Here is a 113,219-nt window from a genome sequence, read left to right on the forward strand (position 1 = left end):
GCTGGTGCGCGCCAGCATTCGACGCCTGGCTTCCAGTCGTCAACAACACGCGGCGCTGGCAGGCGCCTGTGCACAACCGGGTGCGGATGATCGTGCCTGTTCTGTTCAAGGACTGCGCAGGAGGTGGACGCTCAACGCCCGGCGCTGCCGCAACTTCCTGCAGTTCGACGGTGACCTCTCTCGCAGCAACCTGGCTGGCAGGTGGAGTCATGGCACCGGCGCGCGCTCTCGCCTGCGTCCTGGCTTCGATCTGCCCTGAAGGTAAGAGGGACCTGACCAAACGGCGGCTACGTGAGGCTGGTGGTGCCGAAGCTCGCGGCTCATCGAGCGAAGGCGTCCTGACCGTGGGTGGCGCCAGCGGCGCATCCCGGCCGCTATCCAGCCGGTGGTCAGGCTACGCACGCTGGGCGGCGGTCGCCTCGACCGCTGCGCGCCGTCGCGCCGGCTGATCAACCACCTGCGGCGGGCGCGGCGACGCCGTGCACCGAGATCAGCAGCTGCCTCACCGACCCGCTGACCCTCCCGGCGGGCGCCTACGACCTGGCCCTGTTCCCGGCCGACGCCCCCGACGGCTCCGGCGAGCCGCTGCTCAAGGCCGACGACGTCGCCGTCCCGGCCGGTGCGAACGCCACCGTGGTCGCCCACCTCAAGGAGGACGGCAGCCCGACGCTGACGCCGTTCGTCAACGACACCTCCGCCGTCCCGGCCGGCCAGGCCCGCGTGACCGTGCGGCACACCGCCGCCGCGCCCGCCGTCGACGTGCGCGCCGGTGGCACCGCCCCCCTGCCCGCGCCGGCCAGCACGATCACCGCCGATGTCGTGCTCGCGGGCACCGACACCGTCGCCATCGGCCCGGCCGACCTGACCCTGGCCGAGGGCACCTCGACCATCGTGTACGCCTGGGGCAACGGTGAGGCCGGCTACGACCTCGCCGTCCAGACCATCGACGGCATGCACTCGATGCCCGCCGGTGTCCCCGGTGGCTCGGCCGGCCTGGCCGACCAGGACAGCTCGCTGCCGGCGGTCGCCGCGCTCTCGGTGGCCGGCCTCGCCGTCGCCGGCGCCGGTGCCCTCCGCGTCGCCCGCAACCGCGGCTGACCGGGTAGATCCGATGCGACCCGCCGCCGCCTCCGCCGTCCTGGGCCTCGCCCTGGCCGTCGGCGCCCCCACCGCCTGGGCGCTGACCCGGCCGGAGGCGGCGGCGGGCATCCCCGTGGAGCAGGCCCTCCCCGCGCCGGCCGCCCCCGCCGGCGCGGGGGCCTGCCCGCCCTCCCGACGGTCACCGCCCGGGACGCCGCCCCCGCCGCGGCCCGCACCGCCCCCGCACCGGTCCGCGTCAGCGCGCCGGCGTGGGGCGTGGACGCCCCCGTCGACGCCGTCGGCATCGCCGCCGACGGCCAGATGGAGCTCCCCGAGGACGTCGCGCGGGTCGGCTGGTACCGGTTCGGACCGGAGCCCGGTGCCGAGGGCTCCGCGGTGATCGCCGGCCACGTCGACGACCGGGAGCAGGGCGCGGGAGCGCTGTACCCGCTCCAGGACGCCGCGGTCGGCGACGAGGTCGCCGTCACCGACGCCGCCGGCGCGGTGACCCGCTGGCGGGTCGTCTCCCGCGAGGTCATCACCAAGCAGGCGCTGCCGCTGGACCGGCTGTTCGCCCGCGAGGGCGCGCCGCGGCTCACCCTGATCACCTGCGGCGGGCCGTTCCTGCCGGAGTTCCGCAGCTACCGCGACAACGTCGTCGTGGTGGCGGAGCCGATCCCGTGAGCGGGGCGCTGGCCCTGCGGGAGCCGATCATGGGTAGCGTTCAGGCCGTGGGACACGTACCGGGGACGCGCAGCGTCGTCGACCCGGACGACGCGGAGATCGGCCGCCGCTTCGCCGCGGGTGAGGAGCAGGCGCTGGCCTGGGCCTACGAGCAGTGGGCCGGGCAGGTGCACGGCATGGCCGTGCGCGCCTTCGGCCCCGGCCCGGACGCCGAGGACGTGACCCAGCAGGTGTTCAGTCGCCGCCTGGACCGGCCGCGCCCGCTACCGCCCGGACGACTCGCCCCTGCCGGCCTGGCTCGTGGGCATCTGCCGGCACAAGATCGCCGACGCCTGGGCCAAGCGGGACAAGCAGCGCCGCGAGGCCGAGGCCGCCATGACCGAGGCGCAGGCCCGGCCCGGCGGCCCGGTGACCGCCGGCGTCGACGCCGCCGCCACCGACCGCGTGCTGCTGCTCGACGAGCTGGACCACCTCGGCCAGCCGCAGCGCGGCATCATCGAGCTCGCGTTCTTCGAGGACCTCACCCACGCGCAGATCGCCGAACGGACCGGCCTGCCGCTGGGCACGATCAAGAGCCACATCCGGCGCACACTGGAGCGCCTGCGGACCCGGTTGGAGGTGGACGGTGCAGCACTGCACGCCTGAGCAGCTGGCCCTCGCTGCCCTCCGGGAGACCCTGCCGGCCAACGAGGACGCCCATCTCGCCTCCTGCGGCTCCTGCCGCGCCGAGGTGACCGCGCTGCGTCGCGCCCCCGAGCTGCTCGCCGTCCCGCACCTCGCCGCTCCGGTCGACGACGTCCCGCCACCCCCGCAGGTCTGGCAGGCCATCGCCGCCGCGACCGGCGTGACCGCCACCCCCGCGGACCACTCGCCCGTCCGGGCCGCGCCGGCGACCCCGGCCGCGGACCCGGGGGGCACCGTGGTGCCGTTCCGCTCCCGCCGGCGACCGGTCCTGCTGACGGCGGCCGCCGTCGTCGCGGGTGCCGTGGTCGGTGCCGGTGCCGTCACCGCTGTGCAGTCGACGGGGGAGGACGGCGACTCCGTCACCAGCGTGGCGCTGGACCTGCTGCCCGAGGCCTCCGGCACCGCGGACGTCGTCGTCCGGGGCGACGGGTCGCGCGTGCTCCAGGTGGACCTGGACGCCCCGGCCCTCGAGGACGCGTACTACGAGGTGTGGGTGATCGACCGGTCCGTGCAGGGCATGCTCCCGCTCGGCGTCGTCACCCCGGGCACGCAGACGGTGGAGCTGCCCGACGGCCTCGACCTGTCCGAGTACCCGCTGGTCGACGTCTCGGTGGAGCCGCTGGACGGCGACCCCACCCACTCGGGCGTCTCGGTGGCTCGAGGGGATCTCGACGCCTGACCGGGCGGCTCGCCTAGCGTTGCCCCCGTGATGTCCTCGCCCGCCGGCTCCCTCCCGCACGACGACCTCGCCGCCGGCTGGCGGAAGGCGCGCCCGCGCCCCGCCGGACGGCACCTGGACAGCGCCGCCAGCGGCCGGCAGGGCTCCCGGGCGCTGGAGGCCGCGGCGCACCACGCGCGGCACGAGGCCGAGCTGGGCGGGTACGTCGCCCAGGCGGCCGCGGAGAACCTGCTGCAGCAGGGCCGCTCGGTGCTGGGCGGGCTGGTCGGCATGGCCGCCGCCGACGTCGCCTTCGTGGAGTCCGCGCGCGGGGCGCTCGCCGCCCTCCTCACCGGCTGGCGGCTGCCCGCCGGCACCAGGGTCGCCTGCCTGCCCGGGGAGTACGCGCCGAACATCGGGCTGCTGGGCGCTTACGCGCTGCGGCCCGAGCCGCTGCCGGTCGACGACCTCGGCCGCGCCGACCTCGAGGCCCTGGAGCGGCAGCTGGGCGCCGACCCGCCCCGCTTCGTGCACCTGGACCACGTCCCCAGCCACCGCGGGGTCCGGCAGCCGGCCGCGGAGATCGCCGCGCTGTGCCGCGCCGCGGGGGTGCCGCTGGTGCTCGACGCCGCGCAGGCGCTCGGCCACGTGGACACCGACGTGGGCGCCGACGTCGTCTACGGGACGTCGCGGAAGTGGCTGGCCGGCCCCCGCGGCGTCGGCGTGCTCGCCGCCCGGCCCGCGATCGCCGCGCAGCTGACGCCGGTGATGCCCGGCGCCGACGACCTGCCGCCGATGCGCGCCTTCGAGAGCGGCGAGGGGCACATCGCCGGGCGGATCGGGCTGATCGTCGCCGTCGGCGAGCACCTGGCCGCCGGCCCGGACCGGGTCCGCGAACGGCTGGCCGGGATCGGCCGGCACACCCGCGAGCTGCTCGACGGCCGGGGTGGCTGGACGGTGGTCGAGCCGGTGGACGAGCCGACGGCCACCACCACGCTGCGCCCGCCGGACGGGGTCGACGTCGTCGCCACCCGGGCACGCCTGCTGGCCGACCACGGGATCGTGGTCAGCGCCCTGGGCCGCGAGCGCGCACCGGGGGAGATGACCGGCCCCGTGCTCCGCGTCTCCCCGCACCTGGACGTCACGGTCGAGGACCTCGAGGCCCTGGCCGCCGCTCTCCCCGGCTAGGCCTCCCCGGGCCGGGCGGCCCCGGCTGGTCCTGGGCTAGTCGTCCTGGGGCTCGTCGTCCACCGTGACGCCGAGCTTCGTGTCGCCGTCGGTCGAGGTGACGGTGACCGTGACGCCGTACGTGGTGGGGTCGTCGCCGGCGGTCAGGGTGCACCGCGTCGACGCGCCCTCCTCCTTGTCGAGGGCGTCCGGGCACTCGATGTCCGGGCGGGTCCCGACCTCCCCCTCGAGCGCATCCTCGGCCGTCTCGGCGACCTGGTCCGAGGAGAGCGTCCCGACCCCGCAGGCGGACAGCACTGCCAGCGTCCCGCCCGCCACGAGGGTGAACAGCAGGCGACGGGCCACGGGGTCCTCCAGGGGTGTGCACGGGTGTTGCGGCGACCCTAGTGCGCGCCCGCCCCGACCCCTCCGGAGCCACCTACCTTGCGGAACCGCTCCCATCGCTTCTATGGTTTTACATGAGTAATGAACCCAGGGACCAGGCGTCCCGCGGGGTCGGCTCGTGAACGAGGAGGCCGGACCCATCTTCCGGCAGGTCGCGGCCGAGATCGAGAACGCGATCGTCGACGGCTCCCTCGCCGAGGAGAGCCAGGCCCCCTCGTCCAACGAGCTGGCCGCCTTCCACCGGATCAACCCCGCGACGGCGGCCAAGGGCCTGAACCAGCTGGTCGCCGACGGGGTCCTCTCCAAGAGACGAGGAGTCGGGATGTTCGTCGCCCCGGGCGCACGCGAGCAGCTGCTCAAGCGCCGGCGGACCGAGTTCGCCGACCAGTACGTCCGCCCGCTGCTGACCGAGGCGCAGAAGCTCGGCATCAGCACCGCGGAGCTCACCGCCATGCTGACCACCCCGGAGGACCCGCGATGACCGCGCCCCGCACCACGGCGGTGGCCACCGTCGACGACGTCACCATGCGCTTCCGCGGGCACACCGCCCTGGACGCCGTCACGACCGCCGTCGAGCAGGACTCGATCACCGGCCTGCTCGGCCGCAACGGCGCCGGCAAGACCACGATGATGCAGCTGCTCACCGGCCACCGCGTGCCGACGTCGGGCCGCATCGAGGTCTTCGGCGCGCAGCCGTACGAGAACGACGACGTCCTGCGCCGCACCTGCTTCATCAAGGAGGGGCAGCGCTACCCCGACCACTTCCGGGTCCAGGACGCCCTCGGCGCCGCGGCGATGGTCTTCCCCGAGTGGGACGACGACCTCGCAGCCTCGCTGCTGCGCGACTTCGACCTGCCCGTCAAGCGGCCGGTGAAGAAGCTCTCCCGGGGGATGACCTCGGCGGTCGGCATCATCATCGGGCTGGCCTCGCGCGCCCCGTTCACCCTCTTCGACGAGCCCTACCTGGGGCTGGACGCCGTCGCCCGGCAGCTGTTCTACGACCGACTGCTCGCCGACTACGCGGAGCACCCGCGCACGATCATGCTCTCGACGCACCTCATCGAGGAGATCGCGCCGCTGCTCGAGCGGGTGCTGCTCATCGACCGCGGCAGGGTCCTGCTCGACGCCGACACCGAGTCGCTCCGGGGCAGCGCCGTCACGGTCACCGGCCCGGTGGGCGCGGTGCAGGCCTTCGCCCGGCAGCACGACCCGCTGCACACGGAGACCCTGGCCGGCTCCAGCCGGGCGGTCGTCCGGATCGGCGGAGCCGCCGACCGCCGCGCGGCCGCCGAGCAGGGACTCACCGTCGAGCCCACCAGCCTGCAGCAGCTCGTGGTCGCGATGAGCCTGCAGACGCCCGCCACGCGCGCACCCATCCACCCCGTCGACCTCGAGGAGGTCTCCTCGTGAACCGCGTCCTCCGCGCCGGCCGCATGCACCTCGTCCACCCCCTGGTGATCCTCGGGATCCCCTGGCTGGTCGTGGGGATCAGCTTCGCGATCAACGTGGCGGTCTGGCACCTGACGCCAGCCGGCGAGGACGACGGCGGCTTCTCCGGCGGCATCCTGGCGCTCTACATCACCGTGCTGGTGGTCTACGTCCAGGCGGTGACCCAGCTGCTCCCCTTCTCGATGGGCATCAGCCTGAGCCGGCGCACGTTCTACCTCGGGACGGCGCTCGTGGCCGCGGCCCAGGCCCTGCTCTACGGCCTGTCGATCGCCGTCCTCGTGGCGATCGAGAACGCGACCGACGGCTGGGGCGCAGGACTGAGCTTCTGGGCACCGGGGGTCTTCGAGGTGGACGACGTGTTCCTGCAGATCCTCGCGTCGGGGGCTCCGATGCTGGCGTTCATGTCCGTGGGCATCGGGATCGGCATCGTGCACCAGCGGTGGGGTCAGACCGGCACCTGGGGCTTGATGATCGGCACGCTCGTCTTCTTCGGCGGCCTGGCGATCCTGATCAGCCTCCTAGAGGCGTGGCGGACGGTCGGCGACTGGTTCGCCGACCAGTCGACGCTCGCGCTCACCGCCGGCCTGCCGCTCGCCATCGCCGCCGTCGTGGCGCTGATCTCCTACCCCGGCATCCGCCGCGTCGTGCCGTAGCCGGACGTCACCGCACTCTCGAGCCCTCGTTCCGTCACCGTGACGGAACGAGGGCTCGCCACTGCGCCACGCGCGCAGCACGCGAGCAACGCCCGGCACCGGGGGAGCGCTCACCACTCTCTCGGAGCGGTGCTCCCCGCTCCCGACCCGCCCGTACTTTCGGTACCGAAAGTCCCCTCCCAGCCGGGACTTTATGTACCGAAAGTCCCCTCCCGGCCGGGACTTTCTGTACCGAAAGCCCCCTCCCAGCCGGGACTTCATGTACCGAAAGCCCCCTGGCGGCCGGGACTTTCTGTACCGAAAGTCCGCTGGCGGCCGGGACTTTCTGTACCGAAAGTCCCCTTCCGGCCCGAACGTGGTGCAGGGGTTTCCGGGGGACGACGAAGGGGCCCCAGCACGGATGCTGGGGCCCCTTCGGGAATGGTTGTCCGGCGGCGTCCTACTCTCCCACCCCGTCTCCAGGGCAGTACCATCGGCGCTGAGAGGCTTAGCTTCCGGGTTCGGAATGTTGCCGGGCGTTTCCCTCTCGCCATGGCCGCCGTAACTCTGTGAACTTGAACCATGCCTGGTTCGTGCGTTCAGAACCGCACAGTGGACGCGAAGCAATCTTGTTATCCGGCTCTTACTCACACAGGCCCGAGTGGGTGTGTGTGGTCAAGCCCTCGGCCTATTAGTACCGGTCAGCTCCACACCTTGCGGTGCTTCCACTTCCGGCCTATCAACCCGCTGGTCTGGGCGGGGGCCTTACCCGGTTGACCCGGTGAGAGACCTCATCTTGAAGCGAGCTTCCCGCTTAGATGCTTTCAGCGGTTATCCCTGCCGAACGTAGCTAACCAGCAGTGCACCTGGCGGTACAACTGGCACACCAGAGGTTCGTCCGTCCCGGTCCTCTCGTACTAGGGACAGCTCTTCTCAAGTCTCTTACGCGCACGGCGGATAGGGACCGAACTGTCTCACGACGTTCTAAACCCAGCTCGCGTACCGCTTTAATGGGCGAACAGCCCAACCCTTGGGACCTACTCCAGCCCCAGGATGCGACGAGCCGACATCGAGGTGCCAAACCATCCCGTCGATATGGACTCTTGGGGAAGATCAGCCTGTTATCCCCGGGGTACCTTTTATCCGTTGAGCGACACCGCTTCCACATGCCGGTGCCGGGTCACTAGTCCCAGCTTTCGCTCCTGCTCGACCCGTCGGTCTCACAGTCAAGCTCCCTTGTGCACTTGCACTCGACACCTGATTGCCAACCAGGCTGAGGGAACCTTTGGGCGCCTCCGTTACATTTTGGGAGGCAACCGCCCCAGTTAAACTACCCACCTGACACTGTCCCTGATCCGGATCACGGACCGAAGTTAGACATCCAATTCGACCAGAGTGGTATTTCAACGATGACTCCACGAACACTGGCGTGCCCGCTTCACAGTCTCCCACCTATCCTACACAAGCCGAACCGAACACCAATATCAAGCTATAGTAAAGGTCCCGGGGTCTTTCCGTCCTGCCGCGCGTAACGAGCATCTTTACTCGTAGTGCAATTTCGCCGAGCCTGTGGTTGAGACAGCTGAGAAGTCGTTACGCCATTCGTGCAGGTCGGAACTTACCCGACAAGGAATTTCGCTACCTTAGGATGGTTATAGTTACCACCGCCGTTTACTGGCGCTTGAGTTCTGAGCTTCGCCTTACGGCTAACCCGTCCCCTTAACGTTCCAGCACCGGGCAGGCGTCAGTCCGTATACATCGTCTTACGACTTCGCACGGACCTGTGTTTTTAGTAAACAGTCGCTTCTCACTGGTCTCTGCGGCCACCCACCGCTGCCCCGCGCAAGGCGGTTGACAGTAGATGGCCCCCCTTCTCCCGAAGTTACGGGGGCATTTTGCCGAGTTCCTTAACCACAGTTCGCTCGATCGCCTTGGTATTCTCTACCTGACCACCTGAGTTGGTTTGGGGTACGGGCCGCTCGGAACTCGCTAGAGGCTTTTCTCGGCAGCATAGGATCATCCAATTCGCCTCATTCGGCTATGCGTCAGGTCTCACCCTGTATGCGGGACGGATTTGCCTACCCCGCGGGCCACACCCTTGCACCGGTACTACCACTCACCGGTAGGACTACCTTCCTGCGTCACCCCATCGCTTGCCTACTACCAGTCCGGGTCCCAGCCTCCCCACACTCGCCTCACAAGTGAGGACCGGTGGATCGGGTGGTTAGCATCGCTGGGTTCAGCATGGGCGTTCCTTCGCGGGTACGGGAATATCAACCCGTTGTCCATCGACTACGCCTGTCGGCCTCGCCTTAGGTCCCGACTCACCCTGGGCGGATTAGCCTGGCCCAGGAACCCTTGGTCTTCCGGCGGGGGAGTTTCTCACTCCCCTCTCGCTACTCATGCCTGCATTCTCACTCGCGTGGCGTCCACGGCTGGATCACTCCGCCGCTTCGACCGCCACACGACGCTCCCCTACCCATCCACACACCTGGCCGGCCCACACAAGGACCGACAGGAAAAGCATGAATGCCACGGCTTCGGCGGTGTGCTTGAGCCCCGCTACATTGTCGGCGCGGAATCACTTGACCAGTGAGCTATTACGCACTCTTTCAAGGGTGGCTGCTTCTAAGCCAACCTCCTGGTTGTCTCTGCGACTCCACATCCTTTTCCACTTAGCACACGCTTAGGGGCCTTAGCCGATGATCTGGGCTGTTTCCCTCTCGACTACGAACCTTATCGCCCGCAGTCTCACTGCCACGCTCTCACTTACCGGCATTCGGAGTTTGGTTGACGTCAGTAACCTTGTGGGGCCCATTAGCCATCCAGTGCTCTACCTCCGGCAAGAAACACGTGACGCTGCACCTAAATGCATTTCGGGGAGAACCAGCTATCACCGAGTTTGATTGGCCTTTCACCCCTACCCACAGCTCATCCCCTCAGTTTTCAACCTAAGTGGGTTCGGTCCTCCACGCGGTCTTACCCGCGCTTCAACCTGGCCATGGGTAGATCACTCGGCTTCGGGTCTAGGGCACGCGACTGAATCGCCCTGTTCGGACTCGCTTTCGCTACGGCTACCCCCCACGGGTTAACCTCGCCACGTACCACTAACTCGCAGGCTCATTCTTCAAAAGGCACGCAATCACCCCGGACCGAAATCCTAAGGCTCTCACGGCTTGTAGGCACACGGTTTCAGGTACTATTTCACTCCCCTCCCGGGGTACTTTTCACCTTTCCCTCACGGTACTTGTCCGCTATCGGTCACCAGGGAGTATTCAGGCTTAGCGGGTGGTCCCGCCAGATTCACACCGAATTTCACGGGCTCGGTGCTACTTGGGATGACGCTCGGGAGAGCACATGTTTTCGTGTACGGGGCTCTCACCCTCTACGGCGACCCCTTCCAGAGGCCTTCCACTAACACGTGCTTTTCTCACTCCCTGAGTGCTCGGCAGAACACTCGGAACGGTCCCACGACCCCGACCACACAACGCCTGCCGGCTATCACATGCGATCGGTTTAGCCTCATCCGCTTTCGCTCGCCACTACTCACGGAATCACGGTTGTTTTCTCTTCCTGTGGGTACTGAGATGTTTCACTTCCCCACGTTCCCTCCACACGCCCTATGTGTTCAGGCGCGGGTCACACCACATGACTGGTGCGGGGTTCCCCCATTCGGAAATCCTCGGATCAACGCTCGGTTGACAGCTCCCCGAGGCTTATCGCAGCCTCCTACGTCCTTCATCGGCTCCCTGGTGCCCAGGCATCCACCGTGTGCCCTTAACAACTTGGCCACACAAAAATCCCACACAACAGCGCCCGGAAGGACACCCGTCGTGCGGGCCTACAAGAACTCTCATGCAAATAAGAGTCAAAAAGATGCTCGCGTCCACTGTGCAGTTCTCAACGTACGACCAGACACCCTCCACACGACCCCGCCAGACCCGGCACCCCCACGAGGGGCCGGCGGTACGAGAAATAGGAAGGCCCTGACACGAAGAACCCGATCACCCCCGCGCACGGGGATGGTCCGCTCCCTCAGGACCCAACAGCGTGCCTACGACCAACCCACCACCACCACCCCGTTCCCCACACCCCTACCCGTCCCGAAGAACACGAAGAGATGCCGTACTAGGAGCAGCACCAGCTGCCGGCCGAACTGGTCAGCGTTCCACCCTCGAGCACCACCCAGGCACCCCGCGCACCCCCCGAAACTGGAGGGCACATCCTGGCCTGGCATGGCTCTGCACCGACAAGCTGATGCTTGCCGGCGAGTTGCTCCTTAGAAAGGAGGTGATCCAGCCGCACCTTCCGGTACGGCTACCTTGTTACGACTTCGTCCCAATCGCCGATCCCGCCTTCGACGGCTCCCTCCACAAGGGTTGGGCCACCGGCTTCGGGCGTTACCGACTTTCGTGACGTGACGGGCGGTGTGTACAAGGCCCGGGAACGTATTCACCGCAGCATTGCTGATCTGCGATTACTAGCGACTCCAACTTCATGGGGTCGAGTTGCAGACCCCAATCCGAACTGAGACCGGCTTTTTGGGATTCGCTCCACCTCGCGGTATCGCAGCCCTTTGTACCGGCCATTGTAGCATGTTTGCAGCCCTAGACATAAGGGGCATGATGATTTGACGTCATCCCCACCTTCCTCCGAGTTGACCCCGGCAGTCTCCTATGAGTCCCCACCATGACGTGCTGGCAACATAGAACGAGGGTTGCGCTCGTTGCGGGACTTAACCCAACATCTCACGACACGAGCTGACGACAACCATGCACCACCTGTGCACGGCCCTTACGGACCCACCATCTCTGGAGGATTTCCGTGCATGTCAAGCCTAGGTAAGGTTCTTCGCGTTGCATCGAATTAAGCAACATGCTCCGCCGCTTGTGCGGGCCCCCGTCAATTCCTTTGAGTTTTAGCCTTGCGGCCGTACTCCCCAGGCGGGGCGCTTAATGCGTTAGCTGCGGCACGGAACTCGTGGAATGAGCCCCACACCTAGCGCCCAACGTTTACGGCGTGGACTACCAGGGTATCTAATCCTGTTCGCTCCCCACGCTTTCGCTCCTCAGCGTCAGTTGTTGCCCAGAGACCCGCCTTCGCCACCGGTGTTCCTCCTGATATCTGCGCATTTCACCGCTACACCAGGAATTCCAGTCTCCCCTGCAACACTCTAGTCTGCTCGTATCGACTGCAGGCCTGAGGTTGAGCCTCAGGTTTTCACAGCCGACGCAACAAACCGCCTACGAGCTCTTTACGCCCAATAATTCCGGACAACGCTTGCACCCTACGTATTACCGCGGCTGCTGGCACGTAGTTGGCCGGTGCTTCTTCTGCAGGTACCGTCACTTTCGCTTCGTCCCTGCTGAAAGAGGTTTACAACCCGAAGGCCGTCATCCCCCACGCGGCGTCGCTGCGTCAGGCTTTCGCCCATTGCGCAATATTCCCCACTGCTGCCTCCCGTAGGAGTCTGGGCCGTGTCTCAGTCCCAGTGTGGCCGGTCACCCTCTCAGGCCGGCTACCCGTCGTCGCCTTGGTAGGCCACTACCCCACCAACAAGCTGATAGGCCGCGGGCCCATCCTCAGCCGATAAATCTTTCCACCACCAGACCATGCGGTCAGCAGTCACATCCGGTATTAGCCCCAATTTCTTGGAGTTATCCCAGAGCTGAGGGCAGGTTGCCCACGTGTTACTCACCCGTTCGCCACTGATCCCCCACCGAAGCGGGTTCACCGTTCGACTTGCATGTGTTAAGCACGCCGCCAGCGTTCGTCCTGAGCCAGGATCAAACTCTCCGTAGATGAATTTGAACCGGCTGAGAACCGAGAGCTAGCACTCTCGATATCAATCAACCAAAGGAATCCCAGCCGGAAACACAAAGCCCCCGGCACGGGGTATTACTTGGCACTGACTTTCGGCACGCTGTTGAGTTCTCAAAGAGCGGACGCGCACAAACTCGACCCTTCCGGGCTCCGTCTGCGGCTGGATGTCCAACACTACGCCGGTTTCCGTTGCCCCCGCCAGCGGCGGGTCCCGGTCCGGCGGAGCCTCAGCTCCGCGCGGCGCATGGAGAACACTACACGCCCTCCAGGGGGCCCTGCAGGGGGGGTCCCCCGGGGGTCCGTGGCGAGCCTCCGGGGACACCGGATCCCCGGGATTCCGGGCTTTCTGCCGTGCACGGACGTCGCGGAACGTGCTGGCGGAGGCGTCAGGCGACCCCTCGCGGGCGGAACTGGACGCTGACCCGCGGGCCCACCGGCTTGGCCGTCTTGGGGATGCAGTGCTCCCACGTGCGCTGGCAGGTACCGCCCATGACCACGAGATCGCCATGACCGAGGGGGAACCGGAGGCTCGGGCCGCCGGCGACCGGGCGCAGGAGCAACGGGCGCGGGGAACCGAAGGACACGATCGCGACCATCGTGCTGCCCGAGCGGCCGCGGCCCAGGCGGTCGCCGTGCCAGGCGACGCTGTCCCGGCCGTCCCGGTACAGGCACATGCCGGCACTGACGAACGGCTCGCCGAGCTCGGGTCCGTAGTGGACGTCCAGCGCCGTGCGGGCCGTGGTGAGCAGCGGGTGGGGCAGTACCTCGCCGGCGCCGTACCAGCGGAGCAGCCGCGGCACCGCCACCTCGCGCTCGTACATCTGGCGCCGGTCCTCGCGCCAGCCGATGTCCCCCAGCAGCACCTCGAGGACCTCGTCCGAGCCGGACACCCAGCCGGGCAGGTGGTCCACCCAGGCGCCGGCGCTCAGCTCGTGCCGCTGCACGCGGCCGGCCAGGGGTGTCAGCGTGGCCTCCTCGGCCACGTCCCACATCGACGGCTGATGGGCGAGCGTCATGCCCGGGACGCTACTCCGACTTTTCGCACATGTGTGCGAAAAGCTGTGGACGGACGTCCGGTCAGGCGGTGAGCGCGAGGGCGAAGGGCAGGACGGCCGACGCCCCGGCCCGGCGCAGCTCCCGGCCGGCCACGGTCATCGTCCAGCGGGAGTCGGCGAGGTCGTCCACGAGCAGCACCGGTCCGGAGAGCTCGGCCAGCCGGTCGCGGAGCTCGGGGCCGACGACGATCCGGTCCCACACGGCGGCCAGCCGGAAGGCGCTGTTCCCGCCGGGCTGGCCGGTCGGACCGCCGTGCGCCAGGGACAGCTCACCCAGGTAGTCCAGCCGGCCCATGCGGGCCAGCCCCTGCGCGACGCCGGTGACCAGCCGGGGCCGGCGGCGCGAGGGCACCGCGACGACGGCGACGGGGCGCTGCGCCCAGTCCCAGGCGGCGAGCACACGGGCGCAGGCGCGGAGCAGCTCCTCGTCCGGAGGGACGTCGGCGAGGTTGTGCTGCAGAGGCACGTCGAAGGCGGCGTCCGGGTCCTCCTCGATGCCCGGGGCCTCCAGGTCCACCACGCCGCCCACGCCGTCGTCACCGAGGAGGGTGCGCAGCCGCTGCCCCCAGCCCAGGTCGGTCAGCCGGGCCACGGCCCGGCCGGGCTCGAGCTGCTCGCCGGCGGCGATCTTGCCCTTGACGTCCACGCCCAGGCGGTCCGCGCCGGTGGGCCACTGGGCCCGCGGCGCGAGCTCCACGCCGGGCCGGTCGAGCGCCGCGGAGGCGGCCTCCGCGGCGGCCTCGGGCACGTCGGTCGAGTACCAGGGGCCGGCGCAGACGTCGCAGCGCCCGCAGGGGGCGGCCGTCGGGTCGTCCAGGGCGGACTGGAGGAAGGCCATCCGGCACTCGGCCTCGTCGACGGGCTTGGCGTAGGCGAGCATCGCCCGCTGCTCGGCCTCGCGCGTGCGCGTGACGCGGGAGTAGCGGTCGGCGTCGTACACCCACGGCCGCCCGGTGGAACGCCACCCGCCCTGCACCCGCTCGACCGCCCCGTCGACGGCCAGCACCTTGAGCAGCAGCTCCAGCCGGGAGCGGCGCACGTCCGCGACGGTCTCCAGCCGGGCCACCGACCAGGCCTTGCCGTCGGCCATCGCGCCGAGCACGGCGGCGGCGTGGTCCTCCCGCGGCATGGAGGACGTGGCGAACCACTGCCAGATCGCGATGTCCTCGGGCCCGGGGAGGAGCAGCACGTCGGCGTGTTCGACGGCGCGGCCGGCACGGCCCACCTGCTGGTAGTAGCTGACCGGCGAGGACGGCGCCCCCAGGTGGACGACGAAACCGAGGTCCGGCTTGTCGAAGCCCATGCCCAGCGCGGAGGTGGCGACCAGCGCCTTGACCCGGTTCTCGCGCAGCGCCTCCTCGGCGTCCTTGCGGTCGGCGTCGTCCAGCCGGCCGGTGTAGGCGCGCACCTCGTGGCCCGCGTCCCGCAGCAGGGCGGCGGTCTCCTCTGCCGCGGCCACGGTGAGCGTGTAGACGATCCCGCTGCCCGGGAGGTCGCCGATCCGGGCGGCCAGCCAGGCGAGGCGGGCGCGGTCCGAGGGCAGCCGCAGCACGCCCAGCCGCAGCGAGTCGCGGGAGAGCGGCCCGCGCACCGTCGTCACCTCGACCCCGCCGGCGCCCAGCTGCTCGGCGACGTCGTCCACCACGCGCTCGTTGGCGGTGGCGGTGGTCGCGAGCACCGGCGTCCCGGACGGCAGGGTGCCGAGCAGGTCGCGGATGCGGCGGTAGTCGGGCCGGAAGTCGTGGCCCCAGTCGGAGACGCAGTGCGCCTCGTCGACCACGACCAGACCGCAGCGGGCGACCAGCCCGGGCAGCTGCTCCTCGCGGAACCGCGGGTTCGTGAGCCGCTCGGGGGAGACGAGCAGGACGTCGACGTCGTCGGCGGCGAGGCGGGCGGCGATGTCGTCCCACTCGGTCATGTTGGCGCTGGAGATCTCCACCGCGCGGATGCCTGCACGCGCAGCGGCGGCCACCTGGTCGCGCATGAGCGCCAGCAGCGGGCTGACCAGCAGCGTCGGCCCCTTGCCGCGGCGGCGCAGCAGCGCGGTGGAGACGAAGTAGACGGCGGACTTGCCCCAGCCCGTGCGCTGCACGACCAGCGCCCGCTGCGAGCGCTCGACCAGCGCCGACACCGCGGCGTCCTGGCCCTCGCGGAAGACGGCGTCGGGGCGGCCGGTGAGCTCGCGGAGGACGGCCAGCGCCTCGTCGGCGATCTCGGACGTGGGCGCTGCGGTCGTCATGCCCCGACAGTAGGCACCGGGGACAACAGGACGGGCCCGCGAGCGGAACCGGTGGACAGCGGTGGAGAATCCACAGGCGATGGCACACCAGGGGCAGCGACCGCCGGACAACCACGTCCACACGCACTGGTCCTGGGACACCGCCGACTCCTCCACGATGCGCAAGGCCTGCGAGCGGGCCGTGCAGCTGGGCCTGCCGGCGATCGCGTTCACCGAGCACCTCGACTTCACCGTGTGGGACCCCGACGACCGGGCCACCGACGAGGGCCTGGTCGAGCGGCACGCCTCCCGGCACGCGGAGATCGACGTCGAGGGGTACTTCGCCGAGCTCGAGGACGTCCGCGGTCGGTTCCCCGAGCTGCGCATCCTGTCCGGCGTCGAGACCGGCGAGCCGCACCTGTTCGGCAGCAGCGTCGCCTCCTACCTGCGGCAGGCGCCGGTCGACCGCATCCTCGGCTCGCTGCACTCCCTCTCCCAGGGCGGCCGGCTGTACGGCGTCGGGCACCTGCTCTGGCAGGACGACGACGGCACGATGCGCCGCTACCTGGCCGAGCTGGTGGACATGGTGGAGAGCAGCGCCGTCTTCCAGGTGCTCGCGCACGTCGACTTCCCGCGCCGCTACTGGCCCGGCGGCACGCACCGGTACGTGGAGAAGGAGTTCGAGGAGGAGTACCGGGCCGTCTTCCGCGCGCTGGCCCGCTCCGGCCGGGCGCTGGAGATCAACACCAGCAGCCCGCTGGCCTCGGCCGACCAGATGCGCTGGTTCCACGAGGAGGGCGGCGAGGCGGTCAGCTTCGGCAGCGACGCGCACAGCCCGGCCGCCGTGGGGCAGAAGTTCGACCTGGCGGTCGACGTCGTGGAGGCGGCGGGCTTCCGTCCCGGTCGCGACCGGTTCGACTTCTGGCGGCGCTGAGCCTCAGGCGACGCGGGGCAGCGGCACCGTCATGGGCGCTGCCGCCCGGACCGGAGGGGGCGGCGGGGGCGGCGTCCGGGTGATCGCGGTGTCGGGAAAGACGAAGCGGTAGGTCGTCTCGTTGTCCTGGACGGCGAACACCTGGCCGTCGGGGCCCGCGTGGTGCAGCACGAGCCCGTCGACCCGCTCGGCGACGCGGCGCAGGGCGCGGGCGTCGGCGACGTCCACGACGCTGCGGCCGGCGCTGAGCCCGGTCACCGGCAGGATCCGCCCGGCGTTGCGGACGGCGAACTCGTCGGCGGCGTCGCCGGCGCGGGGCCGGCCGATCCAGCCGGCGACGGCGGTGACGACCACCGCGAGGACCAGGACGATGACGGCGATGAGTCGGGCGGCGCCGATGGGCAGGTCGACGCCGAGCAGGCCGAACGAGCGGGCGACCTCCGTGTCGACGGACACCGCGACGGTGCCGGTCGGGGCGAAGGAGCCCTCGGACGGCGGCCGCAGCGCCACGGTGTCCATGGCGAAGGTGAGCGGCGCCAGCTCGCCCGCGGTGAACTGCTCACCCTGCACCGTGCCGGTCACGTCGAGGACCGGGGTGACGAGGATGCTCGCGGAGCCGGCGGTGGCCCCGATCTCCGCGTTGTGCCGGCCGACGAGGGCGGCGGCGAGCGTGGGGTCCAGCTCGGCCGACGCGGTGGCCGTGCCGTCCACGACCGGGGCCGGGCGGCCGCTGGCGAGGGGGGCGCTCCAGCCGTCGGAGGTCGCGACGGAGAGGTCCAGCCGCACGCTGCCGTCGACGGTGTCGAGGCCGGGGGCGTCGACGGTGTGCGCGAAGGACACCGTCAGCGCGTCGACCAGCTTGGTGTAGACCGGATCGCCCGTGGTGACGGCGCCGGTCGGGTAGGTGGTCCCGACCTCGGCCGGCCCGGCGTAGGTGAAGGTGCCCTGCTGGGTGACCGGCTGGCTGCGGGCCTCCGTCTCCGTGGACGGGAGGCCGAGCAGCAGCACGCCGGAGCCCGCGGCGAGCAGGGCGACGGCGCCCGCGCCCACGGCGACCTGGCGGGCCTGGGCGCGCGTCGGCATGGAGAAGGACGCCGGCAGGGCCGGCGACGCGGGGCGCGGGAGGGACGGTCGCGCGAGGGACGGCAGGGAGGGGAAGGACGGGAGGGCGACAGCAGGCAGGGCCCGGGCGGCGCGGTGCCGTGGGGCCTTGCGGCCCGGGCGCTTGCGTCGGTGGTTGCCGAACACCCCGAAGATGCCGGCGAGGACGAGGGCGAGGGACCACGGCGAGGCGATCGCGGCCAGGACCTTCCCGCCCTGGGGCACCTGGCGGAACAGCGTGCCGAGGAGCTCGTCGGCGGTCGGCCGGTCCTGGTCGAGCCAGTCGTTGTTGTCGCCCTGGAAGACGAACCGGTCCCCCTCGACGGCGACGATCCGGTGCATGACGACGGTGTCGAGGGTCTCCGAGTAGTAGGCCGCGACGTCGCCGACCTCGTAGGAGTCGGCCGGCCGGAGCACGGCGAGGTCACCGGTGGAGAAGCCCGGTTCCATGCTGACGCCGTGGGTGGTGACGTACGTGGTGGAGCCGCCGAGCTGTGCGGGCCAGAACAACCAGGCAGCCGCCAGCACCAGCGCGGCGATCGCGCTGGTGCTGGCGGCTCTGGTTGCGGCGTTCATGCTCGCTTCCGGCTCAGGGGACGTGCGGACGGCGTCGAGCCGCCCGGCCGGGCCGATCAGGGGTTACTTCGCGACCACGGTCAGGGCGACCTTCGTGATCTCCTCGACGACGACGTCGCCGGCCTCGCAGGTGACCAGGTAAGGCGCGGCGCCGCCGGCGGACGGGGTGCAGTCGAACGGCGTGGTGGCGATGCCGTCGCCGGTGATCGTCAGGTACGAGTTCGTGTCCTCGACGTCGGTGGTCACGGTGAAGACGACCTCGTGGAGCTTGGTCGCGTCCGTGGACAGCACGTTGTAGGCGACGTTGCTGACGGTCACACCGCTGACCGCGAGCTCGCCGTAACCGACCTGGTCGTCAGCCGTCGCGTCCGGGTTGAACGTGTTGCTGTTCGTGAAGGCGGAGGTGGCGATGCCGGCGGTGGCGACCGCGACGCCGGCGAGCAGAACGCGCGACATGCGCATGGGGAGTGTCCGTTCTCTCAATGGCGCAGATCCCCGCGCGGGTTCTCACCCGGTGTGGCGGTGCCTGTGCCCGTCATCCTTGACAGGGCACCTTTCGGCACGGGGTCGGTCCGTGTTAACTCCTGTCCCACAAGAAATCCGGAGTTCCCACGTCGACCCGACGGGGCGCTGACCAGCGCACGACGACAGGGGCCCGGGACCGATCGGTCCGGGGCCCCTGTCGTGCGGGAGAGCGGTGCCGCGTGGCGGTCAGGCGACGGTCGTCTCCAGGGTCACCGGGACGTTGCCGCGCGTGGCGTTGGAGTACGGGCACACCTGGTGGGCGGCCGCCACGAGCTGCTCCGCGGCGTCCTGGTCCAGGCCGCCGAGCTCGACGGAGAGCGTGATCTCGAGGCCGAACCCGCCGGCCTCGTTCGCGCCGATGCCGACGTCGGCCGTGACCGCCGAGTCGGTGAAGGCCACCCTCTTCTCGCGGGCGACCGCCTTCAGCGCGGAGTGGAAGCAGGCCGCGTAGCCGGCGGCGAACAGCTGCTCGGGGTTGGTCGCCCCGCCCGGGCCGCCCATCTCCTTCGGGATCGCCAGGTCGAGGTCGATCAGCCCGTCCGAGGAGCGGGTGTGGCCGTTGCGGCCCTCGCCGGTGGCGGTCGCGGTGGCGGTGTAGATGGCGGGCACGGGTCCTCCAGGACGTCGACGGGGCAGAACGGTCGTTCTGCCTCGGCTCCACCTGATCACGATGACGTCCAACCCGCAAGACAGAACGTTCGTTCTGCTAGCCTGGCCCCGTGACAGCCCCGGTCCGCAGCTCCGCCGCGCGCGACCGCCTGCTCGCGACCGCGTCCCGCACCTTCTACGGCGAGGGCATCCGCGGGGTCGGCGTCGACCGCATCGTCACCGAGGCCGGCGTCACGCGGGCCACCTTCTACCGGCACTTCCCCGGCAAGGACGACCTCGTCGTGGCCTACCTCGAAGCCGTCGACGTCGCCGTCCGCGGGCGGGTGGGCGAGGTCCCGGACACCACCGAGGGCGCCGCGGACCTGGTCCGGGCCCTCGCCGGCGGGATCGGGGACGAGCTCTGCGCGCGCGGCTTCCGCGGTTGCCCCTTCATCAACGCGGCGGCCGAGTTCCCCGATCCGGAGAGCCCCGTGCACCGCGCCGTCGTCGTCCACCGGGAGTGGCTGGCGGGGACGGTCACCCGCGCCTTCGCGACCGCCGGTCACCCCGACCCGGCCGAGGCGACGCGGCGCTTCGTCATGCTCCGGGACGGCGCGATGGTCGCGGGCTACCTGGCGGACCCGGAGGCGGCGCGGGCGACGCTGCTCGCCGCCGTCGAGGACCTGCTGCCCGCCTGAGCCGCCACGAGATCTGCACACTCGGGGCTTTCCCCTCGGCCGGGACCCCGAGTGTGCAGATCTCGCGGAAGGGTCAGCGGGAGTAGTACTCCACGACCAGCTGCTCCTCGCAGATCACCGGGACCTCGTCGCGGCTCGGCGTCCGCTCGTAGCGGGCGACGAGGTCGGCGAGCGTGACGGTGAGGTACGCCGGCGGCTCGGCGTGCGCGCCGGAGGCGGCGACGACGAAGGGCTCCTTCGCCCGCGAGCGCTCGGCGATCTGCACGAAGTCGCCCGGCCGGAGGCGGTAGGAGGGCCGGTCCACCCTCGTCCCGTTGACCAGCACGTGCTGGTGGGTGACGAACTGGCGCGCCTGGTAGATCGTGCGGGCGAAGCCGGCGCGCAGGACGGTGGCGTCCAGCCGCGACTCGAGGTCCTGGATCAGCGCCTCGCCCGTCTTGCCACCCGACCGCTTGGCCCGGTCGAACGCCGCGCGGAGCTGGCTCTCGCTGATGTCGTACTGCGCGCGCAGCCGCTGCTTCTCCTTGAGCCGGGTGGAGTAGTCGCTGTCCTTGCGGCGCTTGCGGCCGTGCTCGCCCGGCGGGTACGGACGGCGCTCGAAGTAGGCGACCGCCTTGGGCGTGAGCGCGATGCCGAGGGCTCGGCTGATCCGGATCTTGGGCCGGGGAGTGTTCACGGGTACCTCCGTCTTTGGTTAGGCTAACCTTACTCACGTTCCCGAGAGTCATCGAGGTGCTCCCATGACGGCTGGTCCCAGGCCGAGCCGGTTCGCCGCCGGCACCCCCGCCCCGGTCACCGCCCCGCCCGGCGCCGGCGGGCAGCCCTCGCCGGCGGAGCGGGCGCGCACCGTCGCCGCCCGGTCCGCGGCCGCGCTGCACGTCCTCGGCACGGGGACGACGCCCGCCCTGGCCGCCACCACGACCGGGGACGGGCGCACGTTCGTCGTCGTCCCGACGTCGGGGCCGCTGGTGCGTGCGCTGGCCGGCTCCCCCGTCGGCGACCTCCCCGCCCGGTTGACCGTCACCGACCGGGCCCCGGCGGCGCTGCGCCGGCCGGTGCGGGCACTCGTGGAGCTGGCCGGGTGGCTCACGCCCGTCCCGGACCGCGACGTCGCCGCCGCCGTCCTCGCCTTCGCCGACAGCTGCCCGTGCGAGGCGCTGTTCGAGGTCGGGCTCACCGCGACGCTGCTGCAGCTGGACGTCGCCGACGTCGTCCTGCACGAGGCGCACGCCGTCGACCACGTCGAGCCCGAGGACTTCGCGGCGGCCGCGGTCGACCCGGTCACCGCGGCCGAGGCCGACCTGCTGACCGGGCAGGCGGCGGCACTGGCGCGGCTGCGTGCGCGGGTGCAGGCCTGGGCCGGGCGGCGGGACGACGTCGCCCTGCTCGGGCTGGACCGCTTCGGCGTCCGCTTCCGCGTGGAGTCGCTGCGCGGCGGCTACGACGTGCGGGTGGCCTTCCCCGAGCCGCTGACCAGCAGCGACGGGTTCGCCGACGCCGTCGGCGGGTTGCTGTGCTGCGCGCTGGACTGACCGCCCGCCCGCGCTGGTCGGGACGGCCCCGCTGTGCGACGGTCCTCCGATGACCTCCTCCGACGGCGGCCGCCGAGGCCTGCAGATCACCCTGAGCGCCCTCGCGGCCATCCCCCTCGCCTCCGGGCTCGCCGGCGCGCTGGTCGGGCCCTCCTCGATGCCGGGCGCCGCGGGCCCGGCGACGCCGGACGTCGAGAGCGAGTACCGCTACGCGCACGCCATCTACGCCGCCGCCGCGCCGCTGATCTGGTCGGCGGTGCCGCAGGTCGAGCGCCGGGGCGCGCTGGTGCGCGGCGTCTCCGGCGCCCTCTTCGCCGGCGGGGTGGTGCGGCTGCTCGCCTGGCGCCGCACCGGCCGGCCCTCCCCCGCCCTGGTCGGCGCGGCCGCCCTCGAGCTGCTCGGGACCCCGGTGCTGGTCGCCTGGCAGCACCGCGTGGCACGACGCGCCGGGCGCTGACCGACCGCGCGGAGGCCGCGGCCGGGGTGGTGCGACGATGCGCGTCGCCCGCACCGGTCGCGGGCGTCCGTGCAGGTCGAGGAGGCACCGATGGCGTTCGGCTGGAAGCTCTACGGGGACGGCAAGACCCTGCCGCTGGGTGAGGCGGTGGCCCCCGACGAGCGGTTGACCTGGCCGCGCACGGTGGGCATCGGCGCGCAGCACGTCGTCGCCATGTTCGGGGCGACGTTCGTCTTCCCGCTGCTCATGGGCCTGGACCCCAACCTGGCGATCATGATGAGCGGGGTCGCGACGATCCTGTTCCTGCTCGTCGTGCAGGGGAAGGTGCCCAGCTACCTGGGCAGCTCCGCCTCCTTCGTCGGCGGGGTGGTCGCGGTGCGCGCCGCGGGCGGCTCGGACTCCGACGTCCTGGGGGCGCTGCTGGTCTCCGGCGTCGTCCTCGCCCTGGTCGGCCTGGTCATCCACCTCGCCGGCGTGCGCGTGATCAACAAGGTGCTGCCGCCGGCGGTGACCGGCGCGGTCGTGCTGCTCATCGGGTTCAACCTGGCCCCGGTGGCGACGTCGACCTACTGGCCGCAGGACCAGTGGGTGGCGCTGGCGACCATGGCGTTCGTCGTCGTCGCCTCGCTGCTGCTGCGCGGCTTCCTGGCCCGGATCTCGATCCTGCTCGGCCTGGTCTTCGGCTACCTGCTGTCGATCCTGCTCGACTGGGCGGCCGGCCCGCTGAGCTCCACCGATGCCGACCGGGTGGACTTCACCGCGGTCGGTGACGCCTCGTGGTTCGGGCTCCCGGACTTCACCGCGCCGTCGTTCTCGGTGAACTACTCGCTGCTGGTGCTGCCCGCGGTGATCGCGCTCGTGGCCGAGAACGCCGGGCACGTGAAGGCGGTCGCCGAGATGACCCGCCGCGACCTGGACCCGGTCATCGGCCGCGCCGTCGCCGCCGACGGCCTCACCACGGTGCTGGCGACGGCGGTCGGCGGCTCCCCCACCACCACGTACGCGGAGAACATCGGCGTCATGGCCGCGACCCGCGTCTACTCGACGGCCGCGTACTACGTGGCGGCCGTCGTCGCGATCGGCCTGGGCCTGGTGCCGAAGTTCGGCGCGCTCATCAACGCGATCCCCGGGGGCGTGCTCGGCGGGATCACCGTCGTCCTCTACGGGATGATCGGCCTGCTCGGCGCGAAGATCTGGAAGGAGAACCGGGTCGACTTCGCCAACCCGATCAACCTCGTGCCGCTGGCCGCGGGCATCGTGATCGCCGTCGGCAACTCCGGCAACGCCGCTCCGCTGCTGCAGATCACCGACGACTTCTCCCTGGGTGGCATCGCGCTCGGCACGCTCGTCGCCGTCGTCGGCTGGCACCTGGCCCGCGCGCTGGCGCCCGCGGAGATGCGCGAGTCGCTCACCCTCGAGGGCCCGCACCCCGCCGCCGGATCGACCTTCGGGCACGTGCACGGCGCCGAGGACGACGGCGTCCGGCCGGCCGGTGGGGCCGGTCGCACGACCACCTGAGCGGCATCGCGTTGCGCGCCATGAACTAGCGCCCCGTCATTGGTACGACTCCACCCCCCGCCCGCCGATACCCGCTACGGCGGCGGGGGGCCCGGTCGCCTCCCGAGCCGAGAAGGACCGATGAGCCGACGCACGCGCACAGCCAGCCCCGCCGCGGCACCCGTGCCCGTCCCCCGCGACGTGGAGGCGGTCGAGGCGGTCATCGACGCCCTGGAGGCGGGTGCTGCCGACAGCGCCGACGCGCACCGCACGATCGTGACCACGCTGGCCCGCGAGCTCGACCTGGACTACGGCGCCGCCTGGCTGGTCGACCCCGACCGGGGCTTCAGCCTGGTCGCCGAATCCGGGCGCTCGGCGCAGACGATGCGCGCCGCCCGGATCGAGCGGCTGATGCCCGGCGAGGGCCTGGCCGGCGCGGCCATCCGCACGCAGGACCCGGTGCTGGCGAACGAGACGACCGACCCGGCGCTGTGCGGGCGGTGGAAGGCGGCGCAGTCCGCCGGCGCGACGCGCGGCTGCGTCCTGCCGATCGCCGACGAGACCGGCCGGATCGTCAGCCTCTACGAGTTCTACAACGACCAGGAGCTGCCGTTCTTCGGCGGCCGGCAGTCGAAGTGGCGGGCCCTGCGCGGCCTGCTCGTGCACGCGCACCGGGCGGCGCTGGCCAAGGCCCACCTGCAGGAGACGCTGCACGACCGGCAGGCGGTGACGACCCGTCGTCACCGAGATCGGCGCGGCCACGAGCCAGGAGCAGGCGCTCCGGGTCGCCCTGGACACCGTGCGCAGCGCCTTCGGCTGGGCCTACGGCTCGTTCTGGGCGCTGGACGAGGAGTCCGGCGTCCTGCGCTTCCAGCAGGAGTCCGGCTCGGCCGGCGAGGAGTTCCGCGCCGTCACGCTGAGCGCCAGCTTCGCCGAGGGCGTGGGCCTGTCCGGTCGCGCCTGGCGGGCCCGCGAGCTGGTCTTCGTGCCCGACATCGGGCAGGTCACCGACTGCGTGCGCGCGCCCGCCGCGCAGCGCGCGGGCGTGAAGTCCGGCGTCTGCTTCCCCCTGATCGTCAACGGCCGCGTCATCGGCACCATGGACTTCTTCGTCACCGAGACCATCGAGCTGTCGGACTCGCGGCGGGCCTCGCTGCGCAACGTGCAGCAGCTGGTGTCGCAGCGGCTGGACGTGCTGCGCCGCAACGAGGAGAGCGCGGAGAACGCCCGCGAGCTGCTGGTCACCGTCGCGCGGCTGCGCGAGGCGGCGAACGAGGCCGGCCGGGTGGCGGAGAGCGCGGTCAGCCAGGCCTCGGCCATGACCGGCGACGTCGTCGCGCTGGACGAGGCGTCGGCCGCCGTCGGCGAGGTCATCCGGATCATCTCCGGCATCGCCGACCAGACCAACCTGCTCGCGCTCAACGCCACCATCGAGGCGGCGCGCGCCGGCGAGGTGGGCAAGGGCTTCGCCGTCGTGGCCAGCGAGGTCAAGGACCTGGCCCGGGAGACGGCGAAGGCCACCCAGCGGGTGGCCGACCAGATCGCCGGCATCCAGTCCAGCTCGAAGGCCGTCGCCGAGGGCATCCACACGACCGGCGAGATCATCGGCCGGCTGGACGAGGTGCAGCACCGGATCGGCGAGGTGCTCGGCGAGCAGGAGCGCATGGCGCAGCTGATCGAGGCCGCGGGCTGAACCGAGCCGGCGTCAGCCGCGGCGGGACGTCCAGCCCTGCTCGCGCAGCCGCTCGAAGCCGTCGAGCAGGACGTCGAGGGCGAACTCGAACTCGAACTGCTCGTCACAGCCGCCGTGCTGTTCGGCCTGTACGCGCAGACGTCCGCCGTCGCCCTGGTGGCCGCGATCCCCGTCGCGGCCTGGGAGCTGTGCCTGGCCGTCCGGCTGATCGTCACCGGCCTCGCGCCGACGGCGGAGCCTGCCCGGGAGCCGGCGCTGCCGGTTCCGGTGCCCGCATGAGCCCGGCGCCCATGGCCGGGGAGGAACCCCGGCCATGGGCGCGGTCGCTCACTGAACGGGCCGACGGGAGGTGAGCACCCAGCCGGCGACGGAGGCGACGACGACCCAGCCGGCGAGCACCGCGATCGAGCGCGCCTCGGCGTCCCCCTGCGCCAGCACCGTCGTCGCCTCGGCGGGGTCCAGCCACTGCGCCAGGTCCGGGTTCCAGATCCGCACCAGCGGCAGCACGCCCATGATCAGCAGGTACAGCGACGTGAGGGCGGCCGGCGTGTTCGCCGTCGCCGCCCCGGCACCCGCGCCGATCACCGCGAAGGCCGCGCCGGCCCCGACCGCCGTCACCAGCGCCTGACCGGTCCCGTCCCAGTTCAGGTCGTCCACGCCCACGGCGGCGATGACCGCCAGCGAGGACCCGGCGGACACCGCGGCGAGGGTGGCACCCAGCACGGCGACCGCGGCCGTCTTGGCCGCCAGCACCCGTCCGCGCTGCGGGACCAGCAGGAACGTCGTCTGCACGGTGCGGTGGGTCCACTCTCCCGCTGTCGAGATCACGCCGAGCGCCAGCAGCACCAGCCCGGTCATCGAGCCGACGATGCCGATCGGGCCGGCCGCCCAGCCGAACTCCGCATCCGTCGCGGCCAGCGCCACGCCGACCGGTCCGAGCAGGGCAGCGGACGCCGCGAACGCCCGGCCCGAGCGGTGCGACAACGATTTGCGCATCTCCAGGCCGACCAGGGTGGGCAGGGACGGACCGGTCCGGCGCGCCTCGACGGAGCTGCCGAGCGAGGGCGCGGGGGAGGTCAGGACGGTGGTCACGAGAGAGTCCCTTCGGGCCAGGTGAGCTGGAAGAACAGGTCCTCGAGGCCGCGCTGCACGGGGCGCAGGTCGAGGAGGACGTGGCCCCCGGCAGCAGCCACCGCGCCGATGTCGCCGGGCCGGGCGCCCGGGACGACGAGCGCGCCGTCGTCCCCCGGTTCCACGTGGAACCCGGCCGCCTCGAGGGCCGCACGGAGGGCGGCGGTGTCCCCGGCCCGGACGACCGCGCCGTCCGGGCCGAGCAGGGAGGCGACCGATCCGTCGGCGACGACGCGCCCCCCGCCGATCACCAGCAACCGGTCGACGGTGTGCTCGACCTCGCCGAGCAGGTGGGACGAGAGCAATACCGTGCCGCCGCGCGCCGCGTGCCCGCGGAGCAGGTCGCGCATCCAGCGGATGCCCTCCGGGTCCAGGCCGTTGACCGGCTCGTCGAACACCAGCACCGGCGGATCGGCCAGAAGCGCCCCCGCGATCCCGAGCCGCTGCCGCATGCCCAGCGAATAGCCGCCGACCCGCCGGCGGGCGGCGTCGGCGAGGCCGACCTGCGCCAGCACCTCCTCCGCGCGCTCCGCAGGCACGCCGAGGGCGGCGGCCAGGAGCCGCAGGTGCGTCCGCCCGGTGCGCCCCGGGTGGACGGCGGAGGCGTCGAGCAGCGTGCCGACGACGGCCCCCGGGTTGGGCAGCTCGCCGTACGGCCGGCCGTCGACGGTCGCCGAGCCGGCCGACGCCGGCACGAGGCCGGTCATCATCCGCATCGTCGTGGTCTTGCCGGCGCCGTTCGGGCCGAGGAAGCCGGTGACGGTCCCCGGTTCGAGGGTGAACGAGACGTCGTCGACGACCGTCCGGTCGCCGTACCTCTTGGTCAGTCCGCTGACCGTGATCATGGATTCCTCCGCAGCTCGTCGAGGTGAGGACGACGAATCTGCCGAGCCGGCGCCGTCTCCCGCGGTCGGCCGCGGGCCGCGACCCCGGGTCCCCGGACGGCGCGACGCGGTCATCCGAAAGTCGACCGGGCCGGGGACTCGCGGGCGACCCGCCACGATCCGACCCGGATCTACGCTCCGCCGCATGAGCCTCCGCGACCGCCTGTGGCCGGGCCTCGGCGCGCGCGGGATCTGGCTCGAGGTGCACGTCGCGGCGACGTGCGCGGCGGTGGTGGCCTTCGAGGTCGCCGCCCTGGACCCCGGCCCGGTGGGAGCGCTCCTGCTGATCGTGATCGGCGTCGCCCTCGGCCTGCTGCTCCTCTTCCTGCGCCGGAGGGCACCGCTGGTCCCGTTCGCCGTCGGCGCCGCGCTGAGCACGATCGGCATCGCCACCGGACTGCTGATCTCGGCCTACGCCGTCGCGCGGTACGTCGCCTCGTGGCGCACCCGGGCGATCGCGGGCACGCTCGCGGCCGTCGCAGCCGCCCGGCCGTGGGAGGTCGACAGCGCGAACCAGGCCGTCGGCGCCGTGGGGACGGCCGCGCTGCTCGTCCTCCTCCCCGGCGCGCTCGGCATCTGGCAGCGCACCCGCGCGCAGCTGCTGGCCGCCCTGCGCGAGCGGGCGGAGCGCGCCGAGGCCGAGCGGGAGCTGCTGGCGCGCGACGCCGTCCTCACCGAGCGGACCCGCATCGCGCGCGAGATGCACGATGCCGTCGGGCACCGGGTCAGCCTCATGGTGCTGCAGGCCGGCGCGATCGAGATGGCGGCACGGGACCCCGACCGCGTCGGGCAGCTCGCCGGGCAGGTGCAGACCGCCGGACGCCGGGCGCTGGACGAGCTGCGGCAGATGGTGGGGGTGCTGCGCGCCGGCGACGTCGACGAGGAGGCGCCGCTGGGCCCCCAGCCCGGGCTGGAGGACCTGCCCCGGCTGGTCGCGCAGGCGCAGGAGGCGGGCATGGCGGTCGAGCTCGCGCTGCCCGACACCGATGTCGGCCCGCTCGCCGGCCGCGCCGCTTACCGGATCGTGCAGGAGTCGCTCACGAACGCCGGCCGGCACGCCCCCGGCGCCGCCGTCCACGTGACCGTGACGCGGACGGGATCCGAGCTCGCCGTCCGCGTGGTCAACGGACCGCCGGACGCTCCCGCGGCAGCGTCCGGCGACCACGGGAGGACGTCGGGCGGCGGCTTCGGGCTCGTGGGGCTGGGCGAGCGGGTGCGCACCCTGGGCGGCCGGCTGACGGCGGGGCCGCGGCTGGACGGCGGGTTCTGCGTCGAGGCGGTGCTGCCCGCGTGATCCGCGTCCTGCTGGTCGACGACGAGGAACTGGTGCGGTTCGGGCTGCGCACGGTGCTGGAGTCCGTCGGAGGCTTCGAGGTGGTCGGCGAGGCAGGCGACGGCGTCGACGGTGTGCGGGCCGCCCGCGAGCTGGCTCCCGACGTCGTCCTCATGGACATCCGCATGCCGCGGATGGACGGGCTCGCCGCGACCGAGCGGATCCTGGCGCTGCCGAGGCCGCCGCAGGTCGCCGTCCTGACGACCTTCTACCTGGACGAGTACGTGTACGCGGCCCTCGCGGCCGGTGCCGCCGGCTTCCTGCTCAAGGACACCCCGCCGCGGGAGATAGCCGCGGCGGTACGCGCCGTCGCCGACGGGACGGCCACGCTGTCGCCCCAGGTGACGGCGGCGCTGATCGAGTCCTACGTCCATCGCCGGGCCGCGCCGCGGCGGGCCGAGGCGTTGCGCCGGGTCGCCGAGCTGTCCGACCGCGAGCGGGAGGTGCTGGCGCTGCTGGGCACCGGCGACTCGAACGCCGAGCTCGGCCGGCGGATGTTCGTCAGCGAGGCGACGGTGAAGACCTACGTCTCGCGGCTGCTCACGAAGCTGGACCTGACCAACCGCACCCAGGCCGCGATCCTCGCCCACGAGGCCGGGTTGCTGGAGGGCTGAACCGGCGCGCGGCCTTGCCCCCCGCCCCCGGGAGCCCGACCATTCCCGGCAGGGGACGGGGGACGGCGATGAGGTGGGTGGAGCGGGTCGCGGACGGGCAGACACCCGGGCCGCCCCCGGCGCTGGCCGCTGTGAAGACCTACCGCTACCTGCGGCTGGCGATGGTCGCCGTCGTCGTCGGCCTGGGCGTCGCCGTCGTCCACGAGGTGCTCCGGGTCGAGGGCACCTGCTGGCAGACCTCGCTGAGCGGCTACTACTACACGCCGGTCCAGAACGTCCTGGTCGGAGCGCTCGTCGCCATCGGGCTGTGCCTGGTCGCGCTCAAGGGCAGCACCGACGTGGAGGACGTGCTGCTGAACGTCGCGGGCGTCTGCGCCCCGTTCGTCGCCGTGGTGCCGATCGCCGAGCCCGGATCGTGCGGGGTCGTCACGGACGGTCTGAACAGGAACCTGAACGTCGCGAACAACGTCACGGCGGTGCTCGCCGTCGTCGGCATCGCGCTGGCGACGCTCGCCGTCCTCTGGATGCGCAACCGGAGCCGGACGACGGAGGAGCCGCCCCCGACCCGGATCGAGCTGCTCGGCTACGCGGGGTCGGTGCTGCTGTTCGGCGCGGCCGCCGGTGTCTTCGCGCTGCGAGCGGAGGCGTTCGACCGCTACGGGCACGCCGTCGCCGCGATCACGATGTTCGTGCTCGTCGTCGCCGACGTCGCCGTCAACGCGGTGAACCTGCACCGCGGGCGCCGGGGCACGCACGCGCCGGTCCGGCGGATGAACCGCTACGCCTGGATCGTGCTGGGCATGGTCGGCTTCGCGGCTGCCAGCGGAGTGCTGGGCCTGCTCGGCGTCGAGCACTGGCTGCTGGTCCTCGAGGCCGGCCTGATCGGCTGCTTCGGGGTCTTCTGGGGCCTCCAGACCGTCGAGCTCTGGAACCAGGGGTTGCGCCCCGCGCCGCCCGCCGCGCCGCCGGCGGAGGCTCCGACCGAGGCGAGCACGCACTGAGGGCGGTCCCGACCCGGTCGGGAACCGCCCTCAGTGCGTGCTGATCGAGGAACTGGCGGGTCAGCCGACCTGCTGGAGCGTCGGGTAGTCGTTGTAGCCCTCGGCGCCGTCGGCGTAGAAGAGGTGCGGCTGGGGCGCGTTCTCCGGGTGCTCGCCGGCCCAGCGCTCGACCAGGTCGGGGTTGGCGATGACCGGGCGGCCGACGGCGACGGCCTCGGCGTGCGCCTCCTCGATCAGGCCGATCGCCTCCTCGCGGGTGGTCACCGTGCCGAAGCCGCTGTTGGCGACGAGCGGCCCGCCGAAGCGCCGCCGCAGCTCCTGGACCAGGTCACCACCGGGCTCGGCGTGCAGCACCGACAGGTAGGCCAGGCCCAGCGGGCGGAGCTGGTCGAGCAGCGCGCCGTAGGTGAGCAGCACGTCGGCGGCGTCGGTCTCGAAGGCGCCCTGGATGTTGTGCTGGGGGGAGATCCGCAGGCCGACCCGGCCGGCCCCGATCGCCTCGGCCACCGCCGTCACCACCTCGACGACGAAGCGCGCACGGTTCTCGGGCGTCCCGCCGTAGGCGTCGGTGCGCTCGTTGGACGCCGGCGACAGGAACTCGTGCAGCAGGTAGCCGTTGGCGCCGTGCAGCTCCACGCCGTCCAGCCCGGCGGCGATCGCGTTGCGGGCGGCCTGCACGAACTCGTCGCGGAGCCGGCCCAGCTCGTCGCCGGTCAGCGCGTGCGGCACCGGGTAGGGCTGCTTGCCCGACGGCGTCCGGACCTCGCCCTCGATGGCGATCGCCGACGGCGCCTCGGCCTCGCGACCGCCGATCACGTCGGGGTGGGTCACCCGGCCGGCGTGCATGAGCTGCATGACGATCGTGCCGCCGCGCTCGTGCACCGCGTCGGCGACCGCGCGCCAGCCGGCGATCTGCTCGTCGGTGACGATGCCGGGCTGCCCCGGGTAGCCCTGCGACTGCGGGTTCGGCCAGGTGCCCTCGGTGATGATCATGCCCAGGCCCGCGCGCTGCCGGTAGTGCTCGGCGATCAGCTCCCCGGGCACGCCGGTCGCGCTCGCACGCAGACGGGTGAGGGGCGCCATGACGACGCGGTTGGCCAGCGAGAGGTCGCCGAGGGCGACGGGTGAGAACAGGTCCACACGGGGTCGAAGGCGGGTCCGCACGGAGCGCATTCCGTCGTGCGACCTTCGTCACCATCTGCCCTAGGGTGCAGCGCATGATCCACATCGCGGGCCGTCGCCCGCTGCTGGCCGTCGTCCTCGCGGCCGCCGTCGCGCTGACCGGCTGCTCGTCGGACGACGACGGCGGCGCGTCCCCGGCCGCCGGGTCCGAGCCGGCGCCCGAGGTGGTCGAGGGCACCGACCCGCTGCCGCCGCTGCCCGACGACGTCGCCCTGCCGATCGTGTTCGTGCACGGCTTCGCCGGCTCCGCGCAGCAGATCGAGTCCAACGCGATGCGGTTCGTGGCCAACGGCTACCCCGAGGACCGGATCGTCGCCTACGACCACGACGGCGCCGGGCTGGACATCCCCGCCTACGCCGCCGGCCTCGCCGAGGTCGTCGACGACACCCTCGCCGAGTTCGGCGTCGAGAAGGTCTACCTGATCGGCCACTCCCGGGGCACCTTCGTGTCGAACCTCTTCCTCGGCGATCCCGCGCAGGTGGCGAAGGTGGCCAAGTACGTCGCCATCGACGGCCGGCCCTGCCCCGAGCCGCAGCCCGTCCCCTGCATCGCGCCGGTGCAGCCCCAGTTCCCGGGGCAGTCGCACGTGGAGGTGGCGACGTCGAAGGAGTCCTTCGCCGTCCAGTACGAGTTCCTCGTCGGCGAGGCCCCCGAGGTGGTCGACATCGTGCCGCAGCGCGCGCCGGTGGAGATCTCCGGCCGGGCGGTCAACTTCCCGGCGAACACCGGCCGTGACGCGACGCTCGACATCTGGGCGATCGACCCCGGCACCGGCGCCCGCACCGGGGACGAGCCGCACGCCAGCACCGAGCTGGGTCCCGACGGCGAGTTCGGCCCGATCGAGCTCGAGAACGGCGCCCACTACGAGTACGCGCTGAGCTCCGGCAGCTCCCCCGTCGTCCACCACCTGTACCTGCAGCCCTACGTGCGGAGCAGCGCCTTCGTGCGGCTGCTCTCGTCCGAGCCCGACGGCCCGGTGCGGCAGAACACCAACGTCGGCGAGGACCACGTGGCGCTGGTGATCATGCGGATGCGCGAGTGGCACGCGGAGGGCGACGCCGACGTCCTCGAGCTGAGCGTCGACGGCGGCGAGCCGGTGGACGTGATCACCGACTACGTGGGCAACGCCGCGATCGGGCTGCACGTGCACGACGACGCCGCGACCCCCGGCGAGACGACGCTGGCGAAACTGCCCTACTTCGGCGAGCAGCCGTTCCAGAGCGGCATCGACGTCTTCCTGCCGGCCGCGCCCGACGCGTCCGGGACGGTGACCGCCCGCAACCTGCCCCGCGGCGACGCCGCCCGGCCGCAGACGCTCAACGTGCCGAACTGGCCCTCGTCCGGGCACACGGTGAGCCTCGTGTTCGCCGACTGGGCGGTCGACGGCGCGGCCTGACCGGAGCCGCCCCGGGCACGTCCTCCCTCAGCTCCGAGCGTCCTCCCTCGTGGTGCGCGGTGAGGGAGGAAGCGCTGGGATCAGGTTCCCTGATCCCAGCGCGGGCCCGGGACCCCGTCGGCCGGGGCGGGCGTGGGCGCGGGCACCGCGACCGGGGCGGGCACCTGCAGGTCGGCGTGGTGCCCGCGGCCGACGGCGAGCGCCAGCAGGCTGGAGACGAGGGCGAGACCGACGGTGAGCGCCCACCCGCGCTGGGCGCCGGCGAGCTCCCCAGCGCCCCCGGCCACCGCCGCGAGCAGGATCGAGACGCCCAGCGTGGCGCCGATCTGCCGGAACGCGCCGAAGGTCGCCGTCCCGGTCGCCAGGGACGCCGGCGGCAGCGACGACGACGCCGCGGCGGAGAAGTTGGTGAGCGTCAACCCGACGCCGATGCCGGTGAACACCTGCCCGGGCAGGAAGTCGGCGACGAACCCGCTCTCCGGGCCGACCTGGAGGATCCAGTACAGCGCGCCCATGGCGAAGATCGCCGTCCCCGCGGCGGCGACCGGCCCGCAGCCGATGCGCGCGCCGAGCCGGCCGGCGGGGATCGCGGTGATGGCGGCCAGGGCCGGGCCCGGGATCAGCGCGAAGCCCGCCTCGATCGAGGAGAAGCCCCAGCCCTCGGTCAGCCACAGCACGTTGCCCAGCAGCATCCCGCCGAAGCCGGCCATGAAGAACGCCATCGCCAGGTTGGCGAGGGTGTAGGAGCGGACCCGGAACAGCGCCAGCGGCAGCACGGGGACGACGCCGCGCGGCGCCCGGGCGGCACGCAGCGCGACCAGCGCCCCGGCGACGGCGGCCCCGGCGAACGCGCCGACGACGACGCGGCTGCCCCAGCCGCGGTCGGGCGCGTCGACCAGCGCGTAGGCGAGCAGGCCCACCGAGGCGACCAGCAGCACCGCGCCCACGAAGTCGGGTCGGCGGGTCTCGGTCTCGTCCTTCGACTCCGGGAGCACGCGCAGGCCCACGACCAGCGCGGCGATGCCGATCGGGATGTTGACCAGGAAGATCCAGCGCCACGAGAGCTCCAGCAGCAGCCCGCCGATCGGCGGCCCCAGCGCGGCGGCCACCCCGCCGACCATCGACCACACCGCGATCGCCGTCGCCCGCCGGGCCGGGGGGAAGGCGTGCAGGAGCAGCGCCAGCGACGTCGCCGTCACCATCGCCCCGCCGACGGACTGCACCACCCGGAACGCGACCAGGCTGGGCACGCCCCAGGCGAACGCGCAGCCCAGCGAGCCGGCCAGGAAGGTGGCCAGGCCGGTGAGGAAGACGCGACGCCGGCCGATCCGGTCGGCGATCCGGCCGGCCGGGGCGAGCAGCGCGGCGAACACGATCGTGTAGCCGTTGAGCACCCAGGACAGCGCGCCGGTCGAGCTCTCGAAGGTCTCCCCGAGCACCGGGAACGCGATGTTGACGATGAACAGGTCGAGCGAGGAGAGGAAGACCGCCGCCGAGACCACGAGCAGCACCAGCCCCGGGCTGCGCACGAGGGCTGCGCCCGCCGGCCCGGTCGTCGTCGGCTCGGTCGTCGCGCTCATGGCACCGCCCCGTCCTCGGTTCGCCAGCCGAACCGACTGCGCCGGACCGTACACGAGTCGGTTCGGTATGCGAACCTTGGAACTGTGACGAGCCGACTGGACGAGCTGCCGGGACGACGGTGCTCGATCGCGGGCGCCCTCGACGTCGTGGGCGACCGGTGGGCGCTGCTCGTCGTCCGCGAGGTGGCGCTGGGCGTGCACCGGTTCAGCGAGATCCGGCAGGGCACCGGCGCGCCGCGCGAGCAGCTCACCGCCCGGTTGAACGGCCTGGTCGAGGCCGGGGTGCTGGAGCGCAGGCAGTACTGCGACGCCCCACCGCGCTGGGACTACCACCTGACGACGGCCGGCCGGGACCTGTGGCCGGTGCTCCAGGGGCTCATGCAGTGGGGCGACCGCTACGTCGCCGACGAGCCGCCGGTCGAGCTGCGGCACGCCGGGCACCGCATCACCGCGTCGTGGGTCTGCGACGTCTGCGGTGAGCGGATCGGCCGGGACACCGAGCGGCACGTCCGGACGGCGCACGAGCCCGGCTGACGCCGTCCCCAGTACCTGACGCCGTCCCGCACGTGCGGGGAAACAGGCCCTCCCCGGGCCCCGCCAGGGCCAGGTTCCCCGCAGCTGGCCCCGGGCCGCCGGTCAGGCGGGCGGCACCTCCAGCGGGATCCCCGTCTCGCGCTCGGAGACCGCCCAGAGGACGTCGATCTGCTTCGCCAGGTCGAACCGGCGCAGGACCGGACGGCGGACCGGGGCCCCGTGCGAGCCGAACCGCGGGGCGTAGAGCTCTCCGCCGGCCGCCGCGGGGTCGGTGGCCGCCCGCAGCTGCGGCCGGGCGCCCTCGAGCGGCGTCATGCCCGAGCGCGCCGTGACCGCGTGCCCGAACGCGCCCGCCCAGCCCCCGCCGCCCTCGCGCACCGTGCGCGCCTGCAGGTCGGTGTTCGACAGCCCCGGGTGCGCGATCAGCGAGGCCGCCGCGACACCCGCCCGCGCGAAGCGCTGCTGCAGGCCCAGCCCGAAGTGGTAGTTGGCCATCTTGGCCCGCGCGTAGGAGCCCCAGGCCCGGTACCGCCGCGTCATGTGCGGGTCCGCCGGGTCCAGCGGGCCGCCCATGAACCGCGCGGTGCTGGTCACCGTCACCACCCGGGCCGCCGGCGCACGCAGCAGCGCCGGCAGCAGGTGCGCGGTGAGCGCCCAGTGCCCCAGGTGGTCGACGCCGAGCTGCATCTCGAAGCCGTCGGCGGTGGTGCGCTGCGGCATCGCCATGACGCCGGCGTTGTTCACGAGCAGGTCGACCCGCTCGTGCGCGTCGAGCACCGCCCGCGCCGCCGTCGCAACGACCGACAGGTCGCCCAGGTCCAGCGGCACCACCTCGAGCGAGGCCTCCGGGACGCGCTCGCGGATCCGCGCGGTCGCCGTCGCGGTCTTCTCCGGGTCCCGGGCGGCGACGACGACGTGCGCCCCCGCGCCGGCCAGCGCCAGCGCCGTCTGGAAGCCCAGGCCGCCGTTGCCGCCGGTCACGACCGCGGTGCGTCCGTGCAGGTCGGGGATGTCCTTCTCGGTCCAGGCCACGCGCCGATCCTTCCCCAGGTCAGCGCAGCCGGCCGGTCGCGCGCAGCTCGACGGCGGTGAGCACCTCCCAGCGCACCGCGGAGCTGCCCGGCCGGATCAGCCGCCAGTAGCGGGCGAACGCCCTCCGGCTGGCGTCGTCGGTGGCCCGCACGCGGGTCTCCGAGGCGAGCTCGGTGCCGTTGCCGCGGGGCGTGAGCCGGAAGTCCACGGCCGCGACCACCCAGCCGGGCTCGTCCCACGCCCGCAGCTGCGCGGCGTCGAGCGCGGGACCGGACTCCCCGCCGGTGAGGTGCCAGGGCTGCAGCAGCCCGCCGGCGACCACCGACGTCGGGGGCTCGGACGCGAGCAGCGGCACCGGCAGCGCGTCCAGGAAGGGCCGGTCGTGCAGCTGGCCCAGCCCGCGCCCGGAGAGCACCACCGGCAGGAACCGGGCGGCCGACAGCACGAGGGTCACCGGCAGCCCGGAGAGCCGGACGGCGTGCAGCGCGTCCCAGACCACCTCGGGCGGCGCGGCGATCCACCGCGCCTGCCGGGTGACGTGCTGCGGCCGCGGGACGACGTCGTCGAGCCGCACCGGTCAGGCCAGTGCGGCGTAGACGGCGCGCACGTAGGCCTCGCTGCGCGGCGAGCCGATCAACCCGCCGCCCATCCTGTTCATCATGTAGCTGATCGTGAGCCGGCGGTCGAGGTCCATGATCACCAGCGACCCGCCCCAGCCGCCCCAGAAGAAGGTGCGTCCCTCGGGCAGGTAGGGCACCGCTGGGGAGCCGAGGCAGAAGCCGGTGCCCCACCGGAAGGGGGCGCCGAGCACGAGGTCGACGCCGTCGGCCTGCTCGTCGAAGATCCGCTCGATGGTCGCCGGTGAGAGCAGCCGGACGCCGTCGGCCTCCCCGCCCAGGCTCAGCACCCGGAGCGCCTTCATCACGCCGCGGGCGTTGGAGTGCCCGTTGAGCGCGCCCAGGTCGGCGGCCCGCCACTCCGGCGAGTTCGCCGCGGCGGCCGAGGCCTTGGGCCCGGTGAACGTCTTCACGGCGACCGACTCCGGGTCCGGCGCAGCGCCGCCCCCCTCGGGCCGCGGCGGCGCGACGACGGGGGCGATGCGGGAGACCTCGGACTCGCGGGCGCCGATCTGGAAGTCCGCGCCCAGCGGGTCGGCGATCCGGTCGGCGACGAACTTCTTGAACGTGGTGCCGGTGATCCGGCGGATGACCTCGCCGACGAGGTGGCCCTGGTTGTTCGCGTGGTAGCCCGAGGCGGTGCCCGGCTCCCACCACGGCCGCTGCTGCGCCAGCCGCTCGGTGGCCGACGTCCAGTCGTACATGTCGCGGATCGAGAAGGGGCGCTCCCAGCCGGAGACGCCGGAGGTGTGCGAGAGCAGGTGCCGGACCAGCACGCCCTTCTTGCCCTTGGCCGCGAACTCCGGCCAGTAGTCGGCGACCGGCGCGTCCAGGTCCAGCTCGCCGCGGTCGGCCAGCATCAGCGCGGAGAGCGCGAGCACGCACTTCGTCGTCGACCAGACGTTGACGATCGTGTGCTCGGACCACTCCTGGGTGCGCTCGGCGTCGCGGTGCCCGCCCCAGACGTCGACGACGGTCTTCCCGTCCAGGTCGACGGCGATCGACGCGCCGAGCTCCTCGCCCGCGTCGAGCTGCTGGGCCAGCGCGTCCCGCACGCCGGCGAACCGCTCGTCCCACCGGCCGTGGACCTCGGCCATGCCACCTCCCGGTTCCCGGGACGGCGCCGCTGCCGTCCGCTGACCCATCCGACCACGGCACCCCCGGCACCGCGAGGCGCCCGCTCCCGGCCGACCGGGCGCACGGATGCGTCGTTCCCGGGGGCCGGATGACGCATCCCCGCGCCTGGAGGCGGTCAGTCGCGGGGGGTGCGGCGGCGGTGGTGGCTCTTGGCGCCGTACATCGCGCGGTCGGCGCGGGCGATCACCTCGTCGGGCGCCTCTCCCGGCCGGCCCACGGCGATGCCCACGCTCACCCCGACCGATTGCTGGGGCAGCCCGCGGAAGGGGGTCGGCACGGTGACCGCCACGTGCCGGGCCAGCTCGGTGAGGGCGTCCTCGTCGGCGGCGGGCCGGAGCAGCACGAACTCGTCCCCGCCGAAGCGGGCCACGAGGTCACCGGGCGAGGAGAGCTCCACCAGCCGGCCGGCCACCTCGGCGAGCACGCGGTCACCGACCTGGTGGCCGTGCTCGTCGTTGACCTGCTTGAACCGGTCGAGGTCGCAGAACAGCACGCCCACGTCGGGTCCGTCCGGGGTGTCCAGGGCGGCCTGCAGCGCGTCGAACAGCGCGGCCCGGTTCGGGATGCCGGTCAGCAGGTCGGTCTGCGCCCGGTGGTGCAGCCGCTCCTCCCGCTCCCGGTCCACGGTGACGTCGATGCCGATGGTGCCGATCGCGTAGGGGCGGCCGTCGTCGTCGAGGAGCACGGTGTTCCGCATCGCCACCCGCCGGCGCCCGCCCTCGCCGGTGATCCAGTCGGCCTCCTGCGGGTGCGCCTGCCCGGTCGCGATCGCGCGGGCGACGGCGTCCTGCGCGAGCTCCAGGTGCTCCGGGGCGACGTAGACCTCCCAGAAGCGCTGCCCGAGCAGCTGCTCGGGCGTGCGCCCGGTGAACCGCTGCAGCGCCGGGTTGGCGAACAGGATGCGGGTGTCGGCGCCGATGACGCAGACCAGCGCCTCGGTGGCGTCGATGAACGCCGCCACCAGCGCCGGCGCGCCGGCGCTCGCCCGCTCGTGCTCCTGCCCGGTCACCAGGCAATTCTTCCCTGGCGGACGCGCCCCGACACCCGGTTCCGGAACCGGGCACCCGTTCGGGGGCACCGGCCGTCGTCCTCAGCCGGCGAGGACGGCCTCCGCGCGGGCCAGGCCGGCCAGCCGGGCGTACCGCCCGCCGAGCGCCAGGAGCTCCTCGTGCGTGCCCTGCTCGACCACCCGCCCGGCGTCCAGGACGACGATCCGGTCGGCGTCGCGCACGGTCGAGAGGCGGTGGGCGATCGTGATCGTCGTCCGGCCGCGGCTGGCCTCGTCGAGCGCGGCCTGCACGGCCCGCTCGGTCTCGTTGTCCAGCGCGCTCGTGGCCTCGTCGAGCACCAGCACCGCGGGGTCGCGCAGCAGGGTGCGAGCGATGGCCAGGCGCTGCTTCTCCCCACCGGAGAACCGGTGGCCGCGGGCGCCGACGACGGTGTCGTAGCCGTCGGGCAGCGCGGCGATGACGTCGTGCACCTGCGCCCGGCGGGCCGCGGCGACCATCTCGTCGTCCGTGGCGTCCGGCTTGGCGTGCCGCAGGTTCTCCCGCACCGTGCCGTGCAGCAGGTAGGTCTCCTGGGAGACGACGCCGACGATGCGGGCGAGGTCGGCCAGCGCCAGGTCCCGCACGTCGACGCCGTCGACCAGCACGCGGCCGGTCGTCGGGTCGTTCAGCCGGGCGACGAGGGAGGCCAGCGTGCTCTTGCCCGAGCCGGTCTCGCCGACCAGCGCCAGCGAGGAGCCGGCAGGGACCACGAGGTCGACGTCGGCCAGCGCCGGGCGGAGCGCGTCGGGGTAGCGGAACCCGACGTGGTCGAACCGCACCTCGCCGCGGACGGCGGCGGGCTCGACGGCGACCGGCTCGTCGGGGTCGTCGATGTCGACGGGCAGTTCGAGGTACTCGAACACCCGGCTGAACAGCGCCATCGAGGCGGTGAGGGAGACGCCGATGTCGAGCAGCTGCATGAGCGGGCGGAACAGCGCGCCCTGCAGCGTCGTGAACGCGACCAGGGTGCCGATGGTCATGCCGCCCGACGTCGCCGGCAGCCCCGCCGCCAGGTAGATCAGCGCCGGGATGCCGGCGAACACGATGCTCATCGTGGCCATCCGCCAGCGCCCGGCCAGCTGGGAGCGCACCTCGAGGTCGACGAGGAACGCCGAGGTGCCGGCGAAGCGCTGCGACTGGGCCGGGCCCGCGCCCAGCGTCTTGCCGAGCAGCACGCCGCTCACCGACAGCCCCTCCTCGACCTGCGAGTGCAGGTCGGCGAGGTGCCGCTGGCGCTGGGCGGTGATCTCCCGGCGCATGCGGGCGACCCGGCGGGTGAGCCAGACGGCCGGCGGCAGGACGACGAGGGAGAGCAGCGACAGCCGCCAGCTCAGCACCGCCATGGCGACGGCGGTACCGATCACCGTGGTGGCGCTGGAGGCGAACGACGTCGCGGTCGAGGTGACGACGGACTGCATGCCGCCGATGTCGTTCATCAGCCGCGACTGGACCTCGCCGCCCTTGGTACGGGTGAAGAAGCCCAGCGACTGGCGCTGCAGGTGGGTGAAGACCGCCGTCCGCAGACCGTGCATGACCCGCTGGCCGACGGTGGCGGACAGCCAGGTCTGGACGACGCCGAACACCGCCGTGAGCACGGTGACCGCGAGCATCCCGCCGACCGCCCACAGCAGCAGCGGCACGTCCTGCCGGGGGATGGCCTCGTCGATGACCAGCCGGATCAGGAACGGGGTGCCCAGCGCGACCACCGAGGAGGCGACGATCAGCGCCACCACGACGGCGAGCTGGGCGCGGTAGGGCCGGAAGAGCGCGGCCACCCGGCTCCACCGGACCGGCGAGCGCGCCAGCTGGGCGCGGTCGGCCGGGTCGGGCTTGCGGCCTCCGGGGCCGCCTCCGCCGGGGCCGCTCCCGCGGCCGCCGGTCATCATCATCGTCTCGCTGATGGCGACACCTCCTGAACAGTTGCTGAGGTTACCTCATGGTCTGGTAACCGCCGCACCTCCGCTACTGTTCCCCCGTGGCCGAGGACGCGACGGGCGAGCTGCTCCTGCAGGTGGCCCGCGCCCAGCGCCGGCGCTGGCGGGAGGCGCTGGCGCCCTGGGACCTCTCGCCGCACCAGGCCCGCGCGCTGGGCGTCGTCGTCGAGCGGGGCGGCGTCCGGCCCTCCGACCTCGCCGAGGCGCTGCACATCGCCCCCCGCTCGGCGACCGAGGTGGCCGACGGGCTGCAGGAGCGCGGGCTGGTCGAGCGCACCCGCGACCCCGGCGACCGGCGGGCGGTCGTCCTCCGCCCCACCGACGAGGGCCGCCGGATCCGCGCCGAGGTCGCTCGCGCCCGGGCCGCCGACACCGAGGCGCTGCTCTCCCGGCTCACCCCCGACGAGCGCGCCACCCTCACCCGCCTGCTGACCGCGCTGCTCGACTGATCCGCCGCCCCCCGACGTCGCCGTCCAGGGTTCCGGCCCCCGGGTGGTCGCGATCAGCGGCTGAGCGCCGCGGCGGTCGCGTCGTCGGCCGGGAGGAACGCCTCGACGCTGAGCTCGGCGGCGGTGAGGTCGACGGCGGTGCCGAACGTGGTGACCGTGCTGAGGAAGCTGAGCACGGCGCCGTCGTCGCCGGTGCGGAGGCGCAGCGGGACGGCGATGCCGTCGGGCGGGCTGCGGTCCAGGCCGCCGGGGAGGGTCAGCAGCTCGCGGTGCAGCGCGGCCAGCGCGAGGTCACCGGCGAGGTGCGCCTCGCGGCCCAGCCGGTGCAGCACGTGCCGCCGCCACTGCGGCAGGTTGAGGATCCGCGGCGCCAGCCCCTCGGGGTGCAGGCTCAGCCGCAGCACGTTGACCGGCGGCTCCAGCAGGTGCGGCGCGACGCCGTCGAGGAGCGCCGACAGGGCGCCGTTGGCGGCGACCAGGTGCCAGCCGCGGTCGACGGCGAGCGCCGGGAACGGCTCGTAGGCGGCGAGCACGCGGTCCAGCGCCTCGCGGACGACGGCCATGTCGGGATCGCCCAGGTCGCGGCGGCGGTAGGCGGGCGCGAACCCGGCGGCGGCGAGCAGCTCGTTGCGCGCGCCCAGCGGCACCTCGAGCTGCTCGGCCAGGTGCAGCACCATCTCGCGGCTGGGGCGGGCCCGCCCGGTCTCGACGAAGCTGAGGTGCCGGGCCGAGACGCCCGCCTCCACGGCCAGGTCGAGCTGGCTGAGCCGGCGGCGACGGCGCCAGGAGCGCAGCAGCTCGCCGACGGGGACCTCTCCTGCGACGGCGGTGGTCACGGCGCCGACGCTAGCGACGACGGCTGCGCGGTGTCCCTTACCTGGGAGGTAATCGCAGCACCTACCGCGGCGCGGCCACGGTGGTCCCGTTCCTGAACACCACCGCCCCGAGGAGCTGTTCTGCCATGACCGCCATGACCGTCACCACCGCCCACGCCGACCGCTACCTGGCCGCCTGGAACGAGACCGACCCGGCCGCCCGCCGGGCCATCGTCGCCGAGGTGTTCAGCGCCGACGTCCGCTACACCGACCCGCTGGCCGACGTCCGCGGCACCGAGGCCCTCGCCGCGACCATCGGCGCCGTCCAGCAGCAGTTCCCCGGCTTCGTGTTCCGGCTGCTCGGGCCGGTCGACCCCCACCACGACCAGCTGCGCTTCACCTGGGAGCTCGGGCCCGAGGGCGCGGAGGCGCCGGTTGTCGGGTCCGACGTCGCCGTGCTGGACGCCGAGGGCCGGATCAGCGCGGTGCTCGGGTTCCTCGACCGGGTGCCCGCCGCCGCCTGACGCCGTCCTCCCTGCCCGTAGCGCGTCCTCCCTCACCGCCCACCGCGAGGGAGGACGCGCTGGGATCAGGTTCCCTGATCCCAGCGGGCCGAGCGGGATGCCGGGCGGGGCGGCAGGATCGACGGCGTGACCGAGCCGCGTGAGGACGACGAGACCAACAACCTGCACCCGGGCCAGCACGACGAGGGCGGGCACGGGGGCATGGCCACCCGCGAGCACGACGCCAAGAAGGACGACGCCGACCAGGACTGACTGCGCCGGCACGTCCTCCCTCGCCGTAGCGCGTCCTCCCTCACCGCGCACCACGAGGGAGGACGCTCGACGATCAGGTCACCTGATCCCAGCGGGGATCAGCGGCGCCACCAGCGGCGGCGGGCCGGGGGCGGGGGTGGTGCGGCGACGGGCGGGGGCGGCGGCGGGCGGTCGCGGTGCCAGCCCGCGACCAGCGCCTCGACGTCGGCCAGCCCGGGGACGGCGGCCCAGCGGCTCTCCGCGGGCAGCCGCCAGAAGGCCTCGACGCGGGCGTTGTAGTCCTCGGCGACCGCCCGGACCTCCGCCTCGGTGGCCAGGCCGGCCACCCGCGCGGGCAGGTCGTCGCGCTCGCGCCGCAGCCGGAGCCCGGCCGGCAGCATCGCGCCGGTGTCCACGCCCTCGCGGCGGGCCTTGGCCAGGGCCCAGTCGTAGGCGGTCTCCTCGCGGTCGAGGTTCTGCAGCGGCCGGCCGGCGCCCGGCAGCCCGGTGAAGTCGCCGCGCTCCTGCGCCTGGGCGATCTGCCGGTCCACCCACGTCTCGAACGACATCCCCGGCGGCTTGCGCTCGGGTCACGCCGACCATCGTCCCCGCGGCCGGGCCGGTCCCGCCACCGCCGGCGGTCAGGCGGTGCGCAGTGCCCGGAGCCCGGCCGTCACCCGCAGCAGCTCGTCCAGCATCGCCTTGCCACCGGCCTCCAGCTCGACGTTGGGCACGAAGACGTCCTCCTCGTCGATGAAGCGCGCGAAGAACGGCACCGAGACCGCCTCGACGACCGGCACCATCCGCAGCGCGCCCAGCACCGGCTTGAGCGCGGCCGAGGCCCGGAGCCCGGCCGAGGCGCCGCCGTAGGTGACCAGCCCCGCGGCCTTGTCGGCCCACTCGGCGGACAGGAAGTCGAGAGCGTTCTTGAGCGCTCCGGGGAAGGAGTGGTTGTACTCGGGCGTGACGAACGCGAACGCGTCCGCGCGGTCCACCGTCTCGCTCCAGGCGCGGGTGTGCGGCTGCTCGTAGCGGCGCAGGCGCGGGTGGTGCGGCTCGTCGAACAACGGGAGCCCGACCTCGGCGAGGTCGACGAGCTCGACGTCGAAGCCGCCGTGCTCCGCGGCCAGCTGCTCGATCCAGCGGGCGACGGCGATGCCGCGCCGGCCGGGACGGGTGCTGGCGGCGACGACCTGCAGGACGGGACGGCTCACGGGTGCTCCTCGCGGGGGACGGCGGTGACTCCGGGGGGAACGGCCGGGCGGCCAGACGGCTTCCCGGACCGTGCGTGACCCGTGACGCACCGTGCGCCCCGGCCGGGAGGCCCCTCCGGCGGGCAGGATGGGCGCACCATGCCGCTGCCCGCCCTCCGCGCCACCCGACCCGCCTGGCTCACCCCGCGGGTGGCCCGCACCGAGATCCTGGCCGGGCTGGTGGTCGCCCTCGCGCTCATCCCCGAGGTCATCAGCTTCTCCGTCCTGGCCGGGGTCGATCCCCGCGTCGGGCTGTTCGCCTCGTTCACGACGGCGGTCGTCATCGCGTTCACCGGCGGCCGGCCTGCGATGATCAGCGCGGCGGCCGGGGCGATCGCCCTGGTCATCGCCCCGCTGGTCGCCTCGCACGGGGTGGAGCACCTCATCGCGGCGGTCATCCTCGGCGGCGTCGTCCAGATCCTGCTGGGCCTGGCCGGCTTCGCCCGGCTCATGCGGTTCATCCCGCGCAGCGTGATGGTGGGGTTCGTCAACTCGCTGGCGATCCTGATCCTCAGCGCCCAGCTGACCCACCTGGTCGACGTGCCGTGGCTGGTCTACCCGATGGTCGCCGCCGGGCTGGCGATCATCTACCTGTTCCCCCGGCTGACCACCGCCGTCCCGGCTCCCCTGGTGGCGATCGTCGCCCTGACCGGCCTCGCCGTCGCCGCCGGGCTGGACCTGCCCGGCGTCGGGGACGAGGGCCGGCTGCCCGACGGCCTGCCGTCTCTCGTCCTCCCTGACGTCCCGCTGACCTGGGAGACGCTGCGGATCATCACCCCTTACGCCTTGGCGATCGCGTTCGTGGGGCTGATGGAGTGGCTGATGACGGCGAAGCTCGTCGACGACATCACCGACAGCCACTCCGACAAGACCCGGGAGACGTGGGGCCAGGGCGTGGCCAACGTGGTCACCGGCTTCTTCGGCGGCATGGGTGGCTGCGCCATGATCGGCCAGACGATGATCAACGTGAAGACGGCGGGCGCCCGGACCCGGCTGTCGACGTTCCTCGCGGGCGTCTTCCTGCTCGTCCTCGTCGTCGCCCTGGGCGACGTCGTCGCGGCCATCCCGATGGCGGCGCTGGTCGCGGTGATGATCTTCGTGTCGCTCACCACCTTCGACTGGCACAGCCTGCGGACGCTGCCCCGGATGCCGCGCAGCGAGACCGCGGTCATGGTCTCGACCGTGGCCGTCGTCGTCGCCACCTCGAACCTGGCCGTCGGCGTCGGCGTCGGCGTCCTCGTCGCCTGCGTGCTCTTCGCCCGACGGGTGGCCCACCTGGTCGAGGTCACCGCCACCACCGACGGGCGCGGCCGGCGGGTCTACGCCGTGCGCGGGGCGCTGTTCTTCGCCTCGAGCAACGACCTCGTCTACCAGTTCGACTACGCCGGCGACCCGGCCGAGGTCGTCGTCGACCTCTCCGGGGCGCAGGTGTGGGACGCCTCGACGGTCGCCGCGCTGGACGCCGTCACGCACAGGTACGCCACCCGGGGCAAGCAGGTGCAGATCGTCGGCCTCGACGAGCAGTCCGCCGTCCGCTTCGCGCGGCACACCGGCCGGCTGGGCTGAACCCCGCGCCCGATCGGGTGTGACCTCGCCCGGAGGGGATGCGCGCGGAAGGGCCGGAGGCCAGGCTGGTCCGGTGCCGCAGACCGCCCCCGGCCTCCCGGGCCTCCCGCCCGGGCTGACCGGGCCGGTGGGCGTGCAGCTGGCCAAGCCGGTGCGGGCGATCCCGCCGGTCAACGCGCTGCCCGGCGGCTGCCGGTACGAGCCCAAGTGGGACGGCTACCGGCTCGTGGTCGTGCGGACCGGGAGCGGCACGCGGCTGTGGTCCAAGCAGGGCCGCGACCTCACCGACCGGTTCCCCGACGTCGCGGCCGCCGCGCTCGCCCAGGTGCCGGCCGGCACGGTGCTCGACGGCGAGGTCGTCATCTGGCACGCCGACCGGCTGGACTTCGGCCTGCTCCAGCAGCGCATGGTGACCTCGGCCGGCCGGCTCGCCGCGCAGGTCGCCGCGCACCCGGCCTCCTACGTCGCCTTCGACGTACTCGCCCTGGGCGGCACCGACCTGCGCGAGCAGACCCTGGGCCGCCGGCGGGCCGAGCTGGAGACGCTGTCCGCGCGCTGGGCGCCGCCGATGCAGCTCTCCCCCAGCACCGCCGACCCGGTGCTGGCCCGCGAGTGGTTCGACGACTTCCGCGCCGCCGGCGTCGAGGGCCTGGTCGCGAAGGGAGCCGGCACGCGGTACGCCCCCGGCCGCCGGGAGTGGCTCAAGGTCAAGAGCTGGGAGAGCACCGAGGTGGTGGCCGGTGGCGTCATCGGCCCGCTGGACCGGCCGAGCCAGCTGGTCGCCGGCCGCTACCGGGACGGCGAGCTCGTGGTCGTCGGCCGGACCGTGCCGCTGGACCCCCGGCAGAGCGCAGAGCTCGCCGCCGTCCTCCGGCCCGCGGACGACGACCACCCGTGGCCCGACCGCGTCGGCACCGGCCGCTTCGGCGGAGGCCGGCTGTCGGTGCCGCTGACCCGCGTGCGCCCCGACGTCGTCGTCGAGGTGAGCGCCGACGCCGCCCTGCAGGCAGGGGTCTTCCGGCACCCGTTGCGGTACCTCCGCGTCCGCGCCGACCTCCGGGTCGAGGACCTGCCGCCGCTGGCCTGAGCCGCCCGGCGGCCCTCCTCCCCCTCGCGGGTGAAGCCGCACAAGATCATCTACCGGCGGGTCGATGGGATCGGCGTGAGGAACTCCGCCGACCCCGTCGCGCGCTCCGCCTGGCGGCACGCCGGTCTTGTCGCGATCGCCGTGGTCGTCATGATGGTCGTCGACCCCCGGGGGGCCTGGCGGGCGGCCGCCGAGGCCGCGTTCTTCGCCGTCGGCCTGACCGCCGTCCCGGTGGCCCTGCGCGTGCACCGCACCGGGGCCGTCGCCGCCTGGCTCGGCCTGGCCAGCTGCATGCTGCTCTTCGGGGTCAGCAGCCTCGTCGACATCCCCGTGTTCCTCGGCGGCCCCCCGTTCCTGGGCGTGATCGAGGTGTCCCTCGACGTCATCGCGTACGGCTGCCTGCTGGTGGCCGCGGTGGCCCAGCTCGTCGCCGGCCGGCCGTGGCGCCGCCTGGAGACCTGGGCGGACGCCCTCGGCCTGCTGCTCGGCGGGGCGCTCGGCGTGCTGGCGTTCGCCGGGACGACCGGGATCGACGGCGTCGGCGCCGGCCTCCCGCTGCTCACCGCCGTCGTCCTGCTGGTCGGCGTGCCGCTGGCCTTCTCGGGCTCCAGCCGCTCGACCAGCGCCCGGGCGCTGCTCACCGGCGGGCTGTGCATCGTCGTCGGGTTCGCCGTGCAGCTGGGCACCGGCGTCCCGGACGAGGCCACCGTCTTCGACGACGTGACCCTGTTCGCCATCGCCACGATCGTGCTGGCCGGCCGGCACCCGTCGGTCGCCCGGCTGGGCCAGCGGGCCGAGGTGGATGACGTCGTCACCACCGGCCGGGTCGTCAGCCTCGGCGCGACCCTGCTGGTCAGCCCGGCCCTGCTGCTCATGCTGGGCATCCACCACGGCGGGCAGGCCTACCTGCTCAGCGTGGGGAGCGCGGCGCTCACCGGGCTGGCGCTCTGGCGGGTCGCCGGGCTCACCCGGGAGCGCGAGCTCACCCGGGCCGCGCTCGCCGAGAGCGAGGCCCGCCTGCAGCTGCTGCTGGAGAACTCGGCCGACGTGATCGCGATCGTCGACGCCACCGGCGTGGTCACCTACATGAGCCCCGCCGTCCAGACGCTGCTCGGCCGGCCGCCGGCGCACTACGTGGGCCGCACCGCCGTCGAGCTGGCGCACCCCCGCGACCGGGCGCGGCTGCGCGACGCGGTGGCCACCGCCGGCCGGGCCGGATCCCCCGGCGCCGGCGCCGTGGACGCCGACCTGCGCCTGGAGCACAGCGCCGGCGGCACCCGCTGGGTGGAGATGCGGCTCAGCGGCCGGGTGGACGCCGTGAACATCAGCGGCTGGGTGGTGAACCTCCGCGAGGTGACCGACCGGAAGCTGTTCGAGGAGGAGCTCCGGCGCCAGGCGCAGACCGACCCGCTGACCGGGGTGCTCAACCGGGGGGCGTTCTCCGAGCGGCTGGCCGCCGCCACCGCCGCCATCGACCCGGCCGCGCCGCCGGCGGTGCTCTTCGTCGACCTCGACGACTTCAAGGCCGTGAACGACACCCTGGGTCACGCGGCCGGCGACGACCTGCTGCTCACCGTCGCCGCCCGGCTGGCCGGCGACGTGCGCGCCGAGGACGTCGTCGCCCGGCTGGGCGGGGACGAGTTCGCCGTGCTGCTGGTGGACGCCGACGACGCGCGCCTGGCCGAGGTGGCGCAGCGGCTGCTGGACTCGCTGCGCGCGCCCATGGCGCTGGGCGGCACCACGCTGACGGTCACCGCGAGCATCGGCGGCGCGCTCGGCAGGCCCGGCGACACCCCGGATCGGTTGCTGCACCGGGCCGACACCGCCATGTACGACGCGAAGCGCGCGGGCAAGGACTCCGCGGCGCTGCTCGGCGGCGAGGCGGCCCAGCCGGTCTGAGCCGGCCGGGCGCGTGCGGGATCAGCGCACGCGGGCTCAGCGCAAGCGGGAGGCCAGCCGCACCGTCAGGCCGGTCGGGCCGGGCAGCAGGTCGACGTGGTCGAAGAGCTTGCGGGCCAGCCACAGGCCCATGCCCCCGCGGCCGAGGTCCGGCCCGTGCGCGGGCCGGAAACCCGCGAGCAGGTCGGCGAAACCGGAGCCGTGGTCGGTGATCGTGACCACGAGGTCGCGGTCGTCGGCCCACACCCGGGCCGACACCGGGGGCCGGCCGTGCCGGAACGCGTTCGCCGCGATCTCGGCGGCGGCCAGCAGCGCGTCCTCCCGCTGGTCCCGGTCGCGCACCACCCGCGCGAGGACCGCGCCGATGTCGTGCCGCAGGCCGGCCAGGGTGGGGGCGTCCTCGATGACGAGGACCGGCGGCACGTCCTCGACCGGCTCCCTCGGGAGCGGTAGCGCCGGCACGTACTCGGCGGGGTCCTGGAACCGCGGGTTGGCCACCCACGCAGCGCCGTCGACGAGCAGCGGGTGGGTGGCGGCGGCGCTCTCCACGACGGCCGCCGGCAGGTACCGGCGGTCGTACAGGCAGAGCGACGCGAGCGGGGCGTCGGACCCCAGGACCCGGTTGGCGACGGACTCGAAGCGCTGCCCCTCGCGCCAGCCGGCCGGGTCGTCCCCGAAGTCGATCCCCGACAGCACCCGGAGCCGCCCGCTGCGGCTCGCGCTCGCGCGCTCCAGGTAGCTGATGCCGGTGCTGAACGCATCAGGGGCGCGGTTGCCCAGCAGCGTCAGCCGCGGGTCGTTCTCGACGTCCCGCAGCCGCTCGTCCAGTGCGCCGGCCACCACCTCGGCCATCTCCGGGCGGCAGCTCAGCACGACCAGGTCGCCCGCGCGCAGGCCGTTCTCCAGATAGGGGACGGCGACGGCGAGCAGGTCCGCGTCGGACCCGACGACGGCCGCCGCGTGCGTCACGGTCGTCGACGGCGGCGTGCGGGGGCCGGGCACCACGGGGTGCCGCGTCACCTCGCCCGCAGTGGAATCCACCGACCCTCACCCTGTCCGGGGCCGGATGTCGCCGGCCGCATCCGCCCAGTCTCGGCCATGCCCGCCGCCCGTGCGGACCCGGGGCACCCTAACCGCTCCGGCGCCCGCGCGCCGGGTGGTCGGACGACGGGGGGCAGCAGGTCAGCCCGGCACCAGCCGGTAGAACCGGAAGAAGTCGTGCTCGACGGGCAGCACCTCCACGTCGGCGAACCCGGTCTGCCGGGCGTAGCCGCGCGGGGTGGCCCGGCCGCACCACGGTGGAGGTCTCAGCGACCCGCTCGTCGACCACCAGCACCGTCCCGTCCGGCCGCACCATGGTCCGCATCGCGGCGAGCACCGCGACCGGGTCGGCCAGGTCGTGCACGCACTCGAACGCCGTCACCAGGTCGTAGCTGCCGTCGCCGGTGCGCTCGCCCGCATCGGCGAGGGAGAAGGTGACGCGGTCGGCCACCCCGGCGGCGAGGGCGTTGCGCTGCGCCTGCTCCAGGGAGGGTGCGTCGACGTCGAAGCCGTCGACCCGCACCGCCGGACAGCCCCCTGCGATCCCGATCGAGGACCAGCCCAGCCCGCACCCGACGTCGGCGACCCGGCCGCCTCCGCGCAGCACGGCGTCGACCTCCGGCAGCACTTCGGCGACCAGGGGCCCGACGAAGAACGGCCGGTTCGCCGCCGCCTGGCCCTCGCGCGCCTCCGGGCCCTCTGGGCCCAGCTCAGCCCACCGCCGGTGCGGTAGACCTCGGCCAGGGCCGCGGCAGGTTGCGGGTGAAGGCCATGGCCAGCCTGGCCAGCGGCGCGGCGTACCCGGGGTCGTCGTCGTCCACCAGGACCGCGCGGTGCTCCTCCGGCAGCGCGTAGCAGCGGTCGTCCGGCGGCGCCGCGACGTGGTCCACCATCAGGTAGCCGGCGACGGCCTGCTGCTCCAGCCACTCGCGCGCGTAGCGCGGATCGGTGCCGGTGCGGGCGGCGAGCTACGCGGCGGTCGCCGGGTCGTCGGCGAGCGCGCCGTACCAGCCCAGCCGGCAGCCGAGGTCGACCGCGGCCGCCTCGAACGCACCGATCACCGCCGCGAGCAGCCGGTCGCCCAGCGCGGAGGGCGCGCTCAGCTCCGCCATGTCCGTCATGCCCCCACACCGTGCCTCGGGCACCCGCCGCCGACAAGGGGTCCGGCGGCGTGGGGTCAGCGCCGGGTGGACACCGTGACGGTGAACTTCGGCGTCTGCTCGGCGACCCGGGTGGGGCCGACGACGCGGGTCAGCGCCGGCTTGTAGCGCAGCGCGCTGTTGTAGACAGTCCACAGCTCCCCGCCCGGCCGCAGCACCCGCGCCGCGGCGGCGAACAGCCGGTCCGCGGCGGTCGTGACGACGGCCGCGCCCACGTGGAACGGCGGGTTGCAGACGATGAGGTCGACGCTGCCGGCGGGCACGGTCTCGGCCGCGTCGTCGCGGACCACCCGGATGCGGTCGCCGAGGCCGTTGGCGGCGGCGGTGGCACGGGCGGAGGCGACCGCGGCGGCGGACTGGTCGGCGGCGAGCACCCGCAGCGCGGGCCGGGCGGTGGCGAGCGCGGCGGCGAGCACCCCGGTGCCGCAGCCCAGGTCGAGGGCGACGTCGGCGCCGGGCGCCATGGCGTCGAGCCGGCCCAGCAGCGCCCGCGTGCCGATGTCCACGCGCGTCCCGGCGAAGGCGGCGCCGTGCGCGCACACGGTGAGCCCCAGGTCGGGGTGCTCCTGGCGGCGGGGGAAGGACGCCGTCCCGGGGCGCGGGCCGCGGGCGACGAGCACCCGCGACTTCTGCCGGGCGAGCGTCGCGGAGACCTCGGTGAACGAGTCGCCGAGGACGTCGTTCATCGCGCGGGTCATGTGCTTGACCCGGCCGCCGACGAGCACCGTCACGTCGGGGGCGGCGACGTCGGCGATCCGCTCGGCGATCTCGCGCAGCGCGTCCAGCGCCTTCGGGGCCTGCACCAGCACCACGCGGGCGCCGGCGGCGACCTCCTCGAGCGGCAGCGAGCGGTAGGTGCCGGCCAGGCCGGTGCGCTCGGCGTTGCGGGCCAGCGCCCGCTCCCCCACGAGCAGGTCCTGCGCCACCCGGACGTCGCGGGCGCCGTGCAGCGCCACCGCGCCGAGGGTGAGCGCCCCGTAGGCGTCGTCGACGACGGCGACCTCGCCCGGCCCGCAGAGCGCGAGCGCGGCCGCGCCCTCGTCCAGCAGCAGCCGGTCGGTCGCGTCGACGGCGACCAGCTCCGGCGCCTCGACGTCGGGCGCCCGCCGCAGCGCGGCGAACAGCTCGGGGGCGGACATGGCCACTACTGCCCCTCGGGGAGCGGGGTGGCGGCGATCAGGTCGGCGACGACGCGGGCGAGCTCCGGCCCGACGTCCTCCTGCAGGAAGTGGCCGCCACCGACCAGGGTCGGGTGGGTCCGCCCCTGGGCGCCCGGGACCAGCTTCTGGAACACCCGCTCGCCGCCGCGGGTGATCGCGTCGCCGTCGGAGAAGGCGGTGAGGAAGGGCTTGTCCCAGCGGGAGAGCACCTCCCACGCCGCGCGGTTGTCGGCGGCGGCCGGGTCGTCGGCGTCGGCCGGGACGAGGGCCGGCAGCACCCGCGGGCCGGCGGTGTACCGCTCGTCGGGGAAGGGCGCGTCGTAGGCGGCGACCACGTCGGCCGGCAGGTCGCTGGTGCAGCCGTTGCTCACCACCCGGCCGACCTGGAACTGCGGCGACTCCTGCGAGAACCGGCGCCACGCGAGGAACGCCTCGGTGACCGGGCGGTCGCCGGTGGGCAGCCCACCGTTGGCGATCACCACACGGGCGAAGCGCTCCGGGTTCTCGGCCACCAGCCGGAGGCCGATGAGCGCGCCCCAGTCCTGCCCGACGAACGTCACGTCGCGCAGGTCCAGCTCGTCGAGCAGCGCCTGCCGCATCCACGCCACGTGCCGGGCGTAGGTGTGGTCGGTGCGCTGCGCCGGCTTGTCCGAGCGGCCGAAGCCGACCAGGTCGGGGGCGACGACGCGCAGCCCGGCGTCGACCAGCACCGGGATCATCCGCCGGTACAGGAAGGACCACGACGGCTCCCCGTGCAGCAGGAGGACGGTCTCGCCGTCCGCCGGCCCCTCGTCGACGACGGCGACCCGCAGCCGGCCGCCCTCGCCGTCGTCGACCTCGACGTAGCGGGGCGCGTAAGGGAACTCCGGGAGGTCGGTGAACCGCTCCTCGGGCGTGCGCAGCGTCTCCATGCATCTCACCCTGCCAGGCGCCCCGGCTCGCGCGGGGTCCCGCTCGAGCGGTCGCCCCCCGCGCGAGGCCGCGGGGCGGGCGCAGGCATGATCGCGGGTGTGTCCCTAACCACACGCGAGTGGCAGCTGGCGGCCCGTCCGCACGGTGAGCCGAAGCCCGAGGACTTCCGCCTGGTCGAGCTCGAGCGGCCCGACCCCACGGACGGCCAGGTCGTCGTCCGGATGCTGGCGATGTCCGTCGACCCGTACATGCGCGGCCGGATGAACGCGGGCAAGTCCTACGCCGCCGCGTGGGAGGTCGGCGAGACCATGCAGGGCGGCGCGATCGGCCGCGTCGTCGACAGCCGCTCCGCCGACGTCCCCGAGGGCGCGCTGGTCTCCACCAACGCCGGCTGGCGCGACATCGCCGTCCTGGACGCCCGTGCGGTCCAGGTCCTCCCCGAGCTCCCCGGCATCCCGCCGAGCTACCACCTCGGCGTCCTGGGCATGCCCGGGCTGACCGCGTGGGCCGGCCTCTCTTCCGGCTCGCCGAGTTCAAGGCCGGCGACGTCGTCTTCGTCTCCGGTGCCGCCGGCGCCGTCGGCAGCATCGTGGGCCAGCTCGCCCGCCTGCACGGCGCCGCCGCCGTCATCGGCAGCGCCGGCACCCCGGACAAGGTGCGCTGGCTGACCGAGGAGCTCGGCTTCACCTCGGCGTTCGACTACCACGACGGCCCGGTCGCCAAGCAGCTCGCGCAGGCCGCGCCCGACGGCATCGACGTCTACTTCGACAACGTCGGCGGCGAGCACCTCGAGGCCGCGATCGGCGCCTTCAACGAGTTCGGCCGGGGCGCGCTGTGCGGGGCCATCTCCGCCTACAACGCCACCGAGCCGCCGCCCGGGCCGCGCAACATGAGCCTGATGGTCGGCCGCAAGCTGAGCCTGCGCGGGTTCATCGTCGGCGACCACTACGACATGCGCGACGAGTTCATCGAGAAGGTCACGCCACTGGTGACCTCCGGCGAGCTGGTGGTCCGCGAGACCGTCCGCGAGGGCCTGGACCAGGCCGCGGCGACCTTCATCGACCTCCTGCGCGGCGGCAACACCGGCAAGATGGTCGTCAAGCTGGCCGACGACGTCTGACCTGCTCGCCGGTCGCCCGCTCTGCGGGCCGGTTCCGGACGTTGCGGTCGCGATCGCGGCGGCAACGTCCGGAACCCACCGGCAGAGCGAGGCAGCATCGTTGCGGTCCTCGCATCCGGCGACCCCGGCTTCGTGCTGCCGGACAGCCGCGGCGCGCAGGCCTGGGCGCAGGGCCACGTGCCCGGCGCGGAGATCCCCCGCCGGGCCGCCACCGAGCTCGACCCGGCGGTGCCGGTCGTCGCCTACTGCTGGGGACCCGGCTGCAACGGCGCCACCCGGGCCGGCCTCGCGCTGGCCCGGCTCGGGTTCCGGGTGCGGGAGATGATCGGCGGCTTCGAGTACTGGGCCCGGGAGGGCCTGCCGGTGGCGACGGCGGACGGCGTGTCCGCGCGCCCGGCCGACCCGCTCACCGCCCCGGCCGGGGTCAGCTGCGGCTGCTGAGCCCGGGTGCGGGGTCGTCGGCCAGCCGTGACCACAGCAGCTCGTCATGCGTCGCGCCGTCGCCGTACCGGTAGGAACGCCGCAGCCGGCCCTCGCGGGTGAAGCCGGCCTTCTCGGCGACCCGCCCCGAGGCGGTGTTCTCGACGGCGTGGCAGAGCTCGACCCGCTCGATCGGCAGCGTGGCGAACGCCCACCGGCACACGGCGTCGACGGCGACCGCCGCCAGGCCCCGCCCCCGCGCCGCCGGCGCCGTCCAGTAGCCGACCGAGGCGCCGCCGTGGAAGCGGTCGATCGAGTGAAGCGACACCGACCCGAGGACGACGTCGTCCCGGCCGGGCTCGACGAGCGCCCACGAGGCGTGGTCGCCGGAGCTCCAGTCCAGCCGGCGGCCCAGCAGCACGAGGGCGTCGGTGCGCGAGGCGACGCCGCCGCCGTTCCACAGCCGGATGTCGGGGTCCTGGAACGCCGTCCACACCTCGTCGACGTCGTCCTCCCGCCAGGGGCGCAGCCGCACCGGGCCGGCGGGGAGGACGACGGGCTCCAGGGGCTCGGGGAGCGGGGCTGCGGACACCTCCCGATCGTCGCCGCACCCCCCGCCCCGCAGCGACCCGGGGGACTTTCGGTACCGAAAGTCCGGGGAGGGAAGGGACTTTCGGTACCGAAAGTCCGGGGGGGAGGGACCTTCGGTACAGAAAGTCCGGGGAGGGGAGGGACTTTCGGTACAGAAAGTCCTGGTGGGGACGGCGCGCACGGGCTGGTCTACGCTCGGCGGCACAACTGAACACACACATTCACAGCAGGGGAGCGCTTCGGCGCTGAGAGTGCGGGATCCCGCAGACCCTCGAACCTGATCCGGGTCATGCCGGCGCAGGGAGTCTGGAGGAACACATGGCCGATCAGGCCGTCCACCCGTCGTCCACCGGTGCCGCCGATGGGCGGGGCACCAGTCGCTGGCGCACCGTCGACATCGTCGTCACCGCCGTCCTCGGCGTCGCCTTCGGCGTCGTCTTCTGGGCGTGGGGCCTGCTCTGGGCGGCGCTCGACGCGCCGTTCACCGCGTTCCCGCCCGGCCAGGCCGTCATGTACGGCGTCTGGCTGATCCCGGCGGTGCTCGCGCCGCTGGTCGTCCGCAAGGCCGGCGCGGGGCTCTTCGCCGAGTTCCTCGCCGCCGTCGTCTCCGCGCTGCTCGGCTCCGCGTGGGGCACGCTCGTGCTGCTCCAGGGCCTGGTGCAGGGCGTGGGCGGCGAGGTCGGGTTCGCCGCGTTCGGCTACCGCCGCTGGGGCTGGCCGCAGGCGCTGCTCGCCGCGCTCGGCGCGGGCGTGGCGGCGGCGCTGTTCGACCTCGTCAACTACTACGCCGACTGGTCGGCGACCTGGCAGCTGAGCTACGTGGCGCTGGTCGCGGCCAGCACCGTGCTCATCGCCGGCGTCGGCGGCACCTGGCTGCGGCGCTCGTTGGCCGCGACCGGCGCGCTCTCGGCCTTCCCGGCCGGCCGCACACGGGTCTGACCACGGACGGCAGCACGGCGGCCGCCGGGCCGGCCGCCGTGCGGCTGACCGGCTGGGGGTTCCGCTACGCCAGCCGGCACGCCTGGGCCGCGCGCGCGGTCGACCTGCGCGTGCAGCCCGGGGAGCGGGTGCTGCTCACCGGCGCCTCGGGCGCGGGCAAGTCCACCCTGCTGCACGCGCTCGCCGGGCTGCTCGGCGAGGAGCAGGGCGAGCAGGCCGGCGAGCTGGCCGTCGCCGGGCGGACGGCGTCCGAGGCCCGCTCGGGGACGGCGATCGTCTTCCAGGACCCCGACGCGCAGCTGGTCATGACCCGGGCCGGGGACGACGTCGCCTTCGGGCTGGAGAACGCCGGCCTCCCCGCCGACCGGATCTGGCCGGCCGTCGACGCCGCGCTGGCCGCCGTCGGCTTCCCGTACGGCCGCGACCGGGCCACCGCCGCGCTCTCCGGCGGGCAGAAGCAGCGGCTGGTGCTCGCCGGCGCGCTCGCCGGGCGGCCGGGCCTGCTGCTGCTCGACGAGCCGACGGCGCAGCTCGACCCGGACGGCGCGGCGATCGTGCGGGCGGCCGTGGACCGGGCGGTCGCCGACCGCGCCACCACGCTGCTCGTCGTCGACCACGACGCCGGGGCCTGGCTGCCGCTGGTCGACCGCGTCGTCGAGCTGCTGCCCGGCGGTGGCGCCGTCGAGCACGGGCCGGGCTGGGCGCCGGCCCCGCTGCGGGTGCCGGTCCGGACGTCCCGGGCGGCCGGGGAGGTGCTGCTGCGCGCCGAGGCCGCCGGCTTCACCCACCGCGGCGGCACCGCCCCCGCGCTCCCGCCCACCGACGTCGCGGTGCCCGCCGGCCGGACGCTGGCCGTCACCGGACCCAACGGCGCGGGCAAGTCCACCCTCGCGCTGCTGCTCGCCGCGCTGCGCGGCCCCACCACCGGGCGGGTGACCGCGGGGCCGTCCCTGACCGCGGGCCTGCCCCGGCCCGCCCGGCCGCCGCACCGCTGGCGGGCCGACCACCTCGTGCGGCGCATCGGCACGGTCTTCCAGCACCCGGAGCACCAGTTCCTCACCGGCCGGGTGCGGGCCGAGCTCGCGCTGGGCCCGCTGCGCAGCGGCGCCGGCGACGACGCCGCGCACCGCCGGGCCGACGAGCTGATGGAGCGGCTCGGCCTGGCCGCGCTCGCCGACGCCAACCCGTTCACCCTCTCCGGCGGCCAGCAGCGCCGGCTGTCGGTGGCGACGGCGCTGGCCACCGCGCCGTCGGTGCTGGTGCTCGACGAGCCCACGTTCGGGCAGGACCGGGACACCTGGAGCGAGCTGGTCACCCTGCTCGCCGAGCAGCAGGAGGCCGGCCGGGCCCTGGTGCTGGTCACCCACGACGCCGCGGTCGTCTCGGCCCTGGCCGACGACGTCCTCCGGCTGGGCCCGGCGGCGCAGGAGGTGGTGACCGCGTGAGCTCGCCGCTGGCTCTCGGCCCGGTGCGTCCGGTGCCGCTGTCCGCGATCAACCCGGTCGCCCAGCTGGGCGCGCTCGGCGTCGTCCTGCCCGTGCTCCTGGTGAGCGGGGACCTGCTCACCCCGCTGGTCCTGCTCGCCGCCGAGGTCTGCCTGCTGCCCGCGGCCGGCCTGGGCCGGCCCCGCGCCCTGCTCGCCCGCACCTGGCCGCTGCTCCTCGGCGCTGCGGGCGTCGCCTGGGTGAACGTGCTGTTCGGCGACGCGGACGCCGGCGGGTGGTCCTCGGCGGTCGCGCTGGCGGTGCGGGTGCTCGCCCTCGCGCTGCCCGGCGTCCTGCTGGTCGCCTCCACCGATCCGGTGCGGCTGGCCGACGCCCTCACCCTGCACTGGCGGGTCTCCACCCGGTTCGCCTACGGCGCGCTGGCCGCCCTCCGCCTGGTGCCGCTGCTGGCGACCGAGTGGCAGACGATCCGGCAGGCCCGCCGGGCACGGGGCATCGAGCCCGGGCGCAACCCCGTCGCGCACGCGCGGCTGTTCGCGGGGACGGCGTTCGGGCTGCTCGTCGGGGCGGTCCGGCGCGGCACGCGGCTGGCCACGGCCATGGATGCGCGTGGCTTCGACTCGGGGGTGCCGCGGAGCAACGCCCGCGGCTCGCGGCTGCGCGCCCGGGACGCGGCCTACCTGGTCGGCGCCGTCGTCGTCTGCCTGGTCGCCGTGCTGGTCAGCGTCCGGGCGGGCAGCTGGCACCCCGTGCTCGGCTGACCGGCCGACCCCTCGGGGTGACGTACGTCGCATCCAGGTTTGGCGGCGGACTGCCGAGCCCATACACAGGTGTTCGGCGAGCCATGTCCACGGCGGCCGAGGATGCGAGGGGTCAGCACGTGACGGGGCAAGCGGCAGATCGCGTGTGGCCGTCCGCTGCCCCTCCGGCAGCCGAACCCCTCCTGCACTGGCAGCTCGGCGAGGTCGCCGAGCTGCCCCGGATGCGGGCCGACGTCCGCGCCACCGTGGCCGACCAGGTCGAGCCGGACGTGCTGGACCAGCTCATCCTGGCGCTGGACGAGATGGCCTCGAACGCCCTGCGGCACGGCGGTGGCCGGGTCGAGGCGGCCGTCCGGCTCACCGACACCGGGTACCTCATCGAGGTGTCCGACTCCGCTCCCGCGCAGCCGCCCACCCCGGCGGTGGACCGCGACCCCAGCCAGGGCGGCCTCGGGCTGTACCTGATCGCCCGCATGGCGCTGCGCCACGGCTGGTACGCCGGCCGCAGCGCCAAGCACGTCTGGGCGCTGCTCCCCCGCGGCTGACCCGCGGTCAGCCGATGCCGGGCGGCAGCTGCTGCGGCCCGGCCTCCCGGGGACGCGGCCGGTCCTCCGGGTGCAGCCGGATCGCCACCAGCGCGACGTCGTCCTGCAGGCCCTCCGGGCGCAGCCGGCGGATCACCTCGTCGCACAGCTCGGCGAGCGGGCGGTCGGCGAGCTGCGCGAACGCCTCCCGCAGCCGGGCGATGCCCTCGTCCAGCGGCAGGTCCCGGCCCTCGACCAGGCCGTCGGTGTAGAGCAGGATCGTCGCCCCCCGCCGGACGGTGAGCACGGACTCGGTCCGGCGCGCGGTCGGGTCGACGCCGAGCATCAGCTCCGCCCGCTCGGTGGCGAGCTCCTCGATCCGACCGTCGGGGTGCAGCACCAGGGGCGGCGGGTGCCCGGCGTTCGACCAGCGCAGCCGGGTGAGGCCCTGCGCGCGCTCCTCGGGGGTCTGCTCCGCCCGGGCGATCGCGGCGGTCGCCATCGTCCCCATGCCGAGCCCCTGGATGGCGGCATCCAGACCGGTGAGGACGGCGGCGGGGCCGATGCCGTCCCGGTAGGCGATGCCGCGCAGCATGCCGCGGAGCTGGCCCATCGCCGCCGCGGCCGCGGTGTCGTGGCCGACGACGTCCCCGATGACCAGCACGGTGCTGCCGTTCGGCTGCAGGAAGGCGTCGTACCAGTCGCCGCCCACCTCGGCCGCCTCCACGGCGGGCAGGTACCGCACGACGATCTCGGCGTGGTCCGGCTCCGGCGGGTCGGTCAGCATGCTGCGCTGCAGGCCCTCGGCGAGCCGGCGCTGCTGCTCGTAGAGGCGGGAGTTGTCCAGCGCCAGTGCGACGCGGTCGGCGATGTCGCGCAGCGTGGCGACGTCGTCGGCGTCGGCCCGCTCGCGATCGGCCGACCGGTAGACGCTCAACGCGCCCAGGGTGCGCCCACGGGCGACGAGCGGCAGCGTGACGGCGGTCTTCGGGGCGAGCGCGTCCAGCACGTCCTTGACCTCGCCGGGCGGCAGGAAGCGGCCGACCGCCTGCTGGACGTCGGGCACCTCGCGCAGCTGCCCGGAGGCCAGCGCGCGGAGGATCGGGGCGTCGGGCGGCAGGGCGGCCAGCCGCAGCGCGGCGTACCTGCGGACGGCGCCCCGGAGCTCCGGGTCGCGGTGCCAGCCTGCGACGTCGCGCATCCGCCCGTCTGCATCGACCAAGCTGGCGATCACCCAGTCCCCGCTGATCGGGACGAGCGCCTCGGCCACCCGCTGGACCGCCTGCTCCTCACCGGCCCCGCTGGCCAGCCGCTCGGCCATCGCGCCGGTGGTCTCGGCGACCAGCCGCAGCCGCTCCGCGCCCCGACGCGCCCGTTCCTGCGCGGCCCGTCGGTCGGACACGTCGAGGAAGGAGACCGACAGCCCGTCCGGGCCGGGCCACGCGCGCACCTCGAACCACGCGTCGAGCGGTGCCGGGTAGTAGGCCTCGAAGACCTGCTCCCGGCCGGTGGACACGGCCTCGCGGTAGCGGCGGCCGAACTCCGCCTCTGAGGCGTCCGGGAAGGCGTCCCAGACGACGGCGCCCAGCAGCTCCTCGCGGGTCGTCTGCAGGACCCGCTCGGACTCGGCGTTGAGGTAGGTGAACCGCCACGCGCGGTCGAGGGTGAAGAACGCCGACTTCACCGACTCCATGACGCGGGCGACCCGCGCGTCCGCGGTCCGCTGCGCCGTCGTGTCGTACCCCGCCCCCACCACGCGGACGGCGATCCCGGCGTCGTCGGCCAGCGCCCGGCCGCGGCCCTGGATCCAGCGGGTCTCCCCGGAGGGCAGCACGACGCGGAACTCGGCGTCGTACTCCCCGACGCCGTCGATGGCCTCCTGCAGCGCCTCCATCGTCCGCTCGCGGTCGTCGGGGTGGCAGCGCTGGGCGAAGGCGTCGATCGTCTCGTCGAAGGAGTCGCGGTCGAAGCCCATCAGCTCCTTGAGCCGGTCGTCCCACACCAGCCGCCCGCTGACCAGGTCCCAGTCGAAGCTGCCGATGCCCGCGGCGTCGATGGCCAGCTCGAACGCCAGCCGGCTGGACTCCATCTCGCGCACCTCGGCGGCCAGCTGCAGCTCGATCGCCACCGAGTCACCGAGCTGGCGGAGCAGCGCGACGTCGGCGTCGCCCCACGGCCGCGGCTCGCGGCCGAAGGCGGACAGGGCACCCACCACCTGGCCCTCGAAGACCGTGAGCGGGATGCCCAGGTAGGCGCCCACCTCCCCGGAGGCCACCGGCGGCAGGGCGGCCAGCCGCGGGTCGCGGTGCGCGTCCGGGGCCACGACCGGGTCCGGCGAGGCGGCCGCGGTCACGCCGCAGAGGGACTCGGTCAGGGGCACGCGGATGCCCACGGTGCCCTGCGGGAGGCCGGTGCCGCCGAGGACCAGCTCGTCGTCACCGAAGAGCGACACCTGGGCGGCGTCGGCACCCAGCAGCTGCACGGCCAGCGCGGTGAGCCGCTGCAGCGCGGCAGAGCCCACGGCCGTCGCCTCGAGCCGGCGGACGGCGGACACCCGGTTCACGGCGGTGGTATCGACCGTGGGATCGACCGAGGTCACGTTCGTCGTCCCCCCTCGCCGGCATCCGTCCACGGCGCCGGAAGCGGCCCGCCGGGGGCCATTCTCCCCGGCGGGGCCGAACGGCGCGGACCCGGGACGCAGCAGAGCGGCGGGCACCGCCCCGGAGGCGTTCCGGGAGGTGCCCGCCGCTCGGCGGATCGTGCGGGTGGTGCGAGCTCGTCGTCCTCCGCGGCGCCCGGGCCGGCTGCTCCCGGACCGCGCCGGTCGTGGTGCGGGGCCGGACCCGGGGCTGCATCGGCGCCGCCCGGCCAGGTGCTGCCGGTCAGAGACCCGTGCGGCTCACGCAGGCGGACGTGAGCGCACCGGGTACCGGCAGGGCCTGTTGGTCTCACCGCGGCGGATCCGGATCCGGCAGCCGGCCCCTCGTCGGTGCGCGCCTCCGGGGAGGGTCCGCGCGCTGCGTGCTGCAGTCGGCGGGGGATCGAGGCGCGGAACGTCGGGCGGAGCAGCGGCCGGCGCCCGGAGGGGCACCGTCGGGGTGGGCCAGGAGTGCGCCGAGGACGGCCCGGGAGGGTCGCACTCGGACGACCGAGGCGCGGTCGCGGTCCCCGGCATGAGGGGGACGGTCGCGGCGTGCTCGGGTGGAGCGGAGGACGGCGTCCACGGCCGGTTCTCCGTGGATCGCGCGGGGTCAGCCGGTCGCGGGAGGCGTCCGGCGGGGTTCGGCGCGGGAGGACGGGTCCCCCCGGGCGCGGGCCGGCCCGGCGCGCGCCCCACCCGCGGGCGAGCGGGCGGCGGGAACGGTCCGTCCCGCACCGGGTGTCGCGGTCCGGGCCACGGGCACCGGCCGGGCGACGGCGGCGGAGCGGGCAGGGGCGGGGGTGCGCCACGCCGGGGGCTGCGGCCAGCCGGGGGGCGGCGGTGCCCACCCGGGCCGGACGGGGCCCACCGGTGCGGGAAGCAGCGCCACGGCGGGGGAAGGCGCCGCGGGCCGGATCGTGGGGGTGCTGGGCAGCTCGCGCAGGACGACCGGGGCGTCGACCCGGGTCGGCGCGGGAACCTCCACGGGGGCCGGGCGGCCCCACGCGAGGTGCTCGCCGTGCGGGCCGGCACCCCAGTGGGCGGCCCGCCGGGTGAGGGCGTGCAGCCGCCGACGCAGGGACACCGACGGCGCGGGCTCGGGCGTGCGCCAGGCCAGGTGCTCGCCGTTCGCCCCGCCGCCCCACAGCGCGATCCGGCGGGTGAGGTCGCGCAGCCCCGCGACGGGGCGGCGCACGCGGTCGGGCACGACGGTCACGGTCGGCGTGCGCGGCGCGGGGACGACGGGCAGCCGGGCGGGCCGGGCCGAGGGGGCCAGCTGCATCGTGCGCAGCGGCACCGGGCGCACCGTCGCGCGGAAGGCGGCCGTGTGCACCGGCCGGGACCGCCGGCCCGCGTCGGCGCGGTCCAGCACGGCGACGAGGCCGGACAGGGAGCCGCCCGCGTCGGGAGGGAGCGCGCCCCGGCGTGCCAGCGCCATCGCGCTCGCCTCGCTGCTGCTCATGTCGCCTCCAGGTCGTCGTCCGCGACCGGGGAAGGTGTCGCGGACAAGGAGAAAGCTAGGCAGTCGGGCCGCGCGCGACGGCCGTCCGGGACACGTCCTGGAGGGCGCGTGACCGAATAGTTGCGCGGGGGTCCCGCGGCGGCCGGTGACCCGTCCCCCGGGCCGTGCCCTTGTCGACAAGCAGGCGGGTTCCGAGCGTGGAACGGCACACCGACCCCACCGGTCACTCCGGCGCGGGCCGCGCCGCGCCCGCGTGTCGCGGTACCGGGGCGGGCCGGTACCGGTGCCGCCACACCGCGCGGACGACGCCGCTCCCCCGATCGGGCCACCCGCCGAATTGCCGCCCGCGCGGCACGCTCCGAGACTCGGCCCGTGCATGATCACGAGCAGGGCGCCACGGCCACCTCCACCGAACCAGGGCCAGCGGGCGACGACACCCGCCTCAAGCGGTCGGTGACGGGGAAGCTGCTGTTCCTGTTCATCCTCGGCGACGTCCTGGGCGCGGGCATCTACGCCCTGTTCGGCGTGATGGCCGGCGAGGTCGGCGGCGCGGTCTGGGCCCCGATGCTGGTCGCCCTCGTGCTCGCCATGCTCACCGCGGCCTCCTACGCGGAGCTGGTCACGAAGTACCCCAGGGCCGGCGGCTCGTCGGTGTTCGCCGAGCGGGCCTTCGGCAGCCCGCTCGTCTCCTTCCTCGTCGGCTACTGCATGCTCGCCGCCGGCGTCACCAGCGCGGCCGGCCTCTCGCTGGCCTTCGGCGGTGACTACCTGGGCGTCTTCCTCGACGTGCCGGCCGTCCCCGCCGCCGTCGTCTTCCTCGTGGTCGTCGCGCTGGTCAACGCCCGCGGCATCAAGGAGTCCGTGCGGGCCAACGTGGTCATGACCGTCATCGAGGTGTCCGGCCTGGTCCTGGTGGTCATCCTCGGCGCCCTGGTGCTCGGTCGCGGCGACGGCGACGTCGGCCGGGTCACCGAGTTCCCCGACGGCGTCGGGGTCGCCTCCGGCGTGCTGGCCGCGGCGCTGATCGCCTACTACTCCTTCGTCGGCTTCGAGACCTCCGCCAACGTGGCGGAGGAGGTCCGCGACGTGCGGCGGGTCTACCCGATGGCGCTCTTCGGCGCCCTGCTGGTGGCCGGCGTCGTCTACGTGCTGGTCGGGCTCGCCGCGGCGGTCGTGCTGCCGGCCGACCAGCTGGCCGACTCCTCCGGCCCGCTGCTCGAGGTCGTGCGCGCAGCCGACGTCGGCGTCCCCGACGAGCTGTTCAGCGCGATCGCGCTGATCGCCGTCGCCAACGGCGCCCTGCTCACCATGATCATGGCCAGCCGCCTGGTGTTCGGGATGGCCGAGCAGGGGCTGCTCCCCCGGCCGCTGGCCCGGGTGCTGCCCGGCCGCCGGACGCCGTGGGTGTCGATCCTGGTGACGACGCTGGTGGCGATCGCGCTCACGCTCACCGGCGACCTGGGCGAGCTGGCCAACACCGTCGTCCTGCTGCTGCTGTTCGTCTTCCTCAGCACCAACACCGCCGTCCTCGTGCTGCGCAAGGACCGGGTGGAGGCCGACCACTTCCGGGTGTGGCCCGTCGTCCCGGTGCTCGCCGTCGCCTCCTGCCTGCTGCTGCTGTGGAAGCAGGAGGCCGGGACCTGGCTCCGCGCGGCGATCCTGCTCGCGGTCGGCGTCGTCCTGTACCTGCTGGCCCAGGCCCCGTGGTGGAAGGCGACGCACGAGCCGCTGCGCGACGAGAGCTGACGCGAGAGCGGGGTTCCCGGGGTCCGGCGAGCCGCGCGAAGCCCCGCGACCCCGCCCTCGGGGGAGGAGGCGCGGCCACTGGCAGGATGCGTCGGTGACCGCCCGCATCCCCCTGGTGATCGACACCGACCCCGGCATCGACGACGCGCTGGCGATCCTGCTCGCACTGGCCAGCCCGGAGGTCGACCTCCGGCTGGTCACCACCGTGCACGGCAACGTCGACCTGGCGCTGACGACGGAGAACGCGCTGCGGGTGCTGCACCTCGCCGGACGTTCCGACGTGCCGGTGGCCGCCGGGGCGCAGGCCGCGCTCATCCACCCGCAGCCGGAACGGGCGGGCCACGTGCACGGCGCCGAGGGCCCTGGGCGGGGTGCAGCTGCCGCCGTCCCCCGCCCGCGTCGACCCGCGTCCCGCCGTCGTCGCGCTGGCCGAGCTGCTGATGAGCTCGCCGGAACCGGTGACCGTCGCGCCCATCGGGCCGCTCACCAACATCGCGCTGCTGCTGGCCGTCTACCCGGAGGCCGCCGCCCGCATCGGCCGGCTGGTCGTCATGGGCGGCTCGGCCGCGCGCGGCGGCAACGTCACCGCCGCGGCGGAGTTCAACATCTGGTCCGACCCCGAGGCGGCCGCCGCCGTGCTCGGCTCGAGCCTGCCCACGGTCATGGTCGGGCTGGACGTCACCCTGCCCACGGTGCTGACCGAGGAGGGCATCGCCCGGTTCGCCGCGGCCGGCCCGATCGGCGCCACGGCGGCCGCGATCCTGCAGCAGTACCTGGACCACGCGCGGGGCGCCTACGGCACCGCCGGGGTGGTCGTGCACGACGCGCTGGCGCTCACCGAGGCGATCGTCCCGGGCACGGTCGGCACCGTCCGCCGGGACGTCGTCGTCGACACCACCCTGGGCGCCGGTCGCGGGCAGACCCTCGTGGACCGGCGGGCGGTCGCGACCTCGCCGTCGGCGGTCGAGGTGGCCGAGACCGTCGACAGCGCGGCCGCCGTCGAGTTCCTCGTGTCGCGGCTGGCCCGCCTGGACGCGGGGGCCTAGCCCGCCCGGGTCGACGCCACGATGCCGACGGCGATCTCCCGCAGCTTGCGGTTGTAGCGCTGGGAGGCGTCGCGCAGGATCTCGAACGCCGCGTCGCCGTCGACGCCCCGCTGCGCCATGAGCACGCCCTTCGCCTGCTCGATGACCGCGCGCGACTCCATCGCGATCTGCAGGTTCCGGCTCTGCTCGGACAGCCGGTGGTGGGCGGTGGCGTTGACCACCGCCACCGCGATCGCCTCCGCGACCTCCCGGGCGGTGCGCAGCGATTCGTCCGGGAGGAAGGCCTCCGGCCGCGAGGAGTACACGTTCAGCGCGCCGATGACGGTGCCCTGGTAGGGCAGCGGGACCGACAGCGAGCTGCGGACGCCCTGCTCGCGCACGCGCGCGACGTAGCTGGGCCAGCGCTGCTCGGTGTGCGTGTCGTCGATCCGCAGCACCACCCCGCCGCGGCCGGCGTCCATGCAGGGCCCATAGCCCTCTTCGTACTGCAGCTCGTCGGCGGCCAGGGCCATCTCGCCGGAGTGGGCAGCGGTGAACGGCTTGTCGCCGCGGAGCAGCGTCGTGGAGACCGACTCCGCACCGGGTACGCCACGGGCTGCGATGACCGTGATCTCGCCGAGGGTCTCCTCGAGGGAGCGGTCGGCCAGCACCACCCGGCTCAGGTCGCGCATGAGGTCGTCCACCCCGGCATTGTGCCCCGGACCGCCCGGTGTTCCCCGCCCCCCTTCGCGCGTGGGGGCGTGATCGGTCAGGATGGTGGCGCTGCCGGGGGACCTCCCCGCGGCGCGTGCGCAGCAGACGCGAGGAGATGGCATGGGCGACGAGCCGGTCCGGGAGGCGTGGCCCACGGCGCCCGTCCCCTCCGTCCCCGGCGACGTCTGGCACTGGCAGCTCGAGGCGATGCACGTCGTCTCCCGCGTCCGCTCGGACCTCCGCGCCCGCATCGCCCACCCCTCGGTGGCCTCCGCGTCGACCGAGGACGCCCGCGACGGGCTGCTGCTGGTCTTCGAGGAGCTCGCCTCCAACGCCCTCCGCCACGGGGGCGGGGACGTCCGCGCCCTCGTCGTCGCCGGCGCGGAGGGCTGGCTGCTCGACCTGAGCGACGAGGCCCCCGAGAAGCCGCCCGTCCCGGCCATCGACCGCGACCCCGCCCTGGGCGGGATGGGGCTGCACCTGGTCACCCAGCTGTCCTCCAGCTTCGGCTGGGAGCAGCGGCCCGGGCGCAAGCACGTCTGGGCCCGGCTGCCGTCGGGTCGCGCCGCGGCCCCCGAGCAGGCGCAGCGCGACCGGCTCCCCGAGCCGCGCTCGGGTGACTCCCGCCGGGACTGAGCTCGAGCGGCGACCCCTCCGGGGCCACCTCCGCACGGCCTCACTCCACGGAGCGGGCGCGCTCCTCCCGCAGCACCTGGAACACGCGGCGGCGCACCCGGTCCTGGTCCTTCTCCTGGATGCCGACGAACCGGAGCGACATCATCCAGCGGGCACCCCGGGCCTGGGCGCGCACGACCTCGGCCTTGGTGCTGATCGCGCCGTCCTCCAGCTCGAACGCGAGGGTCAGCGTGGCGCCGGCCTCGGGGAGCATGCCGAAGCCCTCGAACCGCGCGCGCATGCCGTTCTCGCTGAGGTCCAGGGTCTCGCCGGTCAGGTCCAGCCCGCCGATGCCGGCGGTGACCTCGAGGCCCACCCGGCCGCGGACGGCGGTGCGGCGCTGGCTCTCCTCGGCCGGGCCGGTCACCCGGAGGCGCCAGCGCACCACCGTGCCGGTCTCGACCTCGATCACCTCGGCCGGCAGCGCGCGCCGGGTGGCGCCGGTCCTCCAGAAGACCTCGACGGAGTCACCCGGGCGGACGACGGACTGCTCCACGTACTCGCCCGCGGAGGGGCGGACGGTGACCACGCCGTCGCTCACGTGCTCCACCCGGGAGCTGATCGAGATGCCGTGTGCGGCGAGCGTGACGTCCGCCTCGGACTGCTCCTCGGAATGGTCGACACCGGGAACGCGCGCCATGGAAGTCTCCGTTCGTCAGTTGCGGACCCTGCGGACCCTCAACCGTGGACCGGACCCTTTCGCGAGAACGGTAACTGCCGTTCTCCGTACCCTCGGGCTCAGGGGCGGCGCGCCGCGTAGGAGCTGACGAACTCGCGCAGGCTGCGGGTGGGGCGCAGCCAGGCGCCGTCGGCGGGCAGCGCGTCCAGGCGCACCCGGTCCAGCGGCTCGACGAACGCGCCGGGGACGTCCTCGATGTCGATGAACTCCAGGACGTCGGAGCTGATCGCGTAGCCGGCCACCTCGCTGAACGCGACGACGACGACGTGGGTGCCCTGCCGCGCCAGCTGCTCCAGCGGCTCGGCGAAGTTCCGCCCGTCGCCGGAGAAGACGATCAGCCGGCGCAGCTGGTGGCTGTGCTCGCGGACCGCGATGTGGTCGAGCATGTCCTGGTCGATGTCGTCGTTCGGCTGGAGCTTGGGCCGGGCGAACACCGCGTACCCGAACCCGCGCAGCGCCTCGACGAACCCGCGCAAGGACCCGGGCTGCGGCGGGATGTTGGCGAAGACGCACGCCTCGACCTCGGGCACGGGGCCCGCGCCGTCCTCCGCGCCCGCGACGAACCAGGCGGCGATCGCGTCGAACCGGGGTCGCGAGTCCTTCGTGGGGCGCGCGCCGATGACCGTCGACAGGGTCATGTCGATGTTCGGGGCGTCCCAGATGAGCAGGTCCAGCGGCGGGCGGCGGCGACCGTCGTCGCTCGCGGCGCCCTCGGCGGGCAGCGGGGTGGCGACGACGTCGGCGGGGGCGGAAGGGCTGTCCGGCACGGGGAGCAGTCTGCCCTTGCGGAGCTCGACCCGTCGCGGACGGCCCCGGCGACGGCGTTCCGGCGGGCGGGCGGCCGGGCGGGACGGACGGCGGGCCGGCCGGCGCCGTGGCCCGGCGGATGGTGCGGCGCACGTTCACGGGGCGGTCGGCACCGAGGTCGCGGCGGCGGCGATCGCGCAGGCGTCGCCCCCGGCCTCCTGCACCGACCGGACCCAGCGCGGGACGTCGTCCCCGGGCATGGCGTGCCCGAGCAGCCAGCCCTGGACCAGGTCGCAGCCGGCCTCGCGGACCATCCGCAGGTGCTCGACGGTCTCCACGCCCTCGGCCACCGACCGGATGCCCAGCGTGCGGGTGAGCGCGACGATCGCCGCGAGCACCGCGCCGCCCTCGCCGCCGGTGACCCGCTCGGCGGCGACCAGCAGCGAGCGGTCGATCTTCAGCGTGCCGATCGGCAGGGAGAACAGCTGGGCCAGCGACGACCAGCCGGTGCCGAAGTCGTCGATGGCGACCCGCACCCCGGCACGGCGGAGGACGGTGAGCTGGTCCTCGGCGCGGGTGGGGTCCTCGGCGATGCTGGTCTCGGTGAGCTCGAGGACGAGCTGGTCGGCCGCCAGGCCGGACTCGCGCAGCGCCAGGCGGACGTCGCGGACCAGGGTCTCGGCCGAGAAGTGCCGGGCGCTGATGTTGACCGCCATGCGCAGCGGCAGGCCTTCGGCGGCCCAGGCGGCGGCCCGCCGCGTCGTCTCCCGCAGCAGCCAGCGGGTGATCGGGATGATCTGCCCGGTCTCCTCGGCGACGGCGAGGAAGGTGTCCGGGGCGAGCAGGCCGCGCTCGGGGTGCTGCCACCGCACCAGCGCCTCGACGCCCTCCACCTCGCCGGTGTCGAGCCGGACCACCGGTTGGTAGTGGACGACGAGCTGGTCGATCGCCTCGTCCCGCAGGCGGGTGGCGACCTCCAGCCGCCAGCGCGCGGCCTCCCGCAGCCCGGGCGAGAACAGCCAGCACCCGGTCGCGGCCCATGCTCTTGGCCGCGAACATCGCCGCGTCGGCGTCGCTGAGCAGCTGGTGGGGGTCGCGGGCGTCGGGCTGGGCGACGGCGACCCCGACGCTGGCCGAGAGCGGGACCGAGATGCCCGAGGCCGGGAAGGGCCGGGTGAAGGTGCCCTGGAGCCGGAAGGCGAGGTCCGCGGCATCGGAGGTGTGGCAGCGGTGCGCCAGCACGACGAACTGGTCGCTGCCCAGCCGCCCGACGGCGTCACCGGGCCGCAGCGCGCCGGCCAGCCGGTGGCCGACCTGCCGGAGCAGCTGGTCGCCGATGCCGTGGCCCAGTGAGTCGTTGATCGTCTTGAAGCCGTCGAGGTCGAGGACGATGAGCGCGGCCCCCGCGCCGTCGTCGTCCGGCCCGGCGGCCAGGGCCTCGGCGGTGAGGTCGAGCAGGGTGCTGCGGTTGGGCAGGCCGGTCAGGTCGTCGTGGCGGGCCCGCCAGGCGAGCGCCTGCTCGCCGCGCACCCGCTCGGTGACGTCGGTGTGCGTGACCACGACCCGCGTCGAGTGCTCGACCCGCGAGGCCTGCATGCGGAACCAGCCGGTGGTGGTCGGGGTCGACCGCGCGTACTCGTGCTCGAAGGTGTCCGCCCTCTCGGCCGGCGCGGCGACGAGCGCGCGGATGCCTGCGGCGATCGCCTCGGCGTCCGCGGGTGCCAGCCCGCGCTGCACGGCCGCGAGGTAGTCCGAGCCCGGGACGCCGAGGCCGAGCTCGGGCCGGGCGCGGCTGTCCATCCAGGCGCGGTTGCCGGTGACGATGCGCCCGCGCTCGTCGACCAGCACCGTCGCCGACGGCAGCGCCTCGAGCACGGAGGTGAGCCGGCCGAGCTCGGCCTCGCGCTCGGCGTCGGCGCGGTGCCGGGAGTCCACGTCCCGGAAGAAGACCGAGATGCCGGGTGGGTCCGGGAAGACGCGGATCTCGTACCAGCGGCCCTGCGGCTCGTAGAAGTAGTCGAACTCGCGGGCGACGCCGTCGCCGAGGGTCTGCTGGTACCGCTCCTCGGCGATGGTGTTCACCGTGGCCGGGAAGCAGTTCCGCGCCCGGCGCCCCAGCAGCTGGTCGGCACGCCGTTCCAGCAGCAGCTCGGCGGCCGCGTTGACGTAGGTGAAGCGGCCCCCGGCGTCGAGCCGGAAGACGGCGTCCGGCACCGCGGCGAGATCCGGCCGCGACCCGTCGTCTGAAGCCACGCTCCCCGCACTCCGTCCGCTGGCGCTCGATGGTCCGCGTATGCGGAGGTTACGGCACAGAACCGTCCCGGGCCGGGCCCAGGAGGCCGGGGTCCGACCCCCCGAGCCTACTGCCCCGAGCGCCTCAGCCGGGCGTTCCGATCGCCGCGCGGCTGACCAGCGCAGCGACGTCCGCGGACGCGGGGAGGGTGCCCAGCACCGCGCCCCAGTCGCCGCCGAGCCGGGACGCGCAGAAGGCGTCGGACACCGCTGCCGGGGCGTGCCGGAGGAGCAGCGAACCCTGGAGGCAGAGCGCGAGCAGGCCGGCGATCCGGCGGGCCCGCAGCGGCAGCCGCTCGGGGTCCCCGAGCTCCGCTGCGAGTCGCTTCACCGCGTCGTCGAAGCGCGGGTCCACCCCCCGGGCGAGGTCGATCTCCTCGATCACCGCGGCGAGCGACTCCGAGGAGCGGCCCACGGCCCGGAGGACGTCCAGGGCGATGACGTTGCCCGAGCCCTCCCAGATGGAGTTCAGCGGCGCCTGCCGGTAGAGCCGCGGCAGCCCGGAGTCCTCGACGTAGCCGTTGCCGCCCAGGACCTCCATCGCCTCCGCGACGACGCCGGGCGTGCGCTTGCAGACCCAGAACTTCGCCGCCGCGCCCGCCAGCCGCAGGAAGGCCGACTCCCCGGCGTCGACGGCGGCGGCGAGCCGGACGGCGAGCGCAGTCGCGGCCTCGCTCTCGACCGCGAGGTCGGCGAGCACGTTCTGCATGAGCGGCTGGTCGACCAGGAGTCGCGCCGAAGGCGGCGCGGTGCCGGGCGTGGTAGCCGGCCTGGGTCAGGGCGGCGCGCACCGTGGCCGCCGAGCCGAGCACGCAGTCCAGCCGGGTCATGTTGACCATCTCGATGATGGCCGGGACGCCGCGGCCCGGTTCGCCGACGAGCCAGCCCGTCGTGCCGTCGAACTCGACCTCGCTGGAGGCGTTGGACCGGTCGCCGAGCTTGTCCTTGAGACGTTGCACGTGGAACACGTTCCGCGATCCGTCGGGGAGCACCCGCGGGACGAGGAAGCAGGAGACGCCCTCGTCGAGCTGGGCCAGCACGAGGAACAGGTCGCTCATCGGTGCGGACGTGAACCACTTGTGGCCGGTCAGCCGGTGGGTGCCGTCCGGCTGGGGCACCGCCCGGGTGGTGCCGGCCCGCACGTCGGAGCCGCCCTGCTTCTCGGTCATGCCCATGCCGGCGATCAGCCCGCGCTTGCCGGTGGGCTCGGCCAGCCCGAAGTCGTACTCCGTCGCCGTGAGCCCCGGCTCGAGCCGCGCGGCGAGCTCGGGCGCCCGGCGCAGGGCGGGGACGACGGCGTAGGTCATCGTCGTGGGACAGGCGTGGCCCATCTCCACCTGCGTCCAGCCCACGTAGCCGACCGCCCGGCGGACGTGGGCGTGCGCGTCCCCCTCGGCCGCGGCCCGCCACGGCGCCCCGGCGAGCCCGTTGCCGACCGCCGTGCGCATCAGCTCGTGCCAGGCCGGGTGGAACTCCACCTCGTCGATCCGGTGGCCGTAGCGGTCGTGCGTGCGCAGCCGCGGCGGGTTCTCGTTCGCCAGCCGCCCCCATTCCTGCGCCTGCTCGCTCCCGGCGAGCCGGCCCAGCCCGGCGAGGGAGTCCAGGGTGGCCCGGTCGGCGTGCCGCACGCAGGCCTCGGCCAGGGCGGCATCCCCCGCGATCGGGTCGTGCCCGACCAGCGGGGGCACCTGGTTGGTCACCTCGTGGGTGGCGGGCATGCCCGCACCGTAATTCCAGCGGGCCGTCCGGCGGCGGCCCCCGACCGCTCGCCCGCGGGGGGTCAGGCGCGGACGAGGCGCCCGAGGGCCAGGCGGGCGGCCGGGGCGTACCCCAGGACCAGCGGAGCCGGCCCGGACAGCCGCAGCCCGGTCGTCGTCCCGCCGCCGGGGCCCTCGGCGACCCAGTGCAGCAGCCGCACGTGCAGCGGCCCGACGGCGACCCGCCACGACCACCGGCTGGCGGCCTCGTCGACGTCCTCGACTGCGAAGGGCGCCGACACCCCCAGGGGGCCGCGCACCCGGCCGGCGAGACCGGGGGCCAGCCGGCCGGCCGGGAACTCCACGCCGGTGATCTGCGGCGACCAGCCCGGCCAGCGGGCCGGGACGGCGTACCGCTCCCAGACCTCGGCGGGCGGGGCGGTGCCGGTCGCGTGCAGGGTCAGCGTCGTCACCGCCGGGATGTGCCCCGCGGGGGCGCGCCGGACACCCGCACCGTCAGGCCGGGGGACCGCCGACCAGCAGTTCGCGCAGCAGGTGCAGCGCCATCGTGACGGAGCGTTCCCGCACCGCCGTCCGCGAGCCGCGCAACCGCAGGGCGCGGGCGACCTGCCCGTCCGGGCCGACGACGCACACGTGCACGGTGCCGACCGGCTTGTCCGCGGTGCCGCCACCGGGGCCGGCGACTCCGGTGATCCCGACGCCGACGTCGGCACCGAAGCGGGCCCGGGCGCCCTCGGCCAGGGCCGCGGCCACCTCCGCGCTGACCGCACCGTGCGCCTCGATCAGCGCGGCAGGCACGTCGAGCAGGGCCTCCTTGGCGCTGTTCGCGTAGGCGGCGACCCCGCCGAGCAGGAACGCCGACGAGCCGGCGCGGGCGCTCAGCCGCCCGGCGAGCAGCCCCCCGGTGCAGGACTCCGCGGTGGCGACGGTGAGCCCCCGCTCGACCAGCGCGCCGGCCACGACCTCGTCGAGGTCCGGCCCGGTGGAGAAGATCGTGTCGCCGTGCCGCTCGGAGAGCACCGCGAGCAACCGGTCGTAGGCGGGCTGCGCGTCCGGGCCGAAGCGGGTGACGATCTCCAGCTCGCCCTCCCGCAGGCACGTGGTGATCTCCAGCCCGCCGAGCTCGTCGTCCGCGTCGCGCAGCGTGGCGGCCAGCTGGGCCTCGAGCGTGCCCCACAGCCGCACCGTCTCCTGGCGCAGCTCCGGCGCCCCGGTGAGCAGGGCGGCGACCGGCGCGGCGGCGAGCGCGGCGGGCCACATGCCGCGCAGCTCGCCCGGCGGGCCGGGGAGCACGACGACGACCGGGCCGGTCCGCCCCTCCGCGGGCGGGACGACGAGACCGGGCGCGGTGCCGACCGGGTCCAGGACCGTGGCGCCCGCGGGCACCCGCGCCTGCTTCCGGACGCCCTCGGCGGTCGACACCGGGTCGGCCCGCCAGCCGCGCAACGCCATGAGCCGGTCGACGACGGCGGCGATCCGCTGCTCGAGCTCGGGGTCCACGTCCGAGGGGCACCCCTGGTACGCGCCGACCACCTCGGCGGTCAGGTCGTCGGCGGTCGGCCCGAGCCCGCCGGTGGTGAGGAGGAGGGGGACGCCGGTGCCGGCGAGGAAGGCGAGGGCGTCGCGCAGGTCGTCGGGCCGGTCGCCCACCACGACGACGTGCCCGACGTCGACGCCGAGCTCCCGCAGCCGCTCGGCGAGCCACGGCCCGTTGGCGTCGGCGACGCGGCCGGTGAGGACCTCGGTCCCGGTGACGACGATGCCGGCGCGGATGCTCACCCGACCGACCCTAGGGCGCCGCCCTCCGGTGCGCCCGGGGCGCCGGGCGCCGGGCCCCGGTTACGGTGCGGGGGCGGCCGGCCCGACGGCCGACCGACGCCAGCGAGGAGGATCCGTGAGTTCGCCGACCGACCCCCAGCCGCCCGCCGAGCCCGCGGTCCCGGCCCCGCCGAGCACGCAGGAGATCCCGGTCGCGGCACCACCGGTCAGCGCGCAGACGCTGCCCCCGCACCCCGGCGCCACGACGCCCTCGCCGGTGCAGACGGTGCAGCCGACCGGCCCGGTCGGCCTCGTGCCCGGCCTGCCCGGGGCGCTGCCCCCGATCCCGCCGCCGGCTCCGGTCCCCGCCGCGACCGGCCCGGTGCCGCCCGTGGCGGAGGACCCCGCGGTCGAGGAGCTCCCGAGCGCGGTGACGCGGGAGGCGCCGGCCTCCGAGGCGCCGACCGAGGTCGTCGCCGACGCCCCGGCGACCCCGCGGGACCGGTCGGCGCTGATCGGGCTCGGCCTGGTGGCCGCCTCGCTCCTCGCGCTGGAGCTCGGCCTCGGGCTGCGCTTCGGCGGCGAGTCGTTCTGGTCGGACATCCCGCTGTGGTCGGCGTTCGCGACGGTCTGCGCGGTCCTCGGCCTGGCGGTGTCGGCCGCGCTGCTCCCGGGCAGCCGGCGGCCGAGTGCGGCGAGCAGCTGGCGGATCGCCGCCGGTGGCGTGGTCGGCCTCGCCGTCTTCTGGGTGCTGGTCGTGCTGCCCGTCGTCGCCACCGACCGCGGCTTCCTGCTCACCGCCGCCCTCGGCCTGCTGGGCGCGGCGGTCTGGACCGGGCCCGCCCGCACGGGCTGACCCCGCGGGCGGTCGCGCTCAGCCCTTGCCGCGCCCGGCGTTCCCGGGGCCGTCGCTGCCGTTGCCGTTGCCGTTGCCGTTGCCGTTGTTCTTCCCCGGGCCGCTCGGTGGCGAGCCCTGGGGACCGCCGCCGGACGCCGGCCCGCCCCCGGGCGCCTGGACGGCCGGGCCGGGCTCCGGCGCGGGCGGACCCGGGGCCGACGGCGGCGGAGCCGGGGTCGTCGCGCCGCCGGGGGCGGCCTCGGCGACCGGGCTCTGGGCACTCGCGGGCGCAGGCGCGGGACTGCTCGCCGCCACCTCCGTGACGACGGCGTCGTCAGGCAGCTGCTCCCGCCCCTCCGCGTAGGCCAGCGCCACGAGCGTGCCCCGCTCCACCGCACCGGTCGGGGAGACGCGGCTGACCGTGCCCGCCGCACCCGGCGCGAGCGGGTCGGCGGTCCGCTCCACCCGCAGCCCGAGCCGGCCGAGCTCGGCCTCGACGTCCTCGACCGGCCGGCCCAGGAGGTCGGCGGCGGCCAGCAGCACCGTGTCCGCGCTCTCCGCGGCCGCCGGTGCCGGCGGCACCCCGCGGTCGCCGGCCACCTGCAGGGCCGCGATCCCGATGCCCGCGCCGACCAGCAGCGTGGCCAGCGGGGCCAGCACGCGGGCCCGGCCCCGGGCGGCCCCGGCCGGCGCGACCGCCGCCAGCGGCGCGGTGACCGGGGGCGGGGGCGGCAGCGGGCGGCCCGCGAGCACGTCGTCGATCGCGGCCCGGAACGCGGCGCCGTCCCGCAGCCGCCGCTGGGGGTCCTTCACCGTGGCGTGCCCGATCAGCGCGCGGACCTGCTCGGGGACGTCGTCGGGCAGCGGCTCGGGCTCGTCCCGCAGCTGGCTGAGCGCGATCTGCACGGAGTTGTCCCCGTCGAAGGCGCGCCGCCCGGCCAGGCACTCGTAGCCGATCAGGCCGAGGGCGTAGACGTCGCTGGCCGCGCCCGCCCGGCTGCCGGCGGCCTGCTCCGGTGAGAGGTAGTGCGCGGTGCCGACGACCTGGCCGGTCTGGGTGAGCGGCACGCTGGACGCCGAGACCGCGATGCCGAAGTCGGTGATCTTGACCGTCCCGTCGCGTGCCACCAGGACGTTGCCCGGCTTGACGTCGCGGTGCACCAGCCCGGCGGCGTGCGCCGCCGCCAGCGCGTCCGCGGCCTGGCGCAGCACCGCGAGGGTGCGCGGCACGTCCAGCCGCTCCTCGCGGGCGAGGAGCTCGGCCAGGGACTCGCCCTCCACCAGCTCCATGACGAGGAACGCCATCCGCTCGCCGGTGAGGCCGTCGTCCAGCTCGCCGTAGTCGTGGAGGGCGGCGATGTGCCGGTGCGCGACCAGGGCGGCGTGCTGGGCCTCCGCCCGGAAGCGGGCGAGGAAGGTCGGGTCGCCGGTGAACTCGCTGCGCAGCACCTTGACCGCGACGGCCCGCGACAGCACGGTGTCGCGGGCCCGCCACACCTGGCCCTGCCCGCCGGTGGCCAGCAGGACGTCCAGCTCGTAGCGGCCGCCGAGCAACCGCCGTCCGGGCTCCGCCACCGATGTCACCTCGCGTTCCGTCGTCCTCCTGTCGTACCCGGCCTCCGGGGACCCCGCGACCGGGGTACGTCTACGGGGTGACGGGATCCGTCGCGCCGGTCGTGGTGGGCGGCGCGGAGGTCGTCGTCGTCGGGGGCGGTGTCGACGACGACGGCGGCGTGTCCGACGTCGTCGGGGGCGTCGTCGGCGTCGTCGGCGTGGTCGTGGCGGTACCGCTCGTGCTGCCCGGACCGGAGGTCCCGGTCGTCGGCGCGGACGGCGCGGTCGTCAGCCCCGCCTGCAGCGTGGGCTCCGGGTCGCCGGTGCCGGCGACCGTGCCGACCTCGGTCACCTCGGCCGGAGCCGGTGCGTCGTCGGTCGGGTAGGCGTCGTCGGGGGTGGCCGGGCCGCCGACACCGGTGCTCGACCGCGGCGGCGGGACGGCGTAGCGGACGACGACGACGTCTCCGGCCCGCAGCTGCCGGCCGGTCGGGGACAGGCCGGTGACCTGGTCGCGCGCCACGGCGGCCGTGATCTCGGCCTTGAGCTCGACCACGAGGCCGAGCGCGGTCAGCTCCTCGGCCACCTCGCCGACCGGGCGGCCCACGTGGTCGGCCGCGGTGAGCAGCAGGCTGCCGCTGTCCCGGGTCTGCGCCGCCTCCGCGGTGCCGGAGGGCGGCCCGTCGGAGAACCCGCGCAGCACCCCGGTGGCGATGCCGGCGCCGGCGACGAGGGCGACCAGCGGGGCCAGCGCCATCGCCACCCGCCGGCCACGGCGGGGGGCCGGCGGACGCCGCACGCTCGCCTGCGTCGGTGGGCCGGCGAGCGCGCCCGGCGCGGGCGGCAGCGCGGCGAGGCCGGTCGTCGGCGGCGGCGGCAGGTCGGTCGGCTCGCCACCGGCCAGGACGTCGTCGACCGCGGCACCGAACGCGGCGCCGTCCGGGAAGCGGACGGCCGGGTCCTTGACCAGGGCGCGGGTGATCAGCGTTCGCAGACCGGGCGGCAGGTCGGCGGGCAGCGGCTCGGGGTCCTGCTGCACCTGCTTGAGCGCGATGGTGACCGCGTTGTCGCCGTCGAAGGCCGGGCGGCCGGTGAGGCACTCGTAGCCGATCAGCCCGAGCGCGTAGACGTCGCTGGCCGGGGAGGGGTGCCGGCCCTCGGCCTGCTCGGGCGAGAGGTACTGCGGGGTGCCGATCACCTGACCGGTGCGGGTGAGCGCGACGCTGCGGGCCGACCAGGCGATGCCGAAGTCGGTGATCTTCACGCTGCCGTCGGGGCGGACCAGGATGTTGCCGGGCTTCACGTCCCGGTGCACCAGGCCGGCGCGGTGCGCCTCGGCCAGGGCGAAGGCCGTCTGCTGCAGCAGCCGCAGCGTCGGCTCGGTGCCCAGGGCGCCCTCGCGGGCGAGCAGCGCCGAGAGGGGCTCGCCCTCGACGAGCTCCATGACCAGGTAGGCCAGCGTCTCGCCCGTGCCGTCCTGGGCGGTCTCCTCGCCGTAGTCGAAGACCGCGGCGACGTTCGGGTGGCTCAGCGAGGCCGCGTGCTGCGCCTCGGCCCGGAAGCGGGCCAGGAAGCTGGGGTCGCCGGTGTACTCGCTGCGCAGCACCTTGACCGCGACCGAGCGGTGCAGGGCGGTGTCGACGCCGCGCCAGACCTGACCCATCCCGCCCGCGGCGATCAGCCCGAGGAGTTCGTAGCGGTCACCCAGGCACCGTCGTCCTGGTTCGACCACGGGGGGTCACTCCTGTCCACGTTCCGCCGGCTGGTGCGGGGACACCGCACCACCGGACGGTTCGTCCGGGCACAGCTCCCCCGACCCTCCGGTGTCCAGACCGGGTCCGGTCTACACATGCGGAGGGGCGGACCCCATGATCGCCCGGGTGGAGAGCCGTTCCCCAGCACCGCCGAGGTGACCCGGACGACTCCCCCGGCGCGCCCGGCGTGCCCGTTGCTGCCCGTAGCCGGTGGATGACCGGTGTCGGTTCAGCCCTCGAAGAGCGCGCGCCCCCACCAGTCGTCGTCGCCCTGCACGCCCGGCGGGCAGGCGAAGACCGCCGACGACGTGTGCCGGATGTACTCGTTCATCGCGTCGAGCCGCAGGTTGCGCTGCACCTGGACGAAGCCGGTGGCGGGATCGCGCTGGTAGGCGATGAAGAACAGCCCGGCGTCGAGCCGGCCCAGCCCGTCCGAGCCGTCGACGAAGCTGTACCCGCGCCGCAGGATCGCCGTCCCCGAGTTCGTGGGGTGGGCGAGGAAGACGTGCGAGGTCTCCGGGATCGCGAACTCGCCGTCGACCTGCTTCGTGAAGTCGACCGGGTCGAACTCCGCCTGCTGGCCCAGCGGCGCGCCGCTGCCCTTGGTCCGCCCGATGGTCCGGTGCTGCTCGTCCAGCGACGAGGTGTCCCAGGGCTCGATGAGCATGCGGATCCGGCGGGTGACCAGGTAGGAGCCACCGGCGAGCCAGTCCGCGCCGCTGTCGCCGTCGGCCACCCACACGAAGCGGTCCAGCCCGGCCGACGCCTCGGCCTTGAGGTTGTTCGTGCCGTCCTTGAAGCCGAAGAGGTTGCGCGGGGTGTCCTGCCCGGTGCTGGTGGACGACGTCCGCCCGAAGCCGAGCTGGGACCAGCGCACGCTCACCACGCCGGCACCCAGGCGCACCAGGTTGCGGACGGCGTGCACCGCGACCTGCGGATCGTTCGCGCAGGCCTGGATGCAGAGGTCGCCGCCGCTGATCTCGGGCCGCAGCTGGTCGCCGGGGAAGGCGGGCAGCTCGGTCAGGGGGGCGGGGCGGCGGGCGGCCAGCCCGAACCGGTCGGTGCCGTCGGCCGCGGTGAACAGCGTCGGGCCGAACCCGATGGTCAGCGTCAGGCCCGAGGGCGGCAGCCCGATCGCCTCGCCGGTGTCGTCCGGGGGCGCGTACCGCTCGCCGTCCACCGCCCCGACCGGGCCGGCGTCCCGGCCCGCGGTCATGCGGCGGGCCGCGTCGGTCCAGGCCTTCAGCACCGCGACGAGCTCGTCGCGGTCGTCGGTGGTGACGTCGAGGGCGACGAAGTGCAGCCGGTCCTGCGCGGGGGTGACGATGCCGGCCTGGTGCGGGCCGGTGAAGGGGACGGCGTCGTCCGCGCGGGGGCCGCCCGGTGCCGGCTCCTGCGCCGTCGACCGGCCGATCAGCCCGCCGGTCGCCCCGGCCGCCACCACGCCGGCGGTGCCCGCCCCCAGCCAGCCGAAGAGCCGCCGCCGGGAGACCCCCGCCGGCTGCTCCTCCGGTCCCTGCTGCTCGGTCATCGCATCACCTGCGGGCGACGACCGCCGCGACCTGGCTGACCGACTCGGTCAGGGCGGTGATGCGGTCGCTGAGGCCCTTGAGCTGGTCCTGGGTGAGCTGGTCGTGCAGCATCCAGCCGTCGCCGGCGCGGTACTGCCCGAGCTCGGCCTCGGTCTCGGCGAACCGCTCGTCGATCTCGGCGACCAGCTCGGGGTCGGCCTCCTCGAGGAACGGCCGCAGCGCCTGCACGGCGGCCTGCGAGCCCTCGACGTTGGCCGCGAAGTCCCACAGGTCGGTGCGCGAGTAGCGCTCCTCCTCGCCGGTGATCTTGCCGGTGGCGACCTCGTCGAGGAGCGCCTTCGCGCCGTTGGCCAGCTGCAGGGGCTCCAGCGTCGTCTCGTCCGCCAGCTCCACGACCCGCCGGACGTCGGCCAGGAGGTTGTCGGCGTAGGGGCCCATGGCGGAGACGTCGCCGGTCACCCACAGCGCCTGCTCGATGCGGTGGAAGCCGGTGAAGTCCTGGCCCTCCTCCTGGTCGCCCTCGCGGCCGTCGATCAGCGGGTCGAGGTCGCCGAAGATCTCCGCCACCGGCTCGATCCGCTCCCAGTAGGTGCGCGCCACGGGGTACAGCGCCTTCGCGCCCTCGACGTCGCCGGCCTTCACGGCGTCCACGAAGGCGGTGGTCTGCTCGATGAGCGCGCCGGTCTGGCTCTGCACGTAGCGCTGGTAGTCGACGCCGGCCTGGGCGAGGGACTCGTCCTCGGACAGCTGGGCCGCCTCGCCGGTGACGGTGAGCGGGTTGCGGATGCCGTCGCCGATCATCCCCGGCTTGCAGACGGTCTCGTACTCACCGGCCGGCAGCTCCACGAGCAGCGGCCGGCTCAGGCCGGGCGCGATGTTCTCGATCTCGGCCATCACGCGGTCGCCCTCGGCGTACACGTAGAACTCGGTGACCTTGCTGCCCTCGTTCGTGATCTCGAACTCGTGCGTCCCCGCGGGCAGCTCGTCGGCCTCGACGTCGCACGCGTCGTCGGACGCGGCGACGGGGATGGTGTCGGCCGGCGTGCCGCCGCCGCCGTCGCCGCCGTCGTCGGACCCGCCGCAGGCGGCGGTGAGGACGACGAGGGCCAGGGCCGGCAGGAGGGCGAGCCGGCGGTCACGCAGGGACATGCGGGGAGGTCTCCGAGTTCGTGGGGGTCGTTGCCGAGGAGGAGCCGGGGGCCGCACCGCCGCGGGGAGCGGCGGGCGTGCGCGCGGGCCAGAGGAAGAGGACCAGCACCGGCACGAGGTAGACCACGTAGGCGATCGTCTCGAGCACGGTCGGGGCCGCGGTGATGTTGAACATCCCGGCGAGGGCCGCGCCGTACCAGCTGCCGGGGTCCAGGACGCCGGAGATGTCGAACGCGATCACGTCCAGGCCCGGGAGGACGCCGGCCTCCTGGAAGTCGTGGATGCCGTACTTGAGGATGCCGGCCGCGACGAAGACCAGGAGCACCCCGCTGACGGTGAAGAACCGCTGCAGGTTCACCCGGATCGCGCCGGCGTAGAGCCCCGCGCCGAGGAGGATCGCGGTGAGGACGCCGAGGGAGATCGCGACCAGCGGGGTCGCGGTCGAGGAGGCCCCCTGGGCGGCCGCGTAGAACAGCAGCGCCGTCTCCAGGCCCTCGCGGATGACCGAGACGAACGCGATGCCGGCCACCGCCAGGGCGCCGGCGCCGACCGCCGTCTCGAGCCGGCCGGTGAGCTCGCCCTTGAGCCGGCGCGCCGTGCGGCGCATCCAGAAGATCATCCAGGTGACCAGGACGACGGCCAGCACCGAGGCCACCGCCTCGAACAGCTCGCGCGAGCGGTAGTCGGCCAGCAGCGAGGTCTCGGTGTAGGTCAGCAGGCCGCCGAAGATCACCGACAGCGCCACGGCGACGGCGACGCCGCCCCAGAGCGGCAGCAGCTCGCGGCGGCGACCGGACTTCACGAGGTAGGCCACGAGGATGCTGACGACGAGCGTCGCCTCGAGGCCCTCGCGCAGGCCGATCAGGAAGCTGGCGAGGAACGCCTGATCCATGCGGGAACCGATCGTCGACGGGCCGGCCCCGTCCGGACGGACGAAGGGCAGGCATACCTTAGTCCCGCCGGTTCCGTCGTGCACCACCCTGTGCCGGATCGGCCGAGGGCCGGGTGCGGTCGTGACAAGGTGGGCGGCGAGGGGCGCCCGGCCGCCCGACCACTGCGCGCGAGAGGCGGACGACGATGCCCGAGACTGTGACCAGGGAGGACTCCGCGGGAGTCGCCACGATCACCATGCTGCGCCCGGGGTTGTCCACCACGATGCGCCGGGAGCTGCTGGAGGTCGTCCGCGCCGTCGAGGCCGACGAGTCGGTGCGGGCGGTGCTGTTCACCGGGACCGGCCGCGCGTTCTGCGTGGGCCAGGACCTCCACGAGTCGCGCGCGCGCCGGGCGGGCGAGGAGCCCGAGGGCGATCCCGACGCCCCCCTGCCGGTGCTCGTCGAGGAGTACAACCCCCTGGTGCTGGCGCTCTCCGGGCTGCGGGTGCCGCTCGTCGTCGGCATGAACGGGGCGTGCGCGGGCGCGGGCCTCGGCCTGGCGCTGACCGGTGACCTCCGGGTGGCCGCCGCCGGCGCGAAGATCACCACGGCGTTCGCCGGCGTCGCGCTGTCCAGCGACTCCGGGGTGGCCTCACGGCTGGTGCACTGCGTGGGCGGGGCGCGCGCCGCCGAGCTGCTGCTCCTCCCCGAGCCGTTCCTCGCCGAGACGGCACTGCAGTGGGGGCTGGTGCACCGCGTCGTCCCGCCGGAGCAGGTGCACGCCGAGGCGTGGGCGCTGGCCGCGCGGCTCGCGGCCGGCCCGACGGTGGCTTACCGGGCGATCAAGACCGTCCTGGCGACGGCGGCGACCGACTCGCTCGAGGAGACGCTCGCGCTGGAGGCGCGGCTGCAGACCGGCGCCGGCCGGGCCGCCGACCACCGGGAGGCGGTCGAGGCGTTCCTGGCCAAGCGGCCGCCGGTCTTCACCGGCCGCTGATCAGCGGGCGAGGACGGCGCACACCGGGCACACGTCGGCGCCCGTGCGGGGCCAGTCCTGCGACCGGTCCACGCGCGCCAGCGACCCGCAGAGGGTGAGCTCGCAGGCCTCGTCGAGCTCGGCCACCGGCCGGTGCAGCTCGACGGCGTGCCAGAGCGCGGCGGTGGCGCCGTGGGCGCGGCTCTGGGCAGCGGCGTGCGCGGTGGTCTGCAGCATCATGCGGAGGACGTCGGCACCCGCGCGGGGCGGGGTGACGGCCCGGTGCGGCGCGCTCACCCGGAAGGGGGAGGGCGCCAGGGCACGCGCCGGAGCCCCGGCCGGGGCAGGATGCGGGCATGGAGCTGACCAAGCACGGCCACGCGTGCGTCGTCCTCGACGACGGCGAGCGTCGGCTGGTGATCGACCCGGGGGCCTTCACCGAGGACGCCGCGCTGGAGGGCGCCTCGGCCGTGCTCGTGACGCACGAGCACACCGACCACTTCGTCCCCGACCGGTTGCGGGCCGCGCTGGAGGCGGACCCCGCGCTGGAGATCTGGACCAACAAGTCGGTGGCCGCCCAGCTCGACGGGCCGGCCGGGCGGGTGCACGTCGTGGGCCACGGCGACGCCGTCACGGTGGCCGGCGTCGAGGTGCGGGTGCACGGGGAGCTGCACGCGGAGATCCACCCGGACATCCCGCGGATCGCCAACATCGGGTTCCTGGTCGGCGGGCTGGTCTTCCACCCCGGTGACGCGCTGACCGTCCCGGACGAGCCGGTGGCGACCCTCCTGCTGCCGATGCACGCTCCGTGGTCGCGCACGGCCGACCTCATCGACTACGTGCGGGCGGTGCACGCCGACCAGGCGTTCGCGGTGCACGACGGGCTGCTCAACGACACCGGCCTGGGTGTGGTGACCGGGTTGCTGGGAGAACGGGGGCCGGGGACGCCCACGCCGTTCAGCCGGCTGGCCCCGGGGGACACCGTCGAGCTCTGAGCCCGCCGGCGCCCCCCGGGTGCGCGTCAGCGGACGGCGCCGCGCTTCGAGCCGGCGGAGATGCGCTCAGCCACGCCGATGAGCAGCACGGCGGCGATGACCGCGAGCACGAAGCCCGTGACGTTGAGCTCCCAGATGTCGCCCTTGTTGAAGGCCTGGGCGATGAGGCCACCGATCAGCGAGCCGACCAGGCCCAGGGCGAGGGTCGCCAGGATCCCGAGGTGCTGCTTGCCCGGGACGATGAGGCGGGCCAGGGCGCCGATGATGAGCCCGGCGACGAGAAAGCCGATCATTCTTGTCTCCTCCAGATGCTGTCGGTTGGGCGCGGTGTCAGCGAACGGCGCGGTTCCTGTTCGACAGGGCCTCGGCCACACCCACTAGCAGGACCGCAGCAATGACGGCGATGATGAAGCCGACGACGTTGAGCTCGAAGATGCCGGTCTCGTCGTTGAAAAGACCGCCAATCGCTCCACCGATGAATGCGCCGACCACACCCAGCAGCAGAGTGGCGACGATGCTCATCCGCTGCTTGCCCGGCTTGATGAGGCGAGCGAGCGCTCCGATGACCAGGCCCACGACGAGCAAACCCAGAATGTCAACCAGCACGGCGATGTCTCCCTTGTTCGACCGTCCACGCGGTCCCGGCACGACGCCAGGTGCGGCTCCGGTGCACGGAGGAGCCGGTACCCCCGGAGTCGATCACTGATGCACCGTTCGCCCGATCGGGCGCCGATCGTGATCTGCCCGTGTCGCGGGCCGGGCCCGTCAGGAGCCGCGGGCGACCAGGGCCACGTGCGCCGGCACCTTGTCCAGCTCGGACTCCACCGTGCGGCGCACCATCGAGCGCGCCGCCCTGCCGAGCAGCCAGCGGGCCGGCCGGCTGCCCCGCCGGGGCCGGTGGGTGACGGTCATGGTCACCCGCGTGCCACCGGTCGCGGTGTCGGCCAGCTCGATCCGCGTCGTCCAGGTCTCGGGCGTCAGCTCCAGCTCGGTCCCGACCTGCCGGCCGGGCACCCACTCGACGATCCGGCCCCGGGGAGCCCCGGCGGGCGGCTCCCCCTCCAGCCGGCCGGCGACGGCGACGAACGTCGTCCGCCGGCCGCTGCCCTCGACCACGTAGGAGACGTCGCAGACCGGGCAGTAGGGCTGGAGGACCGCCAGCGCGCGCCAGACGTCGGCCCGCGGCTCGGGCACCTCGCGCGTACCGGTCGCCGTGCTCATGCGCCCGACCGTACCCGCCGGTAGCCCTGTGCCCCCTCGAGCACGGATCCGCAGGTCAGACGGCGGAGCGGCGGCTGGCAGATCCGTTCCCCAACCCGCACCATCGAACGATGACCGGGACAGAGGACTGGCGGGTACGCCGGTGGGCGGCCACCCACCGGCGCATCTTCACCGCTGCCCTCGCCCTGTTCGAGGACTTCGGCTTCGAGCAGGTCAGCGTCGGGCAGATCGCGACGGCGGCGTCGGTGTCCGTGCCGACGTTCTACGCGCACTACCCGAGCAAGGAGCACCTGATCATGGCGCTCCCCACCGCCGAGCAGGTGGAGGCGTTGCTCGCGAGCCAGCCGGGCGAGCTGTCGGTGGGGGCGAGAAGATCCGCCGGGCCGCGCCGCTGTGGTTCGCCTCGATGCCGCCGGACGAGTACGAGGAGACGCTGCTGCGGTGGCGGATCATCGCCGGCACCCCCTCGTTGCGACGCCGCGCCGCGGAGTTCGAGCGCGAGACGGCCGGCATGATCGTGGGCGCCCTGCCGACGTCGGGCACCGCGGAGGTCGTGCAGGCCGGCGCCTACCTGGCCGCCTTCACCACGGCCCTGCTGGCCTGGGCCGACAGCGGTGGCGAGCGGAAGCTGGACGAGGTCTTCGACGAGGCGTTCGGAGCGCTCGGCGGCTGACCCGGGCCCGATCGGGCGCGGGTCCGGCTGCCGGGGTCAGCCGCCCAGGCGTTCGGCGAGGGCCGGCCAGCGCTCGGCGAACACCCGCTCGGCGTCGCGGGCGCGCTCCTCCGCGCGGCCCAGCAGCAGGCCGTAGGTGAAACCGGGCTCACCGGCGGCGTGCGCGCTCACGGCCAGCTGCCGCGCGTGCGACGCGACGACGACGAGGTCCTGGAGGGCGCCGAGCAGCCGCTGGGTCCGCTTGGCCGTCCGCGCGACGTCGCGGGCCGGATCGCCGAGCACGGGCGCGAGGGCCTGCGCGGTGAACCGGGCCCGGCGGGCCCGGCGGCGGACGGCGTGCAGCTCCTCGGTGCGCTCCGCATCGGTCAGCGTCGTCGCGTGCGCCGCGGCCGAGCGCACCCGCCGGGTCTCCCGCCGCAGCACGGCGGGCAGCACCTCCACGGCGGGCCCCGAGGCCCGGGCCGTGAGCGGCGGCGCGGCGAGCAGGGCGTCCAGCGCGTCGAGCAGCTCGAGGTGCCGCCGCTCGGCCACGAGGTCCGCGGCCCGGGCGCGACCGCGCTCCGCGGCGGCGATCTCGCTCGCCTGCAGCCGGGCGGCCACCGGACCCAGCACCAGCTCCGGGGGCAGCTCCGCCACGGAAGCGCGCAGCCCGGCGAAGGCCACCTGCTCGTCCCGCGCCTCCGACAGCCGGGCGGCGAGCCAGCGGAGCTCCTCCCGCAGCGGGTCGGTGGCGGTGCGGTCGACCAGCGGGCGGAAGGCGGCGAGCAGCCCGCGCAGCCGGCGGCAGGCGATCCGCATGCGGCGCAGGCCGTCGTCGGCACCGGTGCGCAGCCCGACGTCCGCCAGCTGGAGCGCGCGCACCTCGTCGGCCAGCGCGGTCAGCGCCACCTCGCCGGCGGACGGTCCGGCGGGCCGGGCCGCCTTCCCCTTCTTCTTCCGCTTCGCCGGCCGCTCGTCCGCCGGCGGCTCGGGCTCGTCGTGCTGCCCGAGGGCCCGGGCCAGCTTGGAGGCCCGATCGGTGGTCGCGGCACCCGCGGCGACGAGGCGCTCCCCCACCCGCCCGAGCAGCGCGCGGTCCCCCTCGATCAGCTCGACCTCGACCTCCCGCCAGCTGCGCACCTCGGCCGTGCCGTCGGGGCCGCTGAGCCGGGTGGCGCTCACCGTGTCGTCGGCGACCTCGGCGAGGGGGCGGCCGTCGGCGTCCCGCAGCACGGTGACCACCCGGCGGGTGCGGAGCTGGGCCACCGGGCCCGGGACCGCCGAGCGGAGGACGCCGGCCAACGGCGCGGTCACCGCCTTGGGCGGGCGCCGGGTCGCCCGGCCGAGGGGCTGGTGCAGCTCCCTGCGGGCGCCCTCGGTCGCGGGCAGCTTCACGTGCCAGCCGGCGTCGGTCCCCCCGGTGCGCCGGCGCAGGGTGATCCGGGCCCGGGCCAGCCGCAGGTCGGCGGTGTCGAAGTACCGGGCCTCGAGCCGGTGCTCGACCGGCGCGTCCGCCGAGGCCACGCCCTCGACCCCGGCGAGCTCGGGGACGACGTAGGTCAGCGGGACGTCGAACTTCGTCTCGATCTCGAGCTGCTCGGCGGCCACCCGAGCACCGTACGGCGGGCGGGGAGGGCGCCGGAGACCGTCCTCCCCCGCATGTTCACCGGCCCGGTGCGCTGGGCACGCCTCCGGGACGCAGGCGCCCGCGAGGGGACGCCGCGCCCCGGGAGGTCGGCCATGGTCAGCGAACGAGACGTGTCGGCGGCGATCGGCAGCACCGCCTACGGCAGCGACGGCGAGCCGGTCGGCACCGTGGAGACCTTCTACGACGACGACCGCACCGGTGCGCCCAGCTGGGTGTCGATCGCCAGCGGACTGCTGGGCACCCGGCGGGCGCTGGCGCCGGCCGGGGACGCCACCTTCGCCGACGGTCGGCTGCAGCTGGGCGTGCCGGCGGACGCGGTGTCCCGCGCGCCGCGGCTGGGCGGCGAGCACCTCTCCCTCGAGGAGGAGGCCGAGCTGCGCGCCCACTACGCCCGGGCGCTCGCGGAGAGCACCGGCGCCGACGGGGCGGAGCCGGACGACGAGGCGCCCCGGCCGGACGAGGGCGGGATGGTGCGCGTCGAGGAGCAGCTCCGGGTGGGCACCGAGCGGACGGCGGCCCGCCGCGTGCGGGTCGTGAAGTACGTGATCACCGAGGAGGTGCAGGTGACCGTGCCGATCCGCCGCGAGGAGATCCGGATCGAGGAGCTGCCCCTGGACGCCGGCGGAGACGACGAGCTGGTGACCGAGGGCGAGTCCCTCGACGGCGGGGCCCCCGACGGGGGGCGCACGGCGCCGGCGGGCCTGCCCGACGAGCTGGTGCTGCACGCGGAGCGGCCCGTCGTCGGCGTCGAGGTGGTGCCGGTCGAGCGGGTGCGGCTGCGCACCGAGCTGGTCGAGGGGCAGGAGACGGTCTCCGGCACCGTCCAGCGCGAGCGCATCGCCGTCGACGAGGAGCGGACCCCGCGCGCCGGCCGCTGACCTCAGCCGGGGGGCCGGCCGCCCGCCACCCGCAGCAGCTCGTCGCCGCTCGGGTCGACGAGCACCCGGCCGTCGGGGGCGAGCACGACCGGGACGCCGTCCGGCGGCTCGAGCTCGTCGAGCATCGCCCGGGCCGCGGCGTCCTCCGCCGGGTCCAGCCAGGTGTGCCCGATGCCGTGGTCGGCCAGGACGTCGCGGAGCCGGTCGCTGGCCGGCCAGCGGCGGTCGCCGAGCACCCGCATGCCGGTAGCCCGGCCGATGAGCATGGCCCGCCGGATGAGCAGGGCGCGGGTGATCAGCTGGGAGAGCTCCCGGTCGCCGGCCATCGCGGCGCGCAGCCGGTCCACCGTCAGGGTCAGCACCTCACCGGGCGCCGCGCCGACGACCGAGCGGACGGCGGGCTGCCCGGCGAGCATGTTGAGCCCGCCGAGGAAGCGGTGCGGGCCGACGACCGAGACCACGCGCGGCCCCTCGTCGGCGCCGTCGGCGTCCTCGACGACGGCGACCGTCCCCGACAGGACGACGACGAAGTCCCACTCGGCGCTGCCGCCGCGCACCAGCACGTCCCCGGTCGCCGTGGGCCGGCGCCGCCCGTAGCGGCGCAGCACCGCCAGCTGCCGGTCGGTCAGCCGCGGCGAGGAGCCGTCGACGTCCGGGGTCTCCGCGGCACCGTCCAGCCGGGCCACCTCGGCGACGGCGTCCATCCGTACCGGCGGCGACCACGGCGGCGGGCCGGCCGGCGCCGGCGGGAGGGGCCGGCGCTCGGCCGGAGCGCCGCGCGGATCGGTCTCGAGCAGGGCGGCGGCCAGCGCGTCGGTGGTGGTCGGCCCGTCGTGCCGGACGCCGTTGACGAAGAACGTCGGGGTGCCGCGGACGCCGCTGGCCTCGGCGCTGGCGACGTCGTCGCGGATGCGCGCGGCGTGCGTCGCCTCGCCCAGCTCGCGGGTGAAGCGCTCCAGGTCCAGGCCGAGCGCGGCGGCGTGCTCGAGCAGGTCGGCCGCCTCCAGCCGGTCCTGGTGGGCGTACAGCCGGTCGTGCATCGCCCAGAACGCGCCCTGGGCGCCGGCGGCCTCGGCCGCCTCGGCGGCGAGCTCGGCGTGCGGGTGCACGTCGACCAGCGGGAGGTGGCGGAACACGTACTGCAGCTCGTCGGCGAAGCGCTGCCGCAGCTCGCCGACCACACCCGTGGCCCGGCCGCAGAACGGGCACTCCACGTCGCCGTACTCGACGAGGACGAGCGGCGCGTCGACCGGGCCGCGGACGTGGTCGACGGCGGGGTCGAGCAGCGTCGGCCGCGCCGGTCCGTCCGGGGAGGTCCGGCGGCCCAGCAGCCGGAAGACCAGAGCGCCCAGGAGGGTGGAGACCACCGCGGCGGCGAGGATGCCGATGGTCGCCTCCTCGCGCATCGCCTCGTCGTCGAAGGCCAGGTCGGTGACGAACAGCGAGACGGTGAACCCGAGGCCGGTGAGCGCGGCGCCGCCCCACACCGCGCCGAGGGTGACGCCGCGGGGCAGCGGGCCGAGCTTCAGCTTCACGGCCAGCGTGGCCGCCAGCCCCACACCCAGCAGCTTGCCGACGACGAGGCCGGTGAAGACGCCGAGCGTGACCGGCGAGGTCACCGCCCGCTCCAGCAGCTCGGCGTCCACCCGCACCCCGGCGTTGGCCAGCGCGAACACCGGGACGACGAGGTAGGTGGTCCACGGGACGAGGACCGCGCCGATCCGCTCGTTGGGCGAGACGGCGCGCTCGACCGACAGCTTCGCCTGCCGCGCGATGCCCGGGTCGGGCGACTGCCGGAAGGCGCGGGTGAGGACGCCGGCCTGCTCCACCTCGTCCCGACGCGGCGGGTAGGCGCTGACCAGCAGGCCGAGGACGACGCCGCCGATGGTCGCGTGCACGCCGGACTCGTGCATCGCCACCCACATGACGACGCCGACGGCGAAGTAGGCCGGCCCGCGCCAGACCTGCAGCTTGGACAGCCCGATGAACACCAGCACGCACAGCCCGGCCACGGCGAGGGCACCGAGGTCCAGGTCGTCGGTGTAGAAGACCGCGATCACCGACAGCGCGCCGATGTCGTCGACGACGGACAGCGAGAGCAGGAAGACACGCAATTGGATGGGGAAGTGCCGGCCGAAGACGGCCAGCGCGCCCAGCACGAACGCGGTGTCCGTCGCGATCGGGATGACCCCAGCCGTGCGCGCCCGGGCCCCCGGCGTTGAACGCGTAGAAGATCAGCGCCGGGACGGCGAGCCCGCCGACGGCGGCCAGCGCGGGCACGGTGAGCCGGCTGCGCTGGGCCAGCTCGCCCATCGACAGCTCGCGGCGGACCTCCATGCCGATGAGGAAGAAGAAGAACACCATCAGGCCGTCGTTCACCCAGTGCCGCAGGTCCTGGGTGATGCCGGCGTCCCCGAGCCGGACGGCGAACTCGGTGTCCCACAGCCGGTCGTAGGAGCCGCCCCACGGCGAGTTCGCCCAGAGCAGCGCGAGGACCGTGGCGAGGACGAGCAGGGCCGCGCCGGCCAGACCGGAGGAGATCAGCCGCCGCACGGAGCCGGACAGCTGGCCGCCGAGGTGGACGCTGCGGGACCGGCTGGCGCCGTCGGCGGGGGTGCTCACGACGCGGGCAGCGCGCCGGACCCGCCGTCCTGTTCCCGCCGGTCCGGCAGGAACCTGAACCGCTCGCGGGTGGCGGCGACCTCGGCGGCGTCGACGTCGGCGAGCACGAGGGTTTCGACGCCGGCCGCCGTCGCCAGCAGCTCACCGGTCGGTCCGATGATGCGGCTGTCGCCGGCATGCTCGGTGCCGTCCCCGGCAGTGCCGACCCGGTTGCAGCCGACGACGTAGGCCTGGTTCTCGATGGCGCGGGCCTGGAGCAGCGCCGTCCAGTGCAGCCGCCGGGCCGCCGGCCAGTTGGCGGTGACCAGGTAGACGTCGGTCTCCGGCGCCGCGCGCCAGAACACGTCGGCGAAGCGCAGGTCGTAGCAGACGAAGGGGGTGATGCGCAGGCCGCCGATGGTCACGGTCAGCGGGCCCTCGCCGGCGCGGAAGCGCTCGTGCTCGCCGCCGTGGGTGAACGGGTGCAGCTTGCGGTACCGGTGCACCGTGCCGTCCGGGCCGGCCAGCACGAAGGAGTTGTAGGGGAGCGGGTGGTCCTCGGCGATCTCCGGGCAGCTGCCGCCGACCCAGATGCCGTGGGCAGCCGCCTGCTCGGCCAGGAACGTGGCCGACGGGCCACCCTCGGGCTCACCGATGCCCGGGGTCATGGAGAAGCCGGTCGAGAAGGTCTCCGACAGCACCACCAGCTCGGCGCCGGCCGCCGCCGCGCGGGCGACCTGCGGCGTCAGCCGGGCGACGTTCGCCGCCCGGTCCTCCCAGACGATGTCGTGCTGCACCGCCGCGATCCTCACGCCCACCCTCCCCCGGGGCAGAAATGGCCATTTATGCCCCTCATGCCGGCCTCCCCATCGCGGCGAGCCGCTCGACCGCCTCGCCGAGCACGGCATCGGCCTTGCAGAACGCGAACCGGACCAGGTGCCGGCCCAGGTGCGCGTGCTCCGCGGTGTAGAACACCCCGGACGGCACGGCCACGACCCCGGCGCGGGCGGGCAGCGCCCGGCAGAACGCCAGGCCGTCGCCGTCGGGCTGCACGCCGCGGACGTCGACCGTCGCGAAGTAGGTCGCCTCCGGGCTGATCACCGGCAGGCCGGCCGCGCGCAGCCCGGCCACCAGCACGTCCCGGCGGTACTGCAGGTCGCGGGCCGCGCCCGCGAAGTACGCGTCGGGCAGCCGCAGCCCGGCCGCCACCGCCGGCTGGAACGGCCCGGCGTTGACGTAGGTGAGGAACTGCTTCGCGGTGCGGACGGCGGTGACCAGCGGCGCGGGCCCGCAGATCCAGCCCACCTTCCAGCCGGTCACGTTGAACGTCTTCCCCGCGCTGCTCACCACGAGCGTGCGCTCGCGCATGCCCGGCAGGGTGGCCGGCGAGATGTGCCGGGCACCGTCGAACACCAGGTGCTCGTAGACCTCGTCAGTGAGCACCAGCAGGTCGTGCTCGACCGCCAGTTCGGCGAGGAACGCCGACTCCTCGCCGGTCAGCACCGTGCCGGTGGGGTTGTGCGGGGTGTTGAGCAGCAGCAGGCGGGTGCGCGGGGTGATCGCCGCCCGCACGTCGGCGGGGTCGAACGCCCAGTGCCCGCCACCGGCGGCGGGCGCGGTGAGCGGCACCGGGCGCAGCACGCCGCCGGCCATCGCGATCGACGCCGAGTAGCTGTCGTAGACCGGCTCCAGCAGCACCACCTCGTCGCCGGGCTCGACCAGCGCCAGCATGGCCGCGGCCAGCGCCTCGGTGGCGCCCACGGTGACCAGCACCTCGGTGTCCGGGTCGTAGGCCGTGCCGGTGAACCGCTGCCGGTGCTCGCTGATCGCCGTCCGCAGCTCCGGGGTGCCGGGGCCCGGCGGGTACTGGTCGGCGGCGGTGCCGATGGCGGCCCGGGCGACCTCGAGCACCTCCGGCGGGCCGGGGTAGTCGGGGAAGCCCTGGCCCAGGTTGATCGAGCCGGTGGCCACGGCGAGCGCGCTCATCTCGGCGAAGACCGTCGTCCCGAAGCCCTGGAGGCGGTCGGCGAGGTACGGGGTGCGGGTCACGGCGCGCCCACCGCGGTGAACCGGACGGTGCGCCCGGTGACGTCGGCCTGCTCCAGCCGGACGCGGATCCGAGTGCCGGGCCGCAGGCCCTCCCCGGTGCAGCGGCCGCGGATCGCCAGGTCGTCGAGGACCACCGTGCCCCGGCCGTCCTCGGCGTCGACGACGACGGCGGTGAAGGTCGCGCCCTCCCGGCCGCGCAGCAGCCACGCCTCGGTGGCGTCGATGACCGCGCGCTCGACGTCGCGGGTCCGCCGGTCCGAGGCAGCCATGAGCGCGGGGAGCTCGGGCAGCGCCGCGCGCAGCTCGTCCGACGGCGGGAGCCCGGCCGCCAGCGCGAGGCAGACCTCCGTGCCGAACCGGTCGACCAGCCGGCGCAGCGGTGCGGTGACGTGCGCGTAGGGGGCGCCGACACCGCCGTGGCCGGGCTGATCGGGCGCTGCGCCGCCGTCGAACGCCGTGTAGGCCGCGCCCCGCAGCAGGGTGACCGCCTCCTCCAGGAACGCCGCGTGCCCGGGGCGCGCGGCGTCCAGGCCGCCGATGACCTCCCCGGGCAGCGCACCCGCCGGCCAGTCGACGCCGAGCGCCGGCGCGAGCCGCCGGAGCCGCTCGACGTCCGCCGGCTGCGCCGGTGGGAGGGTCCGCAGCAGCCCGACGCCGCCCTCGAGCATTAGCGTCGCGGCGCAGCGGCCGGTGAGCAGCGAGATCTCGGCGTTCCAGCCCTCGACCGGCAGCTCGCCGCGCAGCGCCAGCGTCCAGCCGCCGCCCGCCGCCGCCTCGACCTCCTGGTCGGGGGTGCCGAGCTCGATCGCGCCGCGCTCGACGGCCCGCCGCTGCAGCAGCGCGCCGACGGCCGGCAGCAGGGCCAGCGGCTCGGGCAGGGTGCCGGCGTCGGCCTGCGCCTGCACGGCCGGGTAGTCCAGCTGCGCCCGGCTGCGGACGCGGGCGCGGCGCAGGTCCACCCGCACCGGCTCGCCGTCGGCGTCCAGGTCCATCGTCCACAGCGCGGCCGCGCGGAGCTCACCGGGCAGCAGGCTGGCCGCGCCCTCGCTCAGCACCGGCGGGTGCAGCGGCGTCCGGCGGTCGGGGCTGTACAGCGTCTGGCCGCGGCGGCGGGCCTCGCCGTCCAGGGCGCCACCGAGGTCGACCACCGCGCCGACGTCGGCGATCGCGTAGCTGACCCGGTAGCCGTCGCCGCGCGCCGCCAGGTGGACGGCCTGGTCGAGGTCGCGGCTGCCGACCGGGTCGAGGGTGACCAGCGGGACGTCGGTCGCGTCCAGCTCGGGCAGCCGGGGCTGTGCCGCCCGCCGCCCGGCCTCGGCCAGGACCGCCGCGGGGAACTCCTCGGGCACCTCGAACTCGGCCCGGATCGCCGCGAAGTCCGGGCACTCCGGTGCCGCGGCCGGCCAGCGGGGGACGCGGAGCGGGGCGCGGACCATGCGCTCAGCCTGGCAGAGCGGCCGCGACCGCGGGAGGTTCCACGTGGAACCGGTCAGCGGACGCGGACGTCCCCGAAGCCCTCGATGGAGACGACGTCGCCCGCGCGCAGCTGCCGGCCGCGCCGGTCCTCGGCCTCGCCGTTGACCCGGATGTCGGTCGTGGCGAGCACGTCCTTGACCTGCGCGCCGGTCGGGACGGCGTCGACGAGCTTGAGCAGCTGCCCGAGCCGGATGGTGTCCTCACCGGGTCGCAGGTCGACGGTCCGCATGCCGGTCAGTCTGCCGCCGGCCCCAGGACGTCGCCGACCCGGACCCGGCCCGGCTGCGTGATCGCCGCGCGGACGGCCAGCATCCCGTCCCGCTCGCGGTGGATCGTCTTGAGCACCGAGGTGTCCCGCTCCAGCCCGCCGGGCTGCGGGCGGGTGGTCATCACGCAGCGGGCGATGGGGGCGCCGATGCGCAGGCCCAGCTCGCCGAGGGAGAGCTCCTCCCCGCGCAGGTCGTCCTCCCCCGCGCCGTCGAGCAGCACGTTGGCCCGGAACCGCCGCCGGTCCCAGCCGCCCAGGGTGCCGGTCGAGACCAGGGAGAGGCGGATCCGCGGGCTGTCGTGGAACGGGCCGGTGGCGCCCTGCCACTGCGCCCACTCGACCGGGCCGTCCGGGGTCTCGTCGCCCGGGTCCTCGTAGGTGGGCGCGGCGCCGTCGTTCTCGGTCGCCGCGCGCAGCTCGACCCTTCGGCCCAGCCAGTCCGACAGCACCCGCTCGTCGGCGGTGACCGTGCCGTCGGGCAGCACGACCTCCACCCCGCCGTCAGCGGTGACGCGGGCCGCGCCGAACAGCAGCTCGGGCACCCGGCGCGCGGTCAGCCCGAGGCCGGTGTCGCGGTCGAACAGCGCCCAGCCGCGGTCCCGCGGGATGCCCAGCGGGCCCACGTGCGTCTCGCCGAGCAGCTCGCCCTGCAGCGACTTGACCGGGTAGCGCCAGAGCTCGAGGACGCGCACCTCAGCCCGCCGGGGTCCAGGCCACCGTCCACGTGCCGGCCCAGGTCTCCCCCGGCTCGAGGACGACGACGTCCACGCCGTCGGCCAGCGCGTTCGCCGGGCGAGCTCATCGGCTCCAGCGCCAGGCTGCGCCGCCGCTGACCGTCCGGCAGCGTGTCGCCGCTGTAGACCAGCAGCCACGGCCACGCCTCGTCGACGGCGAGCTCCAGCTCCCCCTCGGCGCCGCGCAGGCGGGTGCGCGCCCAGCCGTCGGCGTCCCGGTCCAGGTCGGTGAGCGGGGTGTCGAACGCGCGCTCGCCGATCCGGCCGACCGCGCCGTCGAACGCGCGGCGCTCCCCCGTCGGCAGGCCGCCGTCGACGACCAGCTCGGTGCGGCCCGGCAGCTCGACCTCGGCGTCGGCGATGCCGCCGTCCTCGGTGGCGCCCACGGAGAAGTAGGGGTGGAAGCCGGCGCCGAAGGGGGCGCGGCGGTCGCCGTCGTTGCGCACCCGCAGGGTCACCGCGAGCCGGTCCGCGGTCAGCGCGACGTCCACCGCGGCGGCCAGCCGGAACGGGTAGCCGGGGCGCGGCAGCACCGTCGTCCCGACCGTGGCGGTGTCCGCCGTGCTCGCCAGCACGTCCCACGGCTGCCAGGTGACCAGGCCGTGCTGGGCGTTCGGCGTCTCCGGCGAGGCGACCTCGAGCTGCAGCTCCTCACCCTCCCACGTCCAGCGACCGTCGCGGATCCGGTTCGGCCACGGCAGCAGGACCCCGCCGCGGCGGCCCGGGAGCGTGCCGCCGGCCGGATAGCCGTCGAACACCTCCCAGCCGCCCACGGCCAGCCGGCGCAGCGTGCCGCCCCGGAGATCGATCGCGAGGGTGGCGTCCCCCGCCGTCAGCTCCACCTCGCGCGGCTCGGACGCGGGCCAGATGTCGGGCATGCGGTCACCTCACCACAGAACCGGTGCCGAGAGGGCGTCGGTCGTGGTGGTTGGTGACGGCAACTCCGCGCCGTGAGAGTGTTCGGGCGAGTGTGGTGCGGCGCACAGCAGGGCCGCGCCGGTCGCCCGGGCCGCGGGGCCCGTTCGCGGAGGGAACGCCTGGATGACGACGTCGACCCGAGGGCCGGTGCGCCCGGACGGAACGCCGATCGACAAGGAGGCGGTCCGCCGCAAGTACCTCGAGGAGCGCGACAAGCGGCTGCGGGCCGACGGCAACGACCAGTACCTGCGGCTCACCGGCGAGCTCGCCGGGTACCTCACCGACCCGTACACCCCGCGGACGGAGCGCGCGCCGAAGACCGACCACGTGACCGTCGCCTTCATCGGCGGCGGCTTCGCCGGGCTGGTCACCGGCGCGCGGCTGGCCGAGGCCGGCGTCCCGGTGCGGATCGTCGAGAAGGGCGGGGACTTCGGCGGCACCTGGTACTGGAACCGCTACCCCGGCGCCCAGTGCGACACCGCGTCGCTGATCTACATGCCGCTGCTCGAGGAGACCGGCCACGTGCCGACCGAGAAGTACGCGCACGCGCCGGAGATCCTCGAGCACTGCCAGCGCATCGGGAAGCACTACGGCCTGTACGACGACGCGCTGTTCCACACCGAGGTCACCGACCTCGAGTGGGACGCCGCGGCCGCCCGCTGGATCGTGCGCACCGACCGCGGTGACGCCTTCACCGCGCAGTTCCTCGCCATGGGCACCGGCCCGCTGCACGTGCCGAAGCTCCCCGGCATCCCGGGCATCACCACGTTCGGTGGCCACAGCTTCCACACCAGCCGGTGGGACTACGCCTACACCGGCGGCGACGCCTCCGGTGCGCCGCTGGACCGCCTGGCCGACAAGCGGGTCGCGCTCATCGGCACCGGCGCGACCGCCGTGCAGGCGGTGCCGCACCTGGCCGGCGCCTGCGCCGAGCTCTACGTCTTCCAGCGCACGCCGTCGTCGGTCGACGTGCGCGGCAACGGGCCGATCGACCCCGAGTGGTTCGCCTCCATCGCCACACCGGGCTGGCAGCGGCGCTGGCTGGAGAACTTCACCGCCACCCAGACCGGCGCCGGCGACGGCGAGGACCTGGTGATGGACGGCTGGACCGACCTGGCCCGGCGCATGCGCGAGCGCGTGCTCTCGCTGCCGCCCGAGGAGCAGACCCTGGCCGGCATGCAGGCGGCCATGGAGGACGCGGACGTCGAGAAGATGGAGGAGATCCGCGCCCGCGTCGACGCCGTCGTCGCCGATCCGGAGACCGCCGAGGGGCTCAAGGCCTGGTACCGGCAGCTGTGCAAGCGGCCCTGCTTCCACGACGAGTACCTCGACGCCTACAACCGCCCGGGCACCCACCTCGTGCACACCGACGGCAAGGGCGTCGAGCGGATCACCGAGGACGGCGTGGTCGCGAACGGCCGCGAGTACGAGGTCGACTGCATCATCTACGCCTCGGGCTTCGAGGTGGGCACCGACTACACGCAGCGGGCGGGTTACGACGTCACCGGGCGGGACGGCGCCCGGCTGTCCGAGCGCTGGGCCGACGGCATGCGCACGCTGCACGGCACCCACGTGCACGGGTTCCCGAACCTGTTCGTCGTCCAGCCCACCCAGGGCGCCAACCTGATCAGCAACGTCCCGCACAACCTGACCGAGTCCGGGCGCACCATCGCGGCGATCGTGCGGCACGCCCTGGACACCGGCGCGCGCGAGGTCGAGGTGACCGCCGAGGCCGAGCAGGCGTGGGTCGAGCTGCTGCTCACGCACCCCGGGCGGGGCGTGATCGGCTCGCCCGACTGCACGCCGGGCTACTACAACAACGAGGGCCGGGACGCCGGCCTGCGCGCCAAGCTCAACGTCGGCTACCCCGCCGGGGCGGCCGCCTACTTCACCTACCTGGAGGGCTGGCGCTCCTCCGGCGACTTCGAGGGGCTGATGTTCCGGTGACGGATCTGGAGAACCTGGTCCGCGGCATCGACGTCGCGGACCCGTACCCGCTCTGGCAGCAGCTGCTCGACGGCGGCCCGCTGGTGGCTCCCGACGGCTCCATGGCGCTGCTCACCCAGCACGCCCACTGCGACGCCGTCCTGCGCTCGCCCGTGGTCAGCGTCGACCGGAAGAACAGCCGCCAGTGGCAGGAGGTCGCCGCCACCCTGCCGCCCGAGGAGCTCGCCCGCCTGGACCGGCAGCGCAGCTTCCTCTTCCTCGACCCGCCGGACCACACCCGGCTGCGGCGGCTGGTCAGCAAGGCGTTCACCCCGCGGACCGTCGCCGAGCTGACCCCGATGGTCGAGAAGCTCGCCGAGGACCTGCTCGACGCCGCGGTCGCGGACGACCGGTTCGAGGTCGTCGGGGCGATCGCCTACCCGCTGCCGGTCACCGTGATCAGCCGGATGCTCGGCGTCCCCGAGGCCGACCACGTGCGGTTCGCCGGCTGGTCGGACGTGCTGGCCAAGAGCCTGGACGACGGGCCGATGACCGAGCACCCCGACGACGCCCGGGAGCGGCGGCACGCCGGGGACGAGTTCCGCGCGTACTTCACCGCCCTGTGCGCCGAGCGGCGGGCCGATCCGCGGGACGACCTGCTCAGCGCGCTGGTGCAGATCGAGCACGAGGGCGACCGGCTGACCACCGACGAGCTGCTCAACACCGCCCAGCTGCTGCTGGTCGCCGGGCACGAGACGACCGTCAACCTGATCGCCAACGGCACCCTCGCGCTGCTCCGGGACGACGAGCTGCGCGCGCAGGTGGCCGCCGACGAGAAGACCGCCGCGGGCTTCGTCGAGGAGGTGCTGCGGCTGGACCCGCCGGTGCAGATGACCGGCCGCACCGTGCTCGAGGACCTCGAGGTGCCCGGAGGCGTGGTCCGCGCCGGCGGCCGGGTGGTGCTGCTCATCGCCGCCGCGGGCCGGGACCCGCGTCAGCACCCCGACCCGCTGCGCATGGACCCGACCCGCACCAGCCCGCACCTGGCGTTCAGCATCGGCGCCCACTACTGCCTGGGCGCGCCGCTGGCCCGGCTGGAGGGCCGGGTCGCGCTGCAGGCGCTGGCCCGCCGGATGGACGGCGCCCGCCTGGGCGAGCTCACCTACAAGCCGAACCGCATCCTGCGCGGCCCGGCCACGGTCGAGGTCCTCCTCCCCTGACCTCCGCGAGATCTGCACACTCGGGGCTTTCGGGCGCCTGAATGCCCCGAGTGCGCAGGGCTCGGTCAGGGCAGGGTGCGCTCGAAGAACAGCGAGTGCTCGGCGTCCGGGTCGTCGACGTACACCCCGAACGCCCCGATCGGCCGGTAGCCGGCGCCGCTGTAGAGCGCGACCGCCTCGGGCTGCCGCGGGCCGGTCTCCAGCCGCAGCGTCGCCCAGCCGTGCGCCCGGGCGGCGTCCTCGAGCCCGGTCAGCACCGCCCGGCCCACGCCACGGCCGCGCGCCGTCGGCACCACGTACATCCGCTTGACCTCGGCCGCGCCGTCGCCGAGCGGGCGCAGCGCGCCGCAGCCCACCGGCGTCCCGTCGTCGTCGGAGGCCAGCAGGACGACGGCGACGTCGGCCGACGACGGCGGTGACCCCGGCTCGAGCTTGCCGCCGTAGCGGGCCCGGATCTCGGTCTGCTGGTCACCGGCCAGCCGCTGCACCACGGCGTCGTCCCAGGGCCGCTCCTCGATGCGCACCCGCCCATCCTGGCCAGCGCCCGGCCGCGCGTCCGCAGGTACCGTCCGGGCACGCCGTCCAGGAGGAGAACCGTGCCCGTCGAGCGCGACCTGCCCACCCCCGAGGCCGAGGACCTGATCGCCCTCACCCGCGAGATCGCCGACGCCGAGCTCGCGCCGCACGCCGCGGCGCACGAGCGCGAGGAGGTGTTCCCCCGCGCGGTGTTCCGCCTGCTGGGCGAGGCCGGCCTGATGGGGCTGCCCTTCGGTGAGGACGTCGGCGGCGGGGGCCAGCCCTACGAGGTCTACCTGCAGGTCGTCGAGGAGCTCGCCGCCCGCTGGGCCAGCGTGGCGCTGGGCGTCAGCGTGCACACGCTGTCCTGCTTCCCGATCGACCGCTTCGGCACCGAGGCCCAGCGTCGCGAGCTGCTGCCGGACATGGTGGGCGGGCAGCTGCTCGGCGCCTACTGCCTCTCCGAGGCGCACGCCGGCTCGGACGCCTCGGCGCTGCGGGCCAGCGCCCGGGTGGCCGGCGAGGGCTGGACGGCGTCCGGCGAGAAGGCGTGGGTCACCCACGGCGGGCAGGCGGACTTCTACTCGACGTTCCTGCACACGCCGGACGACGGCGGATCGCGGGAGGGAGGCGGGCGAGGGCAGAGCATCTCCTGCTTCCACCTGACCCCCGACCTGCCCGGCTTCGGCGCCGCGCCGCCCGAGCAGAAGATGGGGCTGACCGGCTCCACCACCGCCGCGATCCGGCTGGACGACGTCCCGGTGCCCGCCGACCGGCTCGTCGGCGAGCGCGGCCGCGGCATGGGCATCGCCCTCGCGGCGCTGGACTCCGGGCGCCTGGGCATCAGCGCCGTCGCCGTCGGGCTGGCCCAGTCCGCCCTCGACGTCGCCGTCCGGTACGCCGTGGAGCGCGAGGCGTTCGGCCGCCCGATCGCCCAGCACCAGGGCGTGCAGTTCCTGCTGGCCGACATGGCGGCCGCCGTGGAGTCCGCACGGGCCACCTACCTGGCCGCGGCGCGGCGCAAGGACGCCGGCAAGCCGTACTCCCGGCAGGCGAGCATCGCCAAGCTCATCGCCACCGACGCGGCCATGAAGGTGACCACCGACGCCGTCCAGGTGCTCGGCGGCGCCGGCTACACCCGCGACCACCCGGCCGAGCGCTACATGCGCGAGGCGAAGGTCATGCAGATCTTCGAGGGCACCAACCAGATCCAGCGGATGGTCATCGGCCGGCACCTCACGAACGCCGTCGTCCCGCCGGCCGGGTGAGCCGGTCGTTCCACGTGGAACCCACCGGCAGGTGGACGACGCCGCCGCACGGTGCGCCGATACTGGAGGCCACCGCCCCAGGGAGTGCTCGATGCCCGAACCGCACCTGCGCGCCGCCGATGCCGACCGCGCCGCCGTCGCCGCCACCCTGGGCGAGCACATGGCCGCGGGCCGGCTCACCGTCGCCGAGTACGAGGACCGGCTGGCCCGGGCCTACGCCGCGCGGACCTACGGCGAGCTCGCCGAGCTGACCACCGACCTGCCCGGCGCCGTCCCGGCGCCCCGGTCGGGCGCGAGCGCGTCGCCGTCGCCCGACCGGGGCGCCGTGCACGGCTGGGCCGGCGATCCGCACTCCTGGCGCTCGTGGGCGAGCACGACGGCGCTCGTGGTGGCCATCTGGGCGATCACCTCACTGGCCAGCGGCTCGTTCCTCTATTTCTGGCCGATCTGGGTGGCCGGCCCGTGGGGCGCGGTGCTGCTCGTGCAGTCCCTCGGCGGGTGGGGCGACGACGGGCGGGAGCGGCGGCGGCGCTGAGCGGATCGTGCCCGGCGTCACAGCCGGGTCCCGGCCGCCGCTAGCGTGGGGCGGCCCGATCCGATCCCCACCCCGGGAGGCACCCGCGTGGAAGATGGCCCCACCGTCCAGGAGCGCACCGGCGAGGTGCTGTGGGCACCGACGCCGGAACGGCAGGAGGCCTCGCGGCTGACCGCGTTCGCCCGCCGGCTCGAGGCCGAGCACGGCGTCCGGTTCGAGGACTACGACGCGCTGTGGCGCTGGTCGGTGGAGAACCTCGAGGAGTACTGGGCCGCCGTCTGGGACTTCTTCGACGTGGCGCCCGGGACCACCTACGACGCGGTGCTCGCCGACCGGTCGATGCCCGGCGCCGTCTGGTTCCCCGGCGCCCGGCTCAACTACGCCGAGCACGTGCTGCGGCGCGGCGAGGGCCGCGGCGGGGAGACCGCGCTGGTGGCGGTCGCCGAGGACGGCACGGTCGCGGAGACCACGTGGGCCGAGCTGATCGAGCAGGTCGGGGCGGTGGCCACCGCGCTGCGCAGCCGCGGCATCGGCCCGGGCGACCGCGTCGTCGGCTACCTGCCCAACATCCCGCAGGCCGTCGTCGCCTTCCTCGCCGCCGCCAGCGTGGGCGCCATCTGGTCGGCGTGCGGGCCGGAGATCGGGCTGCAGAGCGCGATCGACCGCTTCGCCCAGCTGGAGCCGGCGCTGCTGATCGCCGTCGACGGCTACCGCTTCGGCGGGCGGGAGCACGACCGCCGCGAGCTGGTGGACGGCCTGGCCGCCGCGATGCCCTCGCTGCGCGAGGTGGTGCACGTGCCCGTGCTCGGCACGCGGGAGGACGGCGACGGCTCGCGCTGGGCGGACCTGCTCACCGAGCCCGGTGAGGCCGCGCCGGCCCAGCTGCCCTTCGACCACCCGCTGTGGGTCGTCTACTCCTCGGGCACGACCGGGCTGCCCAAGGGCCTGGTGCACGGGCACGGCGGGATCCTGCTCATGGCGCTGGCGCAGAGCGGGCTGCAGAACGACCCGCAGCCCGGCGACCGCGGCATGTCCTACACCTCCACGACCTGGATCATGTGGAACAGCATGGTCAGCGGGCTGCTGACCGGCAGCACGGCGGTGCTCTACGACGGCAATCCGATGTACCCGTCGGTCGACCGGCTGTGGCAGCTGGCCGAGGAGCACCGGCTGACCAGCCTGGGCGTGAGCCCCGGCTACCTCCAGGCCTGCGAGAAGGCCGGGCTGCACCCGGGGCGCGACCACGACCTCTCCGCGCTGCGCAGCCTCGGCGTCACCGGCTCGCCGCTGCCGGCGGCCTCGTTCCGCTGGGTCTACGACGAGCTGGGCCCGGACTTCGTGCTGCGGGTGTTCAGCGGCGGCACCGACTTCGCCGCGACGCTGGTGGGTGGCTCGCCGTGGCTGCCGGTCCACCTGGGCGAGATGTCCGGGCGGGCGCTGGGCTGCCACGTCGAGTCGTGGGACGACGAGGGCCGGCCCCTGGTCGACGAGGTGGGCGAGCTGGTGATCCTCTCCCCGATGCCCTCGATGCCGCTGAAGATCTGGGGTGACGACGACGGGCAGCGCTACCACGACGCCTACTTCGACACCTATCCCGGCGTGTGGCGGCACGGCGACTGGCTGACCGTCACCAGCCGCGGCACCTGCCTCATCCACGGCCGGTCGGACTCCACGCTGAACCGGCACGGGGTCCGCATGGGCAGCTCCGACATCTACCAGGCCGTGGAGGCGCTGCCCGAGGTCGCCGAGGCGCTGGTGCTCGGCGTCGAGCAGCCCGACGGCGGCTACTGGCTGCCGCTGTTCGTCCGGCTGGCCGAGGGCGCCGTCCTGGACGACGAGCTGGTCGACCGGATCCGCTCCGCCGTCCGCACCCAGGCCTCGCCGCGGCACGTGCCCGACGAGGTGATCGAGGTGCCGGCGATCCCGCACACCACGACCGGCAAGAAGCTCGAGGTGCCGATCAAGCGGATCGTCCAGGGCGTGCCGGTGGAGAAGGCCTGCAACCTCGGCGCCGTCGACGACCCGGCCGCGGTCACCTGGTTCGCCGACCTGGCCGCCCGCCGCCGCGCGGAGGCCTGACCGCCCGACGGTGTGCACGAGGCGGCAGTTCCGGGCCCGGGAACTGCCGAGCAGCGCACACCGTCGCCGGCGGGGCCCCCCGGGAACGACGAAGGCCGGCCCCTCTCGGGACCGGCCTCCGTGCTGGTGGGCAAGGGGGGAGTTGAACCCCCACGTCCTTTCGGACACACGGACCTGAACCGTGCGCGTCTGCCATTCCGCCACTTGCCCTGGCGAGCGCAGACATTAGCAGCCCCTCCGGGCGCAACCTCGGCAGGGGGGCCGTCGTTCCCAGGCAGCCACCACAAACGTGTCGGCGACGCGCGTTGGCCGGTCCGGGGTGCGCCGCCCGGCTACGATCACGGCGAGCACAGGAATGTCCGGCCGACCGCGAGGGAGCGACTGTGGGTGTGCTGCAGCGCTTCGAGCGGCGGCTCGAAGGCATGGTCGGCCTGGCGTTCGCCCGCCTGTTCAAGGGCAAGGTGCACCCGGCCGAGATCGCCAAGGCCCTGCAGCGCGAGGCCGACGAGCAGCGCTCCGTCCTCGCCGAGGGCCGCGTCCTCGCCCCGAACGTCTACGTCGTCCGCCTCGGCGACACCGACTACGACCACCTCGCGCAGTGGTCCGACCAGCTGGCCGGCGAGCTCGCCGACATGGTCTCCGAGCACATCGACGACGAGGGCTACTCGATCTTCGACGCCGTGCGGGTGCACCTCGAGCTGGACAGCGACCTGCCGACCGGCGTCTTCGAGGTCTCCTCCGAGGTCGCCGACCCCGCTGCGCACGACGCCCGCGGGAGCCTGTCGCCCGCCCCGCCCGCGCCCGGCCACCCCCCGCTCCCGCCGCTGCCCCCGCTGCCGCCGCTGCGCGGCCACGTCGGCGACACCGGCCGCGGCGCGCCGCCCGCCGGCCGCCCGGGTCGCGGGCTCGTCACGCACGCGCTCGTCGTCGACGGGCCCGGCACCCGGCACGAGCTGTCCACCGGGCGCAACGTCATCGGCCGCGGCACCGAGGCCGACATCCGCCTCCCCGACACCGGCGTCAGCCGCAAGCACGTCGACGTCGTGCTGGACGGCGACGTCGCCACCGTCGAGGACCTCGGCTCCACCAACGGCACCCTCGTCAACGGCCGCCGGGTCACCCGCCAGCCGCTGTCCGACGGTGACGTCATCCGGATCGGCCACTCGGTGCTGGTGTACCGCCGGGACGGCGCGTGACGAGGTCGCCGAGGTCACGCATGAGCACCGCGGTACCGGGCACGGACTCGCCGATGGCGAGCGAGGTGACCGGCTGATGGCCGAGATCGTGGTGCAGGCGTTCCGGTTCGGCTTCCTGCTGCTGCTGTGGCTGTTCATCTTCGCCGCGTTCCGCGTCGTCCGCGCCGACCTGTTCGGCGGCCGCGTCGGCCGGGTGGCCTCCGTGCCGCCCCGGGCCGCCGCCCCCGCCAGGAAGCGCGGCGGCAAGGGCCCGCGCACGCTGGTCGTCACCGCCGGCCCGCTGACCGGCACCAAGATCACCCTCGGGGAGCAGCCCATCCTGATCGGCCGCGCGGACGACTCCACGCTCGTCCTCACCGACGACTTCGCCAGCTCCCGGCACGCCCGCCTGACCAACCGCGGTGGCCAGTGGTATGTCGAGGACCTCGGCTCCACCAACGGCACCTATCTCGACCAGCAGCGGGTCCAGGGCCCGCTGCTGATCAGCCCCGGCCAGCCGATCCGCATCGGCCAGACGGCGCTGGAGCTGCGCTCATGAGTCTCGTCCTGCGCTACGCGGCGCGTTCCGACCGCGGGCTGATCCGCGGCAACAACCAGGACTCGGTCTACGCCGGCCCCCGGCTGCTCGCCGTCGCCGACGGCATGGGCGGGCACGCGGCCGGCGACGTCGCCAGCAAGGTGGTCATCGCCGCCCTGCAGCACCTCGACGACGACACCCCGTCCGGCGACATGCTGCAGGCGCTGCGCCAGGGCGTCTTCGACGGCAGCGAGCACCTCCGCGAGGTCATCCGCGACTCCCCGCAGCTCGAGGGCATGGGGACGACGCTGACGGCGATCCTGTTCGCCGGCGGGCGGCTGGCGCTGTGCCACGTGGGCGACTCGCGCGCCTACCTGCTGCGCGGACGGCGAGTTCTCGCAGATCACGCACGACGACACGTTCGTCCAGACGCTGATCGACGACGGCCGGATCACCGCCGAGGAGGCCAACAGCCACCCGCAGCGCTCGCTGCTGCTGCGCGCGCTCAACGGCCAGGAGGTCGAGCCCGACCTCTCCATGCGCGAGGCGCGCGCCGGTGACCGCTACCTGCTGTGCTCCGACGGCCTCTCCGGCGTCGTCAGCGAGGAGACCCTCGCGCAGGCGCTGACCGACCCCGACCCGCAGACCACGGCCGACCGGCTGATCGAGCTGGCGCTGCGCAGCGGCGGGCCGGACAACATCACCGTGATCGTCGCCGACGTCGTCGACGACGACGGCCGCGGCGTGCTCATGGAGCCGGTCGTCGACGGCGCCGCCGGTGACTACATCGGGCAGCGCCAGGTCGACCCGACGTCGGCCGCCGGCCGGGCCGCGCTGGCCGATCCCGCACCGCCGCCCTCGCCCCCACCCGCACCGCCGACGGGCGGTGGCCCCTCCGCCCGCCGCCGCCCGCTGCGACTACTCCTCGGGGCGGGGATCCTCCTGGCCGTGCTGGTCGCCGGGGCGATCGGTACCTACGTGTGGGCGCTGCAGCACTGGTTCGTCGGCGTCGACGAGCAGGAGGGGACCGAGCAGGTCGCGGTGTTCCGCGGCCTGGACGTCTCGCTGCTCGGCCTGGACCTCTACCGGGTCGACCGGGACGCCGACCTGCCGGTCACGGACCTGACCCCGGCCGCCCGCAACCGCGTGCAGGGCGGCATCACCGCCGACGACGCCGCGGACGCCGACCGCATCGTGGCCGCGCTCCGCGACCAGCGGCTGCCGGCCTGCCGGACCGCCGAGGACGAGGAGGCCGCGGAGTCGACCGAGGCCGCCCCGACCGGAGCACCGCAGCCCGAGGCACCGCAGCCCGAGGCGCCGCAGCCCACCGACGGCGCGCCCGTGCCCGGCGAGACGCCCGCGCCGGCGGTGCCCGGCGTCGAGCCCACCGCGCCCGAGAGCACCTCCGATGCCGGCACGTCGGCCGCGACGACGCCGTCGTCCCGGCCGGGGGTGGACTGCCGGGAGGCGAAGTGATGGCCGGACCGACGACCGATCCCCGGGCCGCCGCCCCCGGCACACCGGTGCCGACCCGTCGCGGCACCGAGGCCCTGCTGCTGGCCTTCGCCGTCGCGATCACCCTCGCCGCGCAGTGCATCGTCGACCTGACCGTCACCGGCTCGCTGCGCCCGGAGCTGGCCACCTTCGGCCTCTGGTTCACCGCGCTGTGGACCGCCGCGCACCTCGTCGTCCGCAGGTTCGCGACCTACGCCGACCCGCTGCTGCTGCCCTGCGTCGCCGTCCTCACCGGGCTCGGCCTGGTGATGATCCACCGGCTGGACATCGCCGACGCCGACGCCGGCGCGGACGCCCCCGTGCAGCTGCTGTGGGCCACGATCGGGATGCTGCTGTTCGTCGGCGTGCTGCTCGGCGTCCGCGACCCGCGGCTGCTGGCCCGCTACGCCTACATCCTCATGCTGCTGGGCCTGGTGCTCCTGGCCATCCCCGCCGTGCTGCCGTCGTCGATCTCCGAGGTCTACGGCGCCAAGCTGTGGATCCGGGTGGCCGGCTTCTCCATCCAGCCCGGTGAGTTCGCCAAGATCTGCCTGGTCGTCTTCTTCGCCGCCTACCTGGTGGACAAGCGCGACGTGCTGGCCCTGGCCAGCCGCAAGGTGATGGGCCTGGAGCTGCCGCGCGGCCGCGACCTCGGCCCGGTCATCGTCGTGTGGGTCGTGTCGATCCTCGTGCTGGTCTTCGAGCGCGACCTGGGCAGCTCGCTGCTGCTGTTCGGCATCTTCGTCGTGATGCTCTACGTGGCCACCGAGCGCGCCAGCTGGCTGGTCATCGGCCTGGTGCTGTTCGCCGGCGGCGCCACCATCGCCTACAAGGCCTTCGGCCACGTGCAGGCCCGCGTGGACACCTGGCTGGACCCGTTCGCCTACTACGACGGCTCCGGATACCAAGTGGCGCAGTCGCTGTTCGGGCTGGGCACCGGCGGGCTGTTCGGCGCCGGGCTGGGCGGCGGGCGCCCCGACGAGGTGCCGATCGCGAAGAGCGACTTCATCGCCTCGGCCATCGGCGAGGAGCTCGGGCTGTTCGGCCTGGCCGCGGTGATCATGGTCTACCTGATCCTGGTCGAGCGCGGCCTGCGCACCTCGCTGATCGTCCGCGACCCGTTCGGCAAGCTGCTCGCCGCGGGCCTGTCCTTCGCCGTCGCCTGGCAGCTGTTCGTCGTCCTCGGCGGGGTCACCGGCCTGCTGCCGCTCACCGGCTTGACGACGCCGTTCCTCGCCTACGGCGGCTCCTCGCTGGTGGCCAACTTCGGCCTGGTGGCGCTGCTGGTGCGGATCAGCGACACCGCGCGCCGCCCGGCCGCACCGCACGTGGCCCCCCAGCGGCTCACCGACGCCCCGACCGAGGTGGTCCAGCCGTGAACGCCCCGCTGCGCCGGGTGGCGATCAGCGTGCTGGTGCTGTTCACCCTGCTGATCGTCAACATCAACTACATCCAGGTCGTGCGCTCGGAGGAGCTGCGCGAGGACGGCCGCAACACCCGGGTGCTCGCCGACGAGTACTCGCGGGAGCGCGGCGCGATCATCGTGGACGGCGAGCCGATCGCGATGTCCACGCCGACCGACGACCGGCTCAAGTACCTGCGCCAGTACCCGCAGGGCGGGCTGTACGCCGCCGTCACCGGCTTCTACTCGGTCATCTACGGCGCCACCGGCATGGAGCGGGCCGAGAACGCGCTGCTGGCCGGCACCGACGACCGGCTGTTCGTGCGGCGCCTCTCCGACCTGTTCACCGGCCGCGACCCCTCGGGCGGCGACGTCGTCCTGACCCTGGACCCGGCCGTGCAGGAGGCCGCGATGGCCGGCCTCGAGGGCCAGGTCGGGGCGGTCGTCGCGCTGGACCCCGCGACCGGCGCGATCCTAGGGCTGGCCAGCACGCCCACGTTCGACCCCAACCTGCTGTCCAGCCACGACCCGGCCGGGATCCGCGACGCCGCCGCCCAGCTCGAGGCGGCGGACCCCGACCCGCGCGGCAACCAGGCCATCGCCCGGCGCTACGCCCCGGGATCGATCTTCAAGGTGGTCGTGTCGGCCGCGGCGCTGGAGCAGGGCTACACGCCGGAGACCGTCGTCCCGGCGCCGCAGACGCTGCGGCTGCCCGGCACCAGCACCGATCTGGAGAACTACAACGGCTCGGCCTGCAGCGAGAGCGGCGAGCAGCCGCTCATCGACGCGCTCACCATCTCCTGCAACACCGCCTTCGCCCAGCTCGGCATCGACCTCGGCGAGGACGCCGTCCGCGAGATGGCCGAGGCGTTCGGCATGACCGGCGAGCGTTTCGAGGTGCCGCTGCGCGTCGAGGGGAGCACCGTCGGGGACATCGAGAACGACGCCGCCCTGGGCATCAGCTCGATCGGTCAGCAGGACGTGCAGATGACCCCGATGCAGGCCGCGATGATCGCTGCCGCCGTCGCCAACGACGGCACGCTCATGAAGCCCTACCTGGTCGACCAGCTGCTCGCCCCCGACCTGACCGTCATCGACGAGACCGGCCCCGAGGAGCTCTCCGAGCCGGTCTCGGGCGCGGTCGCCGACCAGCTCACCGAGATGATGCTCAGCGTCGTCGACAACGGCTCGGGCCGCGGCGCCCGGATCCCCGGCGTGCGGATCGCCGGGAAGACCGGGACGGCGGAGAACCAGGGCCCCGACCACAACTGGTTCATCGGTTTCACCGCCGGCGACGAGCCCCGGATCGCCGTCGCCGTGTTCGTGCGCAACGGTGGGGGCACGGGCGGGGACACGTCCGCGCCGATCGCCCGCCAGGTGATCCAGGCCTACCTCGACGGGCAGGAGGGTCGATGACGCTGGCCACCGGCAGCCTGCTCGCCGGCCGCTACGAGATCACCGCCCCGATCGCCGTCGGCGGCATGGGTGAGGTGTGGAAGGCCCGCGACCGCGTGCTCGACCGCACCGTCGCGGCCAAGGTGCTCAAGAGCGAGTACACCGACGACCCGAGCTTCCTGGCCCGCTTCCGCAACGAGGCGCGGCACACCGCGGCGCTGTCGCACCCGAACATCGCCTCGGTCTACGACTACGGCGAGACCGTCGACGACACCGGCACCAAGAAGCTGGCCTTCCTCGTCATGGAGTTCGTCGAGGGCCAGCCGCTGGTGCAGATCCTGCACGACGAGGGCAAGCTGCCGGTCGACTGGACGCTGCACGTGCTCGAGCAGTCGGCCGAGGGGCTGTCGGCCGCGCACCGGGCCGGCGTCGTCCACCGCGACATCAAGCCGGGCAACCTCATGGTGCGGCCCGACGGCGTCGTCAAGCTGACCGACTTCGGCATCGCCCAGGCCCGCGACGCCACCCCGCTCACCCGCACCGGCATGGTCGTGGGCACCGCCCAGTACCTCTCCCCCGAGCAGGCGCAGGGCATGGAGGTCAACGCGGCCTCCGACGTGTACTCGCTGGGCGTCGTCGCCTACGAGTGCCTGACCGGCGGCCGGCCGTTCGACGGCACCTCGCAGGTCGCGATCGCGCTCGCGCACATCAACCGGCCCCCGCCGCCGCTGCCCGCCTCGGTGCCGCCGGCGGTGCGGCTGCTCGTGGAGCGCGCGCTGGCCAAGGACCCGGCCGACCGGTTCCCCGACGGCGGCGCCTTCGCCGAGGCGATCCGGCGGGTCGCCGCCGGCGGCACGCCGGCGCCCGTCCCGTTCAACCCGCCGACGGCGCCGACCCAGGTCGTCGACGCCGGGTTCCCAGAAGGTCGGACCACCGTGCTCGCCGCCCAGACCGGCGCGCTGACCGGCACCCGCGCGCTCCCCCCCACGACCGGCCCGGTGCCGCCCATGCCACCGCTGCACGGCACGGTCGACGACGACGACGACTGGCCGGTGCACGACGCTCCCCCGCCCGCCGGCGGCCGCCGCCGCTGGCTGTGGGCCGTCGCCGCGCTCGTCGTCCTCCTGCTCGTGGTCGGCGGCGGGCTGCTGCTGACCCGGGGCCTCGGTGACGACGGCGACCGCTCGGCCGCACCGACCGGCACCCCGACCGGGTCCGCGCAGCCCGGCGAGGGCGTCGCGCTGGCCCCGGCGTCGGCCTACGTGGGCCGGGACGCCGACGAGGTCGCCGACGAGCTGGAGGCCCTGGGCCTGACGGTGACGCAGGAGAGCGCGCCCGACTCGCTCCTCGCCGGGCTCGGCCTCGAGCTCGACGAGGGTGCCGTCGCCGCCATCACGCCGTCCGGGCAGACAGTGCCGCCGGAGACCGAGGTGACGCTGCGCGTCGCCGAGGACGGCTGGACGGTCGAGGACGACGAGCCGGGCGAGCAGCCCGCGCCGGCGCCCGAGCCGGAGGAGCCGAGCACCGCACCGACCACGACGGCGGCGCCCACGACGACCACCGCACCCACGTCGTCGGCACCCACCACGAGCACTGCGCCGACCACCACGCCCCCGACGACCACCCTGCCCGGCCAGCCCGGCGAGGAGCCCCCGCCGAGCCCGCCCGCTGACGGCGGCGGAGGCGGGGGAGGGGGCACCGGCGCACCGGGCCCGGGGACCGGTGGGACCCAGCCTGGTGCCGCTGCTGCGGGAGTGGCGGAGTGACCTGGTCGAACCCTCCCGGTTCCCCGGGATCGCGCCGCCGCGCCACTAGGCTCGCCGTCGGCATCCTGCCCGCAGCGCGCCCCGGCCGTTGCCCGCGTGCCTCGGACCGTCCCCGGACGGCGCACGCTCCCGTTCGAGAGGACCTCCGATGACGACGCCGCAGGTGCTCGGCGAGCGCTACGAGATCGGCGAGGTGCTCGGCCGCGGCGGCATGGCCGAGGTGCACCACGGCCGCGACCTGCGGCTGGGCCGCGAGGTGGCGGTCAAGGTCCTGCGCAACGACCTCGCCCGCGACCCCTCGTTCCAGGTGCGCTTCCGCCGTGAGGCGCAGGCGTCGGCCTCGCTCAACCACCCGGCCATCGTCGCGGTCTACGACACCGGCGAGGACCGCACCGCGCTGGGCGCCACCCCGTACATCGTCATGGAGTACGTCGAGGGCGAGACGCTGCGCGACGTCATCCGCCGCGAGGGGCACCTGGACCCCGAGCGGGCCATGACGCTGGCCGCCGACATCTGCGGCGCCCTGGACTTCAGCCACCGCAACGGCATCGTGCACCGCGACGTGAAGCCCGGCAACGTGATGATCACGCCCCAGGGCACCGTCAAGGTGATGGACTTCGGCATCGCCCGCGCCGTCTCGGACTCCGCGGCGACGATGACCTCGACGGCCGCCGTCATAGGGACCGCCCAGTACCTCTCCCCCGAGCAGGCGCGCGGCGAGAGCGTGGACGCCCGCTCCGACGTCTACTCGCTGGGCTGCCTGCTCTACGAGCTGGTCACCGGCGCCCCGCCGTTCACCGGGGACTCCCCCGTGGCGGTCGCCTACCAGCACGTCCGCGAGGACCCCCGGCTGCCGTCGTCGATCAACCCGGCGATCCCCGCCGACCTCGACGCCATCCTGCTCAAGTCGATGAGCAAGAACCCGGCCAACCGGTACCAGTCGGCCGCCGAGATGCGCAACGACCTGCTCCGGTCGCTGGCCGGCCAGCGGGTCGAGGCGACGCCGGTCATGGGCGACGCCGAGAAGACCGCGATCATCGGCGCGGCCCCGGCCGGGTACGGCGGCTACGACGAGTGGGACGACGAGGACGAGCAGGCCCGTCGCCGCAAGCGCCGGATCATCATCGCCGTCGTCTCCGCGCTGGCCGTGCTGCTGCTCGGCGGCGCCATCGCCGCGGCGCTCGCGATGGGCGGCGACGACCCGGAGCCGCCGGCCGTGGCGCAGGTGCAGGTCCCGCCGCTGCAGAACCTGCCCGAGGCCGACGCCGTCGCGGCGCTCACCGAGGCCGGCCTGGAGGTCGGCACCCGCACCCCGCGCGAGGTCACCGACTCGGCGCAGGTCGGCCTGGTGCTCGACAGCGACCCCGGCAGCGGCGCCCAGGTCGCCGAGGGCTCCGAGGTGGATCTCGTCATCGGCACCGCCCCGGACACCCTGCTGGTGCCCAGCCTCATCGGCCTGGACGAGGAGCGGGCACGCGCCACGCTCGAGGACCGCGGCTTCACGGGGACCGTCAACGTCCGGGACGAGGAGTCGCTCGAGACCGCCGGCTCGGTC

The 113,219-nt window shown here is 74.6% G+C and carries 105 protein-coding genes, 1 tRNA gene, 3 rRNA genes, 8 pseudogenes and 1 riboswitch (1 of these 118 running past the window's edge); of the genes and pseudogenes, 57 read left to right on the top strand and 60 right to left on the bottom strand.

What is annotated here, in order from left to right; genetic code table 11:
* The 6 genes from JKP75_RS19845 to egtE all read left to right on the top strand — a co-directional run.
* The coding region (locus JKP75_RS19845; protein ID WP_207147499.1) for a hypothetical protein at positions 1-259 on the top strand (259 nt) is incomplete at its 5' end.
* Positions 260-348: 89 nt separating this feature from the next.
* On the top strand, positions 349-1,098 hold the full coding sequence (locus JKP75_RS18485) for a DUF4397 domain-containing protein (protein ID WP_200493389.1): 750 nt from the start codon (positions 349-351) through the stop codon (positions 1,096-1,098).
* A gap of 258 nt (positions 1,099-1,356) precedes the next feature.
* Complete coding sequence (locus JKP75_RS22075; protein ID WP_309229369.1) at positions 1,357-1,764, top strand: class F sortase; 408 nt, start codon at positions 1,357-1,359, stop codon at positions 1,762-1,764.
* Positions 1,765-2,064: 300 nt separating this feature from the next.
* The gene (locus tag JKP75_RS22080; RefSeq protein ID WP_309230023.1) at positions 2,065-2,409 is read left to right on the top strand and encodes a sigma-70 family RNA polymerase sigma factor; all 345 of its coding nucleotides are present in this window, start codon (positions 2,065-2,067) and stop codon (positions 2,407-2,409) included.
* A complete protein-coding gene (locus JKP75_RS18500; RefSeq protein ID WP_200489696.1) occupies positions 2,390-3,127 on the top strand; it encodes an anti-sigma factor in 738 nt (245 codons plus the stop codon). The genes JKP75_RS22080 and JKP75_RS18500 overlap by 20 nt, the downstream gene beginning before the upstream one ends.
* 30 nt (positions 3,128-3,157) lie before the next feature.
* Complete coding sequence (egtE, locus tag JKP75_RS18505) at positions 3,158-4,294, top strand: ergothioneine biosynthesis PLP-dependent enzyme EgtE (protein WP_200491261.1); 1,137 nt, start codon at positions 3,158-3,160, stop codon at positions 4,292-4,294.
* A 36-nt stretch (positions 4,295-4,330) separates the two neighbouring features.
* Here the strand turns inward: egtE and JKP75_RS18510 are convergent, their stop codons facing one another.
* A complete protein-coding gene (locus tag JKP75_RS18510; RefSeq protein ID WP_200489697.1) occupies positions 4,331-4,639 on the bottom strand; it encodes a DUF4333 domain-containing protein in 309 nt (102 codons plus the stop codon).
* Positions 4,640-4,796: 157 nt separating this feature from the next.
* On the opposite strand from JKP75_RS18510, the gene JKP75_RS18515 reads away from it, so the two are divergent.
* The 3 genes from JKP75_RS18515 to JKP75_RS18525 are packed head-to-tail and all read left to right on the top strand — an operon-like array spanning position 4,797 to position 6,780.
* Complete coding sequence (locus JKP75_RS18515) at positions 4,797-5,159, top strand: GntR family transcriptional regulator (protein ID WP_200489698.1); 363 nt, start codon at positions 4,797-4,799, stop codon at positions 5,157-5,159.
* On the top strand, positions 5,156-6,088 hold the full coding sequence (locus JKP75_RS18520) for an ABC transporter ATP-binding protein (RefSeq protein ID WP_200489699.1): 933 nt from the start codon (positions 5,156-5,158) through the stop codon (positions 6,086-6,088). Before JKP75_RS18515 ends, JKP75_RS18520 begins: the two co-directional genes overlap by 4 nt.
* On the top strand, positions 6,085-6,780 hold the full coding sequence (locus JKP75_RS18525; RefSeq protein WP_200489700.1) for a hypothetical protein: 696 nt from the start codon (positions 6,085-6,087) through the stop codon (positions 6,778-6,780). The genes JKP75_RS18520 and JKP75_RS18525 overlap by 4 nt, the downstream gene beginning before the upstream one ends.
* A 426-nt stretch (positions 6,781-7,206) precedes the next feature.
* On the opposite strand, the gene rrf is transcribed toward JKP75_RS18525, so the two are convergent.
* The 5 genes from rrf to JKP75_RS18550 all read right to left on the bottom strand — a co-directional run bounded on the left by rrf (position 7,207) and on the right by JKP75_RS18550 (position 15,876).
* A 5S ribosomal RNA gene (rrf, locus tag JKP75_RS18530) occupies positions 7,207-7,323 on the bottom strand.
* 107 nt (positions 7,324-7,430) lie between these two features.
* Positions 7,431-10,550: ribosomal RNA gene (locus JKP75_RS18535) — 23S ribosomal RNA — on the bottom strand.
* Positions 10,551-11,042: 492 nt separating this feature from the next.
* Positions 11,043-12,561, bottom strand: a 16S ribosomal RNA gene (locus tag JKP75_RS18540).
* The 16S, 23S and 5S rRNA genes sit together here, the layout of an rRNA operon.
* 407 nt (positions 12,562-12,968) lie before the next feature.
* Positions 12,969-13,598: an alpha-ketoglutarate-dependent dioxygenase AlkB gene (locus JKP75_RS18545; RefSeq protein WP_200489701.1), complete on the bottom strand. Its 630-nt coding sequence runs from the start codon at positions 13,596-13,598 to the stop codon at positions 12,969-12,971.
* A gap of 61 nt (positions 13,599-13,659) precedes the next feature.
* On the bottom strand, positions 13,660-15,876 hold the full coding sequence (locus tag JKP75_RS18550; RefSeq protein WP_200489702.1) for a RecQ family ATP-dependent DNA helicase: 2,217 nt from the start codon (positions 15,874-15,876) through the stop codon (positions 13,660-13,662).
* A gap of 79 nt (positions 15,877-15,955) precedes the next feature.
* Here JKP75_RS18550 and JKP75_RS18555 point away from each other — a divergent pair, with 79 nt between their 5' ends.
* Positions 15,956-16,789, top strand: a complete 834-nt coding sequence (locus JKP75_RS18555) for a histidinol-phosphatase HisJ family protein (protein WP_200489703.1) — start codon at positions 15,956-15,958, stop codon at positions 16,787-16,789.
* A 3-nt stretch (positions 16,790-16,792) separates the two neighbouring features.
* Here the strand turns inward: JKP75_RS18555 and JKP75_RS23520 are convergent, their stop codons facing one another.
* From JKP75_RS23520 to JKP75_RS18570, 3 genes are all read right to left on the bottom strand, one after another.
* Entirely contained in the window at positions 16,793-18,466 is a 1,674-nt protein-coding gene (locus JKP75_RS23520) for a signal peptidase I (protein WP_200493390.1), read from the bottom strand.
* A 63-nt stretch (positions 18,467-18,529) separates the two neighbouring features.
* Positions 18,530-18,928: a hypothetical protein gene (locus JKP75_RS18565; RefSeq protein ID WP_200493391.1), complete on the bottom strand. Its 399-nt coding sequence runs from the start codon at positions 18,926-18,928 to the stop codon at positions 18,530-18,532.
* Between the two features lie 249 nt (positions 18,929-19,177).
* A complete protein-coding gene (locus JKP75_RS18570; protein ID WP_200489707.1) occupies positions 19,178-19,600 on the bottom strand; it encodes an organic hydroperoxide resistance protein in 423 nt (140 codons plus the stop codon).
* 110 nt (positions 19,601-19,710) lie between these two features.
* Here JKP75_RS18570 and JKP75_RS18575 point away from each other — a divergent pair, with 110 nt between their 5' ends.
* Positions 19,711-20,277, top strand: coding sequence for a TetR/AcrR family transcriptional regulator (locus JKP75_RS18575; protein ID WP_200493392.1), 567 nt, complete (start codon positions 19,711-19,713; stop codon positions 20,275-20,277).
* Positions 20,278-20,350: 73 nt separating this feature from the next.
* Here the strand turns inward: JKP75_RS18575 and rpsD are convergent, their stop codons facing one another.
* Positions 20,351-20,953: a 30S ribosomal protein S4 gene (rpsD, locus tag JKP75_RS18580; RefSeq protein ID WP_200489708.1), complete on the bottom strand. Its 603-nt coding sequence runs from the start codon at positions 20,951-20,953 to the stop codon at positions 20,351-20,353.
* A 64-nt stretch (positions 20,954-21,017) separates the two neighbouring features.
* Between rpsD and JKP75_RS18585 the strand changes: the two genes are divergently transcribed.
* The 7 genes and pseudogenes from JKP75_RS18585 (at position 21,018) to JKP75_RS18610 (ending at position 25,735) form a co-directional block, all read left to right on the top strand.
* On the top strand, positions 21,018-21,809 hold the full coding sequence (locus tag JKP75_RS18585; RefSeq protein WP_200489709.1) for a DUF2470 domain-containing protein: 792 nt from the start codon (positions 21,018-21,020) through the stop codon (positions 21,807-21,809).
* 49 nt (positions 21,810-21,858) lie between these two features.
* On the top strand, positions 21,859-22,266 hold the full coding sequence (locus JKP75_RS18590; protein WP_200489710.1) for a DUF4345 domain-containing protein: 408 nt from the start codon (positions 21,859-21,861) through the stop codon (positions 22,264-22,266).
* Between the two features lie 90 nt (positions 22,267-22,356).
* Entirely contained in the window at positions 22,357-23,784 is a 1,428-nt protein-coding gene (locus tag JKP75_RS18595) for a uracil-xanthine permease family protein (RefSeq protein ID WP_200489711.1), read from the top strand.
* Positions 23,785-23,904: 120 nt separating this feature from the next.
* Positions 23,905-24,309 (top strand): annotated as a pseudogene (locus JKP75_RS18600) (GAF domain-containing protein); the annotation flags it as partial.
* 253 nt (positions 24,310-24,562) lie between these two features.
* Positions 24,563-24,886: pseudogene (locus tag JKP75_RS24795) on the top strand (GAF domain-containing protein); the annotation flags it as partial.
* A 195-nt stretch (positions 24,887-25,081) separates the two neighbouring features.
* Positions 25,082-25,456: a methyl-accepting chemotaxis protein gene (locus tag JKP75_RS24800; RefSeq protein WP_375335642.1), complete on the top strand. Its 375-nt coding sequence runs from the start codon at positions 25,082-25,084 to the stop codon at positions 25,454-25,456.
* A 114-nt stretch (positions 25,457-25,570) separates the two neighbouring features.
* Positions 25,571-25,735 carry a hypothetical protein gene (locus JKP75_RS18610; protein ID WP_200489712.1) on the top strand — a complete coding sequence of 55 codons (165 nt, stop codon included), beginning with the start codon at positions 25,571-25,573 and terminating at the stop codon, positions 25,733-25,735.
* A gap of 48 nt (positions 25,736-25,783) precedes the next feature.
* Here the strand turns inward: JKP75_RS18610 and JKP75_RS18615 are convergent, their stop codons facing one another.
* Together JKP75_RS18615 and JKP75_RS18620 are read right to left on the bottom strand one after the other, a co-directional pair.
* Positions 25,784-26,548, bottom strand: a complete 765-nt coding sequence (locus tag JKP75_RS18615) for a hypothetical protein (protein WP_200489713.1) — start codon at positions 26,546-26,548, stop codon at positions 25,784-25,786.
* On the bottom strand, positions 26,545-27,432 hold the full coding sequence (locus tag JKP75_RS18620) for an ABC transporter ATP-binding protein (RefSeq protein ID WP_200489714.1): 888 nt from the start codon (positions 27,430-27,432) through the stop codon (positions 26,545-26,547). The genes JKP75_RS18615 and JKP75_RS18620 overlap by 4 nt, the downstream gene beginning before the upstream one ends.
* Positions 27,433-27,616: 184 nt before the next feature.
* Here JKP75_RS18620 and JKP75_RS18625 point away from each other — a divergent pair, with 184 nt between their 5' ends.
* From JKP75_RS18625 to JKP75_RS18635, 3 genes are all read left to right on the top strand, one after another.
* On the top strand, positions 27,617-28,765 hold the full coding sequence (locus tag JKP75_RS18625) for a sensor histidine kinase (protein WP_200489715.1): 1,149 nt from the start codon (positions 27,617-27,619) through the stop codon (positions 28,763-28,765).
* On the top strand, positions 28,762-29,418 hold the full coding sequence (locus JKP75_RS18630; RefSeq protein WP_200489716.1) for a response regulator transcription factor: 657 nt from the start codon (positions 28,762-28,764) through the stop codon (positions 29,416-29,418). Before JKP75_RS18625 ends, JKP75_RS18630 begins: the two co-directional genes overlap by 4 nt.
* Positions 29,419-29,495: 77 nt before the next feature.
* Positions 29,496-30,419: a hypothetical protein gene (locus tag JKP75_RS18635; RefSeq protein WP_200493393.1), complete on the top strand. Its 924-nt coding sequence runs from the start codon at positions 29,496-29,498 to the stop codon at positions 30,417-30,419.
* A 60-nt stretch (positions 30,420-30,479) separates the two neighbouring features.
* Here the strand turns inward: JKP75_RS18635 and JKP75_RS18640 are convergent, their stop codons facing one another.
* Positions 30,480-31,592 (bottom strand): alkene reductase, encoded by a 1,113-nt coding sequence (locus tag JKP75_RS18640; protein WP_207147501.1) that lies wholly within the window; start codon positions 31,590-31,592, stop codon positions 30,480-30,482.
* Positions 31,593-31,636: 44 nt separating this feature from the next.
* Between JKP75_RS18640 and JKP75_RS18645 the strand changes: the two genes are divergently transcribed.
* Entirely contained in the window at positions 31,637-32,998 is a 1,362-nt protein-coding gene (locus tag JKP75_RS18645) for an alpha/beta fold hydrolase (protein WP_200489718.1), read from the top strand.
* 80 nt (positions 32,999-33,078) lie between these two features.
* Here JKP75_RS18645 and JKP75_RS18650 read toward each other — a convergent pair whose 3' ends face one another.
* Positions 33,079-34,578 carry an MFS transporter gene (locus JKP75_RS18650; protein ID WP_200489719.1) on the bottom strand — a complete coding sequence of 500 codons (1,500 nt, stop codon included), beginning with the start codon at positions 34,576-34,578 and terminating at the stop codon, positions 33,079-33,081.
* Positions 34,579-34,662: 84 nt separating this feature from the next.
* Between JKP75_RS18650 and JKP75_RS18655 the strand changes: the two genes are divergently transcribed.
* Positions 34,663-35,112, top strand: a complete 450-nt coding sequence (locus JKP75_RS18655; protein WP_200489720.1) for a helix-turn-helix domain-containing protein — start codon at positions 34,663-34,665, stop codon at positions 35,110-35,112.
* Between the two features lie 102 nt (positions 35,113-35,214).
* Here the strand turns inward: JKP75_RS18655 and JKP75_RS18660 are convergent, their stop codons facing one another.
* From JKP75_RS18660 to JKP75_RS18680, 5 genes are all read right to left on the bottom strand, one after another.
* Complete coding sequence (locus JKP75_RS18660) at positions 35,215-36,144, bottom strand: oxidoreductase (protein ID WP_200489721.1); 930 nt, start codon at positions 36,142-36,144, stop codon at positions 35,215-35,217.
* A 19-nt stretch (positions 36,145-36,163) separates the two neighbouring features.
* On the bottom strand, positions 36,164-36,718 hold the full coding sequence (locus JKP75_RS18665; protein WP_200489722.1) for a hypothetical protein: 555 nt from the start codon (positions 36,716-36,718) through the stop codon (positions 36,164-36,166).
* 3 nt (positions 36,719-36,721) lie between these two features.
* The gene (locus JKP75_RS18670) at positions 36,722-37,858 is read right to left on the bottom strand and encodes a serine hydrolase (protein WP_200489723.1); all 1,137 of its coding nucleotides are present in this window, start codon (positions 37,856-37,858) and stop codon (positions 36,722-36,724) included.
* Between the two features lie 155 nt (positions 37,859-38,013).
* On the bottom strand, positions 38,014-38,907 hold the full coding sequence (locus tag JKP75_RS18675; RefSeq protein ID WP_309230026.1) for a sensor domain-containing diguanylate cyclase: 894 nt from the start codon (positions 38,905-38,907) through the stop codon (positions 38,014-38,016).
* An 81-nt stretch (positions 38,908-38,988) separates the two neighbouring features.
* On the bottom strand, positions 38,989-40,830 hold the full coding sequence (locus JKP75_RS18680) for an ABC transporter ATP-binding protein (protein WP_200493394.1): 1,842 nt from the start codon (positions 40,828-40,830) through the stop codon (positions 38,989-38,991).
* Between the two features lie 92 nt (positions 40,831-40,922).
* On the opposite strand from JKP75_RS18680, the gene JKP75_RS18685 reads away from it, so the two are divergent.
* The gene (locus tag JKP75_RS18685; protein WP_200489724.1) at positions 40,923-41,330 is read left to right on the top strand and encodes a MarR family winged helix-turn-helix transcriptional regulator; all 408 of its coding nucleotides are present in this window, start codon (positions 40,923-40,925) and stop codon (positions 41,328-41,330) included.
* 53 nt (positions 41,331-41,383) lie between these two features.
* Here JKP75_RS18685 and JKP75_RS18690 read toward each other — a convergent pair whose 3' ends face one another.
* Complete coding sequence (locus tag JKP75_RS18690; protein WP_200489725.1) at positions 41,384-42,166, bottom strand: helix-turn-helix domain-containing protein; 783 nt, start codon at positions 42,164-42,166, stop codon at positions 41,384-41,386.
* A gap of 125 nt (positions 42,167-42,291) precedes the next feature.
* Between JKP75_RS18690 and JKP75_RS18695 the strand changes: the two genes are divergently transcribed.
* Together JKP75_RS18695 and JKP75_RS23175 are read left to right on the top strand one after the other, a co-directional pair.
* Positions 42,292-42,669, top strand: coding sequence for a nuclear transport factor 2 family protein (locus JKP75_RS18695; protein WP_242471184.1), 378 nt, complete (start codon positions 42,292-42,294; stop codon positions 42,667-42,669).
* Positions 42,670-42,795: 126 nt separating this feature from the next.
* The gene (locus JKP75_RS23175; protein WP_255522506.1) at positions 42,796-42,921 is read left to right on the top strand and encodes a hypothetical protein; all 126 of its coding nucleotides are present in this window, start codon (positions 42,796-42,798) and stop codon (positions 42,919-42,921) included.
* A 98-nt stretch (positions 42,922-43,019) separates the two neighbouring features.
* Here JKP75_RS23175 and JKP75_RS18700 read toward each other — a convergent pair whose 3' ends face one another.
* Together JKP75_RS18700 and JKP75_RS18705 are read right to left on the bottom strand one after the other, a co-directional pair.
* Positions 43,020-43,469 (bottom strand): DUF1992 domain-containing protein, encoded by a 450-nt coding sequence (locus JKP75_RS18700; protein WP_200493395.1) that lies wholly within the window; start codon positions 43,467-43,469, stop codon positions 43,020-43,022.
* A 72-nt stretch (positions 43,470-43,541) separates the two neighbouring features.
* Positions 43,542-44,114, bottom strand: a complete 573-nt coding sequence (locus JKP75_RS18705) for an NADPH-dependent FMN reductase (protein WP_200489727.1) — start codon at positions 44,112-44,114, stop codon at positions 43,542-43,544.
* A 138-nt stretch (positions 44,115-44,252) separates the two neighbouring features.
* On the opposite strand from JKP75_RS18705, the gene JKP75_RS18710 reads away from it, so the two are divergent.
* From JKP75_RS18710 to JKP75_RS24185, 3 genes are all read left to right on the top strand, one after another.
* Positions 44,253-45,719 (top strand): SulP family inorganic anion transporter, encoded by a 1,467-nt coding sequence (locus tag JKP75_RS18710; RefSeq protein WP_200489728.1) that lies wholly within the window; start codon positions 44,253-44,255, stop codon positions 45,717-45,719.
* A gap of 73 nt (positions 45,720-45,792) precedes the next feature.
* Positions 45,793-46,806 carry an ATP-dependent DNA ligase gene (locus JKP75_RS18715; protein ID WP_200489729.1) on the top strand — a complete coding sequence of 338 codons (1,014 nt, stop codon included), beginning with the start codon at positions 45,793-45,795 and terminating at the stop codon, positions 46,804-46,806.
* A gap of 30 nt (positions 46,807-46,836) precedes the next feature.
* A complete protein-coding gene (locus tag JKP75_RS24185; RefSeq protein ID WP_200489730.1) occupies positions 46,837-48,705 on the top strand; it encodes a sensor domain-containing diguanylate cyclase in 1,869 nt (622 codons plus the stop codon).
* Positions 48,706-48,741: 36 nt separating this feature from the next.
* Here JKP75_RS24185 and JKP75_RS23525 read toward each other — a convergent pair whose 3' ends face one another.
* The 6 genes from JKP75_RS23525 to JKP75_RS18750 form a co-directional block, all read right to left on the bottom strand.
* Entirely contained in the window at positions 48,742-49,746 is a 1,005-nt protein-coding gene (locus JKP75_RS23525) for a sensor histidine kinase (RefSeq protein ID WP_200489731.1), read from the bottom strand.
* Between the two features lie 88 nt (positions 49,747-49,834).
* The gene (locus JKP75_RS18730) at positions 49,835-50,374 is read right to left on the bottom strand and encodes a bifunctional 2-polyprenyl-6-hydroxyphenol methylase/3-demethylubiquinol 3-O-methyltransferase UbiG (protein ID WP_200493396.1); all 540 of its coding nucleotides are present in this window, start codon (positions 50,372-50,374) and stop codon (positions 49,835-49,837) included.
* Positions 50,375-50,456: 82 nt separating this feature from the next.
* Entirely contained in the window at positions 50,457-50,669 is a 213-nt protein-coding gene (locus JKP75_RS18735; RefSeq protein WP_375539261.1) for a hypothetical protein, read from the bottom strand.
* Between the two features lie 45 nt (positions 50,670-50,714).
* A complete protein-coding gene (locus JKP75_RS18740; protein ID WP_200489733.1) occupies positions 50,715-50,867 on the bottom strand; it encodes a hypothetical protein in 153 nt (50 codons plus the stop codon).
* A gap of 56 nt (positions 50,868-50,923) precedes the next feature.
* Positions 50,924-52,045, bottom strand: coding sequence for a class I SAM-dependent methyltransferase (locus tag JKP75_RS18745; RefSeq protein ID WP_200489734.1), 1,122 nt, complete (start codon positions 52,043-52,045; stop codon positions 50,924-50,926).
* 5 nt (positions 52,046-52,050) lie between these two features.
* On the bottom strand, positions 52,051-52,977 hold the full coding sequence (locus JKP75_RS18750) for a haloalkane dehalogenase (protein ID WP_200489735.1): 927 nt from the start codon (positions 52,975-52,977) through the stop codon (positions 52,051-52,053).
* A gap of 87 nt (positions 52,978-53,064) precedes the next feature.
* On the opposite strand from JKP75_RS18750, the pseudogene JKP75_RS24190 reads away from it, so the two are divergent.
* Both JKP75_RS24190 and JKP75_RS18760 read left to right on the top strand, forming a co-directional pair.
* Positions 53,065-54,098, top strand: a pseudogene (locus tag JKP75_RS24190) (NADP-dependent oxidoreductase).
* 132 nt (positions 54,099-54,230) lie between these two features.
* Complete coding sequence (locus JKP75_RS18760) at positions 54,231-54,539, top strand: rhodanese-like domain-containing protein (protein WP_200493398.1); 309 nt, start codon at positions 54,231-54,233, stop codon at positions 54,537-54,539.
* Here the strand turns inward: JKP75_RS18760 and JKP75_RS18765 are convergent.
* The gene (locus tag JKP75_RS18765) at positions 54,523-55,110 is read right to left on the bottom strand and encodes a GNAT family N-acetyltransferase (RefSeq protein ID WP_309230028.1); all 588 of its coding nucleotides are present in this window, start codon (positions 55,108-55,110) and stop codon (positions 54,523-54,525) included. The genes JKP75_RS18760 and JKP75_RS18765 overlap by 17 nt on opposite strands.
* Before the next feature lie 217 nt (positions 55,111-55,327).
* Positions 55,328-55,431, top strand: a riboswitch (TPP riboswitch).
* On the opposite strand from JKP75_RS18765, the gene JKP75_RS18770 reads away from it, so the two are divergent.
* From JKP75_RS18770 to JKP75_RS18785, 4 genes are all read left to right on the top strand, one after another.
* Positions 55,428-56,048 (top strand): ECF transporter S component, encoded by a 621-nt coding sequence (locus tag JKP75_RS18770; RefSeq protein ID WP_200489737.1) that lies wholly within the window; start codon positions 55,428-55,430, stop codon positions 56,046-56,048. (Overlaps the previous riboswitch by 4 nt.)
* A gap of 38 nt (positions 56,049-56,086) precedes the next feature.
* Positions 56,087-57,493, top strand: a complete 1,407-nt coding sequence (locus tag JKP75_RS18775) for an ABC transporter ATP-binding protein (protein ID WP_309230029.1) — start codon at positions 56,087-56,089, stop codon at positions 57,491-57,493.
* On the top strand, positions 57,490-58,254 hold the full coding sequence (locus tag JKP75_RS18780; RefSeq protein WP_200489738.1) for an energy-coupling factor transporter transmembrane protein EcfT: 765 nt from the start codon (positions 57,490-57,492) through the stop codon (positions 58,252-58,254). The genes JKP75_RS18775 and JKP75_RS18780 overlap by 4 nt, the downstream gene beginning before the upstream one ends.
* A 143-nt stretch (positions 58,255-58,397) precedes the next feature.
* Positions 58,398-58,799: an ATP-binding protein gene (locus tag JKP75_RS18785; protein ID WP_309230031.1), complete on the top strand. Its 402-nt coding sequence runs from the start codon at positions 58,398-58,400 to the stop codon at positions 58,797-58,799.
* Positions 58,800-58,806: 7 nt separating this feature from the next.
* Here JKP75_RS18785 and JKP75_RS18790 read toward each other — a convergent pair whose 3' ends face one another.
* A complete protein-coding gene (locus JKP75_RS18790) occupies positions 58,807-61,341 on the bottom strand; it encodes a SpoIIE family protein phosphatase (protein ID WP_309230032.1) in 2,535 nt (844 codons plus the stop codon).
* Positions 61,342-62,029: 688 nt separating this feature from the next.
* Entirely contained in the window at positions 62,030-62,881 is an 852-nt protein-coding gene (locus JKP75_RS18795; protein ID WP_200489741.1) for a hypothetical protein, read from the bottom strand.
* Positions 62,882-63,253: 372 nt separating this feature from the next.
* Between JKP75_RS18795 and JKP75_RS18800 the strand changes: the two genes are divergently transcribed.
* Positions 63,254-64,627, top strand: coding sequence for an APC family permease (locus JKP75_RS18800; protein WP_200493399.1), 1,374 nt, complete (start codon positions 63,254-63,256; stop codon positions 64,625-64,627).
* A 115-nt stretch (positions 64,628-64,742) separates the two neighbouring features.
* A pseudogene (locus tag JKP75_RS18805) lies at positions 64,743-65,673 on the top strand (nucleoside hydrolase).
* Here JKP75_RS18805 and JKP75_RS18810 read toward each other — a convergent pair.
* Positions 65,670-66,356, bottom strand: a complete 687-nt coding sequence (locus JKP75_RS18810) for a GAF and ANTAR domain-containing protein (protein ID WP_200489743.1) — start codon at positions 66,354-66,356, stop codon at positions 65,670-65,672. The pseudogene JKP75_RS18805 and the gene JKP75_RS18810 sit on opposite strands and share 4 nt — an antisense overlap.
* 130 nt (positions 66,357-66,486) lie before the next feature.
* On the opposite strand from JKP75_RS18810, the gene JKP75_RS18815 reads away from it, so the two are divergent.
* Positions 66,487-67,002 carry an ATP-binding protein gene (locus tag JKP75_RS18815; protein WP_200489744.1) on the top strand — a complete coding sequence of 172 codons (516 nt, stop codon included), beginning with the start codon at positions 66,487-66,489 and terminating at the stop codon, positions 67,000-67,002.
* Between the two features lie 40 nt (positions 67,003-67,042).
* On the opposite strand, the gene JKP75_RS18820 is transcribed toward JKP75_RS18815, so the two are convergent.
* From JKP75_RS18820 to JKP75_RS18845, 8 genes and pseudogenes are all read right to left on the bottom strand, one after another.
* The gene (locus JKP75_RS18820) at positions 67,043-67,681 is read right to left on the bottom strand and encodes a flagellar brake protein (protein WP_200489745.1); all 639 of its coding nucleotides are present in this window, start codon (positions 67,679-67,681) and stop codon (positions 67,043-67,045) included.
* A 98-nt stretch (positions 67,682-67,779) separates the two neighbouring features.
* On the bottom strand, positions 67,780-68,487 hold the full coding sequence (locus JKP75_RS18825) for an NYN domain-containing protein (protein WP_309230033.1): 708 nt from the start codon (positions 68,485-68,487) through the stop codon (positions 67,780-67,782).
* 135 nt (positions 68,488-68,622) lie between these two features.
* Positions 68,623-69,384 carry an EAL domain-containing protein gene (locus JKP75_RS22110; protein ID WP_309230034.1) on the bottom strand — a complete coding sequence of 254 codons (762 nt, stop codon included), beginning with the start codon at positions 69,382-69,384 and terminating at the stop codon, positions 68,623-68,625.
* 163 nt (positions 69,385-69,547) lie between these two features.
* A pseudogene (locus JKP75_RS22115) lies at positions 69,548-70,720 on the bottom strand (diguanylate cyclase domain-containing protein); the annotation flags it as partial.
* Between the two features lie 124 nt (positions 70,721-70,844).
* Positions 70,845-71,468 carry an acyl-CoA dehydrogenase family protein gene (locus tag JKP75_RS22120; protein WP_242473642.1) on the bottom strand — a complete coding sequence of 208 codons (624 nt, stop codon included), beginning with the start codon at positions 71,466-71,468 and terminating at the stop codon, positions 70,845-70,847.
* Positions 71,469-71,712: 244 nt separating this feature from the next.
* Positions 71,713-72,477, bottom strand: a pseudogene (locus JKP75_RS22125) (acyl-CoA dehydrogenase family protein); the annotation flags it as partial.
* A 62-nt stretch (positions 72,478-72,539) separates the two neighbouring features.
* The gene (locus JKP75_RS18840) at positions 72,540-72,929 is read right to left on the bottom strand and encodes an SRPBCC family protein (RefSeq protein ID WP_200491269.1); all 390 of its coding nucleotides are present in this window, start codon (positions 72,927-72,929) and stop codon (positions 72,540-72,542) included.
* A gap of 43 nt (positions 72,930-72,972) precedes the next feature.
* A complete protein-coding gene (locus JKP75_RS18845) occupies positions 72,973-74,256 on the bottom strand; it encodes a competence/damage-inducible protein A (RefSeq protein ID WP_200493400.1) in 1,284 nt (427 codons plus the stop codon).
* Positions 74,257-74,371: 115 nt separating this feature from the next.
* Here JKP75_RS18845 and JKP75_RS18850 point away from each other — a divergent pair, with 115 nt between their 5' ends.
* Entirely contained in the window at positions 74,372-75,091 is a 720-nt protein-coding gene (locus JKP75_RS18850) for a hypothetical protein (RefSeq protein ID WP_200489748.1), read from the top strand.
* An 18-nt stretch (positions 75,092-75,109) separates the two neighbouring features.
* On the opposite strand, the gene JKP75_RS18855 is transcribed toward JKP75_RS18850, so the two are convergent.
* The 5 genes from JKP75_RS18855 to efeU form a co-directional block, all read right to left on the bottom strand.
* Positions 75,110-76,648 (bottom strand): serine/threonine-protein kinase, encoded by a 1,539-nt coding sequence (locus JKP75_RS18855; RefSeq protein ID WP_200493401.1) that lies wholly within the window; start codon positions 76,646-76,648, stop codon positions 75,110-75,112.
* Between the two features lie 70 nt (positions 76,649-76,718).
* Positions 76,719-78,359, bottom strand: coding sequence for a protein kinase (locus JKP75_RS18860; RefSeq protein WP_200489749.1), 1,641 nt, complete (start codon positions 78,357-78,359; stop codon positions 76,719-76,721).
* A gap of 251 nt (positions 78,360-78,610) precedes the next feature.
* Positions 78,611-79,912, bottom strand: coding sequence for an iron uptake transporter deferrochelatase/peroxidase subunit (gene efeB, locus JKP75_RS18865; protein ID WP_200489750.1), 1,302 nt, complete (start codon positions 79,910-79,912; stop codon positions 78,611-78,613).
* A 4-nt stretch (positions 79,913-79,916) separates the two neighbouring features.
* The gene (gene efeO, locus JKP75_RS18870) at positions 79,917-81,062 is read right to left on the bottom strand and encodes an iron uptake system protein EfeO (protein WP_200493402.1); all 1,146 of its coding nucleotides are present in this window, start codon (positions 81,060-81,062) and stop codon (positions 79,917-79,919) included.
* The gene (efeU, locus tag JKP75_RS18875; RefSeq protein WP_200489752.1) at positions 81,049-81,954 is read right to left on the bottom strand and encodes an iron uptake transporter permease EfeU; all 906 of its coding nucleotides are present in this window, start codon (positions 81,952-81,954) and stop codon (positions 81,049-81,051) included. Before efeU ends, efeO begins: the two co-directional genes overlap by 14 nt.
* Positions 81,955-82,139: 185 nt before the next feature.
* Here efeU and JKP75_RS18880 point away from each other — a divergent pair, with 185 nt between their 5' ends.
* On the top strand, positions 82,140-82,931 hold the full coding sequence (locus tag JKP75_RS18880) for an enoyl-CoA hydratase-related protein (RefSeq protein WP_200489753.1): 792 nt from the start codon (positions 82,140-82,142) through the stop codon (positions 82,929-82,931).
* Here the strand turns inward: JKP75_RS18880 and JKP75_RS18885 are convergent, their stop codons facing one another.
* Complete coding sequence (locus JKP75_RS18885) at positions 82,932-83,207, bottom strand: hypothetical protein (RefSeq protein ID WP_309230035.1); 276 nt, start codon at positions 83,205-83,207, stop codon at positions 82,932-82,934. It lies immediately after the preceding gene.
* Between the two features lie 59 nt (positions 83,208-83,266).
* Between JKP75_RS18885 and JKP75_RS18890 the strand changes: the two genes are divergently transcribed.
* The gene (locus tag JKP75_RS18890; RefSeq protein ID WP_200489754.1) at positions 83,267-83,905 is read left to right on the top strand and encodes an MBL fold metallo-hydrolase; all 639 of its coding nucleotides are present in this window, start codon (positions 83,267-83,269) and stop codon (positions 83,903-83,905) included.
* 26 nt (positions 83,906-83,931) lie between these two features.
* On the opposite strand, the gene JKP75_RS18895 is transcribed toward JKP75_RS18890, so the two are convergent.
* The 3 genes from JKP75_RS18895 to JKP75_RS18905 form a co-directional block, all read right to left on the bottom strand.
* A complete protein-coding gene (locus tag JKP75_RS18895) occupies positions 83,932-84,198 on the bottom strand; it encodes a GlsB/YeaQ/YmgE family stress response membrane protein (RefSeq protein WP_200489755.1) in 267 nt (88 codons plus the stop codon).
* Between the two features lie 37 nt (positions 84,199-84,235).
* Positions 84,236-84,511 (bottom strand): GlsB/YeaQ/YmgE family stress response membrane protein, encoded by a 276-nt coding sequence (locus tag JKP75_RS18900; RefSeq protein ID WP_309230037.1) that lies wholly within the window; start codon positions 84,509-84,511, stop codon positions 84,236-84,238.
* A gap of 159 nt (positions 84,512-84,670) precedes the next feature.
* Complete coding sequence (locus JKP75_RS18905; protein WP_200489756.1) at positions 84,671-85,126, bottom strand: SRPBCC domain-containing protein; 456 nt, start codon at positions 85,124-85,126, stop codon at positions 84,671-84,673.
* Positions 85,127-85,236: 110 nt separating this feature from the next.
* Between JKP75_RS18905 and JKP75_RS24805 the strand changes: the two are divergent.
* Positions 85,237-85,416: pseudogene (locus tag JKP75_RS24805) on the top strand (TetR/AcrR family transcriptional regulator); the annotation flags it as partial.
* Positions 85,417-85,517: 101 nt separating this feature from the next.
* The gene (locus JKP75_RS18915; protein ID WP_375539262.1) at positions 85,518-85,799 is read left to right on the top strand and encodes a hypothetical protein; all 282 of its coding nucleotides are present in this window, start codon (positions 85,518-85,520) and stop codon (positions 85,797-85,799) included.
* A gap of 36 nt (positions 85,800-85,835) precedes the next feature.
* On the opposite strand, the gene JKP75_RS24195 is transcribed toward JKP75_RS18915, so the two are convergent.
* Entirely contained in the window at positions 85,836-87,386 is a 1,551-nt protein-coding gene (locus tag JKP75_RS24195; protein ID WP_200489758.1) for a CYTH and CHAD domain-containing protein, read from the bottom strand.
* A 132-nt stretch (positions 87,387-87,518) separates the two neighbouring features.
* On the opposite strand from JKP75_RS24195, the gene JKP75_RS18925 reads away from it, so the two are divergent.
* A complete protein-coding gene (locus JKP75_RS18925; protein WP_200489759.1) occupies positions 87,519-88,304 on the top strand; it encodes a DUF2382 domain-containing protein in 786 nt (261 codons plus the stop codon).
* 2 nt (positions 88,305-88,306) lie between these two features.
* Here JKP75_RS18925 and JKP75_RS24200 read toward each other — a convergent pair whose 3' ends face one another.
* From JKP75_RS24200 to JKP75_RS18965, 8 genes and pseudogenes are all read right to left on the bottom strand, one after another.
* Positions 88,307-90,490, bottom strand: a complete 2,184-nt coding sequence (locus JKP75_RS24200) for a Na+/H+ antiporter NhaA (protein WP_309230067.1) — start codon at positions 90,488-90,490, stop codon at positions 88,307-88,309.
* A gap of 7 nt (positions 90,491-90,497) precedes the next feature.
* Positions 90,498-90,926: pseudogene (locus JKP75_RS24810) on the bottom strand (Na+/H+ antiporter NhaA); the annotation flags it as partial.
* The gene (locus tag JKP75_RS18940) at positions 90,923-91,702 is read right to left on the bottom strand and encodes a nitrilase-related carbon-nitrogen hydrolase (protein WP_309230038.1); all 780 of its coding nucleotides are present in this window, start codon (positions 91,700-91,702) and stop codon (positions 90,923-90,925) included. The pseudogene JKP75_RS24810 and the gene JKP75_RS18940, both read right to left, overlap by 4 nt.
* 55 nt (positions 91,703-91,757) lie before the next feature.
* On the bottom strand, positions 91,758-92,954 hold the full coding sequence (locus JKP75_RS18945; protein WP_200489761.1) for a pyridoxal phosphate-dependent aminotransferase: 1,197 nt from the start codon (positions 92,952-92,954) through the stop codon (positions 91,758-91,760).
* A complete protein-coding gene (locus tag JKP75_RS18950; RefSeq protein ID WP_200489762.1) occupies positions 92,951-94,390 on the bottom strand; it encodes an RNB domain-containing ribonuclease in 1,440 nt (479 codons plus the stop codon). The genes JKP75_RS18945 and JKP75_RS18950 overlap by 4 nt, the downstream gene beginning before the upstream one ends.
* Positions 94,391-94,443: 53 nt before the next feature.
* Positions 94,444-94,659, bottom strand: a complete 216-nt coding sequence (locus JKP75_RS18955) for an RNA-binding S4 domain-containing protein (RefSeq protein ID WP_200489763.1) — start codon at positions 94,657-94,659, stop codon at positions 94,444-94,446.
* A 5-nt stretch (positions 94,660-94,664) separates the two neighbouring features.
* Complete coding sequence (locus JKP75_RS18960; protein WP_207147560.1) at positions 94,665-95,351, bottom strand: MOSC domain-containing protein; 687 nt, start codon at positions 95,349-95,351, stop codon at positions 94,665-94,667.
* A complete protein-coding gene (locus JKP75_RS18965; protein ID WP_242473643.1) occupies positions 95,252-96,310 on the bottom strand; it encodes an aldose epimerase in 1,059 nt (352 codons plus the stop codon). Before JKP75_RS18965 ends, JKP75_RS18960 begins: the two co-directional genes overlap by 100 nt.
* 163 nt (positions 96,311-96,473) lie before the next feature.
* On the opposite strand from JKP75_RS18965, the gene JKP75_RS18970 reads away from it, so the two are divergent.
* Complete coding sequence (locus tag JKP75_RS18970; RefSeq protein ID WP_200489766.1) at positions 96,474-98,297, top strand: NAD(P)/FAD-dependent oxidoreductase; 1,824 nt, start codon at positions 96,474-96,476, stop codon at positions 98,295-98,297.
* Positions 98,294-99,496 (top strand): cytochrome P450, encoded by a 1,203-nt coding sequence (locus JKP75_RS18975; protein ID WP_200489767.1) that lies wholly within the window; start codon positions 98,294-98,296, stop codon positions 99,494-99,496. The genes JKP75_RS18970 and JKP75_RS18975 overlap by 4 nt, the downstream gene beginning before the upstream one ends.
* A 65-nt stretch (positions 99,497-99,561) precedes the next feature.
* On the opposite strand, the gene JKP75_RS18980 is transcribed toward JKP75_RS18975, so the two are convergent.
* Positions 99,562-100,020 (bottom strand): GNAT family N-acetyltransferase, encoded by a 459-nt coding sequence (locus tag JKP75_RS18980; RefSeq protein WP_200489768.1) that lies wholly within the window; start codon positions 100,018-100,020, stop codon positions 99,562-99,564.
* Between the two features lie 72 nt (positions 100,021-100,092).
* Here JKP75_RS18980 and JKP75_RS18985 point away from each other — a divergent pair, with 72 nt between their 5' ends.
* The 3 genes from JKP75_RS18985 to JKP75_RS18995 all read left to right on the top strand — a co-directional run bounded on the left by JKP75_RS18985 (position 100,093) and on the right by JKP75_RS18995 (position 103,894).
* Positions 100,093-101,280 (top strand): acyl-CoA dehydrogenase family protein, encoded by a 1,188-nt coding sequence (locus tag JKP75_RS18985; RefSeq protein WP_200489769.1) that lies wholly within the window; start codon positions 100,093-100,095, stop codon positions 101,278-101,280.
* Between the two features lie 91 nt (positions 101,281-101,371).
* Positions 101,372-101,815, top strand: coding sequence for a DUF1707 domain-containing protein (locus tag JKP75_RS18990; RefSeq protein ID WP_200489770.1), 444 nt, complete (start codon positions 101,372-101,374; stop codon positions 101,813-101,815).
* An 87-nt stretch (positions 101,816-101,902) separates the two neighbouring features.
* A complete protein-coding gene (locus JKP75_RS18995; protein WP_200489771.1) occupies positions 101,903-103,894 on the top strand; it encodes an acetoacetate--CoA ligase in 1,992 nt (663 codons plus the stop codon).
* Positions 103,895-104,018: 124 nt separating this feature from the next.
* Here JKP75_RS18995 and JKP75_RS19000 read toward each other — a convergent pair.
* Positions 104,019-104,104 (bottom strand) — tRNA-Leu (locus JKP75_RS19000).
* A gap of 173 nt (positions 104,105-104,277) precedes the next feature.
* Here JKP75_RS19000 and JKP75_RS19005 point away from each other — a divergent pair.
* The 8 genes from JKP75_RS19005 to pknB form a co-directional block, all read left to right on the top strand.
* Positions 104,278-105,090, top strand: coding sequence for an FhaA domain-containing protein (locus tag JKP75_RS19005; RefSeq protein WP_200493406.1), 813 nt, complete (start codon positions 104,278-104,280; stop codon positions 105,088-105,090).
* Positions 105,091-105,166: 76 nt separating this feature from the next.
* Positions 105,167-105,628, top strand: coding sequence for an FHA domain-containing protein (locus JKP75_RS19010; RefSeq protein WP_200489772.1), 462 nt, complete (start codon positions 105,167-105,169; stop codon positions 105,626-105,628).
* Entirely contained in the window at positions 105,625-106,167 is a 543-nt protein-coding gene (locus JKP75_RS22130) for a PP2C family serine/threonine-protein phosphatase (RefSeq protein WP_242473644.1), read from the top strand. Before JKP75_RS19010 ends, JKP75_RS22130 begins: the two co-directional genes overlap by 4 nt.
* The gene (locus JKP75_RS22135; protein ID WP_242473645.1) at positions 106,145-107,083 is read left to right on the top strand and encodes a PP2C family serine/threonine-protein phosphatase; all 939 of its coding nucleotides are present in this window, start codon (positions 106,145-106,147) and stop codon (positions 107,081-107,083) included. Before JKP75_RS22130 ends, JKP75_RS22135 begins: the two co-directional genes overlap by 23 nt.
* The gene (locus tag JKP75_RS19020; RefSeq protein WP_200489774.1) at positions 107,083-108,480 is read left to right on the top strand and encodes an FtsW/RodA/SpoVE family cell cycle protein; all 1,398 of its coding nucleotides are present in this window, start codon (positions 107,083-107,085) and stop codon (positions 108,478-108,480) included. Before JKP75_RS22135 ends, JKP75_RS19020 begins: the two co-directional genes overlap by 1 nt.
* Positions 108,477-109,919, top strand: a complete 1,443-nt coding sequence (locus tag JKP75_RS19025) for a penicillin-binding protein 2 (protein ID WP_200489775.1) — start codon at positions 108,477-108,479, stop codon at positions 109,917-109,919. The genes JKP75_RS19020 and JKP75_RS19025 overlap by 4 nt, the downstream gene beginning before the upstream one ends.
* Positions 109,916-111,664 (top strand): serine/threonine-protein kinase, encoded by a 1,749-nt coding sequence (locus tag JKP75_RS19030; RefSeq protein ID WP_200493407.1) that lies wholly within the window; start codon positions 109,916-109,918, stop codon positions 111,662-111,664. The genes JKP75_RS19025 and JKP75_RS19030 overlap by 4 nt, the downstream gene beginning before the upstream one ends.
* Before the next feature lie 148 nt (positions 111,665-111,812).
* Positions 111,813-113,219 carry the 5' portion of a Stk1 family PASTA domain-containing Ser/Thr kinase gene (gene pknB / locus JKP75_RS19035; protein ID WP_200489776.1) on the top strand. The gene runs 561 nt beyond the window's last position, so the window shows 1,407 of its 1,968 coding nt (coding positions 1-1,407); the start codon lies at positions 111,813-111,815; the stop codon falls past the right edge of the window.

The sequence above is a fragment of the Blastococcus sp. TML/M2B genome (genome assembly GCF_016612865.1).
Lineage (GTDB): Bacteria > Actinomycetota > Actinomycetes > Mycobacteriales > Geodermatophilaceae > Blastococcus.

What these genes read in the sequence shown, in the direction of transcription:
- JKP75_RS18745 (WP_200489734.1), bottom strand. Translation starts at nt 52,045, where the DNA reads ATGTCCGCCCCCGAGCTGTTCGCCGCGCTGCGGCGGGCGCCCGACGTC.
- JKP75_RS18565 (WP_200493391.1), bottom strand. Translation starts at nt 18,928, where the DNA reads ATGCGCATGTCGCGCGTTCTGCTCGCCGGCGTCGCGGTCGCCACCGCC.
- JKP75_RS19020 (WP_200489774.1), top strand. Translation starts at nt 107,083, where the DNA reads ATGGCCGGACCGACGACCGATCCCCGGGCCGCCGCCCCCGGCACACCG.
- egtE (WP_200491261.1), top strand. Translation starts at nt 3,158, where the DNA reads ATGTCCTCGCCCGCCGGCTCCCTCCCGCACGACGACCTCGCCGCCGGC.
- JKP75_RS24800 (WP_375335642.1), top strand. Translation starts at nt 25,082, where the DNA reads ATGACCGGCGACGTCGTCGCGCTGGACGAGGCGTCGGCCGCCGTCGGC.
- JKP75_RS18820 (WP_200489745.1), bottom strand. Translation starts at nt 67,681, where the DNA reads ATGGCGCGCGTTCCCGGTGTCGACCATTCCGAGGAGCAGTCCGAGGCG.
- JKP75_RS18670 (WP_200489723.1), bottom strand. Translation starts at nt 37,858, where the DNA reads ATGGCCGAGGTCCACGGCCGGTGGGACGAGCGGTTCGCCGGCGTGCGG.
- JKP75_RS18585 (WP_200489709.1), top strand. Translation starts at nt 21,018, where the DNA reads ATGACGGCTGGTCCCAGGCCGAGCCGGTTCGCCGCCGGCACCCCCGCC.
- JKP75_RS18645 (WP_200489718.1), top strand. Translation starts at nt 31,637, where the DNA reads ATGATCCACATCGCGGGCCGTCGCCCGCTGCTGGCCGTCGTCCTCGCG.
- JKP75_RS22135 (WP_242473645.1), top strand. Translation starts at nt 106,145, where the DNA reads ATGCGCGAGGCGCGCGCCGGTGACCGCTACCTGCTGTGCTCCGACGGC.
- JKP75_RS18625 (WP_200489715.1), top strand. Translation starts at nt 27,617, where the DNA reads ATGAGCCTCCGCGACCGCCTGTGGCCGGGCCTCGGCGCGCGCGGGATC.
- JKP75_RS18925 (WP_200489759.1), top strand. Translation starts at nt 87,519, where the DNA reads ATGGTCAGCGAACGAGACGTGTCGGCGGCGATCGGCAGCACCGCCTAC.
- JKP75_RS19030 (WP_200493407.1), top strand. Translation starts at nt 109,916, where the DNA reads ATGACGCTGGCCACCGGCAGCCTGCTCGCCGGCCGCTACGAGATCACC.
- JKP75_RS18545 (WP_200489701.1), bottom strand. Translation starts at nt 13,598, where the DNA reads ATGACGCTCGCCCATCAGCCGTCGATGTGGGACGTGGCCGAGGAGGCC.
- JKP75_RS18520 (WP_200489699.1), top strand. Translation starts at nt 5,156, where the DNA reads ATGACCGCGCCCCGCACCACGGCGGTGGCCACCGTCGACGACGTCACC.
- JKP75_RS18555 (WP_200489703.1), top strand. Translation starts at nt 15,956, where the DNA reads ATGGCACACCAGGGGCAGCGACCGCCGGACAACCACGTCCACACGCAC.
- JKP75_RS22130 (WP_242473644.1), top strand. Translation starts at nt 105,625, where the DNA reads ATGAGTCTCGTCCTGCGCTACGCGGCGCGTTCCGACCGCGGGCTGATC.
- efeB (WP_200489750.1), bottom strand. Translation starts at nt 79,912, where the DNA reads ATGACCGAGCAGCAGGGACCGGAGGAGCAGCCGGCGGGGGTCTCCCGG.
- JKP75_RS18905 (WP_200489756.1), bottom strand. Translation starts at nt 85,126, where the DNA reads ATGAGCACGGCGACCGGTACGCGCGAGGTGCCCGAGCCGCGGGCCGAC.
- JKP75_RS18895 (WP_200489755.1), bottom strand. Translation starts at nt 84,198, where the DNA reads ATGATCGGCTTTCTCGTCGCCGGGCTCATCATCGGCGCCCTGGCCCGC.
- JKP75_RS18970 (WP_200489766.1), top strand. Translation starts at nt 96,474, where the DNA reads ATGACGACGTCGACCCGAGGGCCGGTGCGCCCGGACGGAACGCCGATC.
- JKP75_RS18965 (WP_242473643.1), bottom strand. Translation starts at nt 96,310, where the DNA reads ATGCCCGACATCTGGCCCGCGTCCGAGCCGCGCGAGGTGGAGCTGACG.
- JKP75_RS18815 (WP_200489744.1), top strand. Translation starts at nt 66,487, where the DNA reads ATGGGCGACGAGCCGGTCCGGGAGGCGTGGCCCACGGCGCCCGTCCCC.
- JKP75_RS18700 (WP_200493395.1), bottom strand. Translation starts at nt 43,469, where the DNA reads ATGTCGTTCGAGACGTGGGTGGACCGGCAGATCGCCCAGGCGCAGGAG.
- JKP75_RS18550 (WP_200489702.1), bottom strand. Translation starts at nt 15,876, where the DNA reads ATGACGACCGCAGCGCCCACGTCCGAGATCGCCGACGAGGCGCTGGCC.
- JKP75_RS18890 (WP_200489754.1), top strand. Translation starts at nt 83,267, where the DNA reads ATGGAGCTGACCAAGCACGGCCACGCGTGCGTCGTCCTCGACGACGGC.
- JKP75_RS18740 (WP_200489733.1), bottom strand. Translation starts at nt 50,867, where the DNA reads ATGACGGACATGGCGGAGCTGAGCGCGCCCTCCGCGCTGGGCGACCGG.
- JKP75_RS19010 (WP_200489772.1), top strand. Translation starts at nt 105,167, where the DNA reads ATGGCCGAGATCGTGGTGCAGGCGTTCCGGTTCGGCTTCCTGCTGCTG.
- JKP75_RS18950 (WP_200489762.1), bottom strand. Translation starts at nt 94,390, where the DNA reads ATGGTCCGCGCCCCGCTCCGCGTCCCCCGCTGGCCGGCCGCGGCACCG.
- JKP75_RS18640 (WP_207147501.1), bottom strand. Translation starts at nt 31,592, where the DNA reads ATGCGCTCCGTGCGGACCCGCCTTCGACCCCGTGTGGACCTGTTCTCA.
- JKP75_RS18795 (WP_200489741.1), bottom strand. Translation starts at nt 62,881, where the DNA reads ATGAGCAGCAGCGAGGCGAGCGCGATGGCGCTGGCACGCCGGGGCGCG.
- JKP75_RS18710 (WP_200489728.1), top strand. Translation starts at nt 44,253, where the DNA reads ATGCCGCTGCCCGCCCTCCGCGCCACCCGACCCGCCTGGCTCACCCCG.
- efeO (WP_200493402.1), bottom strand. Translation starts at nt 81,062, where the DNA reads ATGTCCCTGCGTGACCGCCGGCTCGCCCTCCTGCCGGCCCTGGCCCTC.
- JKP75_RS18650 (WP_200489719.1), bottom strand. Translation starts at nt 34,578, where the DNA reads ATGAGCGCGACGACCGAGCCGACGACGACCGGGCCGGCGGGCGCAGCC.
- JKP75_RS23520 (WP_200493390.1), bottom strand. Translation starts at nt 18,466, where the DNA reads ATGAACGCCGCAACCAGAGCCGCCAGCACCAGCGCGATCGCCGCGCTG.
- JKP75_RS18990 (WP_200489770.1), top strand. Translation starts at nt 101,372, where the DNA reads ATGCCCGAACCGCACCTGCGCGCCGCCGATGCCGACCGCGCCGCCGTC.
- JKP75_RS18770 (WP_200489737.1), top strand. Translation starts at nt 55,428, where the DNA reads ATGGCCGATCAGGCCGTCCACCCGTCGTCCACCGGTGCCGCCGATGGG.
- JKP75_RS18680 (WP_200493394.1), bottom strand. Translation starts at nt 40,830, where the DNA reads ATGACCGGCGGCCGCGGGAGCGGCCCCGGCGGAGGCGGCCCCGGAGGC.
- JKP75_RS22120 (WP_242473642.1), bottom strand. Translation starts at nt 71,468, where the DNA reads ATGCAGAACGTGCTCGCCGACCTCGCGGTCGAGAGCGAGGCCGCGACT.
- efeU (WP_200489752.1), bottom strand. Translation starts at nt 81,954, where the DNA reads ATGGATCAGGCGTTCCTCGCCAGCTTCCTGATCGGCCTGCGCGAGGGC.
- JKP75_RS18955 (WP_200489763.1), bottom strand. Translation starts at nt 94,659, where the DNA reads ATGCGGACCGTCGACCTGCGACCCGGTGAGGACACCATCCGGCTCGGG.
- JKP75_RS18590 (WP_200489710.1), top strand. Translation starts at nt 21,859, where the DNA reads ATGACCTCCTCCGACGGCGGCCGCCGAGGCCTGCAGATCACCCTGAGC.
- JKP75_RS18620 (WP_200489714.1), bottom strand. Translation starts at nt 27,432, where the DNA reads ATGATCACGGTCAGCGGACTGACCAAGAGGTACGGCGACCGGACGGTC.
- JKP75_RS18750 (WP_200489735.1), bottom strand. Translation starts at nt 52,977, where the DNA reads ATGGAGACGCTGCGCACGCCCGAGGAGCGGTTCACCGACCTCCCGGAG.
- JKP75_RS18880 (WP_200489753.1), top strand. Translation starts at nt 82,140, where the DNA reads ATGCCCGAGACTGTGACCAGGGAGGACTCCGCGGGAGTCGCCACGATC.
- JKP75_RS18695 (WP_242471184.1), top strand. Translation starts at nt 42,292, where the DNA reads ATGACCGCCATGACCGTCACCACCGCCCACGCCGACCGCTACCTGGCC.
- JKP75_RS18595 (WP_200489711.1), top strand. Translation starts at nt 22,357, where the DNA reads ATGGCGTTCGGCTGGAAGCTCTACGGGGACGGCAAGACCCTGCCGCTG.